Genomic DNA, 111541 nt, shown 5'->3' with positions numbered 1-111541 from the left:
CCGCAACGACATAGGAGCTTCTCGGAATTTCTGCGATCGTTCCGTCCGTCGTCACGACGACGCCAAGCGTGGAATGCTCTTGTATCACTTTTCTCGTCCCAATCTCCGCCGCTTCCTGGAACGGGATCGGGTCGTCAAACCATGGCGTCGTAATCATACGCGGGCCGTTTTCATCCTCATAGCCTTTAGCGCCTTCGACGGCATAGCCAACGCAATCCACCAGTCTGACGTTCACATCAAGTCCCTCGGCTACTTTAAGCTGAACGGCTTGGTTCGGCACAAACTTGGGCTCGGTTGTCATAATCGTTTTGCCAGCGGCGCTTTGAGGCAATTCATCGACAGCTCTAATGCGATCCGCCTCGTTTGCGATATTAGGAAGTACGACCGTCTCCATAAACCGTTTAATAAACGTCGATTTGCCCGTCCGGACCGCTCCAACGACTCCGAGGTAAATATCCCCGCCGGTACGTTCGGCTATGTCCTTGAAAATATCTACTTTCTCCACTGAATATCCCCTCCCAATTGATTTCCGGTTCGCCGCCATCCACCGGACAAAAGGGCAGGCCAGCGACGCAACTCGTACATGCTTTTTGGACTAGTAACATCTTATGTTCAGACTGTCCAATTATGACGGTTCCCTCTAGGAAAACTTTTTTTCTACCGATTTTCTAAGCTTCCCTTCCAAGATTGAAATATATGAAAGAAAGCCCTTCTCTATGACGCGGACAGCGCACAAAAATAAAAAAATCCTCTCCTGTGTTTAGGAAAGGATTTTGGATAATCGTTATTTTGCGGCTATCGCAACCGGTTCTCCGTCCACAAGACGATACTCGGGCGCTTTCACCGGAACGAAGTCTGCGGAATCGACAAGCAATGCTCTGAGATCCGCATCCTTTTCAAGCTCCGCCGTGCCGTTTTTTTGAATCAATTGCATAATGTCGAGACCATAGTCGGTATAAACCTGACCCTTATCGTCTACAAGAGCGGACAGAGTTCCTCCGGAATAGACGCTTTTGATAACGGGCGCCTTTTTGTTCATCGCCTCATAGTCAACAGCATAAAATCCGGGATACATCGCTTCTTTTTTCGGCAGCGCGCCGCCCTCAGCCATATGCAGCTTAACCCAATTTTGAATGTCGTTTATTTTTTGAAAGGTGACGATATCCATCAGCTTAACGCGCGGATCCGTCTCTTCATCAATTATAATAAAATAATAATTTCCGCCGTTTTCAAACGCAGCCGTCGGAATTGAGCTCAAATAACCTGTTGAGGTCAGCTTCTGAAAATTGATTTTGTATTTCTCATACTTCGAAACTTCCTGAGAGCTGTTTACAATTGGCAGCAAGCTTTTTTCGGCAAAATATTGATCAATCGCCGCTTGTACATTGCGCACCGCTTCTTTGGGCGGAACGTCCATCAACTTATCTTTTGGATATAAGCAGCCCGTAAGCGTAAGCAGCATAACGGCAACGAGTGCAAAAACAGCGGGTCTAGCCGATCTCCCTGTGAATGCTCCCGATTTTAAAAGGGTCATCATTGCGTGATCCAATCCTCCATTTCTTTACCAAAGCCCTTCATCCTGCTCCTTTTGCTTCGCAAGAGCTTTCGCAACTGCGGCTCGGAGCGGATCTGGCGGCAGTTCGACCTCCACCTTGCCGGACACCCTTGTCTGGCAGGACAGCCGAATGCCTTTTTCCTCTTGACCGGCAAGCTTGCGGCGCTCCTCATCTCCCATAGGCAGAAGCTCGCTTCCAGGCTTTACCGTCACTTTGCACATATAACACGCGGCCTTTCCGCCGCAACGCGTCTGGATGGAAACTCCCGCACGCCTTGCGGCGTCCAAAACCGTCGTTCCCTTTCTTACTCTGGCGGAGCGGCCCCCCGGCCAAAAGACAACTTCAGCGTCCAATCCGCACACCTTCCTTCAAATGCTTAAGCCGCCGATGTACACTCTCTTTCATTTCCAGGCTAAACTCATTGCCTTGTTCGATGGCAGCCAGCGCTTCGGCATGCGAGGCTGGATCATGCGCCATAGCTCCGGCAACAAGCTCCACCCGATCCTCTCTGCCTCTTAGCGCATTAAACCAAAGCTCATGGGCGAGCGGCACCACTCTCATCCGCAGCCCGTCCTGTCCGTCGCAGGCTTGAATGGCCATTTGTTCGCCGTAAGGAATCAAAACCTTTTTTACCTCTACCTTATAAAAGCATCCCGAGGCAGCCACCTGAAATCCGCCGACCAATTCGACGGATACGCCGCCAATGGAATAATGGCTCAGCCTTGAACGATAAATATCCGTTTCGCTTATGACAGGCTCATCCGTCGCATAGCCGCTAAGGGAACGATGAATCGCCTCCGCTTCTTGATCGTCGCAATACAAATCGATATCGCGCGGCGGGATGTCTAAAGCCAATCCTCGAAGCATAAGGCCGGAACTGCCGCCGAGCACCCAGCCCGCTTGACCCGCTGAATTTATAATAACCGCCAGAGCCCCATGAATGCTTCTTTCATCCCTCAACATGCCGGCACTTCCTTTAACATTAAAAATAAGTCTTGTTCACCGCTGCGATACGACCTGCACCTTCTTTGACGACAGCCTGGCAGCCAAGCCTGTAGCCTTCCTCAAATTCTTCCGGTTCAAGCCTGTCCCACTCTTCATCGGTGATCTCTTCCAAAAACTCCGCACCCTCCGTCACCAGGCAACGGCAGCGAGCGCATGTACCTCTTGTACAAGAGAAACTGAAATCGATTTTATGTTTAATGGCGTGATCCAGCAGCGTTAGGCCGCCTTCCGCTTCTACGATTTCTGTTTTTGTTCTTCCTGTCAGCTCAATCATTTGACCATCGTTCCCCTTTTCTTTCTTATGTAGAAGTCGCTATAAAATGGAGAAAAATCCGTATATGAAACCAAAAACCAATAATACAAAGGCAATAAAAGAAAGAATAAACTTGACAATGCCTTTTGTTTTTAACCGGGCAAACGTAATCAGAAACGCAGCAATCGCCATTAAGCCAATGCCGAGAAAAGAAATCCACATCTTCGTCATTGCGTCCATCGCAGTTCCATTCTCCTAATCTGTATCAAAATAAGTTCTCAACCATTATAGCACTAGGCAAAAAAAAGGACAAAAGCGAATCGCGATTGCGTCTTTAGACGCGCTTCTTTCGAAGCCTCGCTAGCTTTTGCCGATTCCTTTTATCGTTTAATCATCATTTTGACCAGCGTTTCTAAGCTCGACTGATTCATCCCGCTCGCTTTAACCGCTTTTACGATATCATTGACAGTCGAGTCCGGCACTTTAATCTTCGCCATATCCGACACCTGCTTGATCAGCTTACGAAGCTCCGCTTCATTTTGCAGGGTACTGGCATCCACTCCGCTCGCCAACTTTTTGACGGCATTTTCGGAAATGTTTTTGCCCGTTTTTTTGTTGATTGCGCCTAGTACGTCTTTGGGTAAGCCCTTTGACACTATGTTCACCCTCCTCAAGTCTGAGCTTCTAGCATCATATGAGGAGCGGTTCCCTTTGGTGTAGGCGCATATCGTTAGCCAACAGGCTCAATTTCATGCGTTTTGAGTCTTCCCATCAAATCCTCGACAGCTTCTTTAGGGGTTTTCCCCTTAAACAATACCTCGTATAGTTGAGTCGTGATCGGCATCTCGACATCGAATCGGCCTGCAAGCTCGTATGCCGCCTGCGTCGTTCTCACGCCTTCCACGACCATTCCCATTTTGTCCAGCACTTCCTGAAGCGGAGTGCCGTCGGCGAGCATATATCCCGCTCTCCAATTACGGCTGTGCTTGCTTGTACAAGTTGCGACGAGGTCACCGACCCCGGACAAACCGGCAAAAGTCATAGGGCTTGCGCCCATAGCGGCTCCAAGTCGGCCAATTTCGGCAAGGCCGCGCGTTAGAAGCGCCGCTTTGGCGTTATCGCCAAAACCGAGTCCGTCGTTTAATCCGGCGCCAAGCGCAATAATATTTTTGATAGCGCCCGCTACTTCGGCTCCGACAACGTCACGATTCGTATATACCCGGAACGAACCGTTAATAAGGGCGTCCTGCGCTTTCTCCGCCGCGGCCTTATCTTCCGAAGCGACAACAACCGTTGTTGGCTGCTTCTGAATGACTTCTTCCGCATGGCTTGGACCAGACAATACAGCTATAGAGGATTGCGGACGGTTCAATTCCTCGGCAAGCACCAAAGACATCCGCTTCAGAGTTTCCGCTTCAAACCCTTTTGTGGCATGCACGCATAGCGTATCAGCCGCAATATAAGGCGCTGCCGCTTTGGCCACCTCACGCATAGCGCCCGACGGAGCAACGAACAATGCAAGTTCAGCCCCGCTTAATGCCTGCTCCATATCCGTCGTTGCGATAATCCGCTCCGATAGTTTGTTGCCTGGCAAAAATCGGCTGTTTTGCCGCGTTGTATTGATTTCTTCAGCCTGCGCAGCGCTTCTGGTCCACATATGTACCAAAAATCCGTTGTCGGCCAGCACCGACGCAAGCGCGGTGCCCCAGCTTCCAGCAACTAGCACTGCTGCGCGGCGCTGCAATTCCGCTTCCAATTTTGTCATCAATCTTTACGCTCCCTTCTTGGCGCCGAGCTTATTCTCCGTCCCTTGCATCAGCTTTACAATATTAGATCTATGCCGGATAAATGCAAAAGCGCATAGGACTAACGAACCAACGAGCAGCGGAACGGAAAATTGAAAAAGAATAATAAAGACCGGGGTTAGCGCCGCAAATACAAGCGATCCGAGTGAAACGTATCTCGTTGCCGCAATAGCGACAACGGCAACAATGCCTGCGGTCAGCGCCGGGAAAAACGCCAACGTGGCAATAACGCCAACCGTTGTCGCAATTCCTTTGCCTCCCTTGAATTTAAACCAGACGGGCCAGTTGTGGCCAATAATCGCGGCAAGTCCGCAGAGGACAGGGATCCATTCGTTGTCACTAATCGCATGACCCAAATAGATAGCCCCAACCCCTTTGGCAATATCCAATAAAAAGACGAATAATGCGGGCCCTTTTCCGAGAACGCGCAGCGTGTTGGTCGCTCCCGCATTGCCGCTTCCATGCTGTCTGATATCGATTCCTTTTACCCATTTGGCAATAACAATGCTAAATGAAATGGATCCGATTAAATAACTGAGCGCAACCGCGACTATATCCAGCAACAAACTTCCTCTCCCCTAGTCCTCGTCGGATTTGCGCCTTGTAAAGATTCGAAGTGGCGTGCCCTCGAAGTCAAACGCCGCGCGAATTTTGTTTTCCAAATACCGCTCATACGAGAAGTGCATAAGGTCCGGATCGTTAACGAAACATACGATCGTAGGCGGCTTGGTCGCAACCTGAGTTACATAGTTGATGCGTAGACGTTTTCCTTTGTCCGAAGGCGGCGGATTAATCGCTACCGCATCCGAAATGACATCGTTAAGCAGATGCGTCTGAATGCGCATCGAATGTTGTTCCGATACATGATTGACGACCGGCAGCAGCTTATGCAGCCGCTGCTTCGTAAGTGCGGACAAATAGGCGACAGGCGCATACGTCATAAACAAGAAATGGTCGCGAATTTTAGCCGTAAAGTGGGCCATCGTTTTATCGTCCTTGTCCACGACATCCCATTTATTAACGACAAATATGGACGCTTTGCCCGCTTCATGCGCGTAGCCTGCAATATGTTTATCCTGCTCGATAATGCCTTCCTCGCCGTTAATAAGCACAAGTACAACATCAGCTCGTTCAATCGCCTTCATGGCGCGCATAACGCTGTATTTCTCCGTTGACTCGTACACTTTGCCCCGTTTTCTCATGCCGGCTGTGTCAATCAAAACATACCGCTGTCCATCATGCTCAAACGGAGTATCGATTGCGTCGCGCGTCGTACCGGCCACATTGCTTACAATGACGCGGTCCTCTCCAAGCAGTGCATTCACAAGAGAAGACTTGCCGACATTTGGACGGCCAATCAAAGCAACGCGAATGACATCATCATCGTAGCCGTCATCCTCGATTTCCGGCAGCAAAACAGTAGTCGCGTCGAGCAGATCGCCGATGCCAAGGCCATGCGAGCCGGATATCGCGATCGGCTGACCAAAGCCGAGGCCGTAAAACTCGTAAACCTCATCCATACGGTTTTCATTGTCGACTTTGTTTACGGCCACAACGACGGGCTTGCGCGAGCGGAACAGCATTTGCGCCACTTCGTCATCGGCATGGGTTAAACCTGTTTTGGCGTCAACCATAAAAATAATGACATCCGCCTCTTCTACTGCGAGCTCCGCCTGCATGCGGACTGATTTCATAATTTCATCTTCGCCATCGATCTCAATACCGCCAGTATCGATAATGCTAAATGGCTTTCCGTTCCATTCCCCTGTACCGTATAAACGGTCGCGGGTCACTCCCGGTTTATCTTCAACGATTGCCAGCCGATCGCCGATTACCCGATTAAAAATGGTAGACTTCCCCACGTTCGGACGACCGACAATGGCGATAACGGGTCTTGCCATAGTTGGTTTTTCACTCCTTCAAAAATGATCACGTTACCCATCATAGCAAAAAAGAGCGATCTTGGCTAACTTTTCATATTAATGATGGCTTACAATAACAATCGTGCCATTCTTTAGATCATGTGCGCTGGCATCCATTATTTTCTCCAGCAGGAATGAAATTTCCTCCAGCTTGGTTTCATTTTTTGCAATAAAAATGGGTGCTCCGCCCGTTACTTCGTCCGGGTGGATGGAGACAACGGCTACAATCGTCGCCATCTTAATTCGCTCCTTTCTGGTTGACAGGAGCTTCGGTAGGCATCCTTACGGCCGATTCCAAAATCGGCACCCTTAATATAACCTGTTTACCTTTTTCTTGATCCATCTCTTGCGGCAGCAAAAAAACAGCAAGCCTTCCGTCGTTCATATCCAGTTTGGCCATCGGAATTAACGCGGGTTCGCCATCGTCGCGGTACACGCCCAAAATGGTAGCCAAATCGTATAAAATCGCCTGGCGCTGCCCCAAATTGCTGAGCGTCACTTTACTGTTAGGGTTGGTCGGTTTTAAAATATATCCCATTCCTCGTTTGGCGATAATGTCCTGATTGGATTTAAGGCCCACGTTCATGATATAGATGTCCGACACAAACAGGTCTGGCCCATCGATTTTAACTTCCGCCGGCTCCACCTCGGCAATATGCGAAATCGATTTTCCGGATTTCAGCCACTCTACAATAGCAAGACTGAGAACGCCTGCGCCAATTCCATACCATACATTTAAAAGGATGGCAAAAAGACTGGTCAGCAGCGCCGACATAATAACCAAATAGTTGCGCCCTTCAAACACCATCGCAATTCCTTCTATGTAAGTAGCTCCCCTGCTGACCAATTCAAGACTGTCGATTTTTGTAAGGGTTTCCCTTTCCATTTTTCGCACATCCCGAAACTGCTGCGCCGCGAGGGTAAGAAACGTAATCGCCGTATAGTCTTTTTTTACTAATGCCGGGATAGCAACAGCGCCTAGCGCGGCGGCTATAACGCCTAACGAAACATGAATGATGCGGCCATGAGGATATGTCGGATATTGGCGGTAATCCGTTTTTAACATGAGGAAACGGGATATCACGCCAAATAACATCCCTAGTACAACGCCGACTAAAGTATGATTCTCCTTTAAAAACGATGCGATCACGGCTGCTTTCCCCCTTTTAATTGAAACCATGCCGCTTCCAGCTTGCTTTTCAACTGGCGCAGTATTTTAAGCGTAACTGTAAGAGAACATGCGGCAACCATCGCCAAAGCAATGCCATCCCAGTCATACATCGTGCCAAACGACAGCTGGAAATGATCATCGCGAAAAAAAACTTGAACCCCTTTTCCTAATGCCGCGCCCCATGCGGACAAAATCATTTGCTGCTTCAAATCTGAAACAAAAGCTCCGCATAACAGCCCAGCCAAAAGCGGAGCGTCAAAGTCCGGGTTTAGCCAATAAAACATCGACTCTTGGGCATACAGGCTTCTGGCGCAGCCCCAGACGATTCCAATCAGTAATGCGCAGATGAGCACATACCCCCGATTGCCGCTCTGTTCCGCAACCCAAGAATATAAAGTGATAGCAAGCAGCAGACATACGGAGACATGCAGCCGAATATCCGCAAAGGCGCCAAAAGGAGTAAGCCAAATCGGCAAAAAGAGGGCTACTCCGATCGCTCCAAGCAACCCGTAAGCATAACCCCCGCTAATTGACGGGGCAAGCAAAGGCTTCCATCCCGTTCCAAGCAATATAAATGCAACCAGAAACAATAGGGCAGTCAAATAACCAGCATTCATCTCTTCTCACCTCGTGTATTTCCTATTATGCGCCAACAAAAAAAGGCTATTCCCGCAACCAGGTTGCAGGAATAGCCTTATTAAAAAATAGCTTATTTCAATTTGCTAAGTTTGTCGCCAAAACGCTCAGCTAGGGAATAGCTCATGCTGGAGCTGTTCAAGCTTACGTTCGGATTGTTGATTTCTTCGATTTTTGGCGCGCGAGGAGCACGCTCCGATCTTTGAGCCGGTTCTGGCTTCTCTGGAGCTTCTTCTGTTTCCTTAATGCTCAAGGATACACGCTTTTCAGCCGCGTTGAAGTCCAAAACTTTAGCTTGAACTTCTTGGCCTTCCTTCAATACTTCATGAGGAGTAGCGATATGACGATGAGCGATTTGGGAAATGTGAACAAGTCCTTCTACGCCCGGAGCGATTTCGATAAAAGCTCCGAAAGTAACGATGCGGCGAACAGTACCTGTTACAACATCGCCAATGTTGAAGCTGCCAGCTGCGGAATCCCAAGGACCAGGCTGAGCCGCTTTGATACTCAGGCTGATTTTGCCGATTGCCGGATCAACTTTAAGTACTTTTACGCGAACCGCTTGACCTTCGGATACAACATCCTTAGGATGAGCGACATGCTGCCAGGACAATTCGGATACGTGAACGAGACCGTCTACGCCGCCGATATCAACAAAAGCTCCAAATGGAGTCAAGCGTTGAACCGTTCCTTCCAGCTCTTGACCAGCTTGCAGCGAAGCCATTACTTGCTGTTTGCTTTGCTCAAATTCAGCATCCAAAACTTCTTTTTGGGAAAGAATCACTTTTTTGTTTTCAAGGTCAAGCTCTTTCACTTTAACGCGAAGAGTGCGGCCTTTGTAGTTGCTGAAATCTTCTACGAAATGACGCTCTACCATCGAAGCCGGAATGAAGCCGCGAACGCCAACGTCCGCTACAAGACCGCCTTTAACAACGTCTGCAACCGCAACTTCGAACACTTCGCCGCTTTCAAAGCGGGCTTGAAGCTCTTCCCAAGCTTTTGCGCCGTCAACAAGACGTTTCGAAAGAACAAGGCTTTCTTTGTTGTCGTCGATGCTGACAACTTTTAATTCTACTTCTTGACCAACTTGAACCGCATCCGAAGCGTTCTCAAGCTGAACGGAAGATAGCTCGCGAAGCGGAATGACACCGTCATATTTATATCCAAGGCTTACGTAAGCTTGGTTATCTTCGATTTTGACGATTGTACCTTTAACGGAGTCGCCTTTCTTCAAAGAAACGAAATTATCCATAGCGTCTTGGCTTACTTCCTCCGCCACGTTTTCTTGCACATTGATCTCTTCTGACATTGAAATAACCTCCTCAGTTCTTACCCCAACTTTATTTAAACCCGATTGGCCACTTGGCCGCACGGCATTTAAAACAACATTTAGTATTGCTTTGCCGCAAGCTCGTTAATGCGAGACATCACGATCTCGGTCACTTGCTCCAGCACATCTGGCGATGATTCATCGATAATTTCAGAAAGAATAATCGGTTCCCCGTAACATACGAGCGTTTTACGGAAAAGCTTGTAGCTGCCGACGATCGCCACGGGAACAATCGTTGCGCCGCTTCTAAATGCGATCATAGCCGCACCCTTTTTGGCGGCTCCCGCATTGCTGCGCGACCCTTCCGGGAATATGCCCATCACCTCGCCGGATTTAAGCAGCGTGATGGCGGATTTGATTGCATCTTTGCTTACTCCTCCCCGTTTGACCGGGAAAGCTCCGAAAGAGCGGATAAGCATTCCAAGCACCGGGATTTTGAACAGCTCCTCCTTGGCCATAAAATGCACTTTGCGAGGAACTAAAACGCCGATGGTCGGTGGATCGAAATTGCTGATATGATTCGAGGCCAAAATAACGGGCCCTTCGGCAGGTATATGATGGACACCCCTCGCCTCCAAGCGGAACAGCAACCTATAAAGGACTCTAAGCAGAAACCGGAATATGACGTATGACATAGTTTACTTCGCCTCCGCCAATTTGGTTCGACTTAAATTTACGATTGCGCCGACGACCTCTTCAATGGTCATGTCGCTGCTATCCATTTCGATAGCATCTACAGCGCGAATCAGCGGAGAAATGTCCCGTTGCTCGTCCAAGCGGTCGCGTTCGGCAATTTCCTTCTCCAGCTGCGCAAGCGATATGACATTATCGCCGGTAAGCTCCTGAAACCTTCTGGCCGCCCGAACTTGAACCGAAGCCGTCAAAAATACTTTAAGCTCCGCATCCGGCAGCACATGCGAGCCAATGTCCCTTCCGTCCATGACGACGCCCTTGCGGGCCGCCAGCTCCCGTTGCATGGAGCTCAACACTTCACGAACGATAGCGCTTGCTGCGAAATAAGATACACTGCGCGTCACTTCTCTAGACCGGATCAAATCCGTTACATCTTCGCCATTTACATAAATGGCCTGGCCCGTTTCACCGGGTTCCAATTCGATCTTCATGGAGCGAAGCATTCCCGCCAGCTCCACTTCTTGCTCGGCCGTAATCGATAAGCGCTGAGCGCTAAGCGTTACAGCTCTATACATCGCGCCAGTATCGATGTATACGTACCCCAATTGTCCGGCGACCATTCTTGCAACCGTGCTTTTTCCGGCGCCTGCCGGCCCGTCAATCGCGATATTGATTCGGTCGCTGTCACCTTCTTGCAATGCCACGTACAGTCAACCCCCTTTAAATCAAGGCGGCCTCTCTTCCCCAAAAATGAACAACTGCTTTCATTTCAAAGAAAAAGCAGGCATTGCCTGCGAACGTGAAAATTATACCACAGAACGCCCTCGGATGCAAAAGAGAAGCGCTAGTTCAGGCGAGTTCCCTCCCACCGATCCGCGCTTGCCAAGTTGCTCCTAATAAAGTCGTTTTGCAACGCCATCTGCATCAATAATACGAGAACAAGCAATACGAAAACGGTTTTTAGCAATGCTTTGCTCAAATTGTCCGCAAGCCTTAAAAAATCCCGCTTTCGCTGGGGAAACTTGTATCGCCGCATCCGCCCAAACATAAAAAACTCCCCTTTCTTTAGAGGATAGCTTTCCGTATTGGACGATTATTATACATCTTTTACCTGTTACGGTATTCCAACTGTTTTTCAAAGCAGAAACGGATAATTTTCCCACGATCGGAATCGCTGATGCTGGCAAATTTGATCATAACTTGCTTGCGCCCGGTATCAAGCAAATTGACCCTTACCACTTCCGCTTGAAACGGAACATGCTCAATTGAGCCATTTTTGTAAGGCACGAGCAGCCAGCAATCCAGCAGTTGCTCGCTTTGAAGCGGCCATTTTCCTTCGCAAATAAATGAAATTCCGCCGCCGCCGACATCGTCTGTCAAACACACAAACCGCTCGTGGCTTGACATCTTAACGGCAAGCTCAAGCTCAGCCGGCACGCGCAGGAAGCTTCTGCGTTGCACTTTGGTCATATGCTCGGGATCGGGCTTCATAATTTTGACGAGGCGGACTCCATCCTCTTTAAAGCCGATAACATGCGAATCGAAATAATGTTTGACTCCGTCTCCGGCTACAAAATAAACCGCCAGCTCATCGCCTAAAAAAAGCCTCTTCGGGCGGCCTGTCCTTTCGCTTATCGGGTATTCCACCAGCAAGGCTCCCTCTTCCTCGTCGGCGATTCTAGCTCTGTATTCAATCGCCGCTTCCACCTCGTCGGAAGAAGCGATTTGAAAAAATAGCATATGATTGACCTTTGGCAACAAAATAGCTCCCCTCCCATATACCAGACATTATAGCATGTCGAATGGAGGGGAGCTATATCGAACTTTCCCTAAAAAACCCTTATTTTGCGGCAGCTTCTTTGTCTTCGGAGCTTACTTCTTCAATCGTTTCTTCAATGCCCGTTTCCGCATTTATATAAATCCGGTATACAGAGCCGTTAATTGCCCCCGTATATTCGTAGCAGAGCACTTCCTCGCCTTGCTCGCTGTCAATTAAAGCAAGCTGCTCCTTCGTAATTTTCATGCCGAGATTAATCGCCTTTTTAGCTTCGGCCGTTGTCATAATGGGACTCGGAAGATCCCTTTTATGATGCTCGTACACGTAATCTGCGGCTTGCAAGCCAACGGCCTCGCCATTGTCCAAGGCGACCTTTACCGTCATCTTCTCCGGGTAGATCAGCACTCCATTTTGTGTTCCTACGTACGTAAAGGTGCCTGAATTGTTGTAGGAATCGTAGCTGATTGCCCGCATATCTTTAAAGCCGTGTTCATCCAAAAAGCGGTCTGCAGCATCTTTTGCAGCTTCGAACGTTATTTTTTTCTCTCCGAGCTCCCTTGGATTGAAGAACGAAACGAGCTGCCCGCCTTTTTGCGTAAAATCGAGCTGTACGTCCCGAAATCCTTTTCCGTCCGATACAACCGTGGAAAAAGAAGCATATTCCGTTCCTTTTGCATTTTCCGTTACTTTAACATGCGAAGGATCCACCTTCAAAAACTCCGCCGCTTTCTTTTGAATCCCTTCCGCATTGACGATCTCGCCGCCCAGCATTTTGATCGTCCGTTTTTGATACATGCTGCTGACGGAAGGCCCCCAGTTCAATTCGGGATACGAGCCGACTTTTTTGTCTACCGATCGAAGTCCGTCTACAATGGCATTGGGGCTTTGGGCCTGAGCTTGATCCGCAGCAATCGCGAGTTCGACGTCCATCCAGCGCAGCTGATTGCTAAGCACGTCTTGCTGCATTTTATGGAGGTCTTTCGCAATTTCGTCTGATTTCTCATACAGCGTCTGAAGCGTTTTGAATTCCTCGCCCGTTAGCGGCTGCTTCGTCAAATCCCTTACCGCAGTTTTGTATGCAAAATTGGAGATATGGGATAAAAAGTTTTCCGCTTCCGAAAACGGCAAATAGCTGAGCGGCAATTGGCTGATTTCGTTTTGCGCTTCGCTGGTTAGGCGCCATGCGTTCACTAACCCTTTTCGGTGAAAGCCGCTAGAAGCTGAATTGACGGCAAGCGTATTGCCAAGCTGTTCATGAAGCTTCTCCACATGTAGGGTCAAATCGTGGAAGGAGCGCTGATACTGGTTTTCCGCTTTGATCAAAATTGAATTTTTTTCTTGATGCTCTTGATAACCCCAATAAATTGCGCCGATTAGCACAATGGTCACAATAGGGAACATAATCGAGCTGAGTCTCCGGTACATACAAAAAGCTCCTTTCTTATACCAAACCTGAAATTAGTTTGGATTTTCGAAAGGAGCTTTATGCATGTTCATACGGGATGTTCTTCAATATCCAGATCGTTGCTATTATTGCAGATGCATTGCTTAAATCCCGTGTCGATAAAATCTTTGTCCCTTCGACCTCTTAAAACAAACTTTTCACCGCATACGTTGCAGCGAATTGTCACTTTGATTCGAGCCGCTTCCATACGTACCCCCTACAATTCCTTATAGGGACAGTATAGACCGTTTTTTTACAGCTTAACCTCGTCCTCCCTGCTCATGAAACGGAAGGGGGACTTGGCGTTCGCGCTGCTCATCTTGCGAAGGCCCCACATCCACAGAGCCGCCATAAACGGAACGATAAACCACATCCAGTCATGTTTTGTCGCAAGAATAATCCAGTCGTACAGCCCATGCAGCGCAAACGGCAGGAGCAACGAAATGATCAAGTATTTTTTTCTGGAACCGGACGAAAACTTCGCTTTGCCCATATAATAGCCCATCATGACGCCAAACAAGGCGTGACCGGATACCGGAAGCAATGCTCTTAGCACAAGCGTCCCGAATGAGGACGGCGAATAGATGGCATACAGAACATTTTCCAAAGTGGCAAAGCCAAGAGAAATGGAAGCTGCATAAACGATGCCGTCATAGGGCTCGTCGAATTCCATATGATTGTAAATAACATGATAAAGCACAAACCATTTGACCAGTTCTTCAATGCCGGCTGAATGGATAAACGCGGATACAAACGGGTCTTCTCCAAGCCAAAGCTGCAGCCCGCGCTGAAGAACCATAATCGGTACAACGATTAATATGCCAAGGACAAATAGACGCAGCACCATATGAATCGGCTCGGCTTCGTACCTGTCCCTTAAATATAAATAGATTAGGAGCGACAAGCCAGGCGCCACCGCTGCCGTTAAAACGGAAAATAAAAGCATTTTCCCCCTGCTTTCTTACACCCACCCGCGGAATCTGACAGCTTCCGCCATCTTGCGCACGCCTGCCATATAAGCGGCAAGCCGCATGTCGACTTTGCGGGTCTGATGAATGTCGTAAACGTTCTCGAAGCCCCTTATCATCATTGATTTGAGCTTGCCGTCAATTTCGTCTTCATCCCAATAATAACCCTGATTGTTTTGAACCCATTCGAAATAGGAAACGATAACGCCTCCAGCGCTTGCAAGCACATCAGGAATAAGAAGAATGCCGCGTTCGGACACGATACGAGTCGCTTCCAGCGTCGTTGGCCCGTTTGCCGCCTCCACGATGATAGAAGCCTTCAGCTTTGAAGCATTTTGTTCCGTAATTTGATTCTCGATTGCGGCCGGCACGAGCACATCGCAATCCAATTCCAGCAGATCTTCATTGGAAATGGTCGTCGGGAACAAATTGGTTACATTGCCGAAAGAATCGCGGCGATCCAGCAAATGCGGAATATCTAAACCATCTTTATTATACAATGCTCCGTTCACATCGGAAATGCCAATGACCCGCGCTCCTGCTTCATACATAAATTTGGCAAGATAGCTTCCCGCATTGCCGAAACCTTGAATGACGATTCTCGCGCCTTCAAGCGGTATGCCTTTTATACGGAGCGCTTCCTGAATCATAATAACAACGCCGCGCGCAGTTGCGGTTTCCCGGCCTTTGGACCCGCCAAGCACGATAGGCTTGCCCGTAATAAAACCAGGGGAGTCAAATTCGCGAATCCGGCTATACTCGTCCATCATCCAAGCCATAATTTGCGAGTTCGTCATGACATCCGGCGCTGGAATATCTTTCGTCGGGCCGACCAATTGGCTGATCGCCCGCACATAACCGCGGCTAAGGCGCTCAAGCTCCCGGAACGACATTTTGCGAGGGTCGCAAATAATGCCGCCTTTCCCTCCTCCGTACGGAAGATCGGCGATTCCGCATTTTAGGCTCATCCAAATGGACAAAGCTTTAACTTCCTTCTCCGATACGCCAGGATGGAACCGCACACCGCCTTTTGTCGGGCCAACGGCGTCGTTATGCTGGGAACGGTATCCCGTAAACACCTGAGTTGTTCCGTCATCCATCCGTACCGGAATACGAACGGTTAGCAGCCTCATCGGCTCTTTAAGCAGCTCAATCATATCATCGTTATATCCAAGTCTGCGAAGGGCTTGTTCAATTACAACCTGTGTTGCGTGCAGTACATCACTCATAAGGTCACCCGTCCTGTCTTTTCTCCATTGTCTACCACTAATATGAACTCTACGCGCAATAGCTATTCCATGCCCTCTTTAGCACTCTCACTAACAAAAAAAGAACATCACAAGGCAAACTCGGCCAAGCGATGTCATTTGCAATTTTGTTGGGACTAAAAACGGAAATGACTGCAGATTTCCTTAACAGCGGATTCAGCCATAATCACTTTGCCATATTCCTCCAGCATTGCATACGTGACCGAAGTTGCCTCTCCGTATTCAGCAAGCAGGGCAATTACGGCTTGGTGCTTGGAAGAATCAATCTGTGAAGGTTCCAGCGCCAATATCCACTTTCCGTTATACGAATAAAGCTTGCCGCTTTCCGTCATTCCGGATGATTGCAACTGGCCTGCCGCAGATATGACATCCTCAAAATCGCGAAATGCATACATGACAACGTCGCTTTGCTCCATCGTCACTTCCATATCGTATATGTCGTCATCCATGTCGTCATCTTCTCTCGAACGGTCATCCGCCGCATGATTGCGTCTGCCGCGCGTGATGTTAATTACCATTCCCTGTGCAGGCATAGCCAGCACCTCGACCGCGAGCGGACCGCTGGCGTCAAAACCAAGCTCTGTATAAGCCTGTTCCATCATTTCCAGAAACAGCTCATGAAGCTTAGGCGGCTCGCGCCACATATCGTCTTTATGGATCCCACGCTCCAACAAATCGTCGAACGTCAGGAAAATCCGTATCTTGTCCCCGCTAATCCGTTCGATTTTCATGATAGGATCCTCCTTTGCAGCATCTGTCGTAATAGAGTATGAATCTATTGCATCAATGTGAATAAAATGGACTCATACCAGCTATGCCTTTACTTTATCATGTCTGCAGCGCGAATGCACTAATCTCCAACGAAAAAAAGAATCGGTCATCGCCTTTCTGATTAGAAAGAACGATGACCGACTCTTTTTTTGGAACGGACAATTTTGGCTTACGGTTTGGCTTAATGAGAAAGAGAAGACGATTCCGCTTTAATTTTACTGACTTCCGCTTGTAGGGAAGGGTCGGATTCCAAAATCGCCTCAATTTGCGCCTTAGCGGCTTCGGAACCTGCGGCGGTACCGTCTGAAGGCTTTGGGGCTGCTTTCGCCGCCTCCCTTTTCCAATCGCCATGGATCATCTTCGTCATCGCTTTGCCCGCCATCGACGAGCACATCTCTGAAAGCGCCCCGGAAGCCCAAACTACTGCACCAGGCCGTTTGTGGGAAATATACAGTGTAGCCGCGGCTCCAAGCAAACCGCCGAACAAAAGACCGCTTAACCTCATCTTTGTTAACACCTCTTTTTCATGCTTCTTGCTTCCGTCTTTAGTGTGCCTCGCGGCGGGTCCGCCATCCTATATAAATACAGGAAATCGCCACCCTCGATTTATGTCGCAATATGGTACAATGTTGTCGAGCTTGAACTGGCATAAACTAGGCAAAAGGAAACGGAGGCTCTTCCCATGAACAAAAAATGGTATGCCGCATTTTTCGCACTGGCTCTCGTTTTGCAGCTATCTGGATGCGGGAATGCCGCCGTCGAGCAGGCCGCAGCGCCTGCAGCCGTCGTACCGGCCCAAACGGAAACTGCTCCTGTCAGCATCCCTTCCAATACGCCTTCTTCCGCAAAATCTTCTCCGCCACCAACTGCTGAAACGGAAAAAGCAGCGGAGCCGCTGTATGAAATGAACAAAGCGTTTCGGTTTGTGCCGTTAAACGAACGGGTGCCGGAAAAGGCGGTCCTATTGACGTTTGATGACGGCCCCAAAGATGAAAAAACGATTCGCAGCCTTCTGGATACGCTTGACAAGCATAAAGCAAAAGCGATTTTTTTCGTGAACGGCTATCGGGTGGAGCAAAATCCGGAATTGCTGAAGCTAATTCATGAAAGAGGACAAATGATCGGCAACCATTCCTTTGATCATATCAACCTGAAAAAAGAAGATGAAGCGACGGTTGAATCGCAAATCGGCAAAGTTCAGCAATCGGTAAAATCGCTGATCGGTTCCGAGCCCGTCTTTTTCCGGCCGCCGTATGGCGAGGGAAACGATACAGTCAAAGCGGCAGCAAAAAACCACGGCATGTTGTACATGACGTGGTCTAACGGTTCTTTGGACTGGGATGCCTCAGCCAAAAACAAACCGGAGGTTGTTATCCAAAATGTAATGGATCAGCTTCATCCCGGCGCTAACATTTTGATGCATGAATTGCAATGGACCGCGGATGCCTTGGATACGTTGATGGACAATATAGAGACCGAAGGTTATACATTTATCGATCCTGGAACAATTCGGCTCATGAACTGAATTTATTTCCGTACCAAAACAAGAAAACAACTAGGCAAACAAACAAAATAAACAACAGATTGTAATACCATTTATGCACTTTGTTAAGGCTGGAAGGAAACTTTTTGCGCCGCGGAGGCAGTTGATTCGTTTCCCCTTCCTCCGTCAAGCTCGTAAATTCACCTACCTTTTCTGTTTCTATCTTTTTCGAGGAACGGCTGTGTCTGTCTTTTCTGCTCATGGCTCCCTCCTAAAACGAATGATCAAGCCCATTACCAAATCGATCACAAAATGGGCGATTATCGGTGCCCAGATGGTGCCGCTTTGTTCATAAATCCAGCCAAGCCCGTAGCTGATAGAAAACACAAGGCCTGTCGGTATCCAGTGCTTTAAGTACCTGACATGGATCGCTGCAAAAATAATACTTGTCCAATAAGGGCCGATAGCGTGCTGAATGGCTCCCCGGAACAGCAGCTCTTCGCAAACGGCGACAACAAGAGACAAAGCGGCGATATGCCATATCGGCCTGTTCCTGAAAATGCGTTCATTAACGCCGCCGTCATCAGCCGCTTCTTCCGGTACGAAGCGGGAGATGACCAGGTCAACGACAATGACCGCCGCCGCGAATCCGGCCCCCCACCATAGAAACTGAAGATTGTCCGGAATGGCGAATAGATGCAAAATATTTTGACGCTGAAATAATACCCATATGATACCGATAATAAGAGTAAGAGCTTGGGTGGCGTACAAATTTATAAGTAGCATACGGTCGTCAATCTCGTCAACATTGACCTTGCGAACCCGTATTTTGCGAATATCGAATTTTTTCATTGCTGCGTGCCCCTCTGCCAAAATAATTAAGTATTATATCTTTATACATAAGAAGGAGATTACGATGGAAAAACGACTAACGACCACAGCTATGCTATTCAGTGTAGGCTTTCTATTCATGCTTGTATGCGCGGTAGGGGCCTTTTTCTACGGTGTGCAAATCGGCTCCGAAAAGATTGAAGCCAAATACGCTGCGGCCAAAGAAGCGGAAGGCGGAATCAGTGAAAGCGCCACTCCCTATCAGCAGCAGGATCTCGTCTCTTTTTATCTTACCGTATTTTCGCCTTATCGTGAATTTCAAAGCAAGTGGCTAAGCGACATGGACGCGCTGTCCCGCGGCGGCAACCTCGATGCGGAAGCAGCCTTCAAAAGCTTAGCGAAGCTGGCAGACAAAAAAGTTGAAGAATCGGCTTCCTTTAATATGCAAAAATCTCCATTGCTCGGCGAAGCGCAAATTGCGTATGTCCGCAGCCTCAAGCTGTTCAAGGATGCCGCAACCAAAGCAGCCGCAGCAAAAACGAAAGACAAGGCCGCGATCTACAAAAACGTGCTTGCCGACAGCAATTACAAAGCGGCCGTAAAAGAAGCGCTGGAAGCCCAAAAGGACTATTACCATGCGATGCAGCAATGGGCGGCCACAGTCGATCCCAAAGTTCCAAATACGTACAAAGCGTCGGGTCCGCTTAGCGCAGACAAATGGAAAGGGCTTCCTTTGACCGTCAAAAATTCGATCGTGGTCAACTATTTAAAAGAACGTAACGAGCTATACGAGTTTTATCCGCATGACTTGACCAGCCGAGTCGACGATTTTATCCAGTCCGGGCAAGCTTCCAAAATGAAGCTGCAAACGGCAAACGCCATTATCGATCTGTTGATGAATACGCGGGCGGTCGATCCCGAGGACTTCAGCGCTATTAAAGGCAGGCTGTATGAATCGGAAACGCTCCCTCAACTGCCATTTTTCTATCCGAAATGACAAATCTATCGATAATACGAACATTGTGCTAGAATCATAACGAAATTTTCACAAATGAGCAAGTTTCGGCATTGCAATCCGTCGCTGTAATGCTATAAAATAGTAAAGTCTGATTCGTTCGTGGATTGAACTCTCGACCCGGTTGCCGCCAAGCGGCGCGGGGAGAGGGTTTTTCTGTTCATATCTCAGCGGAGCACTCTTGCGACGCCAAAACTAGGAGGCCTGTTTTACATGTACAAAGTGCTAGTATCCGATCCCATCAGCGATCTGGGGATCCAACAGCTTGTCGAAGCGGCAGATGTAGCGGTCGACAAAAATCCTGGGCTTAGTGAAGACGAATTAGTTGCCATCATCGGCGAATACGATGCCCTGCTAGTCAGAAGCCAAACGCGCGTTACGGCTAAAGTGATGGAAGCCGGCAAGCGGCTGAAAGTGGTTGGACGAGCTGGCGTAGGCGTCGACAATATCGATCTCGAAGCAGCTACGCAAAGAGGCATTATTGTCATTAACGCACCGGACGGCAACACCATTACCACTTGCGAGCATACTTTCGCGATGATGATGGCGGTAGCAAGACATATTCCACAAGCATATATGAAAACGGTAGCCGGTACATGGGACCGCAAATCGTTCCTTGGCGTCGAGCTGCGCAACAAAACGCTTGGCGTACTCGGTATGGGACGTATCGGAAGCGAAGTGGCGAAACGCGCCAAAGCATTCGGCATGAACATTATGGGCTACGATCCGTTTATGACGGAAGAACGTGCCGAGAAGCTAGGCATCAAGCTTGCTTCCGTAGATGAAATCGTGCGTAATGCCGATTTTATGACCGTTCATACTCCACTTACGGCAGAAACTCGCCATATGATTGGAAAAGCCCAATTTGCCGTAATGAAACCCGGCATGCGCATCGTAAACTGCGCACGCGGCGGCATTATCGACGAAATCGCTTTGGTTGACGCCATCGATCAAGGCATTGTAGCGGGCGCTGCTTTTGACGTATTTGAAGTAGAGCCTCCTGCTCAAGATCACCCGTTCCTGACTCACCCTAAAATTATTGTCACGCCTCATCTTGGCGCATCCACAGTAGAAGCTCAAGAAAATGTCGCTATCGACGTTTCCGAGCAAGTGCTGCACATTTTACGCGATGAGCCGTTCGTAAACGCAGTTAATATGCCGCCGATTCCGGCCAATCTTCAAAATAAGCTTCAGCCTTATTTCGCACTTGGAGAAAAGCTTGGAAGCTTCATTGCTCAATCAACGGAAGGCGCAGTACAAGAAATTGTGGTCAGCTATTCCGGCGAATTGGCCGAGCTCGACACTCAGCCTCTTACTCGTTACGTCGTTCGCGGAGTATTGTCCCACCACTTGGGCCAAGAGCAAGTTAATGTGGTCAACTCCTTGCATCTTGCCAAAATCCGCGACGTTAACATCGTCGTTCAGAAATCGAATACGTCCAAAGACTTTACAAACCTTGTTACGGTAACGCTTCGTACGAAGAAGGAAGAGAATGTGGTAGCCGGAACGCTGCTTACTGGATACGGACATCGCATTGTGCAAATCGACAAGTTCCCGGTTGACGTTACGCCTGAAGGCAACTTGATTCTTATTTCGCACAACGATAAACCGGGCATTATCGGCCGTGTCGGCACGCTGCTTGGCGACAACGATGTCAATATCGCAACGATGCAAGTAGGTCGTCAGCTTGTCGGCGGTTCCGCCATTATGGTGCTTCGTGTAGACAAAGGCACGCCAAAAGAAGTGCTGGCTAAGCTGATCAGCATGCCTGAGCTCAATACCGCAAAAGAAATTATTTTGCCATAATAGGATACAATATATCGCAAGAGCCGTCGGAATTTACTCCGACGGCTCTTATTGTTTCACGATGAACAAGATTAATCGGCCCCCTTCAACAAAAAAAGCGTCCTGTTAGCAGGACGCTTTCGGTTTATTCCCCTTATTGGGACAAGATGAAAGCCGGGTTGACAATTAGTCATGAGCTTCGACAGGCAATAACAGCGTAAACGCAGTACCCGCGCCGGGGAAGCTGTCCACCACAATTTTTCCGCGATGGAGGTCAATTAAATTTTTTACGATGGCCAGTCCAAGACCGGTGCCCACCGATGATCCTCTTGTTCTCGCTTTGTCCGCTTTGTAGAACCTCTCGAAAATATAAGGAACATCCTCTTGAGGAATGCCTACCCCTTCATCCTGCACCTTCAGTTGGATAAAGGATTTACCGCTAAGCAACTGGTTTTCCCCCGACAGCGTAATAGCCTTCCCTGCCGGTGTATGTCTAAGCGCATTGTCCATCAAGTTGGTCAACACCTGCTCCAGTCGGTCTTCATCCGCTTGGCTCATAATGAGCGGCTGATCGACAGGAAGTTCTACTAGCAAAGCAACTTCCCGCTCCTTCGCATAAACCTGAAATTTCCGATGAACCCGCTTCAGCACATTGCGCAAATCAACCTCTTGAAAGTGCATATCGACATGTCCGGCTTCCATTCGCGCGATATCGAGAAAATCGTTGACGAGCCTGCCCATTCTAAGCGATTCGTCGTAAATAACTTGAACGAGCTCCTTGCGCTCCTCCGGCGATGCGACGATATCGTCCAGCAAAGCTTCGCTGTACCCTTGGAGCATGGACAACGGAGTCCGAATTTCATGCGAAATATTCGCTACAAAATCGCGTCTCAATTTGTCCAGCTTATGCTCTTCCGTCACGTTACGGATAACCGCGACCGCACCTCGTACAATTTCTCCCGATTGAAGCGGCGCCATTACAACCGACCATACGCTGCTATGCACATGGACTTTTCCGGTTTGGTCCCGCCCTTCTTTCATGACGCTTTGATAGAGCTCGCGCAGCGGCATCGGAACACTTGGGAAAAAGGGGGCATCCTCTTGCTGCTCTTCCTCCCAAGCGTATTCAAGAGAAGCCCAACCTTTAATAAGCAAATGACCGCTCGGATTCGTTAAAATGACTTGGCCTTCGGCATCAAATGTAATGACAGAGTCGCCCATGCTTCGCAGAACGCTGGCCAGATGATTCTTTTCATGATTTAGATCGTGAATGAGCTTATCGAGCTGCTCCGTCATATGATTGAACGTATTGGCAAGCTGGCCGATTTCATCCGAAGATTGAATGTCCACCCGTGTGTTGTAATTGCCTTGGGAGACGGAATCAGCCGCATTCTTCAGTTGAAGAAGCGGCTGCTGAATTTTGGCCGACAGAAAAAAGGCAAAAAACGTCGACAACAGAAAGCCGATAATGGCTGTAATGACAAACAATACTTTTATATCATGCGATGAATTATCGTCAAACCAAATATCGATATATTGGAGCAAAAACACACCCAATATTAAAAGCACGACGGCGACCAAAAGCATAATGGTCGCCCACAGCTTGCCGACTACACTGTGCCAAAGCAAACGGGCAAGTCTATCCCATACTTTCATTTATTTCGGCACCTCAAGCTTGTAGCCGACGCCCCATACCGTCGTTATCATCGATGCGGCTTCGGACGAAACCTTGTTCAGCTTCTCGCGCAGCCGCTTCACATGCGTATCGACCGTTCGAAGGTCGCCAAAAAACTCATAGTTCCAAACGTCCTTAAGCAATTCCTCGCGAGAAAACACTTTATCTGGAGACACGGCCAAATAATGAAGCAGCTCGTACTCCTTTGGCGTCAGACTGACCTCTTGCCCGCCAGCCGTTACCCGGTGCGCATCATGCTCAATAACCAAATGCGGAAATACAATGTTGTTGCTCGTATTTAATTCTTTGGTCAAAAACGCCGTCGCCGAGGAACGTCTCAAAATCGCTTTTACCCGGTAAATGACTTCGCGAGGGCTAAACGGCTTTACGACATAATCGTCCGCTCCCACTTCGAAACCTTGCACCCGATTCATTTCTTCACCCTTGGCCGTGAGCATAATGACCGGAGTTGCTTTCACTTGGCGAAGTCGGGAGCAAACCTCTACCCCGTCGATACCGGGAAGCATAACATCAAGCAAAATGAGAGCGTAGTCCGTATTCGATGCCAGTCTCAGCGCCGTCTCCCCATCTTCCGCTTCATCTATGGTGTAGCCTTCCTTCTCCAAATACATTTTGAGCAAGCGGCGAATTCTTTCTTCATCGTCCACTACCAATATTCGGTTACCGTAGTCGGTCATGCTCTAAGCAGCTCCTTTCAATCGCAACATTATGTTCCTGAATAGGAATGTAGACCCGCGATGATCAGGTTTACCCCAATCAACGTAAACAATACGATGACAAACCCGATAACGGCAAGCCAAGAGGAACGAAGCCCCTGCCAGCCTCTCGACAAGCGGAAATGCAAATATGCGCTGTAGAACAGCCACGTAATGAGCGCCCAAACTTCTTTGGGGTCCCATCCCCAAAACCTGCCCCATGCAATTTCCGCCCATATCATCGCGAAGATGAGCGCACCGAGTGTAAAGATCGGGAAGCCGATCGCAATGGCGCGATAGCTGATTTCGTCCAGATCCTCCGGATCGATACCATCCATAACTGGATGAATAACAGCGCCGAGGCGCTTGCGGAATACGAGGCGAAGCAAGCCGTAAAGCAGCGTTCCCGCGATGATCGACCAAATAACGGTATTGAACTTGCGGCCTGCATTAACACCGTTCATCCAAGATGGACTTTCGAACAATGGCTTGTCCATACCGATAAAAGGTTCCACAGAAACGACCGTGCTGTTGTATGGCTTAACAATCGGCGGTAAAAAGTATGTTACATTGCTTACCGATGATTTTTGGTTGCCTTGGCTATCGATTGTAATTTTCTCCTGAGTAAACTCAGCTTGGTAGCCTGCGGCACGGAAGCCGAATACTGCAATAATAAAGCCAATGATAACTATAATGGAGTACAGCGTAAATTCGACCCAAAACTGCGATCTTCTTGCCGCTTTAGACGTATCCGTAAAGTTGACGACGCGCAGCAAATACATTAAACCAGCCGCAAATCCAACCGCAAAAAAGGCTTCGCCCAAAGCGGCGGTTGTGACATGCACTTTCAGCCAGATGGAATTCAGCGCCGGAATGAGCGGTTGAACTTCCTGCGGGAAAACGGACGCATAAGCGATAATAATGACCGTCAGCGGCAAAGCGAACATGCCAAGCAGCGGTTTTTTGTACATAAAGTGTACAATCGTAAAGGCCACCATAATCGCCATGCCCAAAAACGTCATAAACTCATACATGTTGCTCGTCGGAATCTGCTTAAGCGGACTGCCGATCCAGCGTGTAAAGAAAAAAGTCAAATGAGCGGCAAGGCCGAGGCTTGAGACGGCAAAAGCAATTTTGCCCCAGCGCTTCTCATGCTCTAGCGGATCGCGGTTGCTCCATTTTTTGCCCGCAATCGCGATTACGTAAAATAAAAATGCGAAGCAGTATAGGAAAAATGCCACTATAAAGGCATCACTGCTGAAGTCTAAAAGGCTCACGCGTTTTTCCCTCCGTTATCTAGCGTTTTCGGATCAACTTCGATGCCCGTCTTTTTCAAAGCGGCCGCGATATCCGCACGCATGCCAAACCAGTTTTTGTTCGTATGGCCCCCAAGAGCAAGCTCTCCATCGTCAATACGAATCCATATTCTGCGATGCTGCCAGTAAGAGCCCATAATTAGACCGACCATGGAAAATACGGCTCCAACCCACAAATACGGAAGCGCCTTGTCCATACGGACGTTAAGATGGGTCGTTGCTTCTGAGAAATTGACGTTCTCCATTCCATCTACACGGATTTCGATCTTATCCGCCAGCTCCCGATTGATTGTCTCTTGTGAAAACTTCACTTTATCTTTCTGCATCGGGAAGTAGATATAAGGTTCGCCTTCCTCCGCAAGTCCAGGCCCCTTCACTGTAAATATAAAGGCCGGCGCATTAGGCTCCCTCGACAACGTTGTCGGCTTGCCTTCGCTGTCGAGCGCAAATTCCATGTAGTTCGCATACAGGTCTAGCGTAAATGGCCCCAGCTTATGATGAAGACCAGCGTCTTTCATCGGCAAATGGAACGGCCCATAGCTTTCACCGGTCCGCTTGTCCACCAACATCGGATCGACGGAATTGAGCCTTGGCTTCAGATCAAAATCAAATTGATACAGTTTTAGTCCTTTATACTTCAGAGGTTCGTTCACAATGATATTGTGCTTCTTAACCTCTTTTAGCACCGGCTCTTTTATCGGATCGCTGCACTGGCTGACGCATTCGTACAGAACGGCTTGCGTCTCGTATTTTTTCGCCCGTGTGGTCCCCTTTAGTTCCTGCGGCAATTCCTCGTCTTTATAAAACTCTACAACAAACTTTTCGCTTTTGATGTAGTAGTTCGTATCGGCAATATGAACCGTGTCGCCGTCCGGCACACTGACGTAGCTGTCCATTTGCCAGCCTGGAATGCTTCTTGCGAGTATAGCCAGCAGAAACAAAATAAGGCCTATATGATTAATATAGGGACCCCAGCGGCTGAACCGCTGCTTCTCCGCAAGGAGCGCTGTGCCCGTCCCTTCTTCGATATGGATCCGATAGCCTCTGCGTTTCAACTGCTGGCCGAAACCTTCCACCCATGTTTTCGAATCGCCTTCGATCATCCCTTTATAAACCGCTTTTTGGCGCAAAATAAATTGATGATGCTTGCGAATTTGTTGCTTATTAAGCGCCCGGTAGAGCGGCAGTACCCGGTCCAAGCTGCAAATGACCAGCGATGTGCCGATCATGACAAGCAAGCCGATAAACCACCAGCTTTCATACGTGTTGCTAAGTCCGAGAGCATAATAGATTTTACCTGGCAGACCGTATGTGTCCCCATAATATGTAGATGCATCAAAGTTGTTGATAAAAGTCGTTTCTTGAGGGTAAATCGTTCCCAGCATAGCCGTCAAAAACGTAATGACAATCAAATAAATCGCTATCTTGACCGATGAAAAAAAGCTCCAAACCTTATCAATCAGCGACGGATTGCTTTTTTGCGATCGGCGGGCAACGCCATCATAGCGCATTTCCAGAGGCTCTTCAGACTGCTGCATATCTTTCAGCAGCGGCTTGCCGCAAGATTCGCACAATACGGTGCCGACCGCGTTTTGATGGCCGCATTCGCATTTCGTATTTTCTATCGTTAACACGTGATGACCTCCTACAGCTCAAGCAATCTCTCAACCCGTTCGTTAATATCCTCTTCGAGCATACCGCCCACGTACACTTCCATCAGCGTCCCGTCTGGCTTTACAAAAAACGTAGTCGGATATTGTCTGAGGCTGTAGCTTCGTTCCGTTTTGCGGTTTTGATCCCGAAGGATGGGATAGGTCAAATTAAAGCGTTTTACAAAATTGTTGACGGTAAGCGTATCTTCGCTCAAATTGATGGCGAGGATGACAAGTCCGCGATCCTTCCACTTTACATATTGCCTTTCGAACTCCGGCATTTCTCTGACGCAAGGCTCGCAGAACGTTCCCCAGAAGTTAATGACGACCGGCTTCCCTTTAAAATCCGAGAGGTTGGTCGTCCCGCCGTTTAAGTCAGCCAACGTAAAGTTCGGCGGTTCTTGTCCTACTTTTAACGTTCCGGATGGATCTTTTTTAAAGATGGCCGTCCCGATTGCATACCCGCCAATAACGATTACGGCAAGCAAAATAATAATTTGAACCGTCTTTCGCGATTTGCCCACTATGTATTCACCACCCAATTCCACAAGCGCATATGCATTCAGCTTCATTATAACGAAAAGTCGACGGCAATAACTGCCGCCGCCGATTACTTTTTATGAACTTTATGTGTCTTGCGCGCAGATGCCAAAAGCTCTTGAACTTCCTGCGGCGTAAGATGTCTGAACTTGCCCCGTCCAAGCTGCTGCAAGCCCAAATCGCCAAATTTAATCCGTTTCAAACGGGTCACTTTGTGATTGATGGCCTCGAACATTCTTCTAACCTGGCGGTTACGTCCCTCGTAAATCGTGATGGAGATGGTTGCTACTTTATTTTCCGTATCGACGTCGTGGTATTCTACTTCCGCTGGCGCCGTCATGCCGTCCTCCAGCTTAATCCCCTTTTGCAGCTGTTCCAGAGCACTGCCATGCGGGATTCCTTTTACAGTAGCGTGATAGGTTTTCGGCACATGATGACTAGGATGCGTGAGCAGATTTGCGAACTCCCCATCATTCGTAAGGATGAGCAAACCTTCCGTATCATAGTCAAGCCGGCCTACCGGATATACTCTTTCTTTGATTCCCGGCAAAAAGTCGGTTACGATTTTGCGTCCTTGCGGATCTTTGGCGCTCGTAATAACGCCCTTTACTTTGTTCATCATCAGATAAATCTTTTTTTCGCCTTTGATCGGCTTTCCATTCACGGCAATGACGTCAACCGCAGGATCGGCTTTTACGCCAAGCGTCGTCACTTTCTCCCCGTTCACTTCAACCGCACCGGACAAAATGAGTTCTTCGCACTTCCTGCGAGATGCGACGCCTGCTTGCGCCAATATTTTCTGTAAACGTTCCAATGCTTTCACCTCACTCTCCATCATAACGATATCGAGAGTAAAGCACAAGCTTCCCTACCTAAATATGTATAAACAAATCGCAATCGCAGCAAAAAAACCGACCAAATCGGAAAACAAGCCCACTTTCAGCGCATAACGGGTCCTTCTAACTGCTACTGCCCCAAAATAAACGGTCAGCACATACAACGTTGTATCGGTGCTCCCTTGAATCGTAGAAGCGATTCGGCCGATCATAGAATCCGGCCCATAGGTGCTGATCAAATCCGCTGTAAACGCCAGAGAGCCCGCTCCGGTCAGCGGCCTCAGAATGCCAAGCGGAAGCACTTCGCTCGGGATACCCATCCAATCAAACGCGGGCCTGAAGGCCGAAAGCATAAGTTCCATGGCACCCGAAGCCCGGAACATGCTTATGGCAACCATCATTCCCACAAGATGCGGAATTATGCTGATCGCCGTGCCGAATCCGTCTTTTGCCCCTTCAACAAACGTTTCATAGACGGGAATTTTTTTGCGGAGCATGGCGTATAGCGGAATAAATACAATAATGGCGGGAATAAGCCAAATCGAAAATTTGGAAAACAAATCATACAAACTCGCCACCTCCCGACGAGAAGTCGCTATGCCCTTTTGTTACAGGCGGCAAAGCGGGCTTTGGAGTGGAAGGAGGAGCAGAACGGCTTCGGTACCATCTGTCGGCCAGAATGGCCGCTGCGGTTGCAACAAAGGTAGCTGCTAGCGTCGTCCCGATAATTTCGGCTGGGTTGGCAGAGCCGTAGTTCATTCGTATTGCGATCAGAGTCGTTGGGACGATCGTTATGCTTGACGTATTAAGCGCAAGAAGAGTACACATGGCCGGCGTTGCCGTTTCCTTATCCGGATTCAGCTTTTGAAGCTCTTGCATCGCTTTGATTCCCATCGGAGTTGCAGCATTGCCAAGACCAAACAGATTGGCGCTTAAATTGCTCATAATATAACCCATGGCGGGATGATCCTTCGGCACATCGGGAAAAAGCCAGCGCACAAGCGGCCTTAACAAACGAGCGAGCTTTTTCAAAAGATCAGCGTCTTCGGCAATTCGCATCATGCCCAGCCAAAACACCATAATGCTAATTAAGCCAAAGCTTACGGTGACGCCAGATTTTGCCCCCTCGAAGGCGGCCTGAGTCACCGTATCCATCTTGCCCGTAAACGCCGCTACCGCAACGCTTATGACGATAAAGAACAGCCATATCCAGTTGACCATCACTTCAGCCTCCCCCAAAACCTGTAAACGCCGCTCTTCTCTCCCAAAAAGAATGACGTTATCAACAATTTAATTCATTTGCAGCCTTGGACTTCCAATGTCGTAAACCGGTACGGAGCCGATCCATTCCTCGTCCAAATAAAACTCCAAGTTGCCCCGCTCTCCTAACGCATAAGCCGTTGTGGACATGTCTTGCAGAAGCAGCTTTGTATGAATGCGGCCTTGCTCTTCCGCAAGCAGAGGATAGCGGAAGCTTTGTCCAAGTGCATACGGATAGTCCGTCAGTTCTTTGCCTTTATCCGCTATTGTTTGCAGAGGATAGTTGGCAAAGCCAAAATCAAGCAGATTACGGTGATCTGCCCAATCATCGCTGTCGTTGATCGTAACAGCGGCAAGCTTCTGGCCGTTACGCGTCGCAGAGCTGACCAAGCAGCGCAAAGCTTTTTTTGTATAGCCCGTTTTGACTCCGTCTGCACCTTCATACATAGACAGCATTTTATTTTTGTTCTGCCATTTATACTCCCATTGCTCATGGGGATTTGGAGCGGTTTTTACTTTAGTGCCGACAATTTGAGCAAAAGCCTCGTTTTTTAAAGCATAAGCGGTGAGCTTGGCCAAATCATTGGCCGAAGAATAGTGTCCTTCCGCATCCAGCCCGTGCGGATTCATAAAATGGGAATTGGCAAGCCCGATTTGCTCTGCCTTGGCATTCATAAGGTATACAAACCCTTCTTCGGATCCTCCTACATGTTCAGCGATTGCCGTTGCCGCATCATTGCCAGATCGAAGCATAAGTCCATACAGCATATTGGACAAACTCATTTCCTCGTCCAATTGCAAATAAATGGAGGAACCTTCTTTGCCGACGGCTCGTCCTGACGTTTTGACCATATCGGATAAATTTCCATGCTCAATTGCGACAATCGCCGTCATAATTTTAGTCAAGCTTGCTATACGCATGGGAGTATCCCCATTGCTGCTATAAAGCAAACGGCCCGATTCTACATCAATAAGCGCAGCGCCTTTGGCGTTTGTCCCTATGGCGGGAGGCGCAGCTTCGGCTATTGCCGGGACAAGCGCCAGCATAAAGCAAATGCCGGCAAGAGCGATCCTGCACGTCCACAGCTTAAGACGCTTCAGTTTCCATAGCTTAGCCACTTTCATGTTGTGTGAACTCCTCTCGGTGCGTAGCGTTAATAATGGCATCTCGCCTTAGTATATGCTCATGCTGGAGAGTGTAGACGAGCTTTTATCAACTAAAAAAATGAAAAACTGCCTCGAATTCGAGGCAGTTTTCTGTACCATAGACGTTTTTATTATCCGCAACTAGTTGTGCTGCGTCTCATCGGATACGTGACCGTCAATAATGGTGGTCGTAGTCGTTTCCACATAATCGGAATCGTGGGACGAATTGCTTTTGATCATCGACTGAATTTTATCGAATACTTTCGGGGCGGAATCGATCACCTTTTCCATCAGATGGGTCTGATTGTCAAGCGGAACGATTTTGACCCCTTGCGTACCGACAACAAGGAACGCGATCGGCGTAATGGATACGCCGCCGCCGCTGCCGCCGCCAAACGGCAGCGAAACATGAGCGTGCTGCGCATCGGATTTTGAGGAGGACTGGCCGTTGCCGTTTCCATGCCCATGACTATGCTTGTCGGCTCCATCGGTCCGAATGTCGCTGCCTCCGGCAACAAAGCCGAAGCCTACTTTAGAAATAGGCATAATAACGCTGCCGTCCGGCGTCTGAACCGGATCGCCAACAATTGTATTTACGTCAACCATTTCCTTGATGTTTTCCATTGCGGTTTGCATTAGGCCTTGAATAGGATGTTCTGCCATGCTTTGACGCCTCCCTTCCATTTCTTCATGCGAACCAAAAGCTGCAGTCCGGCAAGGATAGCATATCCGAAGCGGATTTGGGCTATGCACGACCATTCCGTTGTAAAAGAAGGATTCTGAAAGTTGGCATTAACCGACATTATCGGCTGGCTTTTCAGACTGACCATTTGCGACAGCACTCCAACAATAGAGGTTTTCACGGACCATACCGCCCCTGTCGCCATCGCCGTCCACATGGCGTCTCCCGTGCCAAGCGATGTTGTCCACTGCCAATCGGTCAGTTTGACTCTGGCGAGCGTTCCTCTTATCCAGCCCCTCAAATCTTTGATCAAATGCAATATTTGCTTGTATTTGTCTATCGCGCTTTCAACCTTTTCGGCATCGATTTCGTCATTGAAATCTTTCCATGAGTTCAGACCCGCCCCGGAGGAGCTGATTTTTTCCTCCACCTTAAGCGATGTGCCTGTAAAGCGCATAAACGGTATTTCAAATCGGTATCGGATAAGGCCGAACAATGCTTTGACGCTCAGCTCCGCATCTTCTTTGTCGCCGACTTTTCGAACGTAGCCATGCACAACAATAGGAGAAGCCAAAGCCGCAACGACAGCGCAAATCAGCAAAAAAAAGCCGCCGGCCACTATCCAACCGTATGGGTAACCGAGCATCCTCATGCTTCCTCCGTTTCCCTTATATAGGTTGAAATTAGTATGGCCTAGCGGCTAAATCTCATTCTTTTATTTCATCAAATGTCATTTGACGACCGTCCAGCTTTTCAAACAGCAATTTCGTCTGCTCATCCAAAGCGTCGTCGGCATCCACATGTTTAGGCTCAGGCAGCTCTTTGATTGAAGCCAAACCGAAATACTCTAAAAAGGATTTGGTCGTTCCGTAAAGAATAGGGCGTCCGATAGCATCAGCACGGCCCACCTCCTCAATCAAATCTTTGGACACCAGAGATTGAATCGCTCTATCGCTCTTCACTCCTCTAATTTCCTCAATATCGATCCGGGTCATAGGCTGGCGATAAGCGACAATGGATAACGTCTCAAGAGCGGCTTGCGACAGCTGAGCTCGAGTAGGCGTATAAGCCATTCTCTCAAAATAAGGAGCATGGTCGGGATGAGTCGTCATCCGATAAGCCGACGCAATTTCCGTAATTTGAACTCCTCTTTCTTCCCGCTCCAAATCTCTGTGCAAATCGTATACCAACTCAGAAGCAAAGTCGGGACTTGTTTGCAAAATATCGGCGAGCTGCCGCTTTGTCAGACCTTCGTCACCCGCCATAAACAATAAACCTTCAATAATCGATTTCAACTTCTGATAATCCATCGCTTTCAGATTCTCCTCTCCAATGAATGACGATATCGTCAAAGAGCGAATGCTGAAAGCAACGAATATGCTTCATTTTCATGAGCTCCAAAATCGCCAAAAAAGTAACTACGATTTCATGCTTGTCCATATTTTCGCGAATCAGCTTGGAAAACCGCACCGTCTCAAATTGCTTCAGCACATCGACGATATCGTTGATCCGGTCTTTGACCGAAATTTCATCGCGCTGAACCGTCGCAATAATGTCCCGTCTGGCTGCTCTTCTAAGCGCCTTCTGGAAGGCGGCGACCAAATCGGAAATATGCAGTCCTTCTACCGGGTTTACCTTCTCCTCCACCAAATAAGGAGTCATATCTTCCGGTTCCCGGGAAAAAACCAAACTTCTTTCAATTTCCTTCTCGCGCAGCTGCTCCGCAATCCCTTTAAACTTCCGGTATTCGATCAGCCTTTGAATGAGCTCGTCGCGAGGATCGAGGCCGTCATCGTCTACCCAATCGTCGTAAATATCTTCAAATATAGGAGGCTTCGGCAGCAGCTGCTTGCTCTTAATGGCGAGCAGCGTTGCTGCCATAACAAGAAACTCGCTTGTTACTTCAAGCTCCAATTCTTTCATGGCGTCCAAATATTCCAAATACTGCATCGTAATTTCGCTGATCGATACTTCGTGAATATCGATCTCTGATTTATCGATCAAATGGAGCAATAAATCAAGCGGACCTTCGAACGTCTCCAGCTTGTAAAGCACCGACACTATCGCAACCTCCCGCGTACTTCAACTGGAGATAGGTTATTATCCCTGAAGCTGTTTTGTCAAGTTGGCCATCTCAATTGCAGTCGCAGCCGCTTCGTATCCTTTATTTCCAGCCTTTGTTCCGGCACGCTCAATGGCCTGCTCGATCGAGTCAACCGTCAAAACGCCAAAAATCGTGGGTACGCCTGTTTTCAGCGCAACTGCCGACACGCCTTTTGCAGCTTCGTTGCATACATAATCAAAATGCGGAGTTGATCCGCGAATGACGGCGCCAAGCGTAATAACCGCGTCATACTTGCCGCTTTCGGCCATTTTTTGCGCGATCAAAGGAATTTCAAACGCTCCCGGCACCCATGCAACTTCTACATCGGAGGAATCGGCCCCATGGCGTTTGAAGGCGTCAAGCGCGCCGCTCAGCAGCTTTCCGGAAATAAACTCATTGAAACGTCCTACGACAACTCCATATTTTAAACCTTCCGATACTAAATGTCCTTCATATACTTTTGTCATGTTAATGGCTCCTTTTTATGGGGTATTTATTTTTTTATTGTTCCCGCTTTGCAGTGGCTGCCGCTGATTCCAGTCCTTCCGGCGTAAGCAGATGGCCAAGCTTCGTTCTTTTGGTGCGCAAATAATTGCGGTTGTTGTCATTGGCTTCCATTTGAATAGCAACTCGCTCCACCACTTCAAGCCCGTAACCTTCAAGTCCTTTAATTTTGCGGGGATTGTTGGTCAGCAGCCTCATTTGGGTAACGCCAAGATCCTTCAAAATTTGAGCGCCAATGCCATATTCGCGCAAGTCGGGAGCAAACCCAAGTTTAATATTCGCTTCGACGGTGTCGAATCCCTGCTCTTGCAGCTCGTAAGCCTTCAACTTGTTAATAAGGCCGATGCCTCTTCCCTCTTGACGCATATACAGCAAAACTCCGCTTCCCGCCTCATCGATTTGTCTTAGCGCGGCTTCCAGCTGAGGCCCGCAATCGCAGCGGTGGGAGTGGAAAATGTCGCCGGTCAAACATTCCGAATGGACGCGGACGAGCGTCGGTTCAGCGGGATTGATCTCGCCTTTTACCATAGCGACATGTTCCTTTTGATCGATCTGATTCGTATAAGCGATCGCTTTAAACTGGCCAAAATCGGTTGGCATATTCACTTCCACTGCACGCTCGACCAATTTTTCCTTGGCGTTGCGATAACGAATCAGTTCCTCAATCGTAATCAGCTTTAATCCATGTTTCTTTTTAAATTCGACTAAATCGGGCAATCTCGCCATAGTGCCGTCTTCTTTTATAATTTCGCAGATAACGCCGGCTGGCTTTGACCCGCAAAGATTGGCAAGATCGATCGCAGCTTCCGTATGACCTGCGCGGCGCAGTACTCCGCCTTCTTTTGCAATTAGCGGGAAGATATGTCCGGGTCTGCGGAAATCGGCGGCCTTGGCATCGGGGTCAATGAGCGCTTTAACCGTAACGGAACGCTCATAAGCCGAAATACCCGTTGTGGTGGATACGTGGTCGACAGAAACGGTAAAAGCCGTTCCGTGATAGTCCGTATTGTGAGACACCATAGGGGGCAAGTCAAGCTGCTCCGCCCTCTCTTGTGTAATCGGGACGCATACGAGCCCTCTTGCTTCCGAAATCATAAAGTTGATGACTTCTGGCGTCGTTTCTTCGGCAAGAGCAATTAAGTCGCCCTCGTTCTCCCGGTCCTCGTCATCGACAACAATAACAGGCCGGCCTTGCATCAAATCTCGCAGAGCATCCTCGATTGTATCAAATACATCTGCCGCTTGTTCGTTTGCATTCATGGCCTTTCCCTCCTTCTCTCTTTTACAAAAAACCGTGTTCAGCCAAGTAGGCCGTCGAAAGCTTTGAAGTTTCCTTATGTCTGTCGCCGCCGCTTCGGAAATGGAGCAAATGATCGACATATTTGCCTATAATGTCGGTCTCAATATTGACAATGGACCCTAGTTGCTTGCCTTTAAGCGCCGTTTCGGCCAGCGTAAGCGGGATGATGGATATCGTAAAACCGTCATCGCTTGTATCTACAACCGTAAGGCTAATGCCGTCGACCGTAACGGATCCTTTCGGGATCACATACCGCAGCTGGTCAGAATCGTCCAGACGGATGTCAAACACAACCGCATTGGCATCCGCTCTCCGGGATACGATGGCACCCGTTCCGTCCACATGGCCCTGTACGATATGCCCGCCAAATCGAGCTCCTGCTTGCATGGCCCTCTCCAAGTTGACGGACTCTCCCGGCTTCAGCCGATGAAGGCTCGACTTTCGATAAGTTTCCGGCATCACATCAGCCGTAAACGAACCGGAGTCGTAAGAAGTGACGGTCAAGCAAACGCCGTTAACCGAGATGCTGTCGCCAAGCTTCGCATCTTTGGTTACCAGACTCGCCGCTATGTTCAAAATCATAGCTTCCCCTTGCTTAAAAACCGATTTTAAATGCCCCACTTCTTCCACTAAACCGGTAAACATCGGATTTCCTCCTCTCCTTGCTTCTATTCATAAACGGGATAACCCGTAACGCAAATATCGTTGCCAGCCATTTCGGCGGTCATCTCGTTAATTGCAATAGCTTCGGACATTAGCTGACGGCCCGGAAACGAAAAGTTTTGCGGAGCTTCCGCCCCCCCTATCAATTTGGGAGCGAAATACAGATGTATTTTGTCGATCAAGCCCGCATCGAGCATCGCCCCGTTCAACTTGCCTCCGCCCTCCAGCAATATCGAACCGATTTCTTTTTCCCCTAATTGTGCCATAGCGAGCATCAAATCAACAGTTGATCCATCGCCGCAAGGGATGACGGTAACACCCGCTTCCTCCAGCGCTTTCCATTTTGCTTCATCGGCACCCACTGTTGTCAATACAATCGTTTCCACTGTCCGATCGGTAACAACACGAGCATGAAGCGGCAATTTCAGCTTGGAATCTACGATGATTCGTTTCGGATGGATAGCCGGCACCGCAGCTCTTGTCGTTAGCAGAGGATCATCCGCCAATACCGTGCCGATCCCCACCATGATCGCTTCATGCTGATGTCTGAGCGCATGAGTTTGCTCACGAGCCACAGCTCCTGTCACCCACTGGCTATGCCCCGATTCCGCAGCAATTTTTCCGTCCAATGTACTGGCTGTTTTCAAAGTAACAAACGGAAGGCGAGTCGTTATAAACTTATTAAACTTTTCATTCATTTTCCGTGACCTTTTTTCCAAAAGGCCAACCTCAACCTCTATGCCATGCTCCCTCAGTCTGGAAATGCCGTTGCCGGCTACAACCGGATTGGGATCGAGCGCTGCAACGACTACACGCGCCGCTTTGGCATCGATGATTCTATTGCAGCAAGGAGGAGTTTTGCCAAAATGACTGCACGGCTCCAGCGTCACATAAACCGTCGCGCCTTCCGCTTCCCCGCCAGCCATAGCTAAAGCATGTACCTCCGCATGGCCTTCGCCTCGCTTCAAATGAGCGCCGAGTCCGACGATGCGCCCGTCTTTGACAACGACACATCCCACAACGGGGTTAATGCCCGTCTGACCCTTCGCTTTCTCCGCCATATCGAGCGCAAGCGACATGTAATATTCATCGTTTAATACGTCAAGCACGCAAAAAATCCCCCTAACCGGCTGCTTACCGTCAGGGGGATGAAAGTACAAGGAAACTTCGGCAAATACGTTCTAACAAAGAGACCTGTCGCCAAAATGCGCCGTTTAACACCCGCTATAACGGGCGTTTACTAAAAATTGCGCTTATTAGCCGCTCCCAAATAGACCGCGGTTATGCGGTCAGAACCTATTCATTCACGAAGTTGTCCATTAAACGACTTCCCTTGTGAAATCATGCACAAAAGAAGCGTCATCATAACGCACTTCGCTGCTGCCGAGCTTCTCCTTCTCCCATCCAGACTATACTGTCGGTCCCGGATTTGCACCAGGTCCACCGTTCCAACGCCCTCAAAAGCGCCATGCGCTCCACTTGAAAGTCATTAGCCCGGGTCACGGACTGACGGGATGTGCATTCATGCGGATTCCCGCTCTACCTGCATCTCCCGATCACCGCCGGTTGGGACTTGCACCCTACCCCGAAGGAAAGCTTATTCATTTTATTGGTGTCCGTTAATGTGTAACCTCATCATTAACTTTGATGAAATGTTACCACCCTGCATCGTAAAATGCAAGCACTTTCGTTTTTATAGTGAATGCCTTGCCTTATTTTATGGGCGGCTGTCACCCTTTTTCCCACGGTACATAGTCTATATAGACAAATGACCCTAATCCCCAAATCATTTAGGAGGTTTCTTGATGGATCGAGCGTTTTTCCACCACGGAGGCCCCGGCTTCCGCCGGCCGTTCAGACCGTTTCCGCATCCGTTTTTTCCAGACCGCTTTTTATTCCCGTTTTTTTTCTTTTCGCCGTTTTTTTTCCCATTCCGCAATGAAGAAGGAGCCGGGAACAACAATGAAGTCTATTTTGCCCATCATCAATCGAAATCAGGAGACACGTTGCATAAAGTAGCCCATATGTACAATATTCCGTATCCGATTTTGGAGGAAGCCAATCCTCATATTAGCAATCCACACCAGCTATCGCCCGGAACCAGCGTCTCCATCCCTCGGATCTCCAATATGCCTTGCCATAAAACGTACATGGAAAGTGCAATGGCTGCACCAAACGCAACGACGGGAAATGCTAATCAAACGCAACAGCACAATGGCTGATCCGCAGCAACCCAAAAAGCCCGGTTTCCAAATAGGAACCGGGCTTTACCTTTTCAAGAATGACTGAAGGATTAAAGGTTCATTACGCTTCTGTAACTTCTACCTTCTCCATTTTGTCTCCGCCTTTAAGAGCGTCAACAAACTCCATGCCTTTTGTCACTTTGCCGAAAACAGTGTGACCGCCATCTAGATGCGGCTGCGGCTGGTAGCAAATGTAGAACTGGCTGCCGCCTGTATTGCGACCCGCGTGAGCCATTGCAAGCGTTCCGCGCTCATGCTTGTTCGGGTTGATTTCGCAATCGATTTTGTATCCAGGACCGCCAGTGCCGTTGCCAGTTGGACAACCGCCTTGAGCGACAAAGCCCTGAATAACGCGATGGAAAGTTAGACCGTTGTAAAAGCCGTCGTTAGCCAGCTTTTCAAAGTTTGCTACTGTATTAGGAGCGTCTTGGTCGAATAGCTCAAGATGAACCTCTCCGCCGTTAGCCAATTTAATTTTTGCTTGTTTTGCCATTTCAAACATCTACCTTTCTATATCCGAATAAGACTACGTTACCAATTCTGACCTTATTTCGCAAGGGCAGATTTCTGAAGTCTTGCCGGAATTACGTCATTGCATACAATATTGTCCAGCGATTCGCGTTTTACCGCGAGGTCTGCGGAGCCGTCTTTCACAAAAACGACTGCCGGACGGCGAATGCGGTTGTAGTTGCTCGCCATCGCGTAGTTGTATGCGCCTGTGCAAAATACAGCCAGCAAATCGCCGCTTTCCGCTTTTGGCAATTCCAAATCCCAAATGAGCATATCGCCGCTTTCACAGCATTTGCCTGCGATCGAAACGGTTTCTTCCGCTGCGTCGTTTGCACGGTTAGCCAAAATCGCTTCGTATCGGGATTGGTACAGAGCGGGACGCGGATTGTCTGTCATGCCGCCGTCGACGGCCAAATATTTGCGCACGCCTGGAATGTTTTTGCTTGTCCCAACGGTGTAAAGCGTTGTTCCTGCATCGCCAACCATGCTGCGGCCCGGCTCAACCCAAATTTCCGGCATAGGGAAATCTGTGCCCGTGAAATTCGCTTTGATAGCGCCCGTGATCGCTTCCACGTATTGGCTGATTGGAAGCGGAGTGTCGCCGTCGACATAACGAATGCCGAAGCCGCCGCCAAGGTTCAGCACCTTAAACGTGAGGCCAAGCTCGTTGCGGATCGAAATCGCAAAACCGGCTACTTTGTCAACCGCCATGCGGAAACCTTCCACCTCAAAAATTTGCGAGCCGATATGGGAGTGAACGCCCAGAACGATCAAGTTCGGAAGGTTCAAAGCCTCTTCAATAGCTTGCTTCGCAGAGCCGTTGCCAAGGTCGAAACCGAACTTGGAATCTTGCTGGCCTGTCGAAATATAATCATGCGTATGCGCCTCTACGCCAGGCGTAATGCGCAGCAAAATGTTCACCTTTTTGCCCTTGTCGCCAGCAAGAGCGTTAAGTAGCGCAAGCTCGTGGAAGTTGTCCACAACGAAACAGCCGATGCCTGCGTCAAGCGCCATGTTGATTTCATCCGGAGTTTTGTTGTTGCCGTGGAAATGGATTCGCTCTACCGGGAATCCGGCTTGCAAAGCGGTATAAAGCTCGCCGTCGGACACAACGTCCAGCGACAGCCCTTCCTGCTCGGCAATCGCGCACATAGCCATAACGCTGAAAGCCTTGCTCGCGTAAGCGACTTGGAACTTCAATCCGGAAGCTTTAAACGCCTCCACATATTCACTCGCGCGTTGACGCACAAGCGTTTCGTCCACAATATATAACGGCGTGCCGAATTGCTGAGCCAAGTCGGTTACGTCACAACCGCCGATTTCTAGATGGCCGTTTGCATTTATTTTGCCAGTTCCATGCAGATACATTGCTACCCCTCGCCTTCCTCTATCCCCTTCGGATAGAACACAATTAGTTTGCATCTATAGGAACAGTATACCGTATGAGGGGTGCGTTCGAAATGGATAAAATCACATTTCATTTGTATTTTTGCGTTGCTTTACTTTTTTTCCGGCATCTTGTCCCGCTGCTGCGCACGCAAAATATTCGGCCTTGTCCGGTTGTATAGCAGAGGCTGCCGGATAATGATGCTCAGCAGCGCGCGCGCGTCGAACGGGATGATCGGCCACATATAAGGACGGTTCATCGAGCGCTCGCACACGAGGAAAATGATGAGAATCGTGGTAGCGATGACAAGACCCGGCAATTTAAACGCCGCAACCGCTATGAGCAAAATAAGCCTCACGACCCGGTTGGCCAGACCGAGCTCGTAGCTTGGCGTCGCAAACATCCCGATGGCGGCAATCGCCATATACAATATTACTTCGTTAATAAATACGCCTGTTTTGACCGCTATGTCCCCGATCAAGATGGCGGCGACAAGCGACATTGCCGTCGCTAACGATTTTGGCGTATGGACGGAAGCCATCCGGAGCAAATCGACCCCGATTTCCGCCAGCAGAAATTGAACAAAAAGCGGAAGCTTGCCTGTTTTGCTCGGACCGATAAAGTCGAGGAACGGCGGTTTGTATTCGGGATGCAATACAAAAAGAAGCCACAACGGCAGCATAAATAGCGACGCAAACACCCCGATAAACCTTACCCAGCGCAAATAAGTGCCGATCATCGGCGTCTGCCGGTTTTCCTCCGCGTGTTGCAGCAAGTCGGTGTAGGAAGTCGGCAGCGTCATGACGCTTGGGGATGTGTCGACGAATATCGCCACGGCTCCTTCAAGCAAATGAGCGGCTACCGTATCCGGACGCTCGGAGTAGCGGACAAGCGGGAACGGGCTCCACCCTCTTTTGATCGTCGCCTCTTCCAGCTGCTTGTCGGCAAGAGGAAGTCCGTCCACTTCGATCATCGAAATTTTATCTTTAATCGACTTGAGCAGCTCTTTGTCCGTAATATCGTCGATATAAGCGATACACACATCCGTTTTTGTCCGTTCGCCGACTTGAACGAGCTCATAACGCAGCTTCGTATCGCGGAGCCGTCTTCGAACGAGCGAGATGTTAACCATAAGCGTTTCAATAAAGCCGTCCCGGGAACCGCGAACCACCTTCTCCAGCGACGGCTCTTCCAGCCCTCTGGAAGGAAAGTTTTTGGCGTCGAGCTTGATCGCTTTTTCTTCCCCGTCGATAAATAGAGCCGTTCCCCCAGAAAAGACGCAATACATAAGCATTTCCCAGTCGTCTTCCGACGCCACCTGAGCGGCGGGAACATACAAATTCAAGAAGGATTCCAACGCATCGCTGCTCAGATCATCCGCCTGCAAATAAGTCAGCCTCTTTAGCACTTCCGTCAAAATTTCGTCTTTCACCAGCCCGTTCATGCAAAACAGCGCCGTTCGTTTCTCCCCAAACGTCATCTCGCGCACAACAATGTCGAAACTAACTTTGTAGCCCACATCCTCCAGCTTCAAAAGCACATCGTCAAGCGAGGACGGAATCGGCGTTTTTTTCTTTTTCTTATCGCCTGAGCCCGTCGGATAAGTCGTTCCGCTCAGCTCTTCCTTTGTTTGCAGCGCCGAATTCGGTTCCGTATACGGACTCTCTCCTTCCCCGCTTCCCTCATCTTCCTCTTCCATTCCGTAAAAGTCCTGCTCTTCCTCCCCGCCGTATTGCTGCTCCTCGTTTTCGCGATGTCTATCCGTCATCTTTCGTCACCTCGTATCGTCTGGATCTACCATTGAAAAACAAGCCAATCAAACAGCGAGCCAACCGTCTTGCCAAGCACCATAGCCATGACCAGACCCACCATAAACCGCGACAAATTCATCCGCTTGGCCAGGATGGGCAGCACATTCATCACTTCCGTCAATGCCGCCGCAAGCATCCCGACAAAGATGCCATCGAGAAACCCCGCGCCGGAGAGCGCAAAGGCATGCGGCAGCCGCAGCTTCCAATCCATAAAATCGGCGAATGTCCAGTACAGAGATCCGCTAATAATGGCCGTCTCAAACCAAATGGAGGAACGAAACGCGCGGGCGAGCTGGGCCAATCTCGGAATCAAGTCAAATACGATTAAAAGCGCCACCAGACCGCTTCCGACCGCAAGCCCCCCTGCAAGACCTAGCACCGCAATAAACAAGTTGACCAATAGCTCAATCATGACGATCGCCGTGAATTTGATCATAGTCCGACTTTTTGCGCATTTCATCGGCGATGACGTAATCGTTTAAGTTTTCTTGATACATATAAAGCTCGACTTCCAGCGGATTAGGCTCTTCGTTGAATCGTTTTCGGAAAATATGGTTAAAAAACAAAACCATGCCGAATCCGATTCCGAGCGAATACGGGATTTGGAACCAGAGCGGATGGTCCGTCCGCTTCCCCGTAATCAGCTCCACAATACGAATATGTACTTCCTTCATGCTGACGTCGGTATGGAAGTTCATAATGGCGAGCCCCGCCCCAAAAAACAGCAGCAGCCAAGCTAGAACCAAAACAGCATATCTCGGCTTAACCGGCTTATCGGACACCATCAGCAGCACTTGAGGGTCCCCGTAAGCTTCGATGGTTATGTTCGGAAAAGAATGCCGGATCGCTTTGACGATTTGCAGCAGATCGACGACCACCCGATTGCCGTCCGCTTTTTGGTGTGTATAAAGCTTCAAGCTCTTCAGCGCGTCTTCGCTTGCCTCATCCTCTGTCAATAGCCGCGCCACCTGTCCTAGCGTGACCGTGTGCCCGGGCTTAATATATATTCTTTTTTTGAGCCGCAGATAGAGAACCGAATGGCCGGATTCGCCCATCTGTCATCATCCTTCCCCTATTATGGGTAGTCGGTTTCAGATGTTAGTATGAGACGAGGAGGATTAGGATAATCAGCCAATTTATTGTAAAAAAAGAAACCAAACCGCTTATTGAGCGATTTGGTCCCTAATGGACTGCAATATTTTTTTCTCCAAACGCGACACTTGCACTTGCGATATTCCCAGCCTGCTTGCGACTTCGGATTGCGTCTTGTCCCGGTAGTAGCGCAAATAAACGATTAGTCTCTCGCGCTCGCTCAGTCCTTCGATCGCCTCGACAAGCGCAAGCTTATCGAACCAGCGCTCCTGCGACTCATCGGCGATCTGATCCATCAGCGTGATGGGATCGCCGTCATTTTCGAATACGGTCTCATGGATCGATGTTGGAGGCTTGTTGGCCTCCTGGGCAAAAACGACGTCCTCCGGCGTAATGCCGAGACGCTCCGCCACTTCGGAAATCGTCGGAAGGCGGCCGAGCGTTTTGGACAGCTCATCCTTCATTTTGCGCACTTTGTTCGCCGTCTCTTTGAGAGAGCGGCTTACTTTAAGCGTGCCGTCATCCCGCAGAAAGCGCTGAATTTCACCGATAATCATAGGAACCGCATAAGTCGAAAACTTGACGTCGTAGGATAAATCGAATTTATCGACGGACTTAAGCAGTCCGATGCAGCCGATTTGGAACAAGTCTTCCGGCTCGTAACCCCGGTTGATGAAACGCTGAACGACCGACCAGACAAGCCGTATGTTGCAGTTGACCAGCGTGTCCCTTGCCATCGCATCGCCGGACTGGCTGAGGGCGATAAGACGCTTCACTTCCGCGTCGTCCAAGTAAGGCTGGGCTGTTTGCTTCAAACCGACATCCATGAGGCTCAACCCCTATGCTCTAGTTATAGAGCGCTTTTTTTGACTCGATTCTCTTCTGCATACTGACGCATGTTCCGCCGCCGATTGTGCTGCTGACTTCAAAACGGTCCATAAAGTTTTCCATAATCGTAAAGCCCATGCCACTTCTCTCCAGCTCCGGCTTGGACGTAAAAAGCGGCTGGCGAGCCAATTCCACATCTTCAATGCCGCGGCCTTCATCTTCAATTACAATCGATACGGTGTCGCCATGTATGGCGGCCATAACGGCAACTTGCTTGGAAGAGTCGCTTTCATAGCCGTGAATAATCGCATTCGTGACCGCTTCCGATACTGCCGTTTTGAGATCGTTTAATTCCTCGAGCGTAGGATCGAGCTGGGATACAAAAGCTGCGACAGCGATCCGCGCGAACGCTTCGTTTTCGGATCTTGCGCTGAACGTTAGCTTCATTTCGTTATGGTCTGTCATGAGACCACCTCCAAACTCGTAATCGCGCTGCGCTCACTGTCGTGGACCGAAATAATTTTAAACAGTCCCGACAATTCAAACAAACGATGGACGCCCGGATTGACGTCGCAGACGACCATCTTGCCGCCTTTGCCCTTCACTTGCTTGTAACGGCCCAGAATGACGCCAAGTCCTGAGCTGTCCATAAATTGCAGCTCTTTTAGGCTTAGGATGACATGGCTGACGTTCTCTCTGATGAGCGCTTCTTCCATCTTAATCCGGACAACGTTGGCCGTATGATGGTCGAGCTCGCCGTACAGCCGCACGATCAGCACATTGCGGTAATGTTCCAACTCGATTTGCAGACTCATTATGCGGTTCATCTCCTTCTGGGTAATGGTTACAGATGCCGAGATAGAACTAGCAATTCTCCGAATGGGAGACCGATTCCTGCACGCCGACAAAACTAGAAGCATACCGCTATGAGCTGACAAATAACGAGCGATGCTGGAGGCTAATGAAACAGTCCGCTGGCCGAACGTTTCAGCATTTTCCACCAATTCGCCTTGCCGATTGACTGAGGGGACGTAATTTCAAACTCTTTAATCTTTTCATCGCCCTGGTAGACGATAAGCTTGCCAAGCGGCTGACCTTCCTTAATTGGAGCCTTCAGCTTTTCATTCAGCTTCAGCTCATGACGAATGTCGTTTGTTGCGCTGCCCTTTTTGAGCAAAATGCTGTAAGGCTGCTCGGCAACCAGCTTCAGTTCGGATTCCATCCCTTTTTCAATCCGCACTGCGCCTAAGCCGTCCCCTTCTTTAACAATGGGGTAATTCATATATTGGGCAAAAGCATAATCGAACATTTGCGACACTTCATTATTGCGGTGCTTCGTTGTCGGCTCGCCCATTACAACGGCAATGACCCGCAAATCGTCGCGTTTGGCCGTAGCGGACAAACAATATTTCGCTTCGCTAGTAAATCCGGTCTTCAGTCCGTCTGCCCCGCTGTAAAACCGGACCAGCTTGTTCGTATTGACTAGCCAGAACGGCTTCTCCGACGATTTGCGCAAATAATCCTGATAGAGGCCTGTATACTGTGTGACCTCGGAATGTTTGAGGAGCTCCCTCGACATTAACGCAATATCGTGCGCGGAGGAATAATGCCCTTCCGTCGGCAAACCGTTCGGATTGGCAAAATGAGTGTCGTTCATTCCTAGCTCCTGCGCTTTGGCGTTCATCATGGCGACAAATTGCGCTTCCGTGCCCGCCAGCTTCTCAGCCATTGCCACAGAGGCGTCATTGCCCGAAGCAAGCGCGATTCCTTTAATCATATCTTCGACAGACATTTGCTCGCCTTGTTCCAGAAAAATTTGCGATCCTCCCATAGAAGAGGCATATTCGCTAGTGGATACCATATCCGTCAATTTGATTTTGCCATCATCGAGCGCTTCCATAATTAATAGCAGCGTCATTATTTTAGTGATGCTGGCTGGCGGCAGTCGATCGTGGCTATTTTTTTCGTAAATAACGGTACCGCTCTCAGCGTCAAGCAAAACGGCGGAACGCGCCGAAGGCGCAAGGTCCCCTGTCGGTTGAGCGCTGTTGTTGGCAACGGGCGCTTTTTCTTCCGCAAATGCGGCAAGCGGGAATACAAGTGAAACTAGCAATGTTAATACGATTAGAGAAGTAACTCGGATCTTCAACGGAATGTCCCTCCTGGTCCATACAAGTGATTGGAATCTAGCTATATATTCCTTCCCATTGTTGACGCTAGAAATGGAAATTATTCCTTTATGCGAGAAATGTCCTCTAGCGAAACAAAAAAAAGACCAGCGGAGAAAATCTCTGCTGGTCTTTCTATATCGCTTGCTTATGGTGAACTATCCCAATTAGGCAACGTTTGAGCTCTCTATTCAGCTAACCTGTCTATTCCATCCTCGGTTACAACCGACAATAGCAACGGCCTTACGGACGACCGCTCCGGTTGAATGGTATAAGCGGAGCGGACGCGCTCGATCACTTCTTGGGTTGTGCTGTCGTTTTCGCTGCTTGCATGAAGCACGGCAATCGTATCGCCCGCAGCTACTTTATCTCCAACCTTTTTGCGAAGGACAAGCCCAACCGAATAGTCGATAACAGCTTCTTTCGTCGCTCTGCCGGCACCCAAAATCATCGCCGCCAGCCCAAGCTGCTCCGCCTCAATCGCATTTACGAACCCGGCTTGCTCCGCTTTCACTTCAAGTGTAACCGGTGCGGCAGGAAGCCGCTCCGGGGAATCGACAATGCTGCCGTCTCCGCCTTGAGCCTCGATGAAAGCTTTAAACTTGGCCAAAGCCTCGCCGTTTTCCAATTGTTTGCGCAAAAGTTGCTTCGCTTCGTCAAGCGCAGCGGCTTTGCCGCCTAATACAACCATATGCGCGCCCAAAGCAATACAAAGCTCCGTTAAATCTTCGGGACCTTCGCCTTTAAGCGTATCAATCGCTTCGCGAACCTCCAGCGCATTGCCGATGGCGAAGCCAAGCGGCTGATCCATATCGCTAATGACCGCAGCCGTTTTCCGTCCTACTTCCGATCCGATGGCGACCATCGCTTGCGCTAGCTTTTCCGAGTCCTCCACCGTTTTCATAAACGCTCCGCTTCCCGTCTTCACATCGAGAACGATAGCGTCTGCGCCTGCCGCAATTTTTTTGCTCATAACAGAGCTTGCGATTAGCGGAATGGATTCAACTGTCCCCGTTACATCCCGAAGGGCGTAAAGCTTCTTGTCCGCTGGAGCAAGATTTCCGCTTTGTCCAATGACGGACAAACCAAGCTCGTTCACCTGTCCAATGAAGTTGTCGCGGGAAAGCTCCGTGTGGAAGCCGCTGATCGATTCCAGCTTGTCGATGGTGCCGCCTGTATGTCCAAGACCTCGTCCCGACATTTTGGCAACCGGCACTCCAACAGAAGCAACCAAAGGACCGATAATTAATGTCGTTTTGTCACCTACGCCGCCCGTGCTATGCTTGTCAACCTTAATGCCCTCAATCGGAGCCAGATCGACTTGGTCGCCGGAAGCGGCCATCGCCATCGTCATCGCAGCGGTTTCACTTGCTGTCATTCCTTTGTAAAATACAGCCATTGCAAAAGCCGACATCTGATAGTCCGGTATTTCACCCTTGCTATACCCGCTTATAAGAAATTCGAGTTCCCCGGCGGTCAACTCTCCGCCGTCTCGCTTTTTATGAATCAAATCTACTGCCCGCATGTGTGACCTCCTCCGCCTAAGCGCTAGTCAAGTGGTGCGAGCGAGCAAACGGCGTTCGGATTGAACCCGAACGATAATTTCATCAAGCGATTGGCTTAGAATGAGCACATCGCGATGAAGCAAATTTTGCTCCGTTAATGCCGTCTCCACCATCTCATTGCGCAACTGCTCAAGTTTCAATAATAAATGCTTGTCCATGTCAGTTCCACTCCATCTTTCTATGATCATGGACATTATACGACGGTTCCGATTTGGAAAACTGTCACAATGAGTCGAGCCAAATGTTACAATTTTGTTACAATTTCAATTACATCCTGCCAATTAAAGATGTAACTAGACCCAGAAATTGGGACTTCACCTGCTCTGTTGTCTCCATAACTTCCTCATGGGAGAGCGGTTGATCCAAAATTCCGGCCGCCATGTTGCTAATACAGGAAATTCCGACTACTTCGATACCGGAATGACGGGCCGCAATGACTTCCGCAACCGTCGACATTCCGACAGCATCCGCCCCTAAAATGCGAAGCATTCTAATTTCGGCTGGAGTTTCATACGTAGGTCCCAATAGTCCGGCATATACGCCTTCTTGAATAGAGATCCCTTGCTCCTTCGCCACATCGAACGCAGCGGCGCGCAGTCGTTTGCTGTACGCTTCGGACATATCCGGGAACCGTACTCCCAGCTCATTGTCATTTGGCCCGATCAGCGGATTTTTACCTGTCAGGTTCAAATGGTCGGAAATAAGCATCAAATTGCCGGAAGCAAAATCGAGATTAATGCCGCCAGCTGCATTCGTTACAAGCAAGGAGCTTACGCCAAGCGCTTTCATCACTCGTACAGGAAATGCTGTCAGCTCAGGACCATATCCTTCATACATATGAAAACGTCCGCGCATCAGCACGACCGACCTTCCGGACAATGTTCCGATCAGAAGCTCTCCGGCATGGCCTTCCACCGTGGAAACTGGAAAATGAGGGATATCGTGATAATCAATAACGGTTGCGTTTTCGATATGATCGCCCAGCACACCAAGCCCGGAACCCATAATAAGGCCGATCTCCGGTTTAATTGACGTTTTTCCTCCTATGTATTGCGCCGCTTCTTGAATATGTGCGGATGTAAGTTGACTCATCGCTTGTTCCTCCTCAGAAATGTAAATCAGTTGGTTTTAAGTTCATTTAAAAAGCTAGTGCCGTTTGGAGGCGCTGCGACACAGAAATTGTCTGCAATCGTGGCTCCTAAATCGGAAAAAGTAGCACGCACATCTAGCGCCGAAGGCGAGCGGAAAGCCGGGCTGTAAAGGAGAACCGGAACGTACTCCCGCGTATGATCGGTGCCGGGATGAGTCGGGTCGTTGCCATGATCCGCAGTGACGATGAGCAAATCCTTTTCGCTCAGTGCGCCTTCCAGTTCCGGCAAAGCCCGGTCAAATTCCTCAAGCGCTTTTGCGTAGCCTTCCGGATCGCGGCGATGACCGTAGAGCGAGTCAAAATCGACTAAATTGGTGAACAGCAAGCCCCGGAAAGGCTGCTTCAACCGTTCGATCGTTTTTTGGATGCCGTCCGCATTGCTTTTTGTCGAAGTCGTCTCCGTAATGCCTTCCCCGTCAAAAATATCGTTTATCTTGCCGATGGCAACGGAGTCGAAGCCCCCATCTTTGAGAGCGTTCAGTACGGTAGGCTGCGGCGGCTTGACCGCATAGTCATGACGGTTAGGCGTCCGGGAGAACTTGCCTGGCTCACCTTTATAGGGACGGGCTATCACCCTGCCCACAGTAAAACGATCGTCCATCGTCAATTCTCTGGCAATTTCGCATGCCTTGTACAATTCATCAAGCGGGATGACATCTTCATGCGCCGCAATTTGAAAAACGCTGTCCGCCGACGTATAAACGATCCAGGCTCCGCTTTTCATTTGCTCTTCCCCGAGCTCGTCCAAAATGTCGGTGCCGCTAGCCGACTTGTTGCCAATCACTTTACGGCCTGTCCGCTCTTCAAAAGGACGGATCAGCTCTTCCGGAAAGCCGTCCGGGAACGTTTGGAACGGAACGGTAAGCTTGAGGCCCATCAGTTCCCAGTGCCCGGTCATCGTATCCTTGCCTACGGATACTTCGGCCATTTTGCCATGGTAGGCCGCTGCCGGGTTGGACCGAGGCTGCCAGTCGCCAATCGGGGCGATTCTATCGAGTCCCCACCGTCTTAAATGAGGCAGCGAGAGCCCTTTCACTTTTTGCGCAATATGGCCTAAAGTATGCGATCCAACATCGCCAAATTGGTCAGCGTCGGGAAGCTCTCCAATGCCTACGCTGTCCAGTACAATCACAGCAATACGTTCAAATTTCATATGACCATCCCTACTTTCTATGTCGTTTAATCATGGGTGGAGCGGCATGGATTTATTATGCTCTTGGGTGAGCGCTCGAATAGGCATCCTTTATTTTTGGTTTTGACAACTGCGTATATTTCAGCGTCGTCGCAATATCGGCGTGCCCCAGAAGCTCTTGAACGGTCCGAATGTCGGCGCCATTGTCAAGCAGGTGGGAAGCGACGGAATGCCGGAGCGTATGAGGCGTTATTTCCTCGTTAATATTGGCTGCTCTAGCATATTTCTTAATCATCTTCCAAAATCCTTGTCTGGTCATCCGGGTTCCAAGATGATTAAGAAAAAGCGCGGATTCCGGCTCCCTGTCCGTCAACAGATGTTCTCTTCCCGCTGCCAAATAATCGGTCAGAGCGCCTTTGGCATGGCTGCCAAACGGAATAATACGTTCTTTCATACCGCTGCCGATGCATTGTATGTACCCTAGTGAAAGATGCAGATGCTCCTCATTTAGTGAGACAAGCTCCGAAACCCGGATACCCGTTGCATATAAAAGCTCAAGCATCGCTTTATCGCGTTTTCCGGATGGGCTGCTCGTTTCCGGCGTCCCCAGCAAAATGCTTGTCGTCGCTACGGTCAAGACGGTAGGCGGCTTTTTCTCCTGTTTTGGAGCCTCCATATGAATCGTTGGATCGGAGGGAATGCGTCCATTCAACACTAGAAAATGAAAAAAGGCTCTGACCGAAACAAGACGCCGGGAAATAGTGGCCGCTTTGCGACCCTGTTCCTTCAGAGCGAGCATATATTTGGTCAAATGATGCCGCTGCACGTCCGTCCACTCCGAAATGCCCTGCTCCTCGATATAGCCAAAAAACGAAACCAAATCTCTTTCATAAGAAAGGAGCGAATTCGGTGAAAGTCGGCGCTCCAGCTGCAAATGGGACATATAAAGGTTCAATTGAGCTTTCATCGTTACTTCCTTTCAGGGATGCTGCCGCTTGGCCGGTCTAATCTCCAGAATGATTCAACATTCGACACGAATTTTCCTTCTTTCGGCTCGAATTCGTCTTTTATTCATTCAAAAACGGTTATTCTCCGTACCAATAGAACCATCTCAAACGATCGGCGCCATTGCCTCCTTCAGGTGACTTTGGATCGCTCACAAACACTTTCATCGCATCCCCTTTAGGCTTTTGATACGGATGAACAGGAGAAATCACATCGATAAGCCACCTGTAGCCGCCGGCAGCAATAAAAAGCAAAACCGCAAAAAGGACCATAAACAGCAATCGATTAAGCCATCCCCGCAGCGTAAGTACCATACGGAATCACCATCCTCACAAAAGTAAAAGGCAAATCCTGTCCTATCACCTTATGAGGAGAACTATGTGATTATGTGCCGGCATCCGGCATATGCCCGGTATTCCGCTTTAAGGCTCCAACTGATCGTAAGAGATGCGCTCCAGCCCTTTTAAAATGGGCGTATACTCATATCCCGTCGCTTTGGCGACAGGCTCATTCGTAACGAGTCCGCCAAACGTATTGACGCCGCGCTGAAGCGGCACACTTTTTCTGACGGCCTCCAAACCAAATGCGGCAAGCTCCATCGCATATGGCATCGTCACATTCGTAAGCGCTATCGTGGACGTTCTCGGCACTGCCCCCGGAATGTTCGCGACTGCGTAATGAACGACTCCATGCTTTATATAAATAGGGTCTTTATGTGTGGTTGGACGATCTACGGTCGCAATGGAGCCACCTTGATCAACGGCAACGTCCACGATGACGGAACCTTTTTTCATCCGTTCCACCATCTCCTCCGTTACGAGATGAGGAGCTTTCGCACCAGGAATGAGAACGGCTCCGATGACGAGATCCGCCCTGCTGACGGCATCCGCAATATGGTATGGACTAGACATCAAAGTACGAATACGCCCGCCAAACACTTCATCCAAATAACGCATCCGATCCGCGCTTTTTTCAATTATGACGACATTCGCCCCAAGACCTAGCGCCATTCTCGCCGAGTTTGTCCCTACGATGCCTCCGCCGATTACAACCACTTCAGCTGGCGGCACTCCCGGCACTCCTCCTAGCAATACGCCTCTACCGCCGTTAAACGCTTCCAGAAATTGAGCCCCAACCTGCACGGCCATTCTTCCCGCGACTTCGCTCATGGGAGTCAGCAGCGGCAAGCTGCCGTTATCCAACTGTATCGTTTCGTATGCAATGCCAGTTACGCCATGATCGACAAGCGCTTTGGTCAAATCGGGCGCAGCGGCTAAATGAAGGTACGTAAATAACAGCAATCCGTTTCGAAAGTATTGAAACTCCTCCGCGAGCGGCTCTTTGACTTTCATAATCATTCCAGCTTTGGACCATACTTCGGAAGCTTCCACCGCTATAGCAGCGCCCTCCCGAACATAATCCTCATCTTCAAAGCCGCTTCCGGCTCCCGCACCTGCTTCTACTATGACTTCATGACCAGCAGCGGTAAGCATCGTCACTCCTGCCGGTGTAAGCGCTACTCGGTATTCGCTTTGCTTAATTTCTTTTGGAACGCCAATGATCATCTTCTACGCCTCCCAATCGATTGTTACTAAGCGTACCATCTCCAGCATCGCCTTAAATTATGTGTATGCCGGGCGCCTGCCCCGTGAAACAAGTCCTTCCATGCACATAAACATGAAAACGGCTGTGCGCTCCCTGAAGGATCGCATAGCCGTTATGAAGGATTTGGTTGGTCGTTCTTTTCTCTGCAGCGGCGGCAGATGCCTTGAAAATCCAGCCGATGGTCCACCACAAAAAATCCATATTCCTGTTCCAAACGTTCTTCTAGCGGAAGAAGCCAGTCTTCCTTAATTTCATCCATCGTACCGCATTGGACGCAAATGAGATGATGATGATGATGTTTGTTGCTGTCCGTGCGCAAATCGTACCGAGCGACTCCGTCGCCAAAATTCAACTTTTCCACGACATGCATTTCGCTAAGCAGCTCGAGTGTACGGTAAACGGTAGCGAGCCCGATTTCAGGCGCCTTTTCCTTGACCAGCATAAAAACATCTTCCGCACTCAAATGATCATCTTCATTCTCAAGCAATACACGTACGGTTGCCTCACGTTGCGGGGTTAACTTGTAGCCCTGCGACTGCAATTGCTGTTTAATCTTATCAATCCGGGCCTCCATGATTTCCCCCCTACTACATACACATGTACGCGCCTCATATTTAGGAAACGTTTCCTTTCATTATAGGGGGTACTAAGCAGAGAAGTCAAACCTTTTGATGTCAAATCATGCCGTTCAAAGGCGAAAGATGAGGGACAGCCCAACCGATTATCGCAGGAGACAAGTAGGCTTCTATAAGTGCCGCTCCAGCAAACAACAACAGCATCATTACGGATGTAGAAGCAAATGAACCAAATTCGGGCAGCAGCTCTCCCTTTTGCTGAAAGAGTCTGTTTTTTACGATAAACACCCCAAACGAGATGGATGCGGCGCTAGTAATAATGAGGGCGGGTATGGCTAGAGCATTTTGCGGAGCGAGCGTAATAAATGAAAAGAAAACGCCCTCCCACTCGTAATGCTGAATCAGAATGCCAACGGAGAAGCCGACTAGAGCCCCCTTCAAAAAATTGAGCGCGAGTATGCCGGGGATGCCGATGACGGTCATTCCCAATATCCAAATGAGAAGCAGCCATTTCAAATGGAAAAAAAAACGCTCCCAAAATACCGTTTCCGCACTAGAACTGACACCGGCGTCCATTTGCTGCACATAACCGGCCACTTCGCTTGCCAGCTCCTGCTGCTGCTCAAGCGTTAATGCATTCACAAGAAGCACGCCGAATATTCCCCCAACGACGAACAATACGGATACAAACAGATATAAATTAAAGTGGTTTTTCATCGGCATGTCCTCCCCGCAGTCACGCAGAATAAATGTAAACCGTCCCGTGTGAGAAAGCTTTCTCTTTATTCTATGAAGGGGATAAACCTAATATGACGATAGAATGCTAGATTGCGCCGGTCCGCTCATAAAGCTTCCAAGCATACAAGGCCAACAGCGTTTTGGCATCGCTGATTCGGCCTGCGGCCACTAATTCGTCCGCCTCTTCCACAGTAATAGCTTCTACCCGAACGTCTTCATCCTCATCCAGCCGCTGTGTGCCTCTCTCCAATTGATCCGCAAAATAGAGATACAGCTTTTCGTCCGCAAAACCGGGAGACGTATAAAAGGAGTTGACCAGCTTTAATGATTTTGCCACGAAGCCCGTTTCTTCTTCCAACTCACGCGCCGCAGCTTCCATAGGGTCCTCGCCCGGATCGAGCTTGCCTGCCGGAATTTCAACCTGGCATTTGTCCAGCGGCTTTCTGAATTGATCCACGACCAGCAGCTTGCCATCCAGCAGTGCCATAACAGCGGCGGCTCCCGGATGTTTTACAATTTCACGAGTTGCACTGCGCCCGTCCGGCAATGACACTGTATCAACTTGCAGCGAAATGACTCGCCCTTTGAATATTTGTTCCGAAGAAATGGTATCCTCCCGCCAAATATCATTGCTGGATTGGCTAATGAAGTCTCGTTTGTTATTTTCCATATGTAAGCTCCTTCACTCCTTTATTTCTGGAACCCCTTAGTTTGTGTCATACCTTGTCCAAAGCGGGCATACCTATCCAGTATCCTATAATAGCGAGGAGCCGGATACGATGAAACAATATATAGCGCCAAACCATTTACGTTTAGTTGGAAAAGGATGGGAGGTCCGCCATCGCTTAAGCAAACTCGCTTCCGCATCAGGCAGCCTCCCATTATCCCGTTATATTGAACTGTTGCCGTACAAGACCAAAAAGACGGACAAACGTTAGTTGCCCTCAGCAGCTTGTTTAATAATTTCAACGACAAGCTGAGTTGTTTTGACAAGGTCTTCCACTTTGATTTGTTCTTTTGTCGTATGGATATATTCGTAACCAACAGCCAAATTGACGGTCGGCACCCCAAGTCCGTTAAAAATATTGGCATCGCTTCCGCCGCCGGAGTGGAACGTTCTTGGCGTTGCGCCTATAGCCGTTATCGCTTTGCTAGCCAATTGAACGACAGGATCGCTGTCATCATATTGATAGGCAGGATAAATGACTTCACTTTCAAACTCTGCACGCGCACCAAACTCCTCAGCCGCGCTTTCCACCGCTTGGCGCATTGCGGCTAGTTGAGCATCCAGCTTCGGTTGGACAATGCTGCGGGCTTCCGCATCCAGCTTAACATAGTCGCAAACGATATTGGTTGCGCCGCCACCCTCAAATCTGCCGATGTTAGCCGTAGTCTCGGAATCAATACGGCCAAGCGGCATTCTAGAAATCGCTTTTGCCGCAACTTGAATAGCGCTGATGCCATCCTCCGGATTTACGCCTGCATGGGCGGACTTGCCGTAAAGCTTAATGGTCACTTTTGCTTGAGTAGGAGCAGCAACGGCAATATCGCCAATTTGGCCGTTGGAATCCAGCGCGTAGCCGAACTTCGCTTCCAGCTTGGAAGCGTCCAGCGCTCTAGCTCCAAGAAGCCCCGATTCCTCTCCCACCGTGATGACAAATTGAATTCTGCCATGCGGAATGTTCTGCTCTTTCAAAACGCGAATCGCTTCAAACATAGCCGAAATGCCCGCCTTGTCGTCCGCTCCAAGAATGGTTGTTCCGTCGCTGCGAATATAGCCGTCTTCGTCCAACTGCGGCTTAATGCCGTTGCCCGGAGTAACCGTGTCCATATGGCTTGTAAAAAAGATAGTTGGAGCATCCGCTCCCGTCGCTTCCAGCACTGCAAACAGGTTGTTTGCGCCATGCCCTGTTTTGGCTGCGGCATCGTCCTCGCTGATCGAAAGCCCCAGCGCCGTAAACTTCTCTTTCAGCACCTTGCTGATTTCCGCCTCATGCTTCGTTTCGCTATCCACCTGAACTAGCTCCATAAATTCTTCCACTAAACGATCTTTTTGTATCATCCTGTTTCCTCCGTCCGTCTCTATCGTTTACAATAGAATATAGTGTACAGCTTTTGACCTCAATCCAGAAAGGAGAGATTCCATTATGCAACAGCAAAAAGCGATTCGCATCATTGCTATCGTCGTTGCGGCAGCCGTATTGATTACAACGGTGTTAGCCGGCGTGGGCTCGCTCTTCCTAAGCTAATCCAGCTTGAACCCAAATTGCTTAACGAAATAAGGGAGCAAGCTCTCCGCTGCCTCCTCGACGGACAAGCTCATCCCCGTCAAATCGTTAAAGGAAGTTACGCCATATTGCTGAATTCCACAAGGGACAATACCCGCAAATCCTTCGGAAGAGATTCCCGACTTGATATTCAGCGCGAATCCATGGCTTGTAATAAACCCTCTGCGCTGACGGGCCTTGTTGAACTTGACGCCGATGGCCGCAATTTTTTCGTCTCCTACCCAAACCCCAGTATATTCAGGCTTTCTGCCCGCTTCTATACCGAATTGACCCAGCCAGTCGATAATTGCTTGCTCCAGGCTTCGCAAATAGGCGTGGAGATTGAGCCCCACCGCATCGAGGTATAGAAGCGGATAACCAACCAATTGGCCCGGCCCGTGATAGGTAATATCCCCGCCGCGATCGATTTCAAATACAGAGATGCCCTTTTCTTTCAGTTCTTCCTCATCCAGAAGCAAATGTTCGGGATGGCGGTCCGACCCCAGTGTATAGGTGGGAGGATGCTGAAGAAGGAGCAGCGTCTCTGGACGCTCCTCCCGGTCGATTTCTTTGACATATGCGCGCTGCATATCCCATGCCTCCGCATAAGGGATTTCTCCGATATATTCGGCGGCAAGCAGCTTGGAACCAGCATTCTGTTCAGTTTCCTTCATGATGGTTACCCCTTCACTAGTACAGTTTGCTCTCCAGCGTAAAGCTTTCCAAATTGTCTTTGACCCGCTGAAGGAATCTTCCGCAAATAACTCCATCCAATATGCGATGATCAAGCGACAAACACAGATTCGCCATCGATCTGACCGCGATCATATCGTTGATGACAACCGGTCTTTTCACGATCGATTCAAACGTTAAAATAGCGGCTTGAGGATAATTGACAATCGGATAAGACAAGATGGAACCGAAGGAACCCGTATTGTTGACGGTAAACGTTCCGCCTTGCATATCGGACAGCGTCAGTTTGCCTTCCCGCGTCTTGCGCGCCAACTCGTCGATTTCTTTGGCAAGCCCGGCGACATTTTTGTGATCGGCATTTTTAATGACAGGTGTAAGTACGGAATCTTCTGTACCTACCGCAAGTGAAATGTTAATGTCTCGCTTCACAATAATTTTATCGACTGCCCATGTAGAGTTCATAATCGGGTAATCTTTGATCGCATTGACAACAGCCTTAAGCAAAAACGCCAAATACGTCAAATTGATCCCTTCACGTTTCATAAACTCATCTTTCAGCTTGTTCCGAAGCACGACAAGGTTGGTCACATCGACCTCAATCATCGTCCAGGCATGCGGAATTTCGCTGACGCTTTGCCTCATATTGCGCGCAATCGTGTTGCGGATCGGCGTGACATCGATAAACGTTTCGCCGCGGCTAGGATTTGCCGAACTTTCAAGCACAATATTAGGAATACGCGGCGTTTCGGATAAATGAATGCCGGATGAGCGAACTTGTGCTTTCTGATCCAGCGAAGGCGATGCCGGCAGAGCCGCAGCGGAGCCTTGCTTATGCGCACCCGAAGCGACAAAAGCCAAAACATCTTTACGAGTAATTCGGCCCCCAAGCCCAGTGCCGGGTACATCCGTTAAACGGATACCATGCTCGGCAGCCAGTTGCTGCACGGCCGGAGAAAAGCGGTTGCGCATCGGCGCATCGGCATCGACGACGGAAGTCGCCGCTGCCAAAGCAGCAGGCTCGGCAGGTGGCGAAGAAACTGAAGCCCCTCCGCTTTCAGAAACTGCTCCGCCAGCCGGCTCGTCGGTCTCAATGAGACACACGGGCGTTCCGACCGGAACGTTTTCGCCGCTGCCGACCAATATTTTAACAAGCTTTCCTGATACAGTAGACGGCAGCTCTGCGTTTACCTTGTCGGTAAGAATTTCGCAGATAGGTTCATATAGTTCAACCCAATCCCCCGGCTGCTTCAGCCATTTGTCGATCGTAGCGGATACTAGCGACTCCGCAAGCTGAGGCACGGTAATTTCCGTCAATGTTTTCATATCAATCAACTCCCAACTGTCCAATCCTATGTTAGTAAAGCGAATCGTTTAATATAACGCCAAGTTTTTCATGGCTTCCTTCACTTTATCCTTGTTCAGCAGGAAAAACTTTTCCCCCGGCGGATTAATCGGCATAGCCGGCACATCCGGTCCGCATAGCCTCATAATTGGAGCATCCAGCTCATACAGCAGTTCCTCCGCAATAATTGCGGACACTTCCGCTCCTACGCCGCCCGTTTTATTATCTTCATGAATAATCAGAACTTTGCCCGTTTTGCGGACAGCTTCCAAAATCGCTTCTTTGTCTAGAGGCTGCAGCGTGCGAAGATCCAATATATGAGCGCTAATGCCCTCTTGCTCCAGCTCGGCCGCTGCCTGCTCAACAAAACGAAGCGGCATGCTGTAGCCGATAACTGTAATATCGTCGCCTTCACGAAGCACATTCGCTTTGCCGATTGGCACGATGTAGTCGTCTTCAGGCACTTCTCCGCTTACAAGCTTGTAGCATTTTTTATTTTCAAAATAAATAACCGGATCTTCGTCGCGAATCGCCGCTTTGAGCAGCCCTTTGGCGTCATATGGACGGTACGGAGCTACAATTTTAAGCCCCGGAGTTCCGAAAAAGACCGATTCCGGACATTGGGAATGGTACAAGCCGCCAAATACGCCGCCGCCGATTGGCGCGCGAATAACGACCGGACAAGTCCAGTCATTGTTGGAGCGGTACCTAATTTTAGCTGCCTCGCTAATAATTTGGTTTGTCGCCGGGAACATAAAATCGGAATATTGCATTTCGGCAATCGGCTTCATTCCATACATAGCAGCACCTATCGCCACGCCTGCAATGGCAGATTCCGCAAGCGGAGTATCCATGGCGCGCATTTCGCCAAATTGCTCATGAAGCCCTTTGGTCGTTGTAAAAACGCCGCCTTTGACACCGACGTCCTCGCCAAGTACAAAAACATCCTCGTCGCGCTCCATCTCTTCCTTCATCGCTAGCCGGATCGCGTCTATATAATCCATTACCGCCATTAGCGCAAACCTCCTTGCGTATCGTCATTGCCGTAAACATGAAGCAAAGTCGATTCCGGTGTCGGGAACGGCGCTTTATCGCCATAAGCCGTCGCATCGTCCAGCTCTTTGCGAATGTCCGCCTCCAGTTGCGCTTCCTTCTCATCATTCCAAATACCGCATTCCACCAAGTATTGCTTAAACTTAGGAATGCCGTCTTTGGCCCGGTTCTCGTCAACTTCTTCTTTGGTGCGGTAAGCAAGGTCGTTGTCGGACGTAGAATGCGGGGACAACCGATACATCATCGCTTCGATCAGCGTAGGTCCTTCCCCTGCTACAGCCCGCTCCCTTGCTTCCTTCACGACACGGTACATTTCAAGCGCATCGTTGCCGTCAACCTGAATGCCCGGAAAGCCATATCCAAGTGCGCGGTCGGCAACTTTGCCTGCAAGCTGTTTGTGTATGGGAACTGATATCGCATATTGGTTATTTTCGCACATTAGAATAACAGGCAGCTTGTGAACGCCCGCAAAATTTGCTCCTTCATGGAAATCCCCTTGATTGCTGGAACCTTCACCAAACGTAACGAAGCTGACAAAAGGCTTTTTCTTCATTTTCGCTGCTAAAGCGATGCCAACGGCATGAGGAACTTGAGTAGTAACCGGACTTGAGCCCGTCACGATTCTCAGTTTTTTGTGACCGAAATGGCCTGGCATTTGACGCCCGCCGCTATTCGGATCTTCCGCCTTCGCAAAGACGGACAGCAACAAATCGCGCAGCGTCATGCCAACCGAAAGCACAAAACCGTAATCGCGGTAATAAGGCAAGAAATAATCTTGATCCCGATCTAGCGCAAACGCGGCCGCCACTTGAGCTACCTCTTGGCCAATGCCCGATACGTGAAAGTTGATTTTGCCAGCGCGCTGCAGCAGCAGCATTCTTTCGTCAAACTTTCTTGCTTTAACCATCATTGTGTACATATCAATAGCTTGCTCGTCGCTAAGCCCTAACTCTAAATGCCGAATCTTTTTACTTGCAGAAGATATTCCGCTCATAAAAGGTTCCTCCTTGTTTCCAGCTATTAAAACCTGGTACTAAGACCTTGTCTCACTTATTATAACCGCTTTGCGGACAAAAAGAAATCCGGAGGAGGATCAAAACGAAATCGATTTTCCGTCAACAGCAAGCATCGCTTCGCCAAGCGCTTCCGATAACGTTGGATGCGGATGAATCATTGCTCCCACTTCCCAAGGCGCAGCGTTCAGCCATCCGGCGAGAGAAGCCTCCGAAATCAAATCCGTCGCATGAGGGCCGATGATATGAACGCCAAGAATGTCGTTGTTTTTGCGGTCCGCGATCACTTTCACGAAACCTTCCGTCTCTCCCAGCACAATCGCTTTGCCAATCGCCTGAAACGGAATTTTGCCGATTTTGATTTCATGGCCCTTCGTCCGAGCGCCGTCTTCAGTCAAGCCGTAAGAGGCAATTTCCGGGCTGGAATAAATGCAACGTGGAATCATATGATGAGGAATGAGCACCGGCTTTAAGCCGCAAAAATGGTCGACGGCAATAAGTCCTTCATGCGACGCCGCGTGCGCAAGCTGAGCACCTCCAACCACATCGCCAATCGCATAAATATGCGGCTCCGTTGTTTGTCCGTATTCATTCACCTCAATAAAACCGTTGGATGTGCGAATATCGGTATTTTCAAGGCCTATTCCTTCCGTATTGGCCACCCTGCCAACAGAAAGCAGCAGCTTTTCTGAAGTCAACACCACATCTCCATCTTGAGTGGTCGCTTTGATGCTGATCCCTTGTTCGTCAGAAGCAAAACTTTCAATATTCAATTGAACGCTCGTCAATACTCTGACGCCTCGTCCACGCAGCTGTTTCGTCAGTCCTGCGGACACTTCCGTATCTTCACCTGGAAGGAGTCTTGCCCCCGCTTCGACCAACGTTACGCTCACTCCAAAATCTTGAAGCAAAGACGCCCACTCCACGCCAATAACCCCTCCGCCTACAATAAGCATCGACTGGGGCAATTCATTCATGTCAAGCGCATCGTCACTCGTTAACACACGCACGCCATCCCGCTCAAGTCCTGGCAAAATGCGCGGCCTCGACCCGGTAGCGATAATTAAATTGGTAGAAACGACAGACTCCATTTCTCCATTTTCCAGTTCGACAGCGAGCGAACCGCTTTTGGGCGAAAAGATAGACGGCCCTATAACCCGGCCCCTTCCGTGAATCCACTCGATTCCGTTCTTCTTCATTAATCCTTGAAGGCCCCGATACAGCTGTTCTACTGTTTCGCCTTTCCTCTGCTGCACTTTGCCATAATTCAACCCAATAGCGCCATCCGCCACATCGACTCCATAAGAAGCGGAATGAAGCAGCGTACGGTATACTTCCGCACTGCGGAGCAACGATTTGCTCGGAATACATCCTTTATGTAAACAAGTTCCACCAAGCTTGTCCATCTCAATGATTGCCACTTTTTTGCCTGCTTGCGCGGCACGGATCGCCGCCGTATACCCGCCCGGACCACCGCCAAGAACAGCCACATCTACTGTTATCGCCATAGTTTCGCCTCCACATCAGTTAATTCAATATATGCTTGTCCGTTATAATCATGCTTAAATGGGCTTTCGACCGAGAGGAAGAAGCCCTTGTTCCATTGTAAACCTTTTTGCCGCTCATTTCACCATCTCCCGCTAACTTATGAAATGGACACCTAACACCGAAAAAGGTATGATAGACGTGATCCAATTGAAGCGTAACGCTTAAGCCTAAGGAGAATTTTGACCATGAGATTGATCGTCAGCCGTTTTATCGCCATTATTTTACTAGTAGTGCCCGGCATTGTCGCTTGTTTCGGATTTCTAAAAATGAAAGATTCCTTGTTCCTTTATTTCTCCGAATTCGGAAACGACGCCGTAACCCCCGATTTCGAATGGCTGAAATTTTTGCTCGGATTAGTTATGTTTTTAGCAGGTGCCGGATTTATCGGCGGCTGGACCTTTTACCGGGATCGCAAACGCAATTATGTCGCTCCAAGATTCAAAGAGAAGCGCCCTCGACCGCCTAAGCCACAAGCCTAGCGTCGATGGCGCTTCTTTATTTTACATGGCGTTGACGTTCTCGTCCATTCTTTACATATTGCACGTTTTCCATTTATTTCACGAAAATGTTCTTCCCTTAAAATGACACCATAAGCCACAACAAAAGCTAATTCGGAGGTGTCATTCGTGACCATAGTATTTGATGTTTGGGTGGATGGAAAGAAAAAAGAAACGATTAAACCGAGAAACCAAAAGCTGAGCGATATACGCCATTTCGTTAAAATGGAAGCTTCTTCCCTTATTCACAAATATGGCAGCAACGTTTATTTACAGCGCAGGTTTGAGTATTAAAGAACTTTTAATTGAAATTCTGTTAGTGAACTAAAAAGACAATAAAAAAGCCGACAACAGATTGCTCTGTCGTCAGCTTTATTTGGATAGATTAATAGATGTTCATCCCATTATCTATTTCGAATCAAATATAATACTAGTTTTGAATTTTATTAGTCAAGTTGTCTACTTCTTGAAGAATAGGATTCAATTGTTGAAGAGAAACTTGAATTTGTTTTTGAGTGTTGTCGATTTGAGCTTGCAGCATGTTGAACTGCATAGCCACCATTGCAAGACCTGGATCTTGAGATTGCTGAAGCATTTGAGAAATTTGCTGCATTTGAACTTCAATGCTGTCAAAATTGTTTGCAGCCATCATCGCTTGATTCAACAATCCGCGTGCCGCTGTAATTTGCGCATCGATTTGATCTCCAGTACGTGCTGCTTTTTGATTTCCAAATGGGTTAACTCCGAACATTTTTGTTTCCTCCCTGGGTATGAAAAATAATTTATGAGTACAGGGCAAAGCCCGTATACTAAATACGGAATACTGAATCATTAGTAAACTAAAGGTATTGATTGGACTAATGAAGCAGCTGTTTTCCAGCTTAAATCTATGAAAGCGCTTTATTTATTATGTATTACGATAATTCCGCTTTACAGAAGCTGGTTTTAAATTGTTATTTTGATAGTATAAGATTGATTTTATATTCCTATTTTATGTAACAAATCCTTTCTACAATTTAATATAATTTTATTTCAAAGTCAATTTTCTCCTTAATATACGTTACCTTCAAGCTTTAGGTTTCCTTTTTTCTACAAAAGTTTTAGCATTTTTTTGATTTATTTTTGAGTGCACAGAAAAAGCTCCTATCGCTTCACACATAGGAGTAATATTCGGTACTTTTGGTAGTTTGTATGTAGTATAGTGTTAACACCAAATTGATTGGTAATTTTTATCAATGAATCATTTATTTCCTCAAAAACTTTGGTTACTTTCATTTCAAAGTTTAATCATTGTCTTGATGTGCAGACTCCTTGAAATAACCTTGTATCACCAGTTAAAAACCACAATTCATCCTTTACATAATAATTTTCTTTTTTTCTAAGGCTCCTCCTATGTAAAGGAACCCCCGCTCCTTTGTTCATCTTAAGAAGCGGGGCATCGAAGAGAATACTGCTGGTCATCCTTAGATACGTCTGATTTTAACAATTTGCAGGAGGATCTGCAGGAGGCCTTACAGGATTCATCCTCCGATGGGCTTCCCAATGTTCTTTTATTGCCTCGATATCCTTCAGGTAATCCTTCCAATTTTCGTAGCAATCCTCTACCTCTTCATTAAACTTCATCATGGACTCATCTGTATCGGAGTGTAACTTTTGAATCCCTTTGAATGATTTAAATTTGTTCCATAAGTTATTGTTGTATTCTGATAACCCATTAGCAAGGTATTCTAGTTGTTCTGTTACATCTTCAACTTTATTAAGTCGCCCTTCCATTTTCAATTTCGGTTCTAATTTCTGCAGGACAAACCTCAAGTTTTTTTGAGGTAGTTGCAGCACTTCTCTAGTTTCTTCTACGATACCTTCAGTTGCAGCACTTTCGTCGAGAAATTTGAACATTAAAGCTGTACTGTCGGTCACACTTTCAATAGTTGAAACGTATTCACGCAACCCTTTCAAATTCTTATTCGATTTTTCAGTCGCTTCCGAGATGCTATCAAGCCTATTATTAAATTTCTCAAGGTCATCCCTGAATTTTTTCACTTCTTTATAATACTCTTCGATGGTTCCAACTTTCGATTGAATATCGGAATGTTTTTGATTGATATTTGTTTCCTTTTCGTCGATCTTAGCTAATTTGTCATCGATAGACCGTTTAATCAACCAGCCAATAAACCCCGTTACTGCTGCTAACACAAAAGCTGTAATCCCTACGAATAAAGCAAACAAGTCAATTGTTTTAGATACATTACCATCCAAATCAGCGATCTTCTCATCTTTCATATCGAGGAGCGCTTCAGTAAGCTCTTCATGCGTAAGCGGCTTCTCCTCATTCATTTTTTGCTCAATCAACTTTTCTACGTCCGTGATACTTACCTGATTTTGTTGCTCTTGCGCAGATACAGCGCCAACCGCAGCAAACAATACGAATAAGGCCACGGTGAGCGAAATTACTATTCTTTTCATGGATTAAATCCCCCTGTATACTTGAATCAAATGGAGTTCGTACATTGGTATCTAGATTTTAATGTGTTAAATTTCCTTTTTCAACCCCAAAATATTATTATTCTGCACGCTAATTTATAGGGTAAGCAATCGCCAATGTATTTTAATAATTAAAGCCGTTCATAAGAAAAACCACTCCTTCATTAGGTTATTGGAACCCAATGAAGGAGTGGCTTAAGTTAACTTATTCATTCGATATTTACTGGCTCATAACGGAACACTTCCGATATTTATAGCTAGTCTAGCTTTTAGCATTGCCAGGTTCAACGCGTAAGGAATTAGCTCACCTTATGCTCAATCCGCAGCTTGTCCGCAACCATCGCGATGAATTCGCTATTGGTTGGTTTAGATTTGCTGATATTGATAGTATAGCCAAACAGGTGGCTGATGCTGTCGATGTTGCCGCGCGTCCAAGCCACTTCGATCGCATGGCGGATAGCACGTTCGACGCGGGATGGCGTCGTTTTGAATTTTTCGGCAATTGCCGGATAAAGCGTTTTCGTAATGGCTCCCAAAATTTCAATATTGTTGTACACCATCGTAATGGCTTCGCGCAAATATTGATATCCTTTAATATGCGCAGGAACGCCAATTTCATGGATAATGCTTGTAATGTTGGCATCCAGGTTTTTACCTTTGGCAAGTGGCACCACATTTGATTTGATCGTTGTTGTACCAGCGCTAAAGCTGGCAGATGTAGAAAACGCAGTGTTACCGACAAGTTGACGAATACGATTTGCGAGAATATCCATATCGAACGGCTTCAATATGTAATAAGAGGCGCCAAGCTGGACCGCCTTTTGCGTTATATTCTCCTGACCGAACGCAGTAAGCATGATGATTTTAGGCATTGGAGAAAGGTTCATTTCCTTCAACCGCTCCAACACGCCAAGTCCATCGAGATGAGGCATAATAATGTCTAGAATAAGTACATCAGGCACATTCCTCGATTGCTCCAGGTGCCGGATTACTTCCTCCCCATTATACGCCACGCCGCTTACATGCATATCACTCTGTTCGGATATGTATTCCGATAACAAATTAGTAAATTCTCGGTTGTCATCTGCTAACAATACTTCGATCTTATGCAAAGTCTTATCCTCCCTTAAATGATATTTATGCCATCGTTCATTCGCTGTCTAACTTAAATTTTCGACATCCGTAATGGAATTCCTTCTGTCGAAAATCTTTTTTCTTTATTTTTTTAAGAGAGTTCGATATAATAAATAATTTGTTTCATAAACCGAATTTTTTCAACTGCCTTCGACAAATAATCATGTCGAATCCATCTGTTTCCTCTATAAGCAACGATAAAAATCAAATCATCTTTTATTTCGATTTCAGCAGTTTTAAACAAAGTTCATATCGCTTCGCAAATTTTCTCCGGCAATTTCATGTGAAGAAACCAAACAAAAAGACAGAAAAACGTCCTCTGCGCTAAAACTCCTTCGCAGAAGACGTTTTACCCTTTTATAATTGTCTCTTCACCCGACTTAAGCTGCTTCATTTTTCTTATTGGAGGATTTCAAAAGCACTCCTGCATCTTGAAGCATCCATTCAATAAAACAGCCATAGCCTGATGAAGGATCGTTAACGAATACGTGTGTTACCGCGCCTACCAGCTTACCGTCTTGAATAATCGGACTCCCCGACATTCCTTGTACAATGCCGCCCGTTTTGTTGATTAGACGTTTGTCGGTAATTTTGATGACCATCCCTTTTGTTGCTGGTCCGGTTTGCTTCGAAACGTGAACGATTTCAATGTTGAAGCGCTCCACTTTCTGTCCATTCACAACAGTTAGTATTTGAGCTGGTCCTTCTTTTACATCCTCTGCAAATGATACCGGCAACGCCTTTGAGCTAAAGCTATGCATTGGAGCTTCGTTCATTTTGCCGAAGATGCCAAATGGAGTGTTGCGTTCGATATTGCCTAATATTTTGCCTTCTTTAACGAAGTGAGCGCGTTTCTCTCCAGGCTCCCCCGTTTGGCTCTTATTAATGGACGTCACACTGGACTGCAAAATCTGTCCATCTCCAACCTCAATTGGCGTTTGCGTATCCATGTCTGTAATGACATGGCCTAATGCGCCGTACACTCCTTGATCTGGGGCATAAAAAGTTAATGTCCCAACACCCGCCGCAGAATCGCGAATGTATAGTCCCAATCTCCAAGCGTTGTCATCAGCATCATAAACAGGACTTAGCTTTGTTTGATTGAGCTGGCCTCCGCGCTTATAAGTAATGGAAAGAGGTTGCTTATCGATGCCGAATTGCTCACATAACTTGCCGACCCTATGCACTTCATTGACAGGGCTGCCGTTGATGCTCATGATCAAATCGCCCATTTTGAGTCCGGCAGTCTCACCAGGGGACTGTTTGGCTCCGTCCCGATCCATCACTTGATGATGGCCTACAACGAGAATACCTGCCGATTTCACTTTGACGCCGATCGTTTGTCCGCCAGGAATGACGCGTAAATCGGGTACTACATTCACCTTAACTGTCTTGAATGGAATTTTACCAAATAATTTCACTTTCATGTCGGTTTGGCCGCTTTGGTTAGGCTGCAGTGAAAGCGGCTCATTCAACTTAACGGACAATGAGCCTCTTGACGAACCGTTAACTTGAAGCATTTGGGGATCGACCGTAACTTCCGCATGAACGGGCACTCCATATGACAAACGTTTCATTTGGCCTGAGAATAAACGAAGTTCATTCGGGAATGCGGCGAATTGTTGAAACGGGGTGGAGAAACCGATCATGCATACGAAGAAAACGAGAAGCAGCCCAAACCAGCGTTTCCGTTGATTGGAGTTCAATGAATTCACGCTCCCTGTCATTCCATCGCATGACGAAAAAGGTTTATCGCCATTGGCGTACCTTTAAGTTACCCTTCACCCCATGTTTTATGTCCACAAAAACATTCCCTGAAAACCTTCATTACGCTCCCTTCACTCCATGAGCCAAATCAAGCATTTCTTGTGCATGATGCCTTGTTTTTTCCGTTACTTCCACACCGCCAAGCATCCGCGCGAGTTCATCGATTTTAGCCTCTGTAATAAGCTCAGAAACCATTGTTGAAGTCCGTTCACCAACGACTTGTTTTCTAATTTCGTAATGATGATCTGACATACAGGCTACTTGCGGCAAATGCGTAATGGAGAACACCTGACATTTGGCCGCCAGCTTTGAGAGCTTCTCCGCTATAGCTTGAGCCGCTCTACCGCTGACCCCTGTATCTACCTCATCGAAAATCAAAGTCGGGATCTGATCAATTTCCGCGAAAATGCTTTTTAATGCCAGCATAATTCTGGACATTTCACCGCCGGAAGCAATTTTGTTGAGTGGCTTTGGCGGTTCCCCAGGATTGGATGAAAGCATAAATATCGCATCATCCATGCCATTGCCATTCAACAAGCTGCGGGCGATACCCTGCTCACCGTCTCCGCGCCGATCCAATTGTACATAAAACTTGGCGGACGGCATTTGCAGATGGCGAAGCTCGCTTTCAATCGTAATGGATAAACGTTCGGCAGCATGCTGGCGCAGCTGTGACAATTCATAAGCCAATTCCGCTGCATGACGGTACAACTGCTCCTCTTGCTGGCGGAGTTGTTCAATAAGCTCGTCGCGATTTTCAATCTTGTCGCGTTCTGCTGTTGTCTTCTCCAAATATAACAATATATCTGGTATGGTTTCTCCATATTTGCGTTTTAAACCGTTAATAATATCCAATCGGTCTTCCACAAAAGCAAGCTCTTCCGGATTGTTATCAATGCCATCCCTATAATCCCTTAATTGAAACACAGCATCCTCCGCTTGATAATAAGCCGATTGAAGCTGCTCAATCAATGGCCCAAGTACGCCAGAATCGTAGCTCTGAATGTCAGAAAGCTTAACGAGCGCCTTGCTGAAAGCATCAAGTCCTTTGCCTCCATACATTAACGAATAAGCCTCCGATACGGCGTCCATCCGTTTGCCGGCATACAGCAGCTTTTTCCTCTGCTCCATCAATTGCTCGTCTTCATCTGCTTTTAGCTCGGCTGCCGTAATTTCTTCAATTTGAAAGCGATATAGATCAAGCATTTGAACATTGTGACGGGCAGAGTCTTCAATCTCGCGCAGGGAGCTTCGCACTTTCTGCAGGCTGCCATAGGCACTTCTGTATTGCGCTTTGCGCTCCAACAATAAATCGCCGCCGAACATGTCCAGCCACTCCAAATGCTGTTCAACTCGCAGCAGCGATTGATGCTCATGCTGTCCATGAATGTTAACGAGACATTCTCCAACCTCTCTAAGCATGGTCATCGTCACTAACTGGCCGTTGATCCGGCTGCTGCTCTTCCCTTGCGAAGATAGCTCTCGTCTGACGACAAGCATTTCGTCTGAGCTGTGCTGTACGCCTAGTCGCTCTAACTGCTTCCAGACGGGGTGATGCCCCGGCAAATCGAACATGGCTTCCATTTCCGCTTTATCGCATCCGTAACGGACCATGTCTGCGGAGCCTCGTCCTCCAACAACAAGGCTAAGCGCGTCAATTAATATTGACTTTCCGGCGCCAGTCTCGCCAGTCAAAACGTGAAATCCTTGATGGAAGGTAACATTAATTTCTTCAATGACCGCTAAATTTCGGATAGATAGCTCGCGCAGCATGTCCGGTTGCCTCCTTAATTTAAAAATGATAAAAGTCGTTCCACCATTTCGGCGCTTTGATCCTTCGTTCGGCAAATAATAAGGATCGTATCGTCACCGCAAATGGTGCCAAGCACTTCGGACCACTCCATGTTGTCGATCAATCCACCTATGGCGTTAGCCGTACCGGGGATACATTTCAGAACAACCAAATTTTCTGTATAGTCAATATGCGTAAAATGATCCTGCATCGCTCTTCTAAATTTGTGAACCGGATTGTGGCGATGCTGCTCCAAAGGCATGGAGTATTTGTATCGGCCCTCGCTTACAGGCACTTTGACAAGCATAAGCTCCTTAATGTCGCGTGAAACGGTTGCTTGTGTCACTTGCATGCCGTCGGCGCGCAAAGCTTCCACCAGTTCTTCCTGCGTTTCAATTTCACTGTTGGAAATAATCTCTCTAATTTTGAATTGCCGGATACTTTTCATGCAGTATAACCTCCGTCGATATTATTCGGCGATATGAAATGTAATTTTACGGATTTGATCTTCTTTTGCGTTTATGTATAAAATGCCCGAGCAGTCCGGCAACAGCAGCGCATACATGAGCAATCGGTCTCGTATGCCGCTTGCCGTCCAATCCATTGGCATTCTGTCGCGTGCGGCTTTCACAATGTAAGTGCAATTGTCCTTCTCCGCCATGTAATCAATGTATAGCCGGGTACCGGTTGTCAAAAAGGCATCGTCCACTTCAATTGGAATCGGTATGGCATGTTTCCCCGATATGACTTGATACCCTTTGCGTTGCAAAAGCTCGACGTTTTCGTCCTTTTCCGCTAACTTTCCGCCTCTCCCTAGTTTAACCCGATTTATGGTAGCGGGAGCATGAAGCCAGCGGTAAAAAGAGCGAAAAAGCCACATAGCCAGCAAAACGCCGGCAATCACCATAACAAACCAATCGCCGTACTTGTCCATTTCAGCAATACACCTCATTCATTTGGAATTCGGCGCAGTTCGAAAGCGAACGTTTGTTTGGCTTAAGTGTATCAAATAACTGCAATCCCTGTAAAGCAAAAAGATGCCAAGCAGCTTTAAACTGATCGGCATCCTTCCTGGTTGCTGTTATTTATTTAGATATCTTGAAAGTTGCGTTCGCTTCCTTCACTACTGCTTCAAGCTCTGATTCCTGACAAAGTTTCGCGCCGGGGTTGCCGTTCCAGAGCCAAAAGGCTAAAAATTCGATATTGCCTTCCCCTCCGGTAATCGGCGAAAACGTTATATTTTGCAATTCGTATCCGATTTCCGCCGCATGAGAGAGAACCGTTTGCAAAACCTCAAGATGAACCGCAGAGTCGCGTACGACTCCTGACTTGCCGACTTTCTCCCGGCCCGCCTCAAATTGCGGCTTTATTAACGCAACAACACTGGAGCCGGGCTCCATTAATGTCGCAAGCGTGGGCAAAATCAACTTTAACGAAATAAAGGACACATCGATGCTCGCAAAGCTAGGTGCCGGACCTTCCAACTGTGCGCGCTCCATATACCTGAAATTGGTTCGCTCCATCACTTTAACCTGCTCGTGCTGCCGCAAAGACCAATCCAACTGGTTGTAGCCGACATCAATTGCATATACAAAGCTTGCACCGTGCTGCAAAGCGCAATCCGTAAATCCTCCTGTAGAAGCTCCAATATCCAGCATGACTTTGCCTGTCATATCGATGCCGAAGCCTTTAATTGCCTTTTCCAGCTTCAATCCACCGCGACTGACATAAGGGTGTAGTGCTCCCTTTACCTTTATATCCGCTGAGCGGGGCACTTTTGTGCCGCTTTTGTCAATCGGCTCGTTGTCCAAGAGAACCAATCCCGCCATAAGCGCCTTTTTGGCCTTTTCACGGCTATCGAAAAAGCCTCTTTCCACCAACAATACGTCTATTCGTTCTTTCCCGCTCGTTGTCATCATGCTCCTTAAACGTTAAGCCTGGCCGGTGGCGCGCTTCATCTTGCGCGGCAGCATGGCGCGAAGCTCCGTTGCTACCCTCTCCGCAGTCAAGCCAATTTCCTCGCGCTGCTGCTGGATCGAGCCGTGCTCGACAAAAATGTCGGGCACTCCCAAAATTTTAACAGGAACGTCGTAAAGCCCCTGCTGTGAATAAAATTCCAGTACCGCGCTTCCAAATCCGCCGAGCTCTGAGCCTTCTTCGATTACGATGATCCGCTTCCCTTGCTCGGCAAGAGAGAGCAGCATCGCTTCGTCTAGCGGCTTAATAAACCGTGCATTTACAATTTCCGCATTGATGCCTTCACGCTTTAACAAATCAGCAGCGCCTTCCGCCAATTCGATCATAGGGCCGAGGGCGAGAATGGAGTAGCCTTCGCCTTCTCTAACCGTTTCCCATTTCCCAATCGGGATTGGAAGCGGATCGGCTTCAAGCTCAACGCCAACCCCATTAATTCTTGGATAACGGATCGCAATTGGGCCTTCATCGTAAAGGAAAGCTGTCTTCATCATGCGCCGCAGCTCATTTTCGTCTTTTGGCATCATAAGAACCAAATTAGGCACATGCCTCAAAAACGCAATATCGTAAACGCCTTGATGAGTTTCTCCATCTGGGCCTACAAAACCAGCGCGATCGATTGCAAAGACAACATTGGCATTGTGACGGCAAATATCGTGCACGACCTGGTCATAGGCTCTTTGCAGGAAGGTGGAATAAACAGCATACACAGGCTTTAAGCCTTCCATGGCGAGCGCCGCCGACATCGTCGCAGCATGCTGCTCAGCGATTCCGACATCAATCATCCGTCCAGGAAACTTTTCTTCAAATTCCAGCAGCCCGGAGCCGCCAGGCATTGCAGGAGTAATGGCAACAATTCGCTCATCCTTCTCCGCCAGCTCAATCAGCATATCGCCGAATACTTTCGTATACATAGGCGGTCCAACCGCTTTGACCATTTGCCCCGATTCGATTTTGTAAGGCGAGGCTCCATGCCATTTATGGGAATCCGCTTCGGCTGGCTTGTAGCCTTTCCCTTTGACGGTGAGCACATGAACGAGCACAGGGCCCTGCACCGCATCCGCTTGTTTCAATATATCCAAAAGACCTTCCAAGTCGTGGCCGTCGACCGGCCCCAAATAAGTTAGTCCAAATTGCTCGAACAAAATACCGCTGACAAGCAAATATTTCAAACTGTCTTTGAATCGTTCTGCCGTTTTGGCGAGCTTGCCGCCTATCGCCGGTATTTTGTTCAGCAGATGCTGCAGCTCGTCTTTAGCCTTTTGGTAATGGCGGTCGGTTCTTATTTTCCCCAAATAGTGGTGAAGAGCTCCAACGTTTGGAGCGATCGACATCTCATTATCGTTCAGGATAACGATCATATTGCGCTGCTCATGTCCGATATGGTTAAGCGCTTCAAGCGCCATACCGCCCGTTAATGCGCCATCGCCGATGACCGCTACGACACGATTGCTTCCGCCCTTTATGTCTCTGCCAAGCGCCATCCCCATTGCTGCGGACAACGACGTGCTGCTATGGCCGGCTTCCCACACGTCATGCTCGCTCTCGGCACGTTTGACAAAGCCGCACATGCCTTTATATTTGCGTAAGGTGTCAAAACGGTCCTTGCGTCCCGTCAGCACCTTATGAACGTAAGATTGATGCCCTACGTCAAAAATAAATTTATCTTCAGGACTATCAAATAAATAATGCATAGCCAAGGTCAATTCGACGACCCCCAAATTAGGAGCCAAATGACCGCCTGTCACGGATAGCTTTTCGATTAGAAACTGCCTAATTTCTTCGGCTAGCTGCTCCAGTTCCGCTATCGTCAGGTGTTTTAAATCTTGGGGCCCGTTAATTTGATCCAGCAGCACTTTACTTTCCTCGCTTTCGAGAACGTCGATAAGCACACACATTATAGACGTCTACATTTTACCTATTATAGCACAATCCCGTTCCACTTCCCAATTCGAGATCCTTGATTCCAAAGCTGTCAATGGTCGCGATGGACTAAATAATCGGCAATTTGCAACAATCGTTCCGGCTGGGCAAGTCCCGCAGCTTGAATGGCGTCCTTCGCCTCGCGTGTCAGCTTATCCACCAAAGCTTTGCTTTCATCCATTCCGATCAGGAACGGATAGGTCACTTTTTGCTGGGCGACGTCGCTGTTTGTTTTTTTGCCAAGCTTCTGTTCATCGCCAACCAAATCCAAAATATCATCCTGTATTTGAAAAGCGAGACCAATATTGCGGCCAAAAAGAGCGAGCAATTCCAACTGCTCTTCGCTAGCCCCGCCAACCCGGCCTCCAGCCGTCACCGAAAAGACGACCAAATCGCTTGTTTTGTGCAAATGGATATATTCCAGCTCATCAATGCTGGTTATGCCTTGCTCGCCCATCATATCGGCTGCTTGGCCTCCAACCATGCCGGGAGCGCCCGCTAGCCTCGATAAGTCATCCACTATGGCAAGCGCCGCTACGGGATGAACTCCGGAATTGCGCGACGCGCCAGCAATTAAACTGAATGCATGGGTAAGCAGCGCATCCCCAGCCAAAATGGCCATCGCTTCGCCAAACACTTTATGATTCGTTGGTTTTCCTCTTCGGAAATCGTCATTGTCCATCGCGGGCAAATCATCATGTATAAGAGAATATGTATGTATGTACTCAACTGCACACGCAATGGGCAAAGCTGCGTTCCAGGCAGATTCTGACCCTTGTACGCTACTTGCCGAAGTCAGCACAAGCGCTGGGCGAATCCGTTTGCCCCCCGCTTCCAAGGAATAGTTCATCGCTTCGCGCAGTTTTGCCGGAATGTCCCATTTGGAGGGCAAGGAATGGCGAAGCGCCGCTTCGGTACTTTCGGCGCATTGTTTTAAATAATCGCGAATATCAAAGCTACCGTTCAAGCTTATTCCCCTTTATCTTCGTTTGCCGCAACAAACGTTTTTTTCTGGAAGCCATTTTCCGTTTCCATCAAAAGCTCGATTTTAGCTTCGACTTGTTCCAATTTTCCGCCGCAAAGCTGCGACAGCTTCATGCCTTCCTGAAACAAATCAATCGCTGTTTCCAGCGGCACATCGCCGTTTTCGAGCTTGGCTACGATAGACTCAAGCTTCTCCATAGCTTGCTCAAAGCTAAGCTCCTCCAGTTGATCCGCTTTCATCTTTCCTTCCTCCTTTTACGCCTTCCACTTTGCAATATAGACTGCCGTCCACTAGCCGAACCGTAATTCCGTCACCTTCGGAAACCTCGCGCGCAGACTTGATAAGGGCGTCCGATTCCCCTTTGTAAACTAGACTGTAGCCCCGCGCCATCACTTTAAGCGGACTAAGCGCATCCAGCTGCCGGATTGCTCCATGAAGACGCAGTTTTTTGGATTTGGTCGTGGATGAAGCTGCCATTTCCAGTCGATGCATCCACTCGGCCAACCTTTTGGCTGCAAAAGCTGCGCCGTTGCCTGGGTGATGTCCTGATAGCCCAGAGTGGAGACGTGTCAGCCGGTTTTGCTCCAATGCCACTTTGCGCAGCATCCTCTGATGCAGACGATCGCTTAGACGGTCCAGCCGCTGTGCCTGATCGAGCATATATCTTCGTGGATGTACAAAAAAAGGCGATCTTCTTAACCGGCTTAACCGTTCCTTATCCGATTTTACAATGGATTGAATAGAACCGTTCAACCTTTGCTTCAAACGTTCAGCCTTTTCCTTCAGTTCCACAATATGAGGCACCGCGAGCTCGGCTGCCGCTGTTGGGGTAGCCGCCCGCAAATCCGCGACGAAATCGGCAATTGTAAAATCGGTTTCATGTCCGACTGCGCTAATGACGGGAATATTGGAGGCCGCAATCGCTCTTGCCACGATTTCTTCGTTGAAAGCCCAGAGCTCTTCAAGAGAGCCTCCGCCGCGCCCAACAATTAATACGTCGCATTCGCCAAAACGATTCATCGATTCGATAGCTTCCGCAATGGAGGCGGCAGCCCCTTTGCCTTGCACCAGCACTGGATACACATAAATCGGAATGAGCGGATATCGGCGACGGATCGTGGTCATAATATCGCGAACTGCGGCGCCTGTAGGAGAAGTGACGACTCCGATCGCTTTCGGGTATAGAGGAAGAGGCTTTTTGCGCGAAGGTGCGAACAACCCTTCGTTCTCAAGCCTTCCCTTCAATTGTTCATACGCCAAATATAAGCTGCCAATGCCGTCAGGCTGCATCGCCATCACGTAAAACTGATAGTTCCCGTCCCGTTCAAAAACGGAAATATTGCCTCTTGCCAGCACCTTTGTCCCTTCCTTTGGAATAAAAGGCAACCTGGCATTATGAGAGGCGAACATGACACATTTCAAGCGGCTATCGCTGTCTTTTAGCGTAAAATACATATGTCCGCTGGAATGATGAGTGAAATTTGAAATTTCCCCTCGAATCCAAACATCTCCCAAAACGAGGTCGGACTCCATTTTCATACGGATATATTTATTTACATCTTTGACCGAATAAATTTTGGGCTGTGTTCCCATTCGACGTCTACACCTCGATTCCGTGTGCCCTCTTCGCCGCCGTAATCGTATTTTTCATCAGCATTGTAATCGTCATCGGTCCTACCCCGCCCGGAACCGGAGTAATGGAGCTTGCCGTTTCCAAGCAATCGTCGTAATCCACATCTCCAGCGAGCTTTCCATCCGGCAGACGGTTGACGCCAACATCGATGACAATGGCTCCCGGCTTCACGTATTTGCTGTCGATCGCTTTAGGCTTGCCGATCGCCACGACTAAAATATCCGCTTGCTTAGCGATCTCCTCCATATTCGTCGTACGCGAATGGCAGATCGTTACCGTCGCATGTTCGCGAAGGAGCAGCATGGCAACCGGCTTGCCGACAATGTTGCTGCGTCCGATGACGACAGCATGTTTGCCTGCGATTTCCGCGCCGCTGCGCTTAATCAATTCGATTACTCCGGCAGGCGTGCATGGCAGCAAGCTGTCGTCGCCAATCGCTAAATTTCCGACGCTAACGGGGTGGAAACCGTCTACATCTTTTTTGACGCTGATAGCGTCAATCACTGCTTTTTCGTTAATATGTTTGGGAAGCGGCAACTGAACGAGAATGCCGTTAATGGCAGGCTCCTCGTTAAGCCGCTGAATAAGAGCGAGCAAATCGGCTTCCGACGTGCTTTCTTCCAGCCGATACACTTCAGAATAAATGCCTAGCTGCTGACAAGTTTTTTCCTTGGAGCCGACGTACACTTTCGACGCGGGATCTTCTCCCACGAGAACGACGGCCAGACCGGGAACGATTCCCCGCTCTTTTAAAGCCGCCGTTTCATTTATCATTTCAAGCCGCATTTGATTAGCTGTGTTTTTGCCGTCGATAATGGTTGCGCTCATATTCGTTTTTCCTCTCCCCAATGGTTAAATCTACTTATGTTAAATACCCCAAATTCGATCTCTTTAAGCTTTTAATTCGTTAATGTCTTGAAGCAATTTCCCGAGTACGCCGTTTACGAACTTACCCGATTCTTCCGTACCAAAATGTTTTGCCAGCTCGATCGCTTCGTTAATGGCGGCCTTTGGAGGAACGTCATCTCTAAATACGATCTCGTAACAAGCCAGTCTCAGCACTTGACGATCTACGCGCGACAAACGATCCACTTGCCAGCCCGTCAAAAATTGCTGAAGCATGCCGTCGATCGCCTGTTTTCTTTCCATAACTCCAAAAACGAGCTCTCGGGCAAAATCATCGGTGCTTCCGATTTCAGACGGATCCGCGCCGATTTCATTTTCCTGCCGAAGCTCGTCCATCAGCATTTCGACTGCCTCAGCAGCTGTTACCTCGTTCATTTCCATTTGATAAAGACTAGATACCGCTATTTCTCTTGCCAATCTCCGTTTCATGGGACCTCCATATCCGTTCTTGCCAGTTATTATTTTTTCAGAAAAAAACTATGATCTCCTCCCTGCCCCGAATAAGCGGCTGTCCGAAATCCGGAATACGGAGGAGACCACAGAATCAGCGAAATGGACGAAATCTTTCCAGCAGGGCATTCCACATGCGCTGCCAAGGAATGACCGGGCCATCCGTACTTTCTTTCTGCTTGCCAAACCAGTAGCCGATGAAAACGAGAAGCGCTACAAACAGCATGTCCCAGAATCCAACGAATAAATAAATCAATCCAAAAAACAATCCTGCAGCGGCACCAACGAGCCGTTTCCAATAGATTCCCCAGAACTCCCTCCACATCGGTAAGTCCACCTCTATTCCACGCGGCTTTTGAACGTATTTGCTTGGACGACGTTGGCGATAAACACGGCGACATTAATAACCGGCAAACCCGTTATCTCTTCAATATGTTCCTTCACCGTGCGCTGAATTTCTTCCGTTAAAGCCGGAATGGAATGTTCACCGTCGATAACGGCACGAAGCACAATTTCAAGCCCCGCATCGGATGCGCGAACGCGCGCCTTCAAATCCTTAACGCCTCTTTGCTTGGCGGCCGCCTTCAGAGACAGGTTTTCAATGGTCTCGATCGAAATCCGAATGTCACCGAATTCCGTACGTTGATCAATGGATTGACTCGACGAGGAGCCTCTTTGCAAAGAAACGATAAAGAAACGAAGGCTGATAAGAAACAAGACAATGCCTACGACACCGACTGTAATGGAAATCGGATTAAACGGATATAAGTGCTCCAGCATATCAAACGCCATCTCGCGCGATATCAATCCAAATCCCAGAGCCGCCATAAACACAGAAACGACGCCGATCGCAAGGCTGAACAAAAACAACAAAAGCTTGTCCACCACTTTAATCAAAGAGCCCTCTCCTCCCGTCAAACCGAATGAAACCCCCTTGCGCCGAGCGGCATGCCCAATCACGAGGGGGTTTGTACGAATCAAATCTAAACTACTTCACTCGATTTAGGCTGTCTTCCTCTTCGAGCTTTTCTGCCGGTTTGAAATAAACGTCGTGAATATGAACGTTCACTTCTACTACATGCAGACCCGTCATCATCTCAATGGATCGTTTAACGTTACGCTGGATTTCGGAAGCAATTTCCGGAATTTTGTTGCCGTATTCAACGATAATGGATACATCGACAGCAGCTTCCCGCTGACCGACCTCAACCTTTACGCCTTTGGACAAATTTTTGCGGCCAAGCAGCTCTGCAATACCGCCGGCAAATCCGCCGCTCATGCCCGCTACCCCGTCTACTTCAACGGCGGCAAGTCCGGCAATCACTTCAATGACTTCAGGTGCAATTTGAATCGTACCGATTTCTGTTTTTTCGTAATCCGCAGCTATCGTACTCATGTTCGATATACACCTCCCTATTGTAACGCGCGCTCGGCTCCAGCCAAGCAGTGATCCGCATCTTATTTCTATACTATAACATTCAGCATGAATTATGACAAACGATCAGCAGCTTGTTTTAATTGTGGCTGAGTGCTTCCTCGGGAGCGTTAATATCATGCTCCTCCAGAAATTTGATGTCGAAATCGCCCTGCACGAACTTAGGGTGGCTAAGCAGTTTTAAATGGAAAGGAATCGTTGTTTTGATGCCTTCAATCGCAAATTCAGACAATGCTCTCTTCATTCTGGCAATCGCCTCTTCGCGAGTCGCTCCCCATACAATCAGCTTCGCGATCATGGAGTCGTAATGCGGCGAAATCGTATAGCCGGGATAAACCGCGCTATCAACCCGAACGCCCGCGCCGCCCGGAGGCAAATAAAACGGAATATGTCCAGGCGACGGCATAAAGTTTCTCTCGGAATCTTCCGCGTTGATCCGGCATTCGATCGACCATCCATTAATGGTCAGATCGGATTGCTTGAACGAAAGCGGATTTCCTTCGGCTACGCTGATCATTTCTTTAATAAGATCAACGTTTGTAATCATTTCGGTCACAGGATGTTCTACCTGAATACGGGTATTCATCTCCATGAAATAAAACTTGCCGTCTTGGCCAAGCAAAAACTCAAGCGTACCCGCGCCGGAATAATTAACCGCAAGCGCAGCCCGGACGGCCGCTTGACCCATTTCTTGACGAAGCTCAGGAGACAGCACCGGACAAGGAGCTTCTTCCACGAGCTTTTGGCGTCTGCGCTGAACAGAGCAGTCGCGCTCGAACAAATGAACGGCGTTGCCGTGCTTGTCCGCCATAATTTGAATTTCGACGTGCTTCATGCCCGTCAAATATTTTTCCAAATAAACGCCTGCGTTGCCGAACGCCTTTTGGGCTTCCTGCTGGGCGGTTGTAATTTGGCTCACCAAAGACTCCTCGTCTTCGGCAATCCGAATGCCTTTGCCGCCGCCGCCGGCCGTAGCTTTAATGATAACCGGGTAACCGATTTCACGAGCGATGCTGATCGCCTCGTCCATGTTCTCGATCAGGCCGTCCGAACCCGGAATAATAGGAACGTTAGCCGTTTTCATCGTCGTTTTGGCAACGGCTTTGTCGCCCATTTTGCTGATGGCCTCAGGAGACGGTCCAATAAAGGTAATATTGCACGATTCACAAATCTCAGCAAAATCAGCGTTTTCGGCCAAAAAGCCGTAACCTGGATGGATGGCGTCGCATTCTGTAATGGTCGCCACGCTCATAATATTCGTTAAATTTAAATAGCTGTCCTTAGACAAGGTCGGCCCGATGCAATAAGCCTCATCCGCCAGACGGACGTGAAGCGAATCACGATCCGCTTCGGAATATACCGCAACGGTGCTAATGCCGAGCTCGCGACAAGCGCGAATAATTCGAACCGCGATTTCTCCGCGGTTTGCAATTAATATTTTTTGGAATTTCACGTAGGAACCCCTTTCAACAACAGTTACCCCTTAGGGCGGAAGTTTACTCCGCTTTCACCAGGAACAGCGGTTGGCCATATTCGACCAGCTGGCCGTTTGCGACGAGAACTTCTACGATCTCTCCATTAACTTCGGCTTCCAGCTCATTCATCAGCTTCATCGCTTCCAAAATACAAACGACAGTTTTTACTCCAACACGGTCGCCGGCTTTAACAAAAGCCGCCGCTTCCGGAGAAGGAGAGCTGTAAAAAGTGCCTACCATAGGCGATACGATTTGGTGCAGATCCGCCGAAACGGATTTGGCAGGAGCAGCTTCAGGAACGATAGGCTGTACGGCTTGCTGAATCGTCTGCGCCATAATTGGATCAACGGGTTGTGAATATGTATGCGTAATTGGAGCCGCTTGCACATTCACCACTTCAGTTTTGTCTGGTTTACGGATGTGCAGACGTGCGCCTTCGTTTTCAATTTCGAGCTCCTGAACGGATGTTTGATCGACCAGCTTGACCAATTCTTTAATCTCGCTCAACTTGAACATGAACGTAATCACTCCTCTTCTTCACATAACGAAATGTATTATACCATAAAACGGTGAAACACGAATCTTTTTTTAAACAGAAAAACTCCGTCCGGCTTCGGCACTTAAGCCCAGGCTCGAACGGAGTCTCTTTGTTTCGGCGATTAATTTGTCGTTTTATGGTTCCGGCACATATTGCACAGACACTTGGGCTGCATCGATTTCAAGCGCAGTCGTCACTTGATCGATGATGCCGGCCGCTTCTTTTTTCTCCAGCTTTTCGCTTGTGACGACAACTTTGTAACGATCGTTCGCTTCCGAAGAAACAAGCGCAATTTGATATTGCTCCATCAAGGCGGATTCAAGCGTTTGAATTCTGGAGTTTTTGTCCTCCAGCTTTTCCATTTCGGCAAAGGCGGCCGCCGATTTGTCAGGCTCGTTGTTTACGTCCGCAATAACTGACAAAATGCGATTATGCTCTTCCTCGTATTGCTTGTCGCGTTTCGCCAGCAGCTCGCTGAAAATGCCGCCTTGGACGAGCCCTTCGCGCTCAAGCTTCTCAAGCAACTGCTCGTTGACAGCGCTAATCCCCTCCTGATCCTCGGACTGCAACACCTCATCGACAACAACCTCTTCACCTTTACCGGCTACTTCGGTTACATTTTGCCCCGGCTTCTCTCCTTCGGACAACTTGTCGGCATCTTTAATGTCTTGTGTAAACAAGTAGTAGGCGGACAGCACCACCATCAAGCTAAGCATCGATACAAGCCAAATCGTTTGTCTTTTTGTGTTCATTCTTTTTTCCTCCTCGAAATGGGTTTATTAAAATGGATAAAATCAATTTTCTACTGCTAATGCTTTGATGCGGCTTACTGCTTGCTTGGCATGACCGATATTCGATTGACGGGCACGCTGATTCCTTTTTCGATAGCGCTTGTAATCAATCGTCTCACCGTCGCGTTTTCCGCTCCTTTGGCTACGATAAGCACACCGCGAATTCGGGGATTGATCGTTTTGGTCACAATCGGTTTCTGGTCGCCCGAAACTTCGTAAAAAACAATTTGCCCGTCCTTGCCGATTGATGTAATATGCCGCACCCCCCCGTTTTTGTCGTTTTCATTCGTTATCGTCTGCGTATCCTTTATGTTCCGCTCATACACGGTCTCCTCCGTAGATTCGATGGTTACGAGCACATCAACGGTGCCAACCCCCACAATCTTTTCCAATATTTCTTTGAGCCTCGTCTCCAGAGCCCCTTCAATCGTTTCAAAGGGAGAGGCCGGCGCTGCGCTGCGATTATTCCACGCTTCCTCGGCTGCAGGCGGAGGATTGGGGTCTTGATCGGAACGAGCAACGTCCTTGTACGGAAGAAAAGAGTTTAATAACATGAGCGCCGCTCCAATGCCGCCTACGATTAATAGAATGCGCAGCGTGCGGACACGCTTCGGCCCGCCAGGCCCTCCGCCAAGCGCCGATTCCAACCCGCTAAGCCATTTGACCATCCCCGATCCTCCTTTCTAGAAACGATTTATTGAGCTACCCCCGCTGGGCTGCGCTGCTTTATAGCAATAAGGCTTCCATGTACTCCCCAATTTTTTGCCAAAACGCTCCCGATAGCTGAAGCTTCCGCTTGGCTCGGAGGTACAAAGCCCGCTTGTTTCTGCTCCTCCGGCGAAGATCCCGTCTCCTTTGCCGGAGCGCCAGCGTCCTCTTTCACTTCAACCGATATGGAAACGGGGGCTATTGGCTCCACCGATTCAGCTGCGCCCTGCTCCGGCGCCTCCTTCTGGCCGGCTCCAAGGGCTTTGAGCGTTACAATCACTCCGACAATGTTCGGCGTGCCGCCAGCCTCTCCGCCCTTTTTCCACGTCAATTCGACATCGACCGACTCCACTCCCGATTTCACGTTGCTTGCGATATCTTTAAGCATATTTTGTTCCAACGTTTTTTCCGTCAGCTTGGCCGCTTCTTCATCCCGTTTGGCGCGAATTTCTTCGGCTCTTTTCTGAATTTGCTCCAAGCTTGGCGAGCCCGTCTTCTGCTGGGCCGATTGTTCGCTCCAAAGGGCGATGCCGGCGTCCAGCCTGTCCGCCATATCCGTTTGAAGCAGCTTTAAAATGGGCGAAAGAATGGTGAGCAAAATAAACAACCCGACAACCAGCCTTGCATACCGCAGCATCGCCTTGTTGGGAAGCAGCAGCTCCGCCAGCATGGCAAGGAGAATGACCGCGATAATATCTCTAAGCCAGTCGCTAAGCCATGCGATCACATTCAGCTCACCTCCTTCAAAGCCGCTTTTGGAAACCAAAACCGTAATGCCAATTATTCGCTACCGTACCATTAAAGCCGCGTTGCCCGCCGTCAAAATGATCGTTACTGCCAAAAAGAACATGAGGCTGACCGCCGCCAGCGCGGCAAACACATAAATCATCGTTTTGCCGATCGTTTGCAAGCAGCCGACGATCGGCGAGTCGCCCAGCGGCTGCATGATCGCTGCCGAAACGTTGTAGATGAGCGCCAAAGTTAATATTTTCAAAGCGGGAAAAGCACTTAAAAACAGCAAGATAATGACGCCTGCTAGACCGATTGCATTTTTCGCCAGCATCGAGGCTGAGATGACCGTATCGGCCGCATCGGAAAACATTCTGCCAACGACCGGCACAAAATTTCCGGTGACAAACTTGGCCGTTCGAAGCGTTACTCCGTCCGTCACCGCACCCGTCGCCCCTTGGACGGACATCACGCCGAGAAAGATGGTCAGCAGCACCCCAAGCGTTCCGACCGCGATCGTTCGAAGCAAATTCGCAAGCTGCGTTACCTTGAACTTTTCAGTCAATGCGCTGGCGATATGCAAAACCGCCGAAAAAAACAGAAGCGGGAAAACGAATGTGTAAATGACGGTTCCAACGACATGAATCATAAAAATGATGAGGGGATGCAGCACCGATACTGTAATGACGCTCCCCATGGAGGCAAGCAGCGTAAGCAGAAGCGGAACCATCGCCAGCATAAAAGTAATCATGTTTTCTATCGCTTCCCGCGCGTAGCCGATGGCGACGTTGAAGCTGTTGACCGCTATAATGACAAGCACCATATATGTGATGGAATAAGCGACTTTGCTGATTGCATTTCGTTCAAAAGCGTTTTGCAGCGTCTCTAAAACCATACTGAATACGGTGAGCATAACGATCGTGACCAGAAGCTTGCCGTTATACAGCACTTCATGCCATATGTAACGCAGCAGCCCTTGCAGCACATCGGATAGTTTAAGGCCTCCGCCCGGCATCAGCATTTCCCCAAAGCTGGGCACTTCGCGATCAGGGAAAAATCCCCCATATTCATCACGCAGCTTGTTCCAATAGGACTCTATCGGCTCCGCTTCCACGATTCCGAGTCCCTCATCAATTAGTGCTTTCGTTTCCTGACCATCCGGCTGCAGTTGGGCGGCTGGCTCTCCTTCCGCCTTAGCACTGCCGCCATCCGTTATAAACACGGAAATCATCATCGCTGCTAACAGGAATAACATGAGTTTTGCCCTGCTCGCTCCGCGGTCCGGTATCGCCATTTCATCCACTCCCCGCCGGCAGCAATCCGATGACCGTCTCGACAATGACGTTGATGATGGGAATTGCCATGACGAGGATAAACACTTTTCCGGCAAATTCGATTTTGGAGGCAATGCCTTCTTGTCCAGCATCTCTAACAATTTGGGCGCCAAACTCCGCGATGTAAGCAATTCCGATTATTTTCAGCACCGTTTTCAGATAAATGGAAGGAATGCCTGACCGGTTCGCCAAATCTTCGAGGACGGCGATAACCGCCTCAATTTTACCGATCACATATAGAAAAATAAACAAACCTGTAAACGCCGCCAGAAGAAAAGCGAACATCGGCTTCTGTTCTTTAACGACCAATATAAGGATGGTCGCCATGAGCCCAAACCCGACGATTTGTATCATCTCCACCGCGTTCACCTACTGGAATAAAAAAATCGTCTTAATCTCCTGGAATAAATCGTTTAACAGCCGTACGACCATAAACAACACGACAACAAATCCGATAACGGTTACCCAATGCGCCATATCTTCTTTTCCCATCTGCTTTAAAACGGAATGGATCATCGCAATAATGATGCCGATTCCAGCGATTTGAAAAATGGCGCTGACATCCATGTTCATAAGTAGCGCACCCTCTTACACCATCAAAATGATGATCAGTACAGCGAGCAAAGCTCCAAGGCTTTTCCACATTTTCTCATAGCGCCTTTGATCTTCTCTTGCCGCATCTTCTTCCGACTTCAGCTGAAGCAGCGTCAGCCGGATATGTTTCATTTGATCCTCTTTATCGCTAATGCCAAGAGATGAGCCAAGACGGAGCATAATGCCAAGCTCGCTGTTTTTCATCGACGTTTCGGGCCAGCGCGACCTCGCGGCAAGCTCCCAGCTTTGTTGAAAGGATAAAGCTTCCCCGCTCCAAAGTCCGGCCGCCGCGTCTCGGAAAAGAGAATCCAGAGGCGCTTCCGTCGATTCCGCCGTGCGCTCCAGCGCTTCCGGCAGCGGGGTGTGCCCAAAGCCAATTTCGGTTTCAAGCCGCTGAAGCGCATGAGCCAATTGCCGAAGCTGCTTCGGACGGTCCGCGAATCTGGCCGCCTGCTGAAATCCGATCAACGTGCCCGCCAGCAAAATGAGCAACGCTCCAACCAGCTTCATCATCGCGGCTCCGTCATACGCCCAGCTCCTATAGCGCTTAACGTCTCGCTTAGGGCCAAGTCCTCGGAACGCTTCTGCTTGGAGGAGGCGAGCAGCGCCTTGATGTTTACAATCCGATGCATGATGCCATCTCGACTTCGTTTCAATTCCACCACTTGATCAAAGGTGCCATCCTGTATCAGCTTGCCAAGCTCCGGACGTCCGGCAGCGTCTCCGATGTCGTAAGCGTGAGCCGTGGCGATGACACTAACACCTGCATGGCTCGCTTCACGAATGGCATCCGCATCTTCCGCCCTTCCGATTTCGTCTACGATCAATACCTCGGGAGACATGGAACGAAGCAGCATCATCATGCCTTCGGCTTTCGGGCAAGCATCCATGACATCTGTGCGGGGACCAACATCAAAGGTGGGAACCCCTCTTACGCAGGCTGCAATTTCGGAACGCTCGTCCACGATGCCTACTTTTCTGCCGCCTCCGGCTTGGCCTTCGGCGCCTGACCATAATCCGTAGCTGACCGACCTTGCGATATCTCTGATTAATGTCGTTTTTCCTTGCTGGGGAGGAGCGAGAATAAGCGTCGGGCTGATCGACCCGCGTGCATGATCTCTCAGCTTCGGCAGCAGCTTGGATGCGGCGCCGATCACTTCCCGGGCAATCCGTATGTTGAATCCTCCGATATCCCTTATGCCCCGAACTGTCCCGCCATCCAAAATCGTCCTGCCGGCAAGTCCAATACGATGGCCGCCAGAAATGGTAATATAGCCTCGCCGCAGCTCTTCTTCCATCGCGTAGAGAGAATAATTCGTTACTCGCTCCAGAAGTTTGCGGCACTCTTCCCCTGTTGGCTTTCTGGCACCGTCCGGCTGCTGCCGAAGCTCTCCGTCCGCCGAAATAAAGCGGGACAATCCGCGATATCCGATTTCAAGTGGACGATTTTCGCGAATTCTAATCTCTTCAAGCGCTCCCATGACGTCAGTCGGAAGACCTTCCAGCAGTCGCTTCAACTCTAGCGGCAATAGATGGGCGATTTGGGACAGCATTTTGATTCACTCCCCGATGTTTGTCTTATGTTGTTACATATGTATGCTTGTCTAACGAAAATATGACCCCTCCGCGGAAATCTGCTAGATTCGCAATCTATTATTTTTTTAAAATGCCAATCATGAGACAAACCACTCCTGCCGCCACCCAAACAAACTTGGATGCCGACAGTTTGTCGGAGATTCCAACCAGGCCGATCGTTGTTGTAGCAATAAGAATGAGCGGTCCTACTATAGCGAGAGAAGAATTAACGAGAAGCGCTTTGTCGATTGAATTCATACGGAGCATGATTAGGGCAGCCGCTATTTCGATACTTCCGGACAGCAGTCTGAGCATGGCCATGCTAAGCACGATTTTATTCAGCAATGTTGAGCACCCCCCTTCGATCTTTCCTTCTTCTATATGTATATGCGGGCTTGTCTGAAAAACATGCCGGACACCTGCCCACACTTCGCGGCATATAGTAAATGAAGCAATGAACTTTTAAGAGTATATGGGTTAAGAAAGAAGGTAGTGTGGAATGCAAGTCCAGGTCATATCCAGCGTCAATGAGGCATGTTCAGCCCGCTTCCATCATAAAACGGCTATCGTGATCGACGTACTGCGAACGACGAGCACCATCGTCACCGCATTGTCAGCGGGAGCGGCAAGCATTGTCACAGCGGAGACCGTGATGGATGCAAGAGCGATGCAAAGGACTGGCGATGTGCTGGGGGGAGAAAGGTTTTGCCGCAAAATCGCGGGATTCGACTTGGGCAATTCGCCTAAAGAATATTCAGAGATTGCCGTAGGGACACGCAAAATCATTTTGACCACCACAAATGGAACTCGGGCTATCCACAAATCGTTGAGAGCGGATCATGTTGTGATCGCCTCTTTGCTCAATGCGGAGGCATGCGCCAAATATGCACTCGATCTCCGCCGGGATATCGTCATTCTTTGCGCGGGCAACCATGACGACTTTGCCATTGAAGACGGCTTATGCGCCGGGCTACTTCTGGACTGTCTTACAAAGCAAAGCGCCGCTAAAATCGATACGGACGACTTTGGCCATACCATGCATTCTCTTTATCGGGATCGCGAAGCGTCGGTATTGTCAACTCTTATCAATAGCCAATCCGGCAAAAGACTGCTTAAACTTGGGTCCAAAGACGACATCGAGGCCTGTTCTCTAATTAATACGATCAATCTTGTTCCCTATTTAAATAGCGATCAGTTGATTGTCCGTTTTTAATAAACAGCGGCGGATGGACAACAAAAAAGAGGCATCCCACTCGGGATGCCTCTTGCCATTTATAATAAGAAATGATAGCTATTATCTACGTTCAGACGGTCCGCCGACAAATGCTTGTTCTTCGGTATCTAGGCCATATGCGGTATGCAAAGCGCGAACGACATCGCTCAGCGGCTCAGCCGTAATGACGCAAGATGTTTTAATTTCGGAGGTGCTGACCATCTTGATGCTTACGCCAAGAGAAGAAATGGCGGCGAACATTTTGGCGGCTACGCCCGGATTGCTGACCATGCCTGCGCCAACGATCGAAACTTTGACAAGTCCTGCTTCGGAAGTCGTTTCCCGGTATGGCACGGCTTGACGAATTCCTTCAATAGCTGCAATCGCTTTGTCTTTGTCGTCACCAGAAACCGTAAACGAAAAATCGGCTTTACCGTCTTGAACACCGCTTTGCACGATGATATCCACATCGATTCCATTATCGGCTAGAGCGCCAAATACACTGGCTAGAACGCCGGGAACGTCCTCGACGCCCATAATGCTGATTCTTGCTACGTTTTTGTCAAAAGCGATGCCGCGTACGACCACGCCTTGTTCCATGACCGCATCCTCCTTCACACTTGTACCTTCATTTTGCGTAAAGCTGGATCGTACGACCAGCCGCACGTTATAATGTTTTGCATATTCTACAGCGCGCGGATGCAGGACGGCCGCTCCCAAATGAGCGAGCTCCAGCATTTCGTCGTACGAAATTTCATCCAGCTTGCGCGCGTTTTTGACAACGCGAGGATCCGTGGAGTATATACCGTCGACGTCGGTATAAATTTCGCAAACATCCGCTTTGATGGCTGCTGCAAGCGCAACTGCCGTCGTATCGGAGCCGCCGCGTCCAAGCGTCGTAATTTCTCCGTCTTCGGACATGCCTTGAAAACCGGCCACTACGGCAATATTTCCTTCTTTCATAGCATTGAACAGACGATCCGGCTGTATATCCAAAATTTTTGCTTTGCCGTGTACACCGTCCGTTTTCATTCCGGCTTGCCAGCCCGTAAAGGACATCGCTTTGCCACCCAAATGGTGAATTGACATCGAAAGCAAAGCAATCGAAATCTGCTCGCCTACTGTCATCAACATATCCATTTCTCTTGCGGGCGGGTTCAGGTTGAGTCCTTTGGATTGATCGATCAGGTCGTCCGTTGTATCACCCATGGCAGACACAACGACAACGATATCGTTGCCTTCTTGCTGCCTATCCAATATCCTTTTTGCTACACGCTGCATTCTCTCCGGCGTTCCGACGGAGCTGCCGCCAAATTTCATTACGATCAAAGACAAAGCTGCTCACTCCCAACCTTGACATATACATGCAAGTTCATATTATAGCACAATTGCCTTAGGTGTGGGTATAGGTTTAGCCAAAAAAACCTGTTCGAATTACCGCGTCATTGCGATATAGCAATTTGTTAAATCTTTCCCTGCAAAAAGACGCCTCTCCAAGTGGCATAGCCATCTGGAGAGGCGTCTTTATAATAGATGAAAGCTTCGTGTGTATTAAGCTCTGGAAATATATTTTCCTTCGCGAGTGTCAATCAGCAGAACGTCGCCTTCATTAATAAACAAAGGAACTTGAACGTTCAGGCCAGTTTCCACTTTTGCATTTTTTGTTGCGCCTTGCGCTGTGTTGCCTTTTACGCCCGGCTCTGTTTCCGCAACCGCCAGCTCAACGCTGTTCGGCATTTGGATGCCAAGGATTTCGCCTTGGTAGCTGGAGATGTTAACGTTCATGTTTTCTTTCAAGAAGTTAATCTCCCACTCAAGCTGCTTCTTATCCAAGTTGAATTGGTCGAATGTTTCGTTATCCATAAACGTGTACTCGGAGCCCGAGTTGTACAGGTATTGAACCGCTCTGTTTTCAATGATGGCACGGCCAATGGTTTCGCCTGCACGGAATGTTTTTTCCACAACGTTGCCGTTGCGAAGATTTTTCAGCTTGGAGCGAACAAATGCCGCGCCTTTGCCCGGTTTAACGTGTTGGAAGTCCAATACGGTATAAATGTCGGTATCTACTTGTACGGTCAAGCCTGTTTTAAAATCGTTTACTGAAATCATTGCTGATTCCCTCCTGATTGGTTGTTCCTATCCCAGACAGATAAGCTCTTTCGAGGATGAGGTCAATATTTTAATACCGGATTCCGTAATGACGATGTCGTCTTCGATCCGTACGCCGCCAAAGCCGGGTACATAGATGCCTGGTTCCACCGTTACGGTCATGCCGGGGGTTAAAATCGTATCGCTTAGCTTGGACAAACGCGGAGCCTCATGGATTTCCATGCCTAGCCCATGTCCCGTGCCATGGCCAAAGTGATCGCCGTAGCCATATTTTGCAATAATGTTGCGGCAGAGCGCATCCGCTTCCATACCGGTCATGCCCGGCCGGATATTGGCGAGCGCGTTCAACTGCGCTTCAAGCACAATATCGTAAATTTCACGATGCTTGTCAGAAGGCTTTCCGATGACGACCGTGCGCGTTAAATCCGAGCAGTACCCTTTGTAGTAGGCGCCAAAGTCCAGCTTGACGAACTCGTCCACACCGATGACTCGGCTGCTCGCTACGCCGTGCGGCAACGCGGAACGTTCGCCGGAGGCGACAATGGTGTCGAAAGAGGAGCTTGTTGCGCCATTGCTGCGCATAAACACTTCCATTTCAAGCGCAACATCCGATTCCTTCATTCCGGTTGCAAGAATACCTATAATATGGCTGAACGTTCTGTCCGCCAAATCGGCCGCTTCCTGCATAATAGCCAGCTCGGCGTCATCCTTGATCATTCTGAGCTTTTCTACAAGACCCGAAACAGGCATCAACGAAATGTCGTCGCCAAGCAAGCGTGTCCATTGTCCATGCTCCGCAAATGTAACATGCTCTTGTTCAAAACCAAGCTTTGTAATCCCCTCTTGAACAAGAAGCTCCTTCACGTTTTCCAATGGGCTTGTGCCATGTTCAACAATTTGGAGGCCTGCCGCTTGCTCAGCAGCTTGAACGCGGTAACGGAAATCCGTCAGCAAATAACTTCCGGTGCCTGTAATAAGCACGTAACCCGACGAACCTGTAAATCCGCTAATATACCTTCTGTTATAAGAGCTGCCGATCAAAAGCGCCTCAAGTCCCTTTTCCTCAAGCAGAGCTCTTAGCCGTTTCACTCGTTCCATCGTCATCATGCTCTCCCCTTTATTCTTTGCTGTCGTTGCTCTGAAGTTGTAGATGCCGATCCAGCGCATCGAGTGCCAGCAAATAGCCATTCGAGCCGAAGCCGGCAATTTGGCCGATGGCAATCGGCGCCACTACCGATACGTGACGAAATGCTTCCCTCTTGTGAATGTTGGACAAATGCACCTCAACGACAGGCAAAGCAACGCTGCTCAGAGCGTCTCGTATAGCGTAGCTGTAGTGGGTCCATGCCCCCGGATTAATAATGATACCATCCTCGCGGCCGTACGCGCTATGTATGCGGTCAATCATCTCGCCCTCGTGATTGGTTTGGAAACAGGACACTTCAAAGCCAAGCTGCTCTCCCCGCTTCTTCACCATTTCCTCGATAGCGGCCAATGACTCGCTGCCGTATACGCCGGGCTCGCGAATGCCCAGCATATTCAGATTGGGGCCGTTCAATACAGCGATTCTGCGCATGCTTGCACCTCCAGAGCGGCTTAATCCTACCTTATGCCGAAGATCACAAGACATTTTACCACAAATGCCCGCTTCTTGAGAAGGGAGTATGTCAAGACTTCATCGCCATGGGTTCCCTTGACAGCTCATCCGTAAATTCAAAAGCAATGGAGTATCCGATAAATAGCCCCCATAACGTGGAAATGCACAACTCTGTAATGATGCTATTCCAGCCCAATTTGTTCATCCATGGAGAAATGCCAAGCAGCGGTCCGACAACGGCGAATATAATCACCCACCAAACTAAGCCGTATAAAATACCCGGCCACGGCCCTCTAAATTTCCCCAACGCAAGCTTGTACAAAAACGCCATCGCAATGGAATAGACGGTATAAACCCCGATCCCGATCACAATGCCCCAGCCAGTTTGCAAAAAGGCGTTGCGAAAAAAATTGTCCGCCAAAAATCCCGGCAGAACAAGCGTAAAATTCATTTCGTAACAAACCCAGCGCAGCACGCCAAAAAACAACCCGGCGAAAAAACCGATCTCCAATAAAAAAAGCCATGGATTCGTATTTTTTTCTTTTTGTTTTCCGCGTTTTTTTCCGGATGAGCTTTTTGCCATTTTGGAACACACCCTCTCTTGATGACAGAACTTGACTTGTTTTTCTAGTATGTGAAATTTTGCATTTCCATAATCGTCAAGATAGCTGCGAAGCGTACAGTGCGCCTTCAGCCACTCGCATTTGGCTCTAAGATCAAGTACAATAGTAAACACAAGTACAATAGTAAATAGATGAAAGCACTAGAATTTCCGTCAATTTATGACTGATGGATAAATTTATTTTAGAGAGGGGTAACGATTTTGTCTCAAGGACGAAATATTTACGGGGGACAAGCGGTCATTGAAGGTGTTATGTTCGCCGGCCGGCATGTCAACGTGACTGCGGTACGCCGCAAAAACGATGAAATCGAATTTTACGAGGTGCCCCGGACTACCCAAAGATGGGTACAGCCATTAAAAAAAATCCCGTTTGTGCGTGGAGTCGTAGGCATCGTGGAATCCAGCGCAAAAGGCTCACAGCATTTGAATTTTTCAATGGAAGCTTACGCGGAAGATGAAACCGAAGAAGAAGAAAAAAACGCCGTGCCAAAGGTCGAGGCGAAACCTGAGAAAAAGGGACTAAGCGCCGGAATGGTCATCAGCGTGGCGGTGGCGGGCGTGCTTTCGTTTATTGCGGGCAAGCTGATCTTTACTGGTGTGCCTGCCGCTTTGGAAGAATTGTTGTTTAAGGGGTTATTCGACAGCACCATCGGCCATAATTTATTAGAAGGACTTATTAAAATCATTTTGCTGCTGGCTTACTTGTATTTTATTTCGATGACCCCGCTCATTAAGCGGCTTTTCCAATATCATGGCGCGGAGCACAAAGTGATCAGCGCTTACGAAGCAGGAGAAGATCTCACAGTGGGCAATGTGCAAAAATACAGCAGGCTGCATTATCGTTGCGGCTCCAGCTTTATCGTGTTTACCGTTATTGTCGGCGTAGTCCTCTATTCCTTGCCGATTTTTGAATGGCAAGGACTATGGGACCGTATCTTGATCCGAATCGCGCTGCTTCCTGTCGTTCTCGGCATTTCTTATGAAGTGCTTCGTGTGACCAATGCGGTGCGCGATATCCCGCTGCTTCGTTTCTTGGGCTACCCTGGCCTCTGGCTTCAGCTTTTGACGACAAAAGAGCCTAAAGACGAACAAGTAGCGGTTTCGATCGCTTCCTTCAACCGGATGCGAGAACTGGATCAGCAATTGTCAAAATCTTAGTTTCGTGCAGTGCTTGCCATACATGCGACGGAAAGGCGTGAACCAACATGTACAATCCTAGAAAAAAATGGAGCGTTGGCGCTGTCATCTTGTTTGTCCTGCTAGCCATCGGAATCGTGATGAGCTTTATTGGAAACCTGTTTGACATACTGCTCCCCATCGTTATATTAGGCGGCATTTTTTTACTTTACAAATATCCGCCTTCCTTTTTAAAGGGGCAGCGTTCCGCTTCCTACAAACGAACAACCGTCACACCAAGCCGGTCAACCGCAGCGAAAACGAGACGAGATCGGCCTCGCTCCAAAACGGTACCGTTCCGAGTCATTGAAGGCGGCAAGGACGACGATAATTTGCCTAAATATCATTGATGTGGAGGCATAAGAAAAGGGGCGGCTCTTGATGAGCTGTCCCTTTTTTGTTTGGTTGGTTCTGAATTGTTCTAAGTACGAGTTGCCATAACATCTGCTGCCCGAATCCCAATCAAAAAGCTTCTACGGTGGATGGTTTAGTCGCTGGAGGTTGATTGAATGACTGGCAAAATCCAACCAACGTGTATTCTTCAATTTTCATAAACGCTTTGAAGGGACGAATCACATGCGGATTCGTCCCTTCTTTTTTCCATTTCTACTATGTACGAACCTAATATCGCTCATTGCCCGTATTTAAACGATGAACCGCATCGACTGCTTTGTGGCGGTGAATAGAAAACATTATCACTTTCAACCTCACTTGTGAAGATCAAGCTAATCGTTATCCATTTCGGAGCGCAACGCTTTAAGCTCGTCCAATCTGGCGCTGTCCCTGCGGAAATATTCCACAAGCGTTTCGATACAAGTAATGGAATCCCAGCTTAAATGATGCTCGATTCCTTCCACATCTTTATAAATATTTTCTTCCTGCACTCCAATCGTCGTCAAAAACGATTCCAGCAACTGATGGCGGTCAACTAGCCGCTTCCCCATCTTTTTGCCTTTGTTGGTGAGGACGAGCCCGCGATATTTCTCATAAATGAGATAGTTGTCCTTATCGAGCTTCTGAATCATCTTCGTAACGGAGGAAGGATGCACCTCCAGCCCTTCGGCTATATCAGATACACGTGCGTATCCCTTCTCGTCAATAAGCTTATAAATCCGTTCCAAATAATCTTCCATGCTCGGAGTCGGCACCCAAGAACCTCCTTAGCTTGCTTCTTTCACCCAGTTTCCTCGGCGTACTCTATGTATCATACAACGTTCCTTATCCCCCCTGCAACCTATTCGACATTCGCATCGGCAATTGCGCCACCATTTTCCAAGCGGCAACCGCGCTTATCTTTCCAGTTTGAGGCGGGCTTTCTTTTCAAACAATAAAGCTTAGCAATCATTTTTGCCCCAAAGCAGCCTATACTCCATCTTCGCCCACAATTCACAACCGTAAGCCATAGGAGGTTATGCAGCATGACAACCGATACGCTGGACCGGCCGCGCGTTGATCGCTCCACGCTTTCATTTGTGCCGGAGCTTGTTTATTTTGAGCCAGCCGCGCTTGATTACCCGAAAGGACAACGCATTTTTGAATGGGTTAAAAAAGAAGGCATCCCTTACCGAATGACGACATCGCATAACCGAATTACCAATTTGCCTGGCGAAACGGAGCTTGAGCAATATCGGATTGCAAAACGCACGCTTGTTGTCGGCATACGCAAAACATTAAAATTCGATACGTCCAAACCTTCCGCTGAATACGCCATTCCGATTGCAACCGGCTGTATGGCTCATTGCCATTATTGCTATCTTCAAACTACGCTCGGCGCCAAGCCGTACATTCGGGTTTATGTGAATATTGACGATATTTTGGATGCCGCTCAAACCTATATTGACGAAAGAGCACCCGAAATTACCCGTTTCGAAGCGGCCTGTACGTCCGATCCCGTCGGACTTGAGCCGATTACCGGCAGCCTGCGCGAGTTGATCGACTATTTTGGCGCACAGCCGCTTGCACGGCTTCGTTTCGTAACGAAGTTTCATCATGTCGACTCGCTGCTCGATGCTAACCATAATGGCCATACGCGTATCCGATTTAGCGTTAACTCCAAATATGTCATCAAACATTTTGAGCCGGCTACGTCAAAATTTCAGCAGCGGATTGAAGCGGCAGCTAAAGTAGCCGCAGCAGGGTATCCAATCGGTTTTATTATCGCGCCAATCATTTGGCATGAGGGCTGGGAAGAAGGTTATGCGGAGCTGCTTGCCGCATTGGATCAAGCTTTGCCTAGCGACGCAAGGGAAAATCTAACGTTCGAGCTGATCCAGCACCGTTTTACCAAAACGGCCAAAGGCGTCATTGAAAAAAGATATCCAAAAACGAAGCTTGAAATGGATATCGAAAAGAGGAAATATAAATGGGGCCGCTGGGGACAGGGCAAATATGTTTATCCCAATGAACAAGCAGACGCGCTCCGCCTGTTTATATCGGAACGCGTCTTTGAACATTTCCCAGATGCAAAAATTGAATATTTTACGTAAACCGCTTTAAAATTTGAGCCAATCCGGAGTAATGACATTAAGCCAAATCGTAATTTTGGTCATTTGATCCGTAAACAGCAAAACTCCCATTAAAATCATAATTCCGCCGCCTATTTTCATAACCGTTGCGGAGTATTTCAAAATCCAGCGCGCCGAGCCGAGGAAAAAAGCCATAATAAAAAACGGAACGGCAAAACCGATCGCATAAGCGCTCGTTAAGCTAAACCAAGTTCCCGGCTCCGAAGCCGCAAGGCTCAATATGGCAGCTAGCGCGGGTCCAGTGCAAGGTGTCCAGCCAGCGGAAAAGCCAATGCCGAAAATAAAGGAACTGAGATAGTTCGCCTTTTTCGGAATCAAATTAAAGCGACGTTCTTTCATCAGTAATCGAGGCTGAAAAATACCGATCAGGAACAAACCCATCAAAATAATTAAAATAGCAGATAATTGACGGATGAGATCATCGTATTCGCTGAAAAACTCGCTAAAAACGTTGGTGCCATAGCCGAGCGTGTAATAAACGGTACTGAAGCCAAGCACAAAAAACAGCGTGTGCGTCATCATCAGCATTCGTTTCCCTTTTGTAAGCGAGCCGGAATCTTTAAGTTCCGAGACGGATATTCCTGTTATGTAGGACAAATACGAAGGGTACAGCGGCAAGCAGCAGGGCGATATGAATGAAGCGAATCCCGCCCCGAGCGCGAGCCACATATTAATGTCAGACAACGATAAGCACCTCTTTCGAAAATGAGACTGGCATTAGCCGCCCATTCGGAATCCGCGCCGAAACAAAAGCATAAGAAGCAGCATGGCGATCAGCAGCAATACAATCGTGCCGCCCGGCGCCAAATTCCAAACGCCCGCAGCCAGAAGGCCGGCAACAACGGCAAACTCGCCGATGAGCACAACCGTTATGACGCTTTGTTTGAAGCTTCGGGCAATGATAAGGCTGCATGCCGCGGGTATCGTAAGCAAGGCCGAAACAAGCAGTGCTCCTACAATTTTGATGGCGACGCTGATGACAAGAGCGGTAAGCACGCTAATCATAACATTATAAAAACGCACGGGCAAGCCGCTGACCGAAGCGGCTTCTTCGTCAAATGTGAGCAGAAAAAGCTCCTTCGCCTGTAGGCCGATTACGATAAGAACAACCGCCGTAACTCCCCCGATAACAAACAAATCCGAATTATCTAGCGTATAGATGCTTCCGAAGAGATAGCTGTTGACATCCATGAAGCTTTCTCCGATTGTAAAGAGCAAAGAAGCAAGCGCAATGCCTCCAGACATAATGATGGCGAGAGACAGCTCCGCATAGGTTTTATATGCTTTGCGCAGCTTCTCGATGGCGAAGGAGGCGGCAATGGCAAACACCAGTCCGACGGCAATCGGGTATACGCCGATCAAAAAACCGAGCGCTACTCCCGCAATGGCCACATGGGACAACGTATCGCCGATCATGGACAATCTGCGCAAAACGAGAAAAAAGCCCATAAGTGGAGCGGTGACGCCAATCAACAGGCCTCCAATGAGCGCCCTCTGAAAAAACTCGCTAGTTACGATCTCCAACGCCAACAACCTCTCTCTCGCTCTCCATTTGCTTCCTAAGCCCTTTTAAGCTGTGCGCCAAATTGTTTTCGACGCAGTTTTGCGTATCATGCGAATGCCGGATATAAAAATTCAGCTTGCCCGCGCTTGAGGCGGGCTTCTCGCCCAAGTAGCCGCGGATCATATCCATGTCGTGTGAGACCATCAGAAACGTCATATTGTGATGCTGATGCATATGTTTGATCATATGAAAAAAGCTTTCTTGCGTTTCAGCATCGATGCCTACGGTCGGCTCATCCAAAATGAGCAGCGAAGGATTGTTAATAAGCGCCCTCGCCAAAAACACCCGCTGCTGCTGGCCGCCCGACAGCTGCCCGATTCTTTTTTCCGCCAGATCGGGAATGCCCATCGCCTCCATTGCGTCCACCGCTTTTGTATGATCCGCCTTCGTTACTCGGCGAAACCATTTTTTGCGGCCGTATAAGCCGGAGAGCACCACTTCTTTGACTGTAGCGGGAAACAGCGGATTAAGCGCATTTTTTTGCGGAACGTAGCCGATGCGATCCCAGTCTTTGAAACGGTTGAGGGGTTGTCCAAACAGACGAATCTCGCCTTCGCTTGGCTTCAATAGGCCAACAATCATGCGCAGAAGCGTTGTTTTGCCCGCTCCGTTTGTCCCTATCAAGCCGATAAAGTCCCGCTCCTTGACGCCAAAGCTGACCTCGGAGAGCACTTGTTTGTGCTGATAGGAAAAGGAAACATTGTTTACGCTTATCACTTCGTTATGACAGCTTGGAGCTGTCTTTGTCCATTCATTGTTCGGAAGCATACGCCCACTCCTTTACAGCAAAAATGGAGCTGAAACAGCTCCGATCATTCGCTTTATTGCAATGCCGTAATTAAATTTTTCAAATTGCGCTCCATGAGCGACAAATACGTTTCTCCCGCTTTTTGCTGCTCTTTCGTCAGCCCTTCCAGCGGATTAAGCACCATCGTTTGCACATCGGCTTCGTTCGCCAACATTTTGGCCAGTTGATCCGACACCAATTCTTCAAAGAAAATATAGCGGACTTCGTTGTCCTTCACAAACTTGGCGATTTTCATTATATCCTGCGCGCGCGGCTCGGCATCGGGACTGAGGCCCATAATGGATACTTGATTTAGCCCGTAATCCCTTGCCAAATACCCAAACGCCTGATGGGAAACGACCATATTTTTTTGTTTCACCGCTGCAAGCTCGTAGGTGTAAGCTTCATCAAGCGCAATCAATTTATCCTTTAAAGCTTTGTAATTTTTTTCATAGTGCTCAGCGTTGGCCGCATCCGCCTCTACGAGACTAAGCCGGACATTGTCCGCCAAAATTAAAGCGGATTTGGGACTTACCCACGTATGCGGATCCACATTGTGATGATCCCCGCTTTCGTCTCCATGATGCTCGTGCTGATGGGATTCTGCCTCACCAGTCATGAGCGAAACGCCTGCGCTCATTTCTTTCATCACAACATTGCTTTCCTTAGACAGACCTTTGCGGAACTGATCGACCCACAGCTCCAGCCCAGCGCCATGATAAAGCAGCAATTTTGCATTCGAGGCTACGCTTAAATCTTTGCTTTTTGGAGTCCAGTCGTGAGGCTCAACTCCGGCGGCAATCAAATTGTCGACCGATACATAGTCTCCTCCGATTTCGGACGCCAAATAATAGAGCGGATAAAAGCTGGTCACAACGCGCAATTTCTGTGCCGTTACGCCTTTCTCTGTCTTATCTTCCGTTACGGCGGATTCCGTCGGAGCAGGGGTGCTGCCGCCCGCGTTGTCATCGCCGCCGCAGCCCGATGCCAGAAGCATAAGAGCCAACGTCGCCGCTATTCCAGCCGTTCTAAACTTTCGATGTTTAAGTATGTTCATGTCTACTCTCCATTCCAAACCGCCATTAAATAATGGCACTCCATCTCTATTTTCTCTTCTTAGTAATCGTTACGATTACCTTTAGTATTATACGATTGCCTATGAAACCTGTCAACCAAAGAACTATTCTTTCTATCCCTTTCAGCCATACGCCAAAAAAAGCCGTTCCATACCTCCCAAAGCAGGAGACGGAACGGCTTTTTTACATTCATGCTGACTTATTTTACGATGGCGCCGTTCGGCATGCCGTCCGGCACAGTAGCAAGCGTCAATTGCTCGCCGTGCGAAGCGGCCAATATCATCCCTTGCGACATTTCTCCGCGAAGCTTGACAGGCTTTAAATTGGTTACGCAAATGACTTTGCGGCCAACGAGTTCCTCCGGCTTGTAAAACTTTGCAATTCCCGATACAACCTGACGGCGCTCATAGCCTAAATCAAGCTGAAGCTTAAGCAGCTTATCCGCTTTAGGAACCGGCTCTGCCGAAAGAACCTGCGCGACACGAAGCTCCACCTTGGCGAAATCGTCGATCCCAATTTCCTCTTTATCGGAAGGAGCCGGACCCGCCTCATTCGCTGCTCCTGCATCCGGCTTCGCCACCGCTGTTTCGGCTGAAGGCGCCGTCCCGCCACGCATCGAAGCGGCGATATAGGCTGCTTCCTCCGCCGTCTCTAGCCGTGGGAATATCGGCGCGCCTTTGCTCACTTTTGTACCCTCAGGCAAGCTTCCGAATTGAATAGTACTTTCCCAAGCAGTCAGGCTGCCTTGCTGGATTCCGAGCTGGCGCCAAATTTCACGCGGAGCATGCGTCAAGAACGGCTGAAGGAGGATCGACACGATACGAATTGATTCCGCCAAATGATACATAACGGAAGCCAGCTCTTCCTTTTTTGCTTCGTCTTTGGCAAGCGCCCAAGGCTGCGTTTCGTCGATATATTTGTTGTTTCGGCTGACAAATTGCCATAGGACGGAGAGGGCAACGGAAAACTCCATTCGCTCCATCGCCTCTTCGACCGCCGCAACCGTCTCATTCGCAAGAGCTTGCAGCTGCGAATCGAATGGGGTGACCACACCGCCGAAAGCCGGGATGCTGCCGTCAAAATATTTGTCGATCATCGCAACGGTCCGGTTCAGCAAATTGCCAAGGTCGTTCGCCAAATCAAAGTTGATTCGCTCCACAAAGTTTTCCGGAGTGAATGCTCCGTCCGCCCCGAACGGCACTTCCCGCAGCAAATAATATCTGAGCGCGTCAAGACCGTAGCGGTCAATCAGAACGACAGGATCGATAACCGTTCCCTTGGACTTCGACATTTTGCCTTCTTTCGTCAGAAGCCAGCCATGGGCAAACACCTTTTTCGGAAGCGGCAAATCAAGCGCCATCAACATAATCGGCCAATAGATTGTATGGAAACGGACGATTTCTTTCCCGACCAAATGGACATCAGCGGGCCAATATTGCTTGAACTTGGCTTCTCCGTCCTCCGTACCGTATCCAAGCGCAGTAATGTAGTTGGACAGCGCGTCGATCCACACATAAATAACATGTTTCGGATCGCCCGGCACTTTAACGCCCCAATCAAATGTAGTACGGGAAACGGCCAAATCTTCCAGACCCGGCTTGATGAAATTGTTGATCATTTCATTTTTGCGGGATTCCGGCTGAATGAAGCCGGGGTTTTCTTCATAATGCTGCAAGAGCCGATCGGCATATTTGCTCATCCGGAAAAAATAGCTTTCTTCCTTTACCAGCTCTACCGCGCGTCCGCAGTCCGGGCATTTCCCGTCCGTCAGCTGGCGCTCTAGAAAAAAGGATTCGCATGGCGTACAATACCAGCCCTCGTATTCGCCTTTGTAGATATCGTCCTGCTCCAGCAGACGCTGAAAAATTTTCTCTACGACTACTTTATGGCGTTGTTCGGTAGTACGGATAAAGTCGTCGTTGGAAATTTCCAGCTTCGTCCACAACTCTTTTATGCCAACTACGATATCGTCGACGAATTGCTGGGGAGTTTTGCCCGTCTCTTGCGCTTTGCGCTCAATTTTTTGCCCATGCTCGTCCGTGCCTGTCAAATACAGTACGTCATATCCGCGCAGCCGCTTGTAACGAGCCATCGCATCGCCCGCTACCGTCGTGTACGCGTGACCGATATGCAGTTTGTCGCTCGGATAATAAATTGGCGTTGTAATATAAAAAGATTTTTGGCTCATCCTTTTAAGTCCCCCTCGTTTCAAATGAATCAAATTTTGTTAAAAAAACGCAAAAAACTCCCGTCCAACATGGGACGAGAGTGTAAACTCACGCGGTACCACCCAATTTTCGGTTGCCGCCCGCCGCTTGCCCGCATTTACGGAGTCATAGCTGCGCGGTGCGATAACCGCTTCATTCGCCGTCCTGTAAAACGGCAGCGCCTGTAACGCAGACGATACGCCGCTCCCTTGCCGGACCTCTTCCGTCACCGACTCGAAAACGGTGCCTCCCGGACCATCTTCAAACGTTGTCCCTTGCCGGCTTTCACCGCTTGCCCGGCTCTCTGCAAAGGGCTTCCCGCTTTACTCATCCATTCGCTGGCACTTCTTTATTTTCTAAAATATACCGAAGTCGCCCCCGCCCTGTCAAGGCACGGGATCGAAGCCACCGGGATGAAACGGATGGCATCTGCCAATCCGCTTTGCCGCGAGCCAAGCTCCTTTGGCCGCACCGTGACGTTCAATCGCCTCCAACGCATAAGCCGAACAGGTCGGATAGAACCGGCAAGTAGGCGGTTTTAACGGCGATATCGCTTTTCGGTAAAAGTGAATCGGGGCTTGAACGACCCGCTTCATCCTATTTCCCCGGCTAGTCATGACTGCGCGGCAGCCGTTTCTTCCTGCTCGCAATCCTTGCAATAGCCGAACACTTCAAATTTATGCTTGACGACGCGGAATTCACTCGGCACCGACGTTTGCTCCATCGGACAAAACGTGATTGGATACGTATGGCCGCATTGCAGGCAAATCAAATGATGGTGATGATGCTCCTCGCGGCAATGAAGCTTAAACTTCACGCCCTCTTCAAACATCACCTGCTCCAAAACGCCAAGCTCCTCCATAACCCGCAAATTGCGGTATACCGTATCAAAGCTTAACCCGGAGTAGGTTTTGCCCATATATTCATAGACATCCTTCGGCGACAAATAGCCCGGCGAATCCGTAAACAGCTTCGCCAGCGTCTTGCGCTGATCCGTCACCCGCAGTCCCCGGCTTGACATTCGTCCGACGATTTCTTCCATAGTATGCATGGTCCAGCCTCCGAATAGATAAGTTTGTCTCTTCATAATGCCGAAAAAAAAAGCTCTCGTCAATGAGAGCTCGCTTACCCGTTGATCATCATGTTCGCCATGAAGCTCGCGCTCATAGCGACAAACAAAAGAATGCTGACTACCGCGAGCACCTTGCGCCGCCGCATTAGCACGCTGAGCCTTCCAGCCTCGACCCCTTGTCCCTTTGCCTCCGTAACGGCTCTATGCATAAAAAGAAAAACGATTGCGGATGCCACAAACATCATATTGACGATAAACCAAATAACGGTCCAGACCAAAATCATTCCCCCGGTTCATTATGTATCTGCAATTGTTTTTATAAATACCATCGATTCAAAATATACATAAAGACGCTGAAGCTCACAATTGCTCCTCCGAAACATAACCAGCCTACACGGAACCTTTGCTGAAACATTCTCAATATGCCGAAACTTAGCAAACCGAAAATAAGCAATAAAAAAACGACTCCCAATATAAACAATGTGGCAGACACGCTGCTTACATCGACCAATGACACTGGCGACACTCCCCTTACGGCTCTCAATAGGTACACTTCCATAGCCATTATAAGGGATACCTTGTCCTATATCCAGCATTGATCGTTTGAAATACCGTCTATTTCGTGACAAAAAGCGCAGCAACACGGCGCTCGCCGTTACTTTCTGCGCTGGTGGCCCGCTCTTCCCCTCTAATCCCGATGCCAATAAATATGGCTTTCGAAAACTTTTCGGCTCAAAGGACGCTTGCGAAGCTTGATTTGAAGCATGCCGTCCTTGACGACCGCTTGGCAAATACGCGGATTGACGAGCTTTGGCAATTTTACGGTTTCATGCATCCCGTTCGGCAGCCCTTCCACTCGTATTCTGTCCTCTCTTACATACAATCGGATTGAATCCCGGTCATAACCTGAGGGTAATTTCAGCTTGACGCCAAGATGAAGCTTTGTCTCCGTCGTTTTGGCCGTGCTATTGCCGGTCATGCGGCCGGCTATTTCCGGCATCGATTTTGTCATCATTTTCCGCACAAAGGATTGCACCCAGTCCGGCTCCCGCAGCATTTCAAACCCTTTCGGCAACTGCTGACCTTCCATCCATCTCTCCAGATCATCCCAATTCGTCCCCATCTTAAGCGTCTCACCTCCCGCAGCGTTCCTCTTAGCATATGCGAATGGCTCCCGCAAAGACACTGGGCTGTCAGTAACCACTGGGCTAATGCCGCATACAATGTATGAGAAACGACTAAACGGAGAGTGATACCTATGCCAGCAGTTGTCGGCTTTGTAAAAATCGTAAGCGTCGGATCAGGCTCCATCGTCCAGTTTGGTGACACGGTGCAAGTTTCTCCGTCCAGCAACAGCAAAACCTATGCCGGTTCCGGCTCATTCCTTACCGGGAGCTTAACCAATTCCAATACCGCAGTTAGCGCAACCAATACGCTTGATCCGGATTTGCAGGATAATACCAACAATGAAATCGGAAACGGAGTGAACGCGATATGAATTGGACCATTCATCAAAACATTACAATCAACCATCTTCGCGTCGAAAGCTTATCGAACAGCTCCGTGCTTCAAGTCGGCAGCGCCGGCTCCATCCGATCGTTGTCTCAGCTTTACAATACGGGAGGTTTTACCGGACCTGCGCCCGAGCTTGCGGAAGTTGAAGATAATCCTCTGTCGTTTGTACCGCTGCCTAACCCGGTTTAACGTTTAGCGATGACGCATTGATGGGAAAGGGGAATGATCCATGAAGGATGAAAGCGGGCTGTCCCCGTGGCAAACATGGTCGTATGAGGTTCAGCAAAAGCTGAAGGCTCAGCAGCAGCAAATCGAGCAACTGGAATGCACCATTGCCGACATTTGCGGCCAGCTTAAAAAGCTGGAGGCTAGGCCGACTCACAATATCGAAAAAATCGAATATCATTTCGACCAGCTTAAAGTAGAGAAGCTCGACGGTACGCTTAATATCGGAATGAGCGCCCCTGATTCCGGCGCCAAAGCGGGACAAGGAGACGGGGTGGGCGGAATAAGCGTTCCGGATAACATTGAGCAGCTCTCCATTGGCGGAGGGAACGGAATGACCAATACTTATCCTTCGGCGGCGCAAACGATCCAGCCGCCGGCGGCGCCTTACCAGGATATATACCGGAAGCTGAATTATTTTCTCGATACGGAGGCGCATCAGCAGCTCATCCAACATGGGCAGGAATTAAACCTACCGCTCGATCCTCATCATCGCAAAATTATTATAGAGGATGTCAGAAAGCAGCTGCCTCCTCGCATCCACTATTATTTGCAACAACATGTTAAAGATAATACGGAGCACTCGGATCTGTTTCCCGATCTCCTTGCCGATAAAGTATATGCAAAAGCGAGACGAGACGCTGAAACAGCTATTTTGGCTTATGTGCGCAAGCTAAAGGCGGGCAGCCCGTCAAATGGAGGTTAATGCCATGGTCAACTTTAACGTTACTAATCATTCACTTTGCGTAGGGCAGATCGAAATATTAGGCGTATCCAGCGCCTCGATGATGCAGGTTGGTGATACCGATTACGTTAATCTGTACTCCATGTTCGACACGCCGCCTGAATCGGTCATTGTAGGCCCGCTCGCGCCGCTTCCCTCGCCGCAAGATGCCAGCACGGCGCTCGGGGAATCGACCGTAAACAATGAATAGCGGCCCCTATCCTTACCGGACGTCGCAGGTAGGCGCGGTTAGCATCATCAGCGCCGCTTCGGCGGGAAGCGTGCAGTTCGGCGACCGCGGCGAGACGGATGCCAAGCTTCAAGCTCTGGCTGTACAAAGAGCGGAAGACCATGCCAAATCGGGCAACGTTTACTTCGAGTCTTATGAAATGTTCGAGCGCCAAAGACCCGTCCTTGTCGATCCCGCCTATGACGCCGGCGAAGTCGTCACCGTCAACCGCATTAACGAATGTCCCATCATTCATGTCGGATGGATCGAAATTATCGCATCCGGCTCGGCCGCCAGCATTTTGATCGGCAACTCCAACCGGCTAACCGGCGACTCCAGAATTAAGCATATTCGGCAGTATCCCAAAAAAGGAGCCAACAAGCTGCCATAATAACCCAGTAACCTAATAAGCTAATAAGCTTAAAAAACCGGAACGCTCTAAGCGATCCGGTTTTTATCTCGTTCAGCCTTGTTTAGCCGCAAGCTCGCGATGTTTGGCCGCATATTTGGACACCGTTTGCACGACCGTTGCGTGAGACCAGGTAAGAGGAGCGACAGAGAGCGGCGATCCGTCATACGGATGAAGCTGCTCCGGGAGCATTCCGCTTTGCAGCGCATGGGAGGCGACCCATTCAAGCGTCCGCCTTGGCCCTTCCAAATGTTCCAGCCGCTTAGCCGAATCGATTTCAAAGCCCGCAACCCATAGGGTGCAAATGATCCATGGATTACCTGGCACTTTTTCAATATCGCCGGATTGCTGAAAGTAGTAGTCGTTCGTATATCTCGCTATTCCGCCGATATCCGTTTTGACCCGCAGCCCCTCTTTGATCGCTGTCATCGTCCGGATAACGCGTTCATCGTCCGCGGGCAGCACCCCGAACTCCAAAACGCCAAATAAACTGCTCTCCAGCGTCATATCTTTCACCCAACGATTGTCCTTTTGAATAAGGCCTCTCGCAAATCGTCCCGTTTCTTCATCCCAAAGCTGAGCCAATATTCCTTGTTTGATCGAATGCGCGGCTGACTTGTACTGATCGCTCCGCTCGTAATCGCCAAACAGTTCCGTAAAGTAGGAGGCCGCTATCAACCCGCCGTAAACGGAAGCGGCCGTATACGTCCAGATCCCGTATCTTTCCTCCCACAAATCGTAGCTCGGCTTCGGCAGCGACAAAGAGGGTTCTATATACTCGCTCAAAAACCCGGCCGCTTTCCGAATAAAGCCGCTGTAAAGCGATTGCGGCAGCTCAATGACTCCGTTGCGCATATAGTCCTTCCATAACGCAAAGAGAACCAGCGCCGTTTCGTCCTCTTGGATCGGTAATCGCTTGCTTCCTTGAACAATATAAGGATGCCAGCTAGAGCCGACCGTTCCGTCCGGATTGTATTTATGATACAAATACCCATCAGGCGACAATGCCGCCGCGCAAAAATGGAAAAACGGCGCTATGACGCTTTGATAGCCGGCCATCGACATCGCTTCGGCAATCAACGCTCCGTCGCGAGGCCACATATAGCAATAATGATCCCGATTATATTGCAAAATGTCGGTGTCAGTTGCTGCGAGGATCGCACCGCGTTCATCTACTTGCGTCCTTACCAACAGCAAGCTTTGTCTAAACTGCTTAACGACTTCCGGCGGCAAATCTCCGAGATCCGTCTCCGCTCTTTGCAGCCAATGATTCCAATAGACGACCATCCGGCTAAGCAGCTTTTCGGGATGGTTGTCTTGCACGTACTGATTCAGCTCCTTGACTTCCTCCAAATTGCGTCCGATCGACATCCAATAATAAAACGTTTTCTCCGAACCGGCGTCCACTACGGAACGGAAGCTGATCGTACTGTCCACGGAGCCTTGAGCAATCGTATTGCCCATCAGAACCCCGTCTTCCGCATCTCTCCAAGTTCCTTCCGCCGACTGAAACCGTTTGATCCCGGTCGAATATTGCATGATGCCTCCCTCGTCGGAGAAGCCGCTGAACATAAAGTAATTCGATCTTTTGTAATGGTACAGCGTATGATTGTCTGGATAATAGACGGCCGTATCGCCCACTTCCGAGCCGTCAATCATCAGATCCTGATGGAAAAACAGCCGCACTTCCTTCGTCTCGCCCGAAAGATTGCGCACGGACACTCTTTTTATATAAATACATTCGCGCTGATGAATGCCGTCGTTGATATGAAGCTCCACGCCAAGCCGTTCATGGCGGGCCGTGACGTTCGTCACCAGCGAATCCTCAATATAGTCCAGTTGAAACGACCATTCCGGTTCGTCCAGCCAGGAGAAAGTTCCTTCCACCCAAATGCCGAACCGGCAATAATGACCGCCTACATGATTCAGTTGTCCGACAAAAGGATAATAAATGTCGCGAATATAGCAGTGACGGTCCAAATTAAGCAGCATCTTACCGTTGCCGATTACAAGATGACGGGCCATCTTTCGTGCTCCTTTCGATGCGGAACCAGACGCGCATACAGCTCCGCGTACGCTTTGGCGGATTGGCTCCAGCTATAGTCCGCCCTGGCGCCGTTCTGAACGATACGCTTCCAGGTTTCCTCCTCACGGAACAAGCTTAACGCTCTTTTGACAGTATGCAAAAAATCATGCGCGTTATAATTTAAGAAGCTGAAGCCGTTTCCATCACCAGTATATTCATTATAGGCCAAAACGGTATCTCTCAGCCCGCCCGTCTCCCTTACAATAGGCACCGACCTATAGCGCAGCGCGATAAGCTGGCTTAACCCGCACGGCTCAAATTTGGACGGCATAACAAACATATCCGAGCCCCCGTATATCCGCCTAGCCATCCTGTCGTTGTAGCCATGCCATAACACGGCTTTTCCAGAGTACTTGGATGCCGCATGCCGGAACAGCCGCTCATACTTCTCTTCCCCCGCACCAAGCACCGCCAGTTGAACATCCTCCTGAAGCAGCTCATCCAATACGGCGGCGATGAGATCAAATCCTTTTTGCTCTACCAGACGCGATACGATTCCGATGAGAGGCGTTTCCTCCGAAACGGTCAAGCCCAGCTCCTGCTGCAAGTCCGTTTTGTTCTTTCGTTTTCTGGACAAGGAATTGCGATAAGGCGTATGCAGAGCGGAATCGTTCATGGGATCGAACAGTTCCTCATCGATTCCGTTTACGATGCCTGCCAGATCGCCCCCACGCCAGCGAAGCAAGTCATGAAGCCCTTCCCCATAATAGGGCGTTTGAATTTCGTGAGCATACGTTTCGCTAACCGTCGTCAAACCGTCGGCGTAGACGATGCCGCCTTTCATACAGCTTGCCGCCCCATGAAATTCAAGCGTATCCGCAGAGAACATTTCATCGCCCGCTCCGGTCAGCTCCTTGATCAAATCGACGCCGAACAACCCTTGGTATTTTAAATTATGAATCGTAAAAATGGACTTGGCGTACGCCCACGCGGGATCGAACGCATACCTCGTCTTAAGCAGAAATGGGATAAGGCCCGTTTGCCAGTCATGGCAATGTACGAGCTGCGGGCGGAAGTCCATATACCTTGCAGCTTCCATAACCGCAAAGCAAAAAAAGACAAACCTCTCCGCATCGTCTCCATAGCCGTACAATCCTCTTCTGCGGAAATAAAATTCATTGTCGATCAAATAATAGACGGTTCCGTCTATCGTTGCCGCGAGCAAACCGCAATATTGATTTCGCCAGCCGAAAGAAACGTGAAACTCCGCGATCCGGTGGAACAGCCCTAAATAAGCTTCCGGAATTTCCTCATATTTGGGCAGAATGACTCTTGCGTCGACGCCATGGTGGCGGAGCGCTTTCGGAAGCGCTCCTGTTACGTCCCCCAAGCCGCCTGTTTTGGCAAGCGGCACTGCCTCGGATGTTGCGAACAGCACATTCATTTATTGGCCTCCTAAAGAACGGTAGTCCCCTATAGCGCGCTTATATGATCTTTTTTTTGCCTGCAAGAAACGGAGAACCTTCCACTCCACGAATATCTCTGGCTTCTTCCACAAGCACATCCTTATCCAATATGCTGTAATGAACTGAGCTGTTTTCTCCAACTTGTCCGTTTTGCATAATGATGCTGTCTTTGACGATGGCTCCTTTTTTCACATGGACTCCCCGGAACAAAATGCTGTTAATGACTGTCCCTTCAATCCGGCAGCCGTTCGCCACAAGCGAATGAGTCACTTTAGATTCCGTTGCATACCGGGTAGGCGGTTCGTCCTTCACCTTTGTATAGATCGGACCAGGCTTATAAAACAGCTCCTTCCACACCTCGGGATTTAGCAGAGCCATATTATGCTCATAGTAGCTGGCGAGCGTATTGACCACTCCCAAGTAACCTTCGTATTCATATCCATACACCTTCAACTTGCCCAGCCTCGAAAAAATAGCGTGACGCACCAAATGATCCTGCCCCTCGGCGAGCGACGTTTCCACAAGCTCCATCAGCAAATCTTTGCGCATCACATACATTTCCATGGAATGGACGTCGCTGACGAGCCTGCCGTAATGGTCTTGAATAGCTGTAATTCGGCCATCGTCCGCCATTTTTATTTTGCGCGCTTTTCCTGAGACAGGCTCCGCCTGCCGCTTGCAGACGACCGTAATGTCCGCTTCCTTCTCCAAATGGCATTTGATGACCGCATCAAAATCGACGTTGCATATCATATGGCTTCTCGTAATGACGACGTATTCTAGGGAAGAGCGGTTAAAATAGTCCCGATGCTGATAAAAATGGTACAAGTCCCCGCGGCTAATTTCCTGAATGTCGTCCGTAGCTGGGGGAAGTATAAACAGCCCGCTTTGGCGATGCTGCAAATCCCAATGTTTCCCCGAACCCAAATGGTCCATGAGCGACCTATATTTCGTGTGGGCGAACACCGCCACTTTGCTAATGCCGGAGTTGACCATGCTGGACAATACAAAGTCGATTAACCGGTATCTAGCGCCGAACGGAACAGTCGCTAGGCAGCGTCCTTGCGTAAGACGCTCCAATTCATCTGTTTCGTGAATCAAATTGATGACACCGAGCACGTTATGCTTCATGACGACTCCACCTCCAGCAAATGATGGTCTACGGCGACATATTGATCGACGGCGACAACGGTAATCGACGCTTCGTTCGGATCGCCAATAATGGCGCCGGATTGAATTACTGCCCCTTCACCGATGATGGCGCGGTAAATTTGCGCTCCTTCGCCAATCCGCACGCCCGGCATCACAACCGATTCCGATATGTAGCTTCCCTTCCCCGCTTGTACTCCGTAAAACAATACGGACCGCTCGACTACCCCTTCCAGCATGCAGCCTTCCGTTACAAACGAAGCCGATATTTCCGCGGATGCCGTTGACAATTGAGCCGGCTTATTCGGACTGACGGAAAAAATGCGCCATTCCGGGTCGTACAAATCGAGGGACGGTTCGTCCGCAATCAAATCCATATTCGCTTCCCATAACGATTCAATCGTGCCGACATCTTTCCAATATCCCTTGAACGGATAGCTATGAAGGCGCAAACCGTCCCGCATCATGGCCGGAATGATATCTTTGCCAAAATCGTGGCTGGACGTGCGGCTTGCCTCATCGTAGATCAAATATTTTTGCAGCGCCTTCCATGTAAAAATATAAACACCCATGGAAGCGATATTGCTCGTCGGGTTCCTCGGCTTTTCCTCAAAAGCGGTAATCCGGTCCTCGTCATCTACATGCATGACGCCAAACCGGCTCGCTTCCTTCCAGTCCACTCCGATGCCTGCGATCGTTAGATCGGCCTCGGTTCTCTTGTGATGCTGCAGCATAGCGTCGTAATCCATCTTATAAATGTGGTCGCCCGAAATGACCAGTACATACTCCGGATTGTAACGTTCGATAAAAGCCATGTTTTGATAAATCGCATTAGCCGTGCCTTTGTACCAAACTCCGCCCTTTTGCTTAACGTATGGAGGCAATATCGTCATCCCGCCATCCCTTCTGTCAAGCCCCCACGGCGTGCCGATTCCTAAATAGCGATTCAGCTCCAGCGGCTGGTATTGCGTAAGGACACCTACGGTATCGATGCCGGAGTGGGCACAGTTGCTTAGCGTAAAATCGATAATACGGTACTTTCCGCCAAAATAGACGGCAGGCTTGGCCAAATCCTTAGTCAACACGCCAAGCCGCTTTCCTTCGCCTCCTGCCAGAAGCATTGCGATCATTTCTTTACGGCCCATGGACACCAACTCCTTCTTAAAGTGTGTCCCCCGTCTGCGGAGCTAGAAGCAAAAATGTAAAGGGGGGTAATTGAATCGTTATGCTCTGTTTGCGGCCATGCCATTCGATGTCTTCACTGTCGAGGCTGATGTCTGCATCTTCCCCCGATCCGCCAAACCGTTCGTCTCCGCTATGCAAAAGAACGCGGTACTGTTCCGCTTCAGGAACGCCG

At 48.9% G+C, this 111541-nt stretch carries 135 protein-coding genes and 1 riboswitch (2 of these 136 running past the window's edge); of the genes, 17 read left to right on the top strand and 118 right to left on the bottom strand.

Annotation, left to right across the window (positions count from 1 at the left end):
• From spoIVA to ACFQZE_RS02570, 24 genes are all read right to left on the bottom strand, one after another.
• Positions 1 to 505, bottom strand: partial view of a stage IV sporulation protein A gene (gene spoIVA, locus ACFQZE_RS02685; RefSeq protein ID WP_379353385.1) — the beginning only. It extends 974 nt beyond the left edge of the window; only the first 505 of its 1479 coding nucleotides appear in the window; its start codon is at positions 503 to 505; its stop codon lies beyond the left edge, outside the window.
• 279 nt (positions 506 to 784) lie between these two features.
• Positions 785 to 1537 (bottom strand): DUF3939 domain-containing protein, encoded by a 753-nt coding sequence (locus ACFQZE_RS02680; RefSeq protein ID WP_379353383.1) that lies wholly within the window; start codon positions 1535 to 1537, stop codon positions 785 to 787.
• Between the two features lie 24 nt (positions 1538 to 1561).
• Positions 1562 to 1909: a 2Fe-2S iron-sulfur cluster-binding protein gene (locus tag ACFQZE_RS02675; protein WP_379353381.1), complete on the bottom strand. Its 348-nt coding sequence runs from the start codon at positions 1907 to 1909 to the stop codon at positions 1562 to 1564.
• Positions 1899 to 2519, bottom strand: coding sequence for a nucleotidyltransferase family protein (locus ACFQZE_RS02670; protein ID WP_379353379.1), 621 nt, complete (start codon positions 2517 to 2519; stop codon positions 1899 to 1901). The genes ACFQZE_RS02675 and ACFQZE_RS02670 overlap by 11 nt, the downstream gene beginning before the upstream one ends.
• Before the next feature lie 19 nt (positions 2520 to 2538).
• Positions 2539 to 2835, bottom strand: a complete 297-nt coding sequence (locus ACFQZE_RS02665; protein WP_379353377.1) for a 2Fe-2S iron-sulfur cluster-binding protein — start codon at positions 2833 to 2835, stop codon at positions 2539 to 2541.
• Positions 2836 to 2874: 39 nt separating this feature from the next.
• Positions 2875 to 3054, bottom strand: a complete 180-nt coding sequence (locus tag ACFQZE_RS02660; protein WP_379353375.1) for a DUF2768 family protein — start codon at positions 3052 to 3054, stop codon at positions 2875 to 2877.
• Positions 3055 to 3194: 140 nt separating this feature from the next.
• A complete protein-coding gene (locus ACFQZE_RS02655; protein WP_379353373.1) occupies positions 3195 to 3470 on the bottom strand; it encodes a stage VI sporulation protein F in 276 nt (91 codons plus the stop codon).
• Between the two features lie 74 nt (positions 3471 to 3544).
• Positions 3545 to 4579, bottom strand: coding sequence for an NAD(P)H-dependent glycerol-3-phosphate dehydrogenase (locus ACFQZE_RS02650; protein WP_379353371.1), 1035 nt, complete (start codon positions 4577 to 4579; stop codon positions 3545 to 3547).
• 6 nt (positions 4580 to 4585) lie between these two features.
• Positions 4586 to 5185, bottom strand: coding sequence for a glycerol-3-phosphate 1-O-acyltransferase PlsY (gene plsY, locus ACFQZE_RS02645; RefSeq protein ID WP_379353369.1), 600 nt, complete (start codon positions 5183 to 5185; stop codon positions 4586 to 4588).
• 12 nt (positions 5186 to 5197) lie between these two features.
• The gene (gene der / locus ACFQZE_RS02640; RefSeq protein WP_379353367.1) at positions 5198 to 6520 is read right to left on the bottom strand and encodes a ribosome biogenesis GTPase Der; all 1323 of its coding nucleotides are present in this window, start codon (positions 6518 to 6520) and stop codon (positions 5198 to 5200) included.
• Positions 6521 to 6598: 78 nt separating this feature from the next.
• Entirely contained in the window at positions 6599 to 6778 is a 180-nt protein-coding gene (locus ACFQZE_RS02635) for a capping complex subunit for YIEGIA (protein WP_379353365.1), read from the bottom strand.
• A gap of 1 nt (position 6779) precedes the next feature.
• A complete protein-coding gene (locus ACFQZE_RS02630; protein ID WP_379355473.1) occupies positions 6780 to 7637 on the bottom strand; it encodes a YIEGIA family protein in 858 nt (285 codons plus the stop codon).
• Positions 7638 to 7687: 50 nt separating this feature from the next.
• The gene (locus ACFQZE_RS02625) at positions 7688 to 8329 is read right to left on the bottom strand and encodes a YphA family membrane protein (protein ID WP_379353363.1); all 642 of its coding nucleotides are present in this window, start codon (positions 8327 to 8329) and stop codon (positions 7688 to 7690) included.
• A 92-nt stretch (positions 8330 to 8421) separates the two neighbouring features.
• Entirely contained in the window at positions 8422 to 9657 is a 1236-nt protein-coding gene (gene rpsA, locus ACFQZE_RS02620; protein WP_379353361.1) for a 30S ribosomal protein S1, read from the bottom strand.
• Between the two features lie 80 nt (positions 9658 to 9737).
• Positions 9738 to 10313, bottom strand: a complete 576-nt coding sequence (locus ACFQZE_RS02615) for a lysophospholipid acyltransferase family protein (protein WP_379353359.1) — start codon at positions 10311 to 10313, stop codon at positions 9738 to 9740.
• 3 nt (positions 10314 to 10316) lie between these two features.
• Entirely contained in the window at positions 10317 to 11021 is a 705-nt protein-coding gene (gene cmk / locus ACFQZE_RS02610; protein WP_379355471.1) for a (d)CMP kinase, read from the bottom strand.
• 134 nt (positions 11022 to 11155) lie between these two features.
• On the bottom strand, positions 11156 to 11359 hold the full coding sequence (locus ACFQZE_RS02605; protein ID WP_379353357.1) for a hypothetical protein: 204 nt from the start codon (positions 11357 to 11359) through the stop codon (positions 11156 to 11158).
• 59 nt (positions 11360 to 11418) lie between these two features.
• On the bottom strand, positions 11419 to 12072 hold the full coding sequence (locus ACFQZE_RS02600; RefSeq protein WP_379353355.1) for a flagellar brake protein: 654 nt from the start codon (positions 12070 to 12072) through the stop codon (positions 11419 to 11421).
• 79 nt (positions 12073 to 12151) lie between these two features.
• Positions 12152 to 13513 (bottom strand): germination protein YpeB, encoded by a 1362-nt coding sequence (gene ypeB / locus ACFQZE_RS02595; protein ID WP_379353353.1) that lies wholly within the window; start codon positions 13511 to 13513, stop codon positions 12152 to 12154.
• Between the two features lie 68 nt (positions 13514 to 13581).
• On the bottom strand, positions 13582 to 13740 hold the full coding sequence (locus ACFQZE_RS02590) for a hypothetical protein (protein ID WP_379353351.1): 159 nt from the start codon (positions 13738 to 13740) through the stop codon (positions 13582 to 13584).
• Positions 13741 to 13785: 45 nt separating this feature from the next.
• A complete protein-coding gene (gene prsW, locus ACFQZE_RS02585) occupies positions 13786 to 14478 on the bottom strand; it encodes a glutamic-type intramembrane protease PrsW (protein WP_379353349.1) in 693 nt (230 codons plus the stop codon).
• Positions 14479 to 14493: 15 nt separating this feature from the next.
• Positions 14494 to 15729, bottom strand: a complete 1236-nt coding sequence (locus ACFQZE_RS02580; protein WP_379353347.1) for a Glu/Leu/Phe/Val family dehydrogenase — start codon at positions 15727 to 15729, stop codon at positions 14494 to 14496.
• A gap of 155 nt (positions 15730 to 15884) precedes the next feature.
• A complete protein-coding gene (locus ACFQZE_RS02575) occupies positions 15885 to 16499 on the bottom strand; it encodes a genetic competence negative regulator (protein WP_379353345.1) in 615 nt (204 codons plus the stop codon).
• A gap of 221 nt (positions 16500 to 16720) precedes the next feature.
• Positions 16721 to 17044 carry a hypothetical protein gene (locus ACFQZE_RS02570; RefSeq protein WP_379353343.1) on the bottom strand — a complete coding sequence of 108 codons (324 nt, stop codon included), beginning with the start codon at positions 17042 to 17044 and terminating at the stop codon, positions 16721 to 16723.
• A gap of 177 nt (positions 17045 to 17221) precedes the next feature.
• On the opposite strand from ACFQZE_RS02570, the gene ACFQZE_RS02565 reads away from it, so the two are divergent.
• The gene (locus ACFQZE_RS02565) at positions 17222 to 18064 is read left to right on the top strand and encodes a polysaccharide deacetylase family protein (RefSeq protein WP_379353341.1); all 843 of its coding nucleotides are present in this window, start codon (positions 17222 to 17224) and stop codon (positions 18062 to 18064) included.
• On the opposite strand, the gene ACFQZE_RS02560 is transcribed toward ACFQZE_RS02565, so the two are convergent.
• Together ACFQZE_RS02560 and ACFQZE_RS02555 are read right to left on the bottom strand one after the other, a co-directional pair.
• A complete protein-coding gene (locus ACFQZE_RS02560; RefSeq protein WP_379353339.1) occupies positions 18054 to 18284 on the bottom strand; it encodes a hypothetical protein in 231 nt (76 codons plus the stop codon). The two genes, ACFQZE_RS02565 and ACFQZE_RS02560, sit on opposite strands and share 11 nt — an antisense overlap.
• Positions 18281 to 18874 carry a CPBP family intramembrane glutamic endopeptidase gene (locus ACFQZE_RS02555; RefSeq protein ID WP_379353337.1) on the bottom strand — a complete coding sequence of 198 codons (594 nt, stop codon included), beginning with the start codon at positions 18872 to 18874 and terminating at the stop codon, positions 18281 to 18283. Before ACFQZE_RS02555 ends, ACFQZE_RS02560 begins: the two co-directional genes overlap by 4 nt.
• 64 nt (positions 18875 to 18938) lie before the next feature.
• On the opposite strand from ACFQZE_RS02555, the gene ACFQZE_RS02550 reads away from it, so the two are divergent.
• Together ACFQZE_RS02550 and serA are read left to right on the top strand one after the other, a co-directional pair.
• Positions 18939 to 19850, top strand: coding sequence for a hypothetical protein (locus tag ACFQZE_RS02550; protein WP_379353335.1), 912 nt, complete (start codon positions 18939 to 18941; stop codon positions 19848 to 19850).
• A gap of 231 nt (positions 19851 to 20081) precedes the next feature.
• On the top strand, positions 20082 to 21674 hold the full coding sequence (gene serA / locus ACFQZE_RS02545; protein WP_379353333.1) for a phosphoglycerate dehydrogenase: 1593 nt from the start codon (positions 20082 to 20084) through the stop codon (positions 21672 to 21674).
• A gap of 165 nt (positions 21675 to 21839) precedes the next feature.
• Here the strand turns inward: serA and ACFQZE_RS02540 are convergent, their stop codons facing one another.
• From ACFQZE_RS02540 to ribD, 17 genes are all read right to left on the bottom strand, one after another.
• Complete coding sequence (locus tag ACFQZE_RS02540; protein WP_379353331.1) at positions 21840 to 23309, bottom strand: ATP-binding protein; 1470 nt, start codon at positions 23307 to 23309, stop codon at positions 21840 to 21842.
• Entirely contained in the window at positions 23310 to 24026 is a 717-nt protein-coding gene (locus ACFQZE_RS02535) for a response regulator transcription factor (protein WP_379353329.1), read from the bottom strand.
• 29 nt (positions 24027 to 24055) lie between these two features.
• Positions 24056 to 25321: a cytochrome c biogenesis protein CcsA gene (gene ccsA / locus ACFQZE_RS02530; protein ID WP_379353327.1), complete on the bottom strand. Its 1266-nt coding sequence runs from the start codon at positions 25319 to 25321 to the stop codon at positions 24056 to 24058.
• Positions 25318 to 26994 (bottom strand): cytochrome c biogenesis protein ResB, encoded by a 1677-nt coding sequence (gene resB, locus ACFQZE_RS02525; RefSeq protein WP_379353324.1) that lies wholly within the window; start codon positions 26992 to 26994, stop codon positions 25318 to 25320. Before resB ends, ccsA begins: the two co-directional genes overlap by 4 nt.
• Before the next feature lie 11 nt (positions 26995 to 27005).
• The gene (locus ACFQZE_RS02520; RefSeq protein ID WP_379353322.1) at positions 27006 to 27536 is read right to left on the bottom strand and encodes a redoxin domain-containing protein; all 531 of its coding nucleotides are present in this window, start codon (positions 27534 to 27536) and stop codon (positions 27006 to 27008) included.
• Between the two features lie 86 nt (positions 27537 to 27622).
• A complete protein-coding gene (locus tag ACFQZE_RS02515) occupies positions 27623 to 28366 on the bottom strand; it encodes a pseudouridine synthase (RefSeq protein WP_379355469.1) in 744 nt (247 codons plus the stop codon).
• A 54-nt stretch (positions 28367 to 28420) separates the two neighbouring features.
• Positions 28421 to 28957 (bottom strand): spore maturation protein, encoded by a 537-nt coding sequence (locus tag ACFQZE_RS02510; protein ID WP_379353320.1) that lies wholly within the window; start codon positions 28955 to 28957, stop codon positions 28421 to 28423.
• The gene (locus ACFQZE_RS02505; RefSeq protein ID WP_379353318.1) at positions 28950 to 29609 is read right to left on the bottom strand and encodes a nucleoside recognition domain-containing protein; all 660 of its coding nucleotides are present in this window, start codon (positions 29607 to 29609) and stop codon (positions 28950 to 28952) included. Before ACFQZE_RS02505 ends, ACFQZE_RS02510 begins: the two co-directional genes overlap by 8 nt.
• Positions 29610 to 29678: 69 nt before the next feature.
• Complete coding sequence (locus ACFQZE_RS02500) at positions 29679 to 30695, bottom strand: D-alanyl-D-alanine carboxypeptidase family protein (protein WP_379355467.1); 1017 nt, start codon at positions 30693 to 30695, stop codon at positions 29679 to 29681.
• Positions 30696 to 30935: 240 nt separating this feature from the next.
• Complete coding sequence (ytfJ, locus tag ACFQZE_RS02495) at positions 30936 to 31457, bottom strand: GerW family sporulation protein (protein WP_379353316.1); 522 nt, start codon at positions 31455 to 31457, stop codon at positions 30936 to 30938.
• On the bottom strand, positions 31430 to 32122 hold the full coding sequence (locus tag ACFQZE_RS02490; RefSeq protein WP_379353314.1) for a DUF2953 domain-containing protein: 693 nt from the start codon (positions 32120 to 32122) through the stop codon (positions 31430 to 31432). The genes ytfJ and ACFQZE_RS02490 overlap by 28 nt, the downstream gene beginning before the upstream one ends.
• Positions 32123 to 32183: 61 nt before the next feature.
• Complete coding sequence (scpB, locus tag ACFQZE_RS02485) at positions 32184 to 32786, bottom strand: SMC-Scp complex subunit ScpB (protein ID WP_379353312.1); 603 nt, start codon at positions 32784 to 32786, stop codon at positions 32184 to 32186.
• A complete protein-coding gene (locus ACFQZE_RS02480; protein ID WP_379353310.1) occupies positions 32755 to 33537 on the bottom strand; it encodes a segregation and condensation protein A in 783 nt (260 codons plus the stop codon). The genes scpB and ACFQZE_RS02480 overlap by 32 nt, the downstream gene beginning before the upstream one ends.
• A 39-nt stretch (positions 33538 to 33576) precedes the next feature.
• The gene (gene ribH / locus ACFQZE_RS02475) at positions 33577 to 34047 is read right to left on the bottom strand and encodes a 6,7-dimethyl-8-ribityllumazine synthase (protein WP_379353308.1); all 471 of its coding nucleotides are present in this window, start codon (positions 34045 to 34047) and stop codon (positions 33577 to 33579) included.
• 34 nt (positions 34048 to 34081) lie between these two features.
• Positions 34082 to 35344 (bottom strand): bifunctional 3,4-dihydroxy-2-butanone-4-phosphate synthase/GTP cyclohydrolase II, encoded by a 1263-nt coding sequence (locus ACFQZE_RS02470; protein ID WP_379353306.1) that lies wholly within the window; start codon positions 35342 to 35344, stop codon positions 34082 to 34084.
• Between the two features lie 22 nt (positions 35345 to 35366).
• Positions 35367 to 36029, bottom strand: coding sequence for a riboflavin synthase (ribE, locus tag ACFQZE_RS02465; RefSeq protein ID WP_379353304.1), 663 nt, complete (start codon positions 36027 to 36029; stop codon positions 35367 to 35369).
• A gap of 23 nt (positions 36030 to 36052) precedes the next feature.
• Positions 36053 to 37156: a bifunctional diaminohydroxyphosphoribosylaminopyrimidine deaminase/5-amino-6-(5-phosphoribosylamino)uracil reductase RibD gene (gene ribD, locus ACFQZE_RS02460; protein WP_379353302.1), complete on the bottom strand. Its 1104-nt coding sequence runs from the start codon at positions 37154 to 37156 to the stop codon at positions 36053 to 36055.
• A gap of 279 nt (positions 37157 to 37435) precedes the next feature.
• Positions 37436 to 37644, bottom strand: a riboswitch (FMN riboswitch).
• Positions 37645 to 37852: 208 nt separating this feature from the next.
• Here ribD and ACFQZE_RS02455 point away from each other — a divergent pair.
• Entirely contained in the window at positions 37853 to 38269 is a 417-nt protein-coding gene (locus ACFQZE_RS02455; RefSeq protein WP_379353300.1) for a LysM peptidoglycan-binding domain-containing protein, read from the top strand.
• Between the two features lie 82 nt (positions 38270 to 38351).
• On the opposite strand, the gene ACFQZE_RS02450 is transcribed toward ACFQZE_RS02455, so the two are convergent.
• From ACFQZE_RS02450 to ACFQZE_RS02360, 19 genes are all read right to left on the bottom strand, one after another.
• Positions 38352 to 38783 (bottom strand): peptidylprolyl isomerase, encoded by a 432-nt coding sequence (locus ACFQZE_RS02450; protein ID WP_379353298.1) that lies wholly within the window; start codon positions 38781 to 38783, stop codon positions 38352 to 38354.
• A 53-nt stretch (positions 38784 to 38836) separates the two neighbouring features.
• Positions 38837 to 40168, bottom strand: a complete 1332-nt coding sequence (gene lysA / locus ACFQZE_RS02445; protein ID WP_379353296.1) for a diaminopimelate decarboxylase — start codon at positions 40166 to 40168, stop codon at positions 38837 to 38839.
• A 131-nt stretch (positions 40169 to 40299) separates the two neighbouring features.
• Positions 40300 to 41955, bottom strand: a complete 1656-nt coding sequence (locus tag ACFQZE_RS02440; RefSeq protein WP_379353294.1) for a spore germination protein — start codon at positions 41953 to 41955, stop codon at positions 40300 to 40302.
• 26 nt (positions 41956 to 41981) lie between these two features.
• On the bottom strand, positions 41982 to 42434 hold the full coding sequence (locus tag ACFQZE_RS02435) for a stage V sporulation protein AB (RefSeq protein WP_379353292.1): 453 nt from the start codon (positions 42432 to 42434) through the stop codon (positions 41982 to 41984).
• Positions 42403 to 43053: a stage V sporulation protein AA gene (locus ACFQZE_RS02430; protein ID WP_379353290.1), complete on the bottom strand. Its 651-nt coding sequence runs from the start codon at positions 43051 to 43053 to the stop codon at positions 42403 to 42405. The genes ACFQZE_RS02435 and ACFQZE_RS02430 overlap by 32 nt, the downstream gene beginning before the upstream one ends.
• A 108-nt stretch (positions 43054 to 43161) precedes the next feature.
• Complete coding sequence (gene sigF / locus ACFQZE_RS02425; RefSeq protein WP_379353288.1) at positions 43162 to 43917, bottom strand: RNA polymerase sporulation sigma factor SigF; 756 nt, start codon at positions 43915 to 43917, stop codon at positions 43162 to 43164.
• A gap of 19 nt (positions 43918 to 43936) precedes the next feature.
• Positions 43937 to 44383, bottom strand: a complete 447-nt coding sequence (gene spoIIAB, locus ACFQZE_RS02420) for an anti-sigma F factor (protein ID WP_379353286.1) — start codon at positions 44381 to 44383, stop codon at positions 43937 to 43939.
• A complete protein-coding gene (spoIIAA, locus tag ACFQZE_RS02415; protein ID WP_379353284.1) occupies positions 44380 to 44733 on the bottom strand; it encodes an anti-sigma F factor antagonist in 354 nt (117 codons plus the stop codon). Before spoIIAA ends, spoIIAB begins: the two co-directional genes overlap by 4 nt.
• A 143-nt stretch (positions 44734 to 44876) precedes the next feature.
• Positions 44877 to 46067, bottom strand: coding sequence for a D-alanyl-D-alanine carboxypeptidase family protein (locus ACFQZE_RS02410; protein WP_379353282.1), 1191 nt, complete (start codon positions 46065 to 46067; stop codon positions 44877 to 44879).
• Positions 46068 to 46273: 206 nt separating this feature from the next.
• Entirely contained in the window at positions 46274 to 47611 is a 1338-nt protein-coding gene (locus ACFQZE_RS02405; protein WP_379353280.1) for a pyrimidine-nucleoside phosphorylase, read from the bottom strand.
• A 27-nt stretch (positions 47612 to 47638) separates the two neighbouring features.
• Positions 47639 to 47809: an aspartyl-phosphate phosphatase Spo0E family protein gene (locus tag ACFQZE_RS02400; RefSeq protein ID WP_379353278.1), complete on the bottom strand. Its 171-nt coding sequence runs from the start codon at positions 47807 to 47809 to the stop codon at positions 47639 to 47641.
• 109 nt (positions 47810 to 47918) lie between these two features.
• Positions 47919 to 48743 (bottom strand): purine-nucleoside phosphorylase, encoded by an 825-nt coding sequence (locus tag ACFQZE_RS02395; protein ID WP_379353276.1) that lies wholly within the window; start codon positions 48741 to 48743, stop codon positions 47919 to 47921.
• A gap of 26 nt (positions 48744 to 48769) precedes the next feature.
• Entirely contained in the window at positions 48770 to 49954 is a 1185-nt protein-coding gene (deoB, locus tag ACFQZE_RS02390; RefSeq protein WP_379353274.1) for a phosphopentomutase, read from the bottom strand.
• Positions 49955 to 50009: 55 nt separating this feature from the next.
• Positions 50010 to 50900 (bottom strand): site-specific tyrosine recombinase XerD, encoded by an 891-nt coding sequence (xerD, locus tag ACFQZE_RS02385; RefSeq protein WP_379353272.1) that lies wholly within the window; start codon positions 50898 to 50900, stop codon positions 50010 to 50012.
• Between the two features lie 118 nt (positions 50901 to 51018).
• A complete protein-coding gene (locus ACFQZE_RS02380) occupies positions 51019 to 51252 on the bottom strand; it encodes a DUF4227 family protein (RefSeq protein WP_379353270.1) in 234 nt (77 codons plus the stop codon).
• 108 nt (positions 51253 to 51360) lie between these two features.
• A complete protein-coding gene (gene ald / locus ACFQZE_RS02375; protein WP_379353268.1) occupies positions 51361 to 52503 on the bottom strand; it encodes an alanine dehydrogenase in 1143 nt (380 codons plus the stop codon).
• A 152-nt stretch (positions 52504 to 52655) separates the two neighbouring features.
• Positions 52656 to 53117, bottom strand: coding sequence for a ferric iron uptake transcriptional regulator (gene fur, locus ACFQZE_RS02370; RefSeq protein WP_379353266.1), 462 nt, complete (start codon positions 53115 to 53117; stop codon positions 52656 to 52658).
• 100 nt (positions 53118 to 53217) lie between these two features.
• Positions 53218 to 53835 carry a stage II sporulation protein M gene (gene spoIIM, locus ACFQZE_RS02365; RefSeq protein WP_379353264.1) on the bottom strand — a complete coding sequence of 206 codons (618 nt, stop codon included), beginning with the start codon at positions 53833 to 53835 and terminating at the stop codon, positions 53218 to 53220.
• Positions 53836 to 53941: 106 nt separating this feature from the next.
• Positions 53942 to 54526 (bottom strand): NUDIX domain-containing protein, encoded by a 585-nt coding sequence (locus tag ACFQZE_RS02360; RefSeq protein WP_379353262.1) that lies wholly within the window; start codon positions 54524 to 54526, stop codon positions 53942 to 53944.
• A gap of 109 nt (positions 54527 to 54635) precedes the next feature.
• Between ACFQZE_RS02360 and mciZ the strand changes: the two genes are divergently transcribed.
• Positions 54636 to 54794, top strand: coding sequence for a Z-ring formation inhibitor MciZ (gene mciZ / locus ACFQZE_RS02355; RefSeq protein ID WP_379353261.1), 159 nt, complete (start codon positions 54636 to 54638; stop codon positions 54792 to 54794).
• Here mciZ and ACFQZE_RS02350 read toward each other — a convergent pair.
• Complete coding sequence (locus ACFQZE_RS02350; RefSeq protein ID WP_379353259.1) at positions 54791 to 55918, bottom strand: M20/M25/M40 family metallo-hydrolase; 1128 nt, start codon at positions 55916 to 55918, stop codon at positions 54791 to 54793. The genes mciZ and ACFQZE_RS02350 overlap by 4 nt on opposite strands.
• 85 nt (positions 55919 to 56003) lie before the next feature.
• On the opposite strand from ACFQZE_RS02350, the gene prli42 reads away from it, so the two are divergent.
• Entirely contained in the window at positions 56004 to 56105 is a 102-nt protein-coding gene (gene prli42, locus ACFQZE_RS02345; RefSeq protein ID WP_379353257.1) for a stressosome-associated protein Prli42, read from the top strand.
• Here prli42 and lipB read toward each other — a convergent pair.
• The 5 genes from lipB to lpdA form a co-directional block, all read right to left on the bottom strand.
• Positions 56102 to 56797: a lipoyl(octanoyl) transferase LipB gene (gene lipB, locus ACFQZE_RS02340; RefSeq protein ID WP_379353255.1), complete on the bottom strand. Its 696-nt coding sequence runs from the start codon at positions 56795 to 56797 to the stop codon at positions 56102 to 56104. The genes prli42 and lipB overlap by 4 nt on opposite strands.
• A gap of 16 nt (positions 56798 to 56813) precedes the next feature.
• On the bottom strand, positions 56814 to 58139 hold the full coding sequence (locus ACFQZE_RS02335) for a dihydrolipoamide acetyltransferase family protein (protein WP_379353253.1): 1326 nt from the start codon (positions 58137 to 58139) through the stop codon (positions 56814 to 56816).
• Positions 58140 to 58187: 48 nt separating this feature from the next.
• A complete protein-coding gene (locus ACFQZE_RS02330) occupies positions 58188 to 59171 on the bottom strand; it encodes an alpha-ketoacid dehydrogenase subunit beta (protein ID WP_379353251.1) in 984 nt (327 codons plus the stop codon).
• On the bottom strand, positions 59171 to 60205 hold the full coding sequence (locus ACFQZE_RS02325) for a thiamine pyrophosphate-dependent dehydrogenase E1 component subunit alpha (protein ID WP_379353248.1): 1035 nt from the start codon (positions 60203 to 60205) through the stop codon (positions 59171 to 59173). Before ACFQZE_RS02325 ends, ACFQZE_RS02330 begins: the two co-directional genes overlap by 1 nt.
• Positions 60206 to 60304: 99 nt before the next feature.
• Entirely contained in the window at positions 60305 to 61732 is a 1428-nt protein-coding gene (gene lpdA / locus ACFQZE_RS02320; protein ID WP_379353246.1) for a dihydrolipoyl dehydrogenase, read from the bottom strand.
• Positions 61733 to 61957: 225 nt separating this feature from the next.
• Between lpdA and ACFQZE_RS02315 the strand changes: the two genes are divergently transcribed.
• Complete coding sequence (locus ACFQZE_RS02315) at positions 61958 to 62251, top strand: DUF2627 domain-containing protein (RefSeq protein ID WP_379353244.1); 294 nt, start codon at positions 61958 to 61960, stop codon at positions 62249 to 62251.
• Positions 62252 to 62398: 147 nt separating this feature from the next.
• Positions 62399 to 62563: a hypothetical protein gene (locus ACFQZE_RS02310; RefSeq protein WP_379353242.1), complete on the top strand. Its 165-nt coding sequence runs from the start codon at positions 62399 to 62401 to the stop codon at positions 62561 to 62563.
• A 136-nt stretch (positions 62564 to 62699) separates the two neighbouring features.
• On the opposite strand, the gene ACFQZE_RS02305 is transcribed toward ACFQZE_RS02310, so the two are convergent.
• The 28 genes from ACFQZE_RS02305 to ACFQZE_RS02170 all read right to left on the bottom strand — a co-directional run bounded on the left by ACFQZE_RS02305 (position 62700) and on the right by ACFQZE_RS02170 (position 86838).
• Entirely contained in the window at positions 62700 to 63020 is a 321-nt protein-coding gene (locus ACFQZE_RS02305; RefSeq protein WP_379353240.1) for a hypothetical protein, read from the bottom strand.
• Between the two features lie 728 nt (positions 63021 to 63748).
• A complete protein-coding gene (locus ACFQZE_RS02300) occupies positions 63749 to 64732 on the bottom strand; it encodes a hypothetical protein (RefSeq protein WP_379353238.1) in 984 nt (327 codons plus the stop codon).
• 317 nt (positions 64733 to 65049) lie between these two features.
• Positions 65050 to 65862, bottom strand: coding sequence for a sporulation transcription factor Spo0A (gene spo0A, locus ACFQZE_RS02295; protein ID WP_379353236.1), 813 nt, complete (start codon positions 65860 to 65862; stop codon positions 65050 to 65052).
• Positions 65863 to 66264: 402 nt separating this feature from the next.
• Positions 66265 to 67590, bottom strand: coding sequence for a SpoIVB peptidase (gene spoIVB, locus ACFQZE_RS02290; protein WP_379353234.1), 1326 nt, complete (start codon positions 67588 to 67590; stop codon positions 66265 to 66267).
• A gap of 121 nt (positions 67591 to 67711) precedes the next feature.
• A complete protein-coding gene (gene recN, locus ACFQZE_RS02285; protein WP_379353232.1) occupies positions 67712 to 69424 on the bottom strand; it encodes a DNA repair protein RecN in 1713 nt (570 codons plus the stop codon).
• Between the two features lie 14 nt (positions 69425 to 69438).
• A complete protein-coding gene (ahrC, locus tag ACFQZE_RS02280) occupies positions 69439 to 69891 on the bottom strand; it encodes a transcriptional regulator AhrC/ArgR (protein ID WP_379353229.1) in 453 nt (150 codons plus the stop codon).
• 21 nt (positions 69892 to 69912) lie between these two features.
• A complete protein-coding gene (locus tag ACFQZE_RS02275) occupies positions 69913 to 70377 on the bottom strand; it encodes a hypothetical protein (RefSeq protein ID WP_379353227.1) in 465 nt (154 codons plus the stop codon).
• Between the two features lie 151 nt (positions 70378 to 70528).
• Entirely contained in the window at positions 70529 to 71359 is an 831-nt protein-coding gene (locus ACFQZE_RS02270) for a TlyA family RNA methyltransferase (RefSeq protein WP_379355465.1), read from the bottom strand.
• Between the two features lie 15 nt (positions 71360 to 71374).
• A complete protein-coding gene (dxs, locus tag ACFQZE_RS02265; RefSeq protein WP_379355463.1) occupies positions 71375 to 73273 on the bottom strand; it encodes a 1-deoxy-D-xylulose-5-phosphate synthase in 1899 nt (632 codons plus the stop codon).
• 119 nt (positions 73274 to 73392) lie between these two features.
• Positions 73393 to 74307, bottom strand: coding sequence for a polyprenyl synthetase family protein (locus ACFQZE_RS02260; RefSeq protein ID WP_379353225.1), 915 nt, complete (start codon positions 74305 to 74307; stop codon positions 73393 to 73395).
• 2 nt (positions 74308 to 74309) lie between these two features.
• Positions 74310 to 74564 (bottom strand): exodeoxyribonuclease VII small subunit, encoded by a 255-nt coding sequence (gene xseB / locus ACFQZE_RS02255; RefSeq protein ID WP_379353222.1) that lies wholly within the window; start codon positions 74562 to 74564, stop codon positions 74310 to 74312.
• Entirely contained in the window at positions 74536 to 75918 is a 1383-nt protein-coding gene (gene xseA, locus ACFQZE_RS02250; RefSeq protein ID WP_379353220.1) for an exodeoxyribonuclease VII large subunit, read from the bottom strand. The genes xseB and xseA overlap by 29 nt, the downstream gene beginning before the upstream one ends.
• Before the next feature lie 7 nt (positions 75919 to 75925).
• Positions 75926 to 76786 (bottom strand): bifunctional methylenetetrahydrofolate dehydrogenase/methenyltetrahydrofolate cyclohydrolase FolD, encoded by an 861-nt coding sequence (folD, locus tag ACFQZE_RS02245; RefSeq protein ID WP_379353217.1) that lies wholly within the window; start codon positions 76784 to 76786, stop codon positions 75926 to 75928.
• 63 nt (positions 76787 to 76849) lie between these two features.
• Positions 76850 to 77293, bottom strand: a complete 444-nt coding sequence (nusB, locus tag ACFQZE_RS02240) for a transcription antitermination factor NusB (RefSeq protein WP_379353215.1) — start codon at positions 77291 to 77293, stop codon at positions 76850 to 76852.
• Between the two features lie 115 nt (positions 77294 to 77408).
• Positions 77409 to 77639: a DUF2273 domain-containing protein gene (locus tag ACFQZE_RS02235; protein ID WP_379353213.1), complete on the bottom strand. Its 231-nt coding sequence runs from the start codon at positions 77637 to 77639 to the stop codon at positions 77409 to 77411.
• A 14-nt stretch (positions 77640 to 77653) separates the two neighbouring features.
• Positions 77654 to 78211, bottom strand: a complete 558-nt coding sequence (amaP, locus tag ACFQZE_RS02230; RefSeq protein WP_379353211.1) for an alkaline shock response membrane anchor protein AmaP — start codon at positions 78209 to 78211, stop codon at positions 77654 to 77656.
• A gap of 91 nt (positions 78212 to 78302) precedes the next feature.
• A complete protein-coding gene (locus ACFQZE_RS02225) occupies positions 78303 to 78710 on the bottom strand; it encodes an Asp23/Gls24 family envelope stress response protein (RefSeq protein WP_379353209.1) in 408 nt (135 codons plus the stop codon).
• A 118-nt stretch (positions 78711 to 78828) separates the two neighbouring features.
• Complete coding sequence (gene accC, locus ACFQZE_RS02220) at positions 78829 to 80202, bottom strand: acetyl-CoA carboxylase biotin carboxylase subunit (protein WP_379353206.1); 1374 nt, start codon at positions 80200 to 80202, stop codon at positions 78829 to 78831.
• 43 nt (positions 80203 to 80245) lie between these two features.
• Positions 80246 to 80740: an acetyl-CoA carboxylase biotin carboxyl carrier protein gene (gene accB, locus ACFQZE_RS02215; RefSeq protein ID WP_379353204.1), complete on the bottom strand. Its 495-nt coding sequence runs from the start codon at positions 80738 to 80740 to the stop codon at positions 80246 to 80248.
• A gap of 156 nt (positions 80741 to 80896) precedes the next feature.
• On the bottom strand, positions 80897 to 81514 hold the full coding sequence (locus ACFQZE_RS02210; protein ID WP_379353202.1) for a SpoIIIAH-like family protein: 618 nt from the start codon (positions 81512 to 81514) through the stop codon (positions 80897 to 80899).
• Between the two features lie 74 nt (positions 81515 to 81588).
• Entirely contained in the window at positions 81589 to 82221 is a 633-nt protein-coding gene (spoIIIAG, locus tag ACFQZE_RS02205) for a stage III sporulation protein AG (protein WP_379353199.1), read from the bottom strand.
• Positions 82222 to 82247: 26 nt separating this feature from the next.
• Positions 82248 to 82988, bottom strand: coding sequence for a stage III sporulation protein AF (gene spoIIIAF, locus ACFQZE_RS02200; RefSeq protein WP_379353197.1), 741 nt, complete (start codon positions 82986 to 82988; stop codon positions 82248 to 82250).
• Positions 82989 to 83048: 60 nt separating this feature from the next.
• Positions 83049 to 84284 carry a stage III sporulation protein AE gene (gene spoIIIAE, locus ACFQZE_RS02195; protein WP_379353194.1) on the bottom strand — a complete coding sequence of 412 codons (1236 nt, stop codon included), beginning with the start codon at positions 84282 to 84284 and terminating at the stop codon, positions 83049 to 83051.
• Position 84285: 1 nt separating this feature from the next.
• A complete protein-coding gene (gene spoIIIAD / locus ACFQZE_RS02190) occupies positions 84286 to 84684 on the bottom strand; it encodes a stage III sporulation protein AD (RefSeq protein WP_379353192.1) in 399 nt (132 codons plus the stop codon).
• A 9-nt stretch (positions 84685 to 84693) separates the two neighbouring features.
• On the bottom strand, positions 84694 to 84897 hold the full coding sequence (gene spoIIIAC, locus ACFQZE_RS02185; protein ID WP_119799452.1) for a stage III sporulation protein AC: 204 nt from the start codon (positions 84895 to 84897) through the stop codon (positions 84694 to 84696).
• Positions 84898 to 84912: 15 nt separating this feature from the next.
• Positions 84913 to 85431 (bottom strand): stage III sporulation protein SpoIIIAB, encoded by a 519-nt coding sequence (spoIIIAB, locus tag ACFQZE_RS02180; protein ID WP_379353189.1) that lies wholly within the window; start codon positions 85429 to 85431, stop codon positions 84913 to 84915.
• Positions 85428 to 86471 (bottom strand): stage III sporulation protein AA, encoded by a 1044-nt coding sequence (gene spoIIIAA, locus ACFQZE_RS02175; RefSeq protein ID WP_379353187.1) that lies wholly within the window; start codon positions 86469 to 86471, stop codon positions 85428 to 85430. The genes spoIIIAB and spoIIIAA overlap by 4 nt, the downstream gene beginning before the upstream one ends.
• Positions 86472 to 86571: 100 nt before the next feature.
• Positions 86572 to 86838 (bottom strand): YqhV family protein, encoded by a 267-nt coding sequence (locus tag ACFQZE_RS02170; RefSeq protein ID WP_379353185.1) that lies wholly within the window; start codon positions 86836 to 86838, stop codon positions 86572 to 86574.
• A 154-nt stretch (positions 86839 to 86992) separates the two neighbouring features.
• On the opposite strand from ACFQZE_RS02170, the gene ACFQZE_RS02165 reads away from it, so the two are divergent.
• Positions 86993 to 87706: a 2-phosphosulfolactate phosphatase gene (locus ACFQZE_RS02165; RefSeq protein ID WP_379353183.1), complete on the top strand. Its 714-nt coding sequence runs from the start codon at positions 86993 to 86995 to the stop codon at positions 87704 to 87706.
• Positions 87707 to 87787: 81 nt separating this feature from the next.
• On the opposite strand, the gene ACFQZE_RS02160 is transcribed toward ACFQZE_RS02165, so the two are convergent.
• The 5 genes from ACFQZE_RS02160 to ACFQZE_RS02140 all read right to left on the bottom strand — a co-directional run bounded on the left by ACFQZE_RS02160 (position 87788) and on the right by ACFQZE_RS02140 (position 91995).
• A complete protein-coding gene (locus ACFQZE_RS02160) occupies positions 87788 to 89041 on the bottom strand; it encodes an aspartate kinase (RefSeq protein WP_379353181.1) in 1254 nt (417 codons plus the stop codon).
• 216 nt (positions 89042 to 89257) lie between these two features.
• Positions 89258 to 89815 carry an elongation factor P gene (gene efp / locus ACFQZE_RS02155; protein ID WP_379353178.1) on the bottom strand — a complete coding sequence of 186 codons (558 nt, stop codon included), beginning with the start codon at positions 89813 to 89815 and terminating at the stop codon, positions 89258 to 89260.
• 27 nt (positions 89816 to 89842) lie between these two features.
• Complete coding sequence (locus tag ACFQZE_RS02150; protein WP_379355461.1) at positions 89843 to 90919, bottom strand: M24 family metallopeptidase; 1077 nt, start codon at positions 90917 to 90919, stop codon at positions 89843 to 89845.
• Positions 90920 to 90932: 13 nt separating this feature from the next.
• A complete protein-coding gene (gene aroQ / locus ACFQZE_RS02145; protein WP_379353176.1) occupies positions 90933 to 91391 on the bottom strand; it encodes a type II 3-dehydroquinate dehydratase in 459 nt (152 codons plus the stop codon).
• A gap of 91 nt (positions 91392 to 91482) precedes the next feature.
• The gene (locus ACFQZE_RS02140) at positions 91483 to 91995 is read right to left on the bottom strand and encodes a YqhR family membrane protein (protein ID WP_379353174.1); all 513 of its coding nucleotides are present in this window, start codon (positions 91993 to 91995) and stop codon (positions 91483 to 91485) included.
• A gap of 240 nt (positions 91996 to 92235) precedes the next feature.
• Here ACFQZE_RS02140 and ACFQZE_RS02135 point away from each other — a divergent pair, with 240 nt between their 5' ends.
• Together ACFQZE_RS02135 and ACFQZE_RS02130 are read left to right on the top strand one after the other, a co-directional pair.
• Positions 92236 to 93192: a DUF1385 domain-containing protein gene (locus tag ACFQZE_RS02135; protein WP_379353172.1), complete on the top strand. Its 957-nt coding sequence runs from the start codon at positions 92236 to 92238 to the stop codon at positions 93190 to 93192.
• 47 nt (positions 93193 to 93239) lie between these two features.
• Complete coding sequence (locus ACFQZE_RS02130; RefSeq protein ID WP_379353169.1) at positions 93240 to 93560, top strand: hypothetical protein; 321 nt, start codon at positions 93240 to 93242, stop codon at positions 93558 to 93560.
• Between the two features lie 375 nt (positions 93561 to 93935).
• Here the strand turns inward: ACFQZE_RS02130 and mntR are convergent, their stop codons facing one another.
• Positions 93936 to 94358 (bottom strand): transcriptional regulator MntR, encoded by a 423-nt coding sequence (gene mntR / locus ACFQZE_RS02125; protein WP_379353167.1) that lies wholly within the window; start codon positions 94356 to 94358, stop codon positions 93936 to 93938.
• A gap of 270 nt (positions 94359 to 94628) precedes the next feature.
• Here mntR and splB point away from each other — a divergent pair, with 270 nt between their 5' ends.
• Positions 94629 to 95696, top strand: a complete 1068-nt coding sequence (splB, locus tag ACFQZE_RS02120) for a spore photoproduct lyase (protein ID WP_379353165.1) — start codon at positions 94629 to 94631, stop codon at positions 95694 to 95696.
• Between the two features lie 6 nt (positions 95697 to 95702).
• Here splB and ACFQZE_RS02115 read toward each other — a convergent pair whose 3' ends face one another.
• From ACFQZE_RS02115 to ACFQZE_RS02065, 11 genes are all read right to left on the bottom strand, one after another.
• A complete protein-coding gene (locus ACFQZE_RS02115) occupies positions 95703 to 96419 on the bottom strand; it encodes a cytochrome c biogenesis CcdA family protein (RefSeq protein WP_379353162.1) in 717 nt (238 codons plus the stop codon).
• A 33-nt stretch (positions 96420 to 96452) separates the two neighbouring features.
• On the bottom strand, positions 96453 to 97259 hold the full coding sequence (locus ACFQZE_RS02110) for a metal ABC transporter permease (protein WP_379353160.1): 807 nt from the start codon (positions 97257 to 97259) through the stop codon (positions 96453 to 96455).
• Complete coding sequence (locus ACFQZE_RS02105) at positions 97243 to 98067, bottom strand: metal ABC transporter ATP-binding protein (protein WP_379353158.1); 825 nt, start codon at positions 98065 to 98067, stop codon at positions 97243 to 97245. Before ACFQZE_RS02105 ends, ACFQZE_RS02110 begins: the two co-directional genes overlap by 17 nt.
• Positions 98068 to 98120: 53 nt before the next feature.
• A complete protein-coding gene (locus tag ACFQZE_RS02100) occupies positions 98121 to 99143 on the bottom strand; it encodes a metal ABC transporter solute-binding protein, Zn/Mn family (protein WP_379353156.1) in 1023 nt (340 codons plus the stop codon).
• A gap of 218 nt (positions 99144 to 99361) precedes the next feature.
• Complete coding sequence (gene metG, locus ACFQZE_RS02095; protein ID WP_379353154.1) at positions 99362 to 101350, bottom strand: methionine--tRNA ligase; 1989 nt, start codon at positions 101348 to 101350, stop codon at positions 99362 to 99364.
• Positions 101351 to 101389: 39 nt separating this feature from the next.
• Positions 101390 to 101599 (bottom strand): hypothetical protein, encoded by a 210-nt coding sequence (locus ACFQZE_RS02090; protein WP_379353152.1) that lies wholly within the window; start codon positions 101597 to 101599, stop codon positions 101390 to 101392.
• A gap of 156 nt (positions 101600 to 101755) precedes the next feature.
• A complete protein-coding gene (gene yidD / locus ACFQZE_RS02085; RefSeq protein WP_379353150.1) occupies positions 101756 to 101965 on the bottom strand; it encodes a membrane protein insertion efficiency factor YidD in 210 nt (69 codons plus the stop codon).
• A 17-nt stretch (positions 101966 to 101982) separates the two neighbouring features.
• Positions 101983 to 102420, bottom strand: coding sequence for a Fur family transcriptional regulator (locus ACFQZE_RS02080; protein ID WP_379353148.1), 438 nt, complete (start codon positions 102418 to 102420; stop codon positions 101983 to 101985).
• Between the two features lie 74 nt (positions 102421 to 102494).
• Positions 102495 to 102725: a hypothetical protein gene (locus ACFQZE_RS02075; RefSeq protein WP_379353146.1), complete on the bottom strand. Its 231-nt coding sequence runs from the start codon at positions 102723 to 102725 to the stop codon at positions 102495 to 102497.
• A gap of 32 nt (positions 102726 to 102757) precedes the next feature.
• Positions 102758 to 102958, bottom strand: coding sequence for a hypothetical protein (locus ACFQZE_RS02070; RefSeq protein ID WP_379353144.1), 201 nt, complete (start codon positions 102956 to 102958; stop codon positions 102758 to 102760).
• Positions 102959 to 103129: 171 nt separating this feature from the next.
• Positions 103130 to 103564, bottom strand: a complete 435-nt coding sequence (locus tag ACFQZE_RS02065) for an Hsp20/alpha crystallin family protein (protein ID WP_379353142.1) — start codon at positions 103562 to 103564, stop codon at positions 103130 to 103132.
• Between the two features lie 135 nt (positions 103565 to 103699).
• Here ACFQZE_RS02065 and ACFQZE_RS02060 point away from each other — a divergent pair, with 135 nt between their 5' ends.
• From ACFQZE_RS02060 to ACFQZE_RS02040, 5 genes are read left to right on the top strand one after another with little or no spacing between them, the layout of a single operon-like run.
• Positions 103700 to 103939 (top strand): spore germination protein, encoded by a 240-nt coding sequence (locus tag ACFQZE_RS02060; RefSeq protein ID WP_379353140.1) that lies wholly within the window; start codon positions 103700 to 103702, stop codon positions 103937 to 103939.
• A complete protein-coding gene (locus tag ACFQZE_RS02055; protein WP_379353138.1) occupies positions 103936 to 104145 on the top strand; it encodes a spore germination protein GerPB in 210 nt (69 codons plus the stop codon). Before ACFQZE_RS02060 ends, ACFQZE_RS02055 begins: the two co-directional genes overlap by 4 nt.
• 40 nt (positions 104146 to 104185) lie before the next feature.
• Positions 104186 to 104887, top strand: coding sequence for a spore germination protein GerPC (gerPC, locus tag ACFQZE_RS02050; RefSeq protein WP_379353136.1), 702 nt, complete (start codon positions 104186 to 104188; stop codon positions 104885 to 104887).
• Positions 104888 to 104891: 4 nt separating this feature from the next.
• Complete coding sequence (locus ACFQZE_RS02045) at positions 104892 to 105116, top strand: hypothetical protein (protein ID WP_379353134.1); 225 nt, start codon at positions 104892 to 104894, stop codon at positions 105114 to 105116.
• A complete protein-coding gene (locus tag ACFQZE_RS02040; RefSeq protein WP_379353132.1) occupies positions 105109 to 105525 on the top strand; it encodes a spore germination protein GerPE in 417 nt (138 codons plus the stop codon). Before ACFQZE_RS02045 ends, ACFQZE_RS02040 begins: the two co-directional genes overlap by 8 nt.
• 72 nt (positions 105526 to 105597) lie before the next feature.
• Here the strand turns inward: ACFQZE_RS02040 and ACFQZE_RS02035 are convergent, their stop codons facing one another.
• The 5 genes in view from ACFQZE_RS02035 to glgB are tightly spaced (at most 40 nt apart) and all read right to left on the bottom strand, a layout consistent with a single transcriptional unit that may run on beyond the window.
• A complete protein-coding gene (locus ACFQZE_RS02035) occupies positions 105598 to 107568 on the bottom strand; it encodes a glycoside hydrolase family 15 protein (protein WP_379353130.1) in 1971 nt (656 codons plus the stop codon).
• Positions 107550 to 109013 (bottom strand): glycogen synthase GlgA, encoded by a 1464-nt coding sequence (gene glgA, locus ACFQZE_RS02030; protein ID WP_379353128.1) that lies wholly within the window; start codon positions 109011 to 109013, stop codon positions 107550 to 107552. The genes ACFQZE_RS02035 and glgA overlap by 19 nt, the downstream gene beginning before the upstream one ends.
• A 40-nt stretch (positions 109014 to 109053) precedes the next feature.
• Positions 109054 to 110166: a glucose-1-phosphate adenylyltransferase subunit GlgD gene (gene glgD, locus ACFQZE_RS02025; protein ID WP_379353126.1), complete on the bottom strand. Its 1113-nt coding sequence runs from the start codon at positions 110164 to 110166 to the stop codon at positions 109054 to 109056.
• The gene (locus tag ACFQZE_RS02020) at positions 110163 to 111329 is read right to left on the bottom strand and encodes a glucose-1-phosphate adenylyltransferase (protein ID WP_379353124.1); all 1167 of its coding nucleotides are present in this window, start codon (positions 111327 to 111329) and stop codon (positions 110163 to 110165) included. The genes glgD and ACFQZE_RS02020 overlap by 4 nt, the downstream gene beginning before the upstream one ends.
• Before the next feature lie 16 nt (positions 111330 to 111345).
• Positions 111346 to 111541, bottom strand: the 3' end of a protein-coding gene (gene glgB / locus ACFQZE_RS02015) for a 1,4-alpha-glucan branching protein GlgB (protein ID WP_379353121.1). 1712 nt of this gene lie beyond the right edge of the window; 196 of the gene's 1908 nt are visible here — the last part of the coding sequence; its start codon lies off the right edge, out of view — the gene reads right to left on this strand; its stop codon occupies positions 111346 to 111348.

It is taken from the genome of Paenibacillus sp. GCM10027627 (assembly GCF_042675505.1).
In the GTDB taxonomy this organism is placed as follows: Bacteria; Bacillota; Bacilli; order Paenibacillales; family Paenibacillaceae; genus Pristimantibacillus.
Note: the sequence above shows the minus strand (reverse complement) of the source record. Positions and strands in the feature narration are given on the sequence as shown.

Excerpts from the sequence above, each read along its gene's own strand:
- ACFQZE_RS02680 (WP_379353383.1), bottom strand. The coding sequence starts at position 1,537 with ATGATGACCCTTTTAAAATCGGGAGCATTCACAGGGAGATCGGCTAGA.
- ACFQZE_RS02670 (WP_379353379.1), bottom strand. The coding sequence starts at position 2,519 with ATGTTGAGGGATGAAAGAAGCATTCATGGGGCTCTGGCGGTTATTATA.
- ACFQZE_RS02665 (WP_379353377.1), bottom strand. The coding sequence starts at position 2,835 with ATGATTGAGCTGACAGGAAGAACAAAAACAGAAATCGTAGAAGCGGAA.
- ACFQZE_RS02660 (WP_379353375.1), bottom strand. The coding sequence starts at position 3,054 with ATGGACGCAATGACGAAGATGTGGATTTCTTTTCTCGGCATTGGCTTA.
- ACFQZE_RS02650 (WP_379353371.1), bottom strand. The coding sequence starts at position 4,579 with ATGACAAAATTGGAAGCGGAATTGCAGCGCCGCGCAGCAGTGCTAGTT.
- der (WP_379353367.1), bottom strand. The coding sequence starts at position 6,520 with ATGGCAAGACCCGTTATCGCCATTGTCGGTCGTCCGAACGTGGGGAAG.
- ACFQZE_RS02635 (WP_379353365.1), bottom strand. The coding sequence starts at position 6,778 with ATGGCGACGATTGTAGCCGTTGTCTCCATCCACCCGGACGAAGTAACG.
- ACFQZE_RS02630 (WP_379355473.1), bottom strand. The coding sequence starts at position 7,637 with ATGTTATTTGGCGTGATATCCCGTTTCCTCATGTTAAAAACGGATTAC.
- ACFQZE_RS02625 (WP_379353363.1), bottom strand. The coding sequence starts at position 8,329 with ATGAATGCTGGTTATTTGACTGCCCTATTGTTTCTGGTTGCATTTATA.
- rpsA (WP_379353361.1), bottom strand. The coding sequence starts at position 9,657 with ATGTCAGAAGAGATCAATGTGCAAGAAAACGTGGCGGAGGAAGTAAGC.
- ACFQZE_RS02615 (WP_379353359.1), bottom strand. The coding sequence starts at position 10,313 with ATGTCATACGTCATATTCCGGTTTCTGCTTAGAGTCCTTTATAGGTTG.
- ACFQZE_RS02605 (WP_379353357.1), bottom strand. The coding sequence starts at position 11,359 with ATGTTTGGGCGGATGCGGCGATACAAGTTTCCCCAGCGAAAGCGGGAT.
- ypeB (WP_379353353.1), bottom strand. The coding sequence starts at position 13,513 with ATGTACCGGAGACTCAGCTCGATTATGTTCCCTATTGTGACCATTGTG.
- ACFQZE_RS02590 (WP_379353351.1), bottom strand. The coding sequence starts at position 13,740 with ATGGAAGCGGCTCGAATCAAAGTGACAATTCGCTGCAACGTATGCGGT.
- prsW (WP_379353349.1), bottom strand. The coding sequence starts at position 14,478 with ATGCTTTTATTTTCCGTTTTAACGGCAGCGGTGGCGCCTGGCTTGTCG.
- ACFQZE_RS02580 (WP_379353347.1), bottom strand. The coding sequence starts at position 15,729 with ATGAGTGATGTACTGCACGCAACACAGGTTGTAATTGAACAAGCCCTT.
- ACFQZE_RS02575 (WP_379353345.1), bottom strand. The coding sequence starts at position 16,499 with ATGAAAATCGAACGGATTAGCGGGGACAAGATACGGATTTTCCTGACG.
- ACFQZE_RS02570 (WP_379353343.1), bottom strand. The coding sequence starts at position 17,044 with ATGAGGTTAAGCGGTCTTTTGTTCGGCGGTTTGCTTGGAGCCGCGGCT.
- ACFQZE_RS02565 (WP_379353341.1), top strand. The coding sequence starts at position 17,222 with ATGAACAAAAAATGGTATGCCGCATTTTTCGCACTGGCTCTCGTTTTG.
- ACFQZE_RS02560 (WP_379353339.1), bottom strand. The coding sequence starts at position 18,284 with ATGAGCAGAAAAGACAGACACAGCCGTTCCTCGAAAAAGATAGAAACA.
- ACFQZE_RS02555 (WP_379353337.1), bottom strand. The coding sequence starts at position 18,874 with ATGAAAAAATTCGATATTCGCAAAATACGGGTTCGCAAGGTCAATGTT.
- ACFQZE_RS02550 (WP_379353335.1), top strand. The coding sequence starts at position 18,939 with ATGGAAAAACGACTAACGACCACAGCTATGCTATTCAGTGTAGGCTTT.
- serA (WP_379353333.1), top strand. The coding sequence starts at position 20,082 with ATGTACAAAGTGCTAGTATCCGATCCCATCAGCGATCTGGGGATCCAA.
- ACFQZE_RS02540 (WP_379353331.1), bottom strand. The coding sequence starts at position 23,309 with ATGAAAGTATGGGATAGACTTGCCCGTTTGCTTTGGCACAGTGTAGTC.
- ACFQZE_RS02535 (WP_379353329.1), bottom strand. The coding sequence starts at position 24,026 with ATGACCGACTACGGTAACCGAATATTGGTAGTGGACGATGAAGAAAGA.
- ACFQZE_RS02505 (WP_379353318.1), bottom strand. The coding sequence starts at position 29,609 with ATGGTCAACTGGATATGGCTGTTCTTTATCGTCATAAGCGTTGCGGTA.
- ACFQZE_RS02500 (WP_379355467.1), bottom strand. The coding sequence starts at position 30,695 with ATGCTGGCGCTTGTCCCGGCAATAGCCGAAGCTGCGCCTCCCGCCATA.
- ytfJ (WP_379353316.1), bottom strand. The coding sequence starts at position 31,457 with ATGGCAGAACATCCTATTCAAGGCCTAATGCAAACCGCAATGGAAAAC.
- ACFQZE_RS02490 (WP_379353314.1), bottom strand. The coding sequence starts at position 32,122 with ATGCTCGGTTACCCATACGGTTGGATAGTGGCCGGCGGCTTTTTTTTG.
- scpB (WP_379353312.1), bottom strand. The coding sequence starts at position 32,786 with ATGGATTATCAGAAGTTGAAATCGATTATTGAAGGTTTATTGTTTATG.
- ribH (WP_379353308.1), bottom strand. The coding sequence starts at position 34,047 with ATGACAAAAGTATATGAAGGACATTTAGTATCGGAAGGTTTAAAATAT.
- ACFQZE_RS02470 (WP_379353306.1), bottom strand. The coding sequence starts at position 35,344 with ATGAATGCAAACGAACAAGCGGCAGATGTATTTGATACAATCGAGGAT.
- ribE (WP_379353304.1), bottom strand. The coding sequence starts at position 36,029 with ATGTTTACCGGTTTAGTGGAAGAAGTGGGGCATTTAAAATCGGTTTTT.
- ACFQZE_RS02455 (WP_379353300.1), top strand. The coding sequence starts at position 37,853 with ATGGATCGAGCGTTTTTCCACCACGGAGGCCCCGGCTTCCGCCGGCCG.
- ACFQZE_RS02450 (WP_379353298.1), bottom strand. The coding sequence starts at position 38,783 with ATGGCAAAACAAGCAAAAATTAAATTGGCTAACGGCGGAGAGGTTCAT.
- lysA (WP_379353296.1), bottom strand. The coding sequence starts at position 40,168 with ATGTATCTGCATGGAACTGGCAAAATAAATGCAAACGGCCATCTAGAA.
- ACFQZE_RS02440 (WP_379353294.1), bottom strand. The coding sequence starts at position 41,955 with ATGACGGATAGACATCGCGAAAACGAGGAGCAGCAATACGGCGGGGAG.
- ACFQZE_RS02435 (WP_379353292.1), bottom strand. The coding sequence starts at position 42,434 with ATGATCAAATTCACGGCGATCGTCATGATTGAGCTATTGGTCAACTTG.
- ACFQZE_RS02430 (WP_379353290.1), bottom strand. The coding sequence starts at position 43,053 with ATGGGCGAATCCGGCCATTCGGTTCTCTATCTGCGGCTCAAAAAAAGA.
- sigF (WP_379353288.1), bottom strand. The coding sequence starts at position 43,917 with ATGGATGTCGGTTTGAAGCAAACAGCCCAGCCTTACTTGGACGACGCG.
- spoIIAB (WP_379353286.1), bottom strand. The coding sequence starts at position 44,383 with ATGACAGACCATAACGAAATGAAGCTAACGTTCAGCGCAAGATCCGAA.
- spoIIAA (WP_379353284.1), bottom strand. The coding sequence starts at position 44,733 with ATGAGTCTGCAAATCGAGTTGGAACATTACCGCAATGTGCTGATCGTG.
- ACFQZE_RS02405 (WP_379353280.1), bottom strand. The coding sequence starts at position 47,611 with ATGCGGGCAGTAGATTTGATTCATAAAAAGCGAGACGGCGGAGAGTTG.
- ACFQZE_RS02400 (WP_379353278.1), bottom strand. The coding sequence starts at position 47,809 with ATGGACAAGCATTTATTATTGAAACTTGAGCAGTTGCGCAATGAGATG.
- ACFQZE_RS02395 (WP_379353276.1), bottom strand. The coding sequence starts at position 48,743 with ATGAGTCAACTTACATCCGCACATATTCAAGAAGCGGCGCAATACATA.
- deoB (WP_379353274.1), bottom strand. The coding sequence starts at position 49,954 with ATGAAATTTGAACGTATTGCTGTGATTGTACTGGACAGCGTAGGCATT.
- xerD (WP_379353272.1), bottom strand. The coding sequence starts at position 50,900 with ATGAAAGCTCAATTGAACCTTTATATGTCCCATTTGCAGCTGGAGCGC.
- ACFQZE_RS02380 (WP_379353270.1), bottom strand. The coding sequence starts at position 51,252 with ATGGTACTTACGCTGCGGGGATGGCTTAATCGATTGCTGTTTATGGTC.
- ald (WP_379353268.1), bottom strand. The coding sequence starts at position 52,503 with ATGATCATTGGCGTTCCAAAAGAAATTAAGCAAAGCGAATACCGAGTA.
- fur (WP_379353266.1), bottom strand. The coding sequence starts at position 53,117 with ATGGAGGCCCGGATTGATAAGATTAAACAGCAATTGCAGTCGCAGGGC.
- spoIIM (WP_379353264.1), bottom strand. The coding sequence starts at position 53,835 with ATGAAAAACCACTTTAATTTATATCTGTTTGTATCCGTATTGTTCGTC.
- ACFQZE_RS02360 (WP_379353262.1), bottom strand. The coding sequence starts at position 54,526 with ATGGAAAATAACAAACGAGACTTCATTAGCCAATCCAGCAATGATATT.
- mciZ (WP_379353261.1), top strand. The coding sequence starts at position 54,636 with ATGAAACAATATATAGCGCCAAACCATTTACGTTTAGTTGGAAAAGGA.
- ACFQZE_RS02350 (WP_379353259.1), bottom strand. The coding sequence starts at position 55,918 with ATGATACAAAAAGATCGTTTAGTGGAAGAATTTATGGAGCTAGTTCAG.
- prli42 (WP_379353257.1), top strand. The coding sequence starts at position 56,004 with ATGCAACAGCAAAAAGCGATTCGCATCATTGCTATCGTCGTTGCGGCA.
- lipB (WP_379353255.1), bottom strand. The coding sequence starts at position 56,797 with ATGAAGGAAACTGAACAGAATGCTGGTTCCAAGCTGCTTGCCGCCGAA.
- ACFQZE_RS02335 (WP_379353253.1), bottom strand. The coding sequence starts at position 58,139 with ATGAAAACATTGACGGAAATTACCGTGCCTCAGCTTGCGGAGTCGCTA.
- ACFQZE_RS02330 (WP_379353251.1), bottom strand. The coding sequence starts at position 59,171 with ATGGCGGTAATGGATTATATAGACGCGATCCGGCTAGCGATGAAGGAA.
- ACFQZE_RS02325 (WP_379353248.1), bottom strand. The coding sequence starts at position 60,205 with ATGAGCGGAATATCTTCTGCAAGTAAAAAGATTCGGCATTTAGAGTTA.
- lpdA (WP_379353246.1), bottom strand. The coding sequence starts at position 61,732 with ATGGCGATAACAGTAGATGTGGCTGTTCTTGGCGGTGGTCCGGGCGGG.
- ACFQZE_RS02315 (WP_379353244.1), top strand. The coding sequence starts at position 61,958 with ATGAGATTGATCGTCAGCCGTTTTATCGCCATTATTTTACTAGTAGTG.
- ACFQZE_RS02305 (WP_379353240.1), bottom strand. The coding sequence starts at position 63,020 with ATGTTCGGAGTTAACCCATTTGGAAATCAAAAAGCAGCACGTACTGGA.
- ACFQZE_RS02300 (WP_379353238.1), bottom strand. The coding sequence starts at position 64,732 with ATGAAAAGAATAGTAATTTCGCTCACCGTGGCCTTATTCGTATTGTTT.
- recN (WP_379353232.1), bottom strand. The coding sequence starts at position 69,424 with ATGCTGCGCGAGCTATCTATCCGAAATTTAGCGGTCATTGAAGAAATT.
- ahrC (WP_379353229.1), bottom strand. The coding sequence starts at position 69,891 with ATGAAAAGTATCCGGCAATTCAAAATTAGAGAGATTATTTCCAACAGT.
- ACFQZE_RS02275 (WP_379353227.1), bottom strand. The coding sequence starts at position 70,377 with ATGGACAAGTACGGCGATTGGTTTGTTATGGTGATTGCCGGCGTTTTG.
- ACFQZE_RS02270 (WP_379355465.1), bottom strand. The coding sequence starts at position 71,359 with ATGACAACGAGCGGGAAAGAACGAATAGACGTATTGTTGGTGGAAAGA.
- xseB (WP_379353222.1), bottom strand. The coding sequence starts at position 74,564 with ATGAAAGCGGATCAACTGGAGGAGCTTAGCTTTGAGCAAGCTATGGAG.
- xseA (WP_379353220.1), bottom strand. The coding sequence starts at position 75,918 with ATGGGAACACAGCCCAAAATTTATTCGGTCAAAGATGTAAATAAATAT.
- folD (WP_379353217.1), bottom strand. The coding sequence starts at position 76,786 with ATGAGCGCAACCATTATCGACGGCAAAAACACAGCTAATCAAATGCGG.
- nusB (WP_379353215.1), bottom strand. The coding sequence starts at position 77,293 with ATGAAACGGAGATTGGCAAGAGAAATAGCGGTATCTAGTCTTTATCAA.
- ACFQZE_RS02235 (WP_379353213.1), bottom strand. The coding sequence starts at position 77,639 with ATGTGGAGGGAGTTCTGGGGAATCTATTGGAAACGGCTCGTTGGTGCC.
- ACFQZE_RS02225 (WP_379353209.1), bottom strand. The coding sequence starts at position 78,710 with ATGAGTACGATAGCTGCGGATTACGAAAAAACAGAAATCGGTACGATT.
- accB (WP_379353204.1), bottom strand. The coding sequence starts at position 80,740 with ATGTTCAAGTTGAGCGAGATTAAAGAATTGGTCAAGCTGGTCGATCAA.
- ACFQZE_RS02210 (WP_379353202.1), bottom strand. The coding sequence starts at position 81,514 with ATGAACACAAAAAGACAAACGATTTGGCTTGTATCGATGCTTAGCTTG.
- spoIIIAG (WP_379353199.1), bottom strand. The coding sequence starts at position 82,221 with ATGGTCAAATGGCTTAGCGGGTTGGAATCGGCGCTTGGCGGAGGGCCT.
- spoIIIAE (WP_379353194.1), bottom strand. The coding sequence starts at position 84,284 with ATGGCGATACCGGACCGCGGAGCGAGCAGGGCAAAACTCATGTTATTC.
- spoIIIAC (WP_119799452.1), bottom strand. The coding sequence starts at position 84,897 with ATGAACATGGATGTCAGCGCCATTTTTCAAATCGCTGGAATCGGCATC.
- spoIIIAB (WP_379353189.1), bottom strand. The coding sequence starts at position 85,431 with ATGATGAAGCTGGTTGGAGCGTTGCTCATTTTGCTGGCGGGCACGTTG.
- spoIIIAA (WP_379353187.1), bottom strand. The coding sequence starts at position 86,471 with ATGCTGTCCCAAATCGCCCATCTATTGCCGCTAGAGTTGAAGCGACTG.
- ACFQZE_RS02165 (WP_379353183.1), top strand. The coding sequence starts at position 86,993 with ATGCAAGTCCAGGTCATATCCAGCGTCAATGAGGCATGTTCAGCCCGC.
- efp (WP_379353178.1), bottom strand. The coding sequence starts at position 89,815 with ATGATTTCAGTAAACGATTTTAAAACAGGCTTGACCGTACAAGTAGAT.
- ACFQZE_RS02150 (WP_379355461.1), bottom strand. The coding sequence starts at position 90,919 with ATGACGATGGAACGAGTGAAACGGCTAAGAGCTCTGCTTGAGGAAAAG.
- aroQ (WP_379353176.1), bottom strand. The coding sequence starts at position 91,391 with ATGCGCAGAATCGCTGTATTGAACGGCCCCAATCTGAATATGCTGGGC.
- ACFQZE_RS02140 (WP_379353174.1), bottom strand. The coding sequence starts at position 91,995 with ATGGCAAAAAGCTCATCCGGAAAAAAACGCGGAAAACAAAAAGAAAAA.
- ACFQZE_RS02130 (WP_379353169.1), top strand. The coding sequence starts at position 93,240 with ATGTACAATCCTAGAAAAAAATGGAGCGTTGGCGCTGTCATCTTGTTT.
- splB (WP_379353165.1), top strand. The coding sequence starts at position 94,629 with ATGACAACCGATACGCTGGACCGGCCGCGCGTTGATCGCTCCACGCTT.
- ACFQZE_RS02105 (WP_379353158.1), bottom strand. The coding sequence starts at position 98,067 with ATGCTTCCGAACAATGAATGGACAAAGACAGCTCCAAGCTGTCATAAC.
- ACFQZE_RS02100 (WP_379353156.1), bottom strand. The coding sequence starts at position 99,143 with ATGAACATACTTAAACATCGAAAGTTTAGAACGGCTGGAATAGCGGCG.
- metG (WP_379353154.1), bottom strand. The coding sequence starts at position 101,350 with ATGAGCCAAAAATCTTTTTATATTACAACGCCAATTTATTATCCGAGC.
- yidD (WP_379353150.1), bottom strand. The coding sequence starts at position 101,965 with ATGAAGCGGGTCGTTCAAGCCCCGATTCACTTTTACCGAAAAGCGATA.
- ACFQZE_RS02080 (WP_379353148.1), bottom strand. The coding sequence starts at position 102,420 with ATGCATACTATGGAAGAAATCGTCGGACGAATGTCAAGCCGGGGACTG.
- ACFQZE_RS02075 (WP_379353146.1), bottom strand. The coding sequence starts at position 102,725 with ATGATTTTGGTCTGGACCGTTATTTGGTTTATCGTCAATATGATGTTT.
- ACFQZE_RS02065 (WP_379353142.1), bottom strand. The coding sequence starts at position 103,564 with ATGGGGACGAATTGGGATGATCTGGAGAGATGGATGGAAGGTCAGCAG.
- ACFQZE_RS02060 (WP_379353140.1), top strand. The coding sequence starts at position 103,700 with ATGCCAGCAGTTGTCGGCTTTGTAAAAATCGTAAGCGTCGGATCAGGC.
- ACFQZE_RS02055 (WP_379353138.1), top strand. The coding sequence starts at position 103,936 with ATGAATTGGACCATTCATCAAAACATTACAATCAACCATCTTCGCGTC.
- gerPC (WP_379353136.1), top strand. The coding sequence starts at position 104,186 with ATGAAGGATGAAAGCGGGCTGTCCCCGTGGCAAACATGGTCGTATGAG.
- ACFQZE_RS02045 (WP_379353134.1), top strand. The coding sequence starts at position 104,892 with ATGGTCAACTTTAACGTTACTAATCATTCACTTTGCGTAGGGCAGATC.
- ACFQZE_RS02040 (WP_379353132.1), top strand. The coding sequence starts at position 105,109 with ATGAATAGCGGCCCCTATCCTTACCGGACGTCGCAGGTAGGCGCGGTT.
- ACFQZE_RS02035 (WP_379353130.1), bottom strand. The coding sequence starts at position 107,568 with ATGGCCCGTCATCTTGTAATCGGCAACGGTAAGATGCTGCTTAATTTG.
- glgA (WP_379353128.1), bottom strand. The coding sequence starts at position 109,013 with ATGAATGTGCTGTTCGCAACATCCGAGGCAGTGCCGCTTGCCAAAACA.
- glgD (WP_379353126.1), bottom strand. The coding sequence starts at position 110,166 with ATGAAGCATAACGTGCTCGGTGTCATCAATTTGATTCACGAAACAGAT.
- ACFQZE_RS02020 (WP_379353124.1), bottom strand. The coding sequence starts at position 111,329 with ATGGGCCGTAAAGAAATGATCGCAATGCTTCTGGCAGGAGGCGAAGGA.